This is a genomic window from Georgenia deserti (assembly GCF_042680605.1).
In the GTDB taxonomy this organism is placed as follows: domain Bacteria; phylum Actinomycetota; class Actinomycetes; order Actinomycetales; family Actinomycetaceae; genus Allobogoriella; species Allobogoriella deserti.
Genome location: NZ_JBHUEE010000007.1, coordinates 1 through 111,570, shown reverse-complemented (window position 1 = coordinate 111,570; position 111,570 = coordinate 1). Strand labels below are relative to the sequence as shown.

The 111,570-nt window shown below is 72.3% G+C and carries 106 protein-coding genes, 1 tRNA gene, 1 pseudogene and 1 riboswitch; of the genes and pseudogenes, 67 read left to right on the top strand and 41 right to left on the bottom strand.

Going from position 1 to position 111,570, the window contains the following annotated elements:
• Positions 1-41: 41 nt before the first annotated feature.
• Positions 42-938, top strand: coding sequence for an aminoglycoside phosphotransferase family protein (locus ACFSE6_RS13495; protein WP_388007979.1), 897 nt, complete (start codon positions 42-44; stop codon positions 936-938).
• A gap of 33 nt (positions 939-971) precedes the next feature.
• On the opposite strand, the gene purB is transcribed toward ACFSE6_RS13495, so the two are convergent.
• Positions 972-2,414 (bottom strand): adenylosuccinate lyase, encoded by a 1,443-nt coding sequence (purB, locus tag ACFSE6_RS13490; protein ID WP_388007976.1) that lies wholly within the window; start codon positions 2,412-2,414, stop codon positions 972-974.
• Between the two features lie 164 nt (positions 2,415-2,578).
• Between purB and ACFSE6_RS13485 the strand changes: the two genes are divergently transcribed.
• The 5 genes from ACFSE6_RS13485 to ligD all read left to right on the top strand — a co-directional run bounded on the left by ACFSE6_RS13485 (position 2,579) and on the right by ligD (position 6,048).
• Positions 2,579-2,716: an RDD family protein gene (locus tag ACFSE6_RS13485; RefSeq protein WP_388007973.1), complete on the top strand. Its 138-nt coding sequence runs from the start codon at positions 2,579-2,581 to the stop codon at positions 2,714-2,716.
• Between the two features lie 14 nt (positions 2,717-2,730).
• On the top strand, positions 2,731-3,408 hold the full coding sequence (locus tag ACFSE6_RS13480) for a hypothetical protein (protein ID WP_388007970.1): 678 nt from the start codon (positions 2,731-2,733) through the stop codon (positions 3,406-3,408).
• A 123-nt stretch (positions 3,409-3,531) separates the two neighbouring features.
• Positions 3,532-4,218, top strand: coding sequence for a hypothetical protein (locus ACFSE6_RS13475; protein ID WP_388007967.1), 687 nt, complete (start codon positions 3,532-3,534; stop codon positions 4,216-4,218).
• A 63-nt stretch (positions 4,219-4,281) separates the two neighbouring features.
• On the top strand, positions 4,282-4,902 hold the full coding sequence (locus tag ACFSE6_RS13470) for a histidine phosphatase family protein (protein ID WP_388007964.1): 621 nt from the start codon (positions 4,282-4,284) through the stop codon (positions 4,900-4,902).
• Between the two features lie 186 nt (positions 4,903-5,088).
• Positions 5,089-6,048, top strand: a complete 960-nt coding sequence (gene ligD / locus ACFSE6_RS13465) for a non-homologous end-joining DNA ligase (RefSeq protein WP_388007961.1) — start codon at positions 5,089-5,091, stop codon at positions 6,046-6,048.
• A 233-nt stretch (positions 6,049-6,281) separates the two neighbouring features.
• Here the strand turns inward: ligD and ACFSE6_RS13460 are convergent, their stop codons facing one another.
• From ACFSE6_RS13460 to hemE, 7 genes and pseudogenes are all read right to left on the bottom strand, one after another.
• On the bottom strand, positions 6,282-6,662 hold the full coding sequence (locus tag ACFSE6_RS13460) for a nucleotidyltransferase domain-containing protein (RefSeq protein WP_388007958.1): 381 nt from the start codon (positions 6,660-6,662) through the stop codon (positions 6,282-6,284).
• 127 nt (positions 6,663-6,789) lie between these two features.
• Positions 6,790-8,133 carry a glutamate-1-semialdehyde 2,1-aminomutase gene (gene hemL, locus ACFSE6_RS13455; RefSeq protein WP_388007955.1) on the bottom strand — a complete coding sequence of 448 codons (1,344 nt, stop codon included), beginning with the start codon at positions 8,131-8,133 and terminating at the stop codon, positions 6,790-6,792.
• 28 nt (positions 8,134-8,161) lie between these two features.
• Positions 8,162-9,139, bottom strand: a complete 978-nt coding sequence (gene hemB / locus ACFSE6_RS13450) for a porphobilinogen synthase (RefSeq protein ID WP_388008432.1) — start codon at positions 9,137-9,139, stop codon at positions 8,162-8,164.
• Between the two features lie 177 nt (positions 9,140-9,316).
• Positions 9,317-10,015 (bottom strand): annotated as a pseudogene (locus ACFSE6_RS13445) (uroporphyrinogen-III synthase); the annotation flags it as partial.
• Between the two features lie 10 nt (positions 10,016-10,025).
• Entirely contained in the window at positions 10,026-11,033 is a 1,008-nt protein-coding gene (gene hemC, locus ACFSE6_RS13440; protein WP_388007952.1) for a hydroxymethylbilane synthase, read from the bottom strand.
• A gap of 220 nt (positions 11,034-11,253) precedes the next feature.
• Complete coding sequence (locus ACFSE6_RS13435) at positions 11,254-12,630, bottom strand: protoporphyrinogen/coproporphyrinogen oxidase (protein ID WP_388007949.1); 1,377 nt, start codon at positions 12,628-12,630, stop codon at positions 11,254-11,256.
• The gene (hemE, locus tag ACFSE6_RS13430; protein ID WP_388007946.1) at positions 12,627-13,709 is read right to left on the bottom strand and encodes a uroporphyrinogen decarboxylase; all 1,083 of its coding nucleotides are present in this window, start codon (positions 13,707-13,709) and stop codon (positions 12,627-12,629) included. Before hemE ends, ACFSE6_RS13435 begins: the two co-directional genes overlap by 4 nt.
• A gap of 47 nt (positions 13,710-13,756) precedes the next feature.
• On the opposite strand from hemE, the gene ACFSE6_RS13425 reads away from it, so the two are divergent.
• From ACFSE6_RS13425 to ACFSE6_RS13410, 4 genes are all read left to right on the top strand, one after another.
• Positions 13,757-15,163 (top strand): glutamyl-tRNA reductase, encoded by a 1,407-nt coding sequence (locus tag ACFSE6_RS13425; protein ID WP_388007943.1) that lies wholly within the window; start codon positions 13,757-13,759, stop codon positions 15,161-15,163.
• Positions 15,160-16,284 (top strand): ferrochelatase, encoded by a 1,125-nt coding sequence (locus ACFSE6_RS13420; protein WP_388007940.1) that lies wholly within the window; start codon positions 15,160-15,162, stop codon positions 16,282-16,284. The genes ACFSE6_RS13425 and ACFSE6_RS13420 overlap by 4 nt, the downstream gene beginning before the upstream one ends.
• Positions 16,284-17,021: a hydrogen peroxide-dependent heme synthase gene (gene hemQ, locus ACFSE6_RS13415; RefSeq protein WP_388007937.1), complete on the top strand. Its 738-nt coding sequence runs from the start codon at positions 16,284-16,286 to the stop codon at positions 17,019-17,021. The genes ACFSE6_RS13420 and hemQ overlap by 1 nt, the downstream gene beginning before the upstream one ends.
• 76 nt (positions 17,022-17,097) lie before the next feature.
• Entirely contained in the window at positions 17,098-17,709 is a 612-nt protein-coding gene (locus ACFSE6_RS13410) for a TIGR03086 family metal-binding protein (RefSeq protein WP_388007934.1), read from the top strand.
• On the opposite strand, the gene ACFSE6_RS13405 is transcribed toward ACFSE6_RS13410, so the two are convergent.
• The gene (locus ACFSE6_RS13405) at positions 17,706-18,515 is read right to left on the bottom strand and encodes a fructosamine kinase family protein (protein WP_465254157.1); all 810 of its coding nucleotides are present in this window, start codon (positions 18,513-18,515) and stop codon (positions 17,706-17,708) included. The genes ACFSE6_RS13410 and ACFSE6_RS13405 overlap by 4 nt on opposite strands.
• 34 nt (positions 18,516-18,549) lie before the next feature.
• Positions 18,550-19,359 carry a putative protein N(5)-glutamine methyltransferase gene (locus ACFSE6_RS13400; RefSeq protein ID WP_388007928.1) on the bottom strand — a complete coding sequence of 270 codons (810 nt, stop codon included), beginning with the start codon at positions 19,357-19,359 and terminating at the stop codon, positions 18,550-18,552.
• Positions 19,360-19,511: 152 nt separating this feature from the next.
• Between ACFSE6_RS13400 and ACFSE6_RS13395 the strand changes: the two genes are divergently transcribed.
• From ACFSE6_RS13395 to ACFSE6_RS13385, 3 genes are all read left to right on the top strand, one after another.
• Positions 19,512-19,775, top strand: coding sequence for a hypothetical protein (locus tag ACFSE6_RS13395; RefSeq protein ID WP_388007925.1), 264 nt, complete (start codon positions 19,512-19,514; stop codon positions 19,773-19,775).
• Positions 19,772-21,328, top strand: coding sequence for a lipase family protein (locus ACFSE6_RS13390; protein ID WP_388007922.1), 1,557 nt, complete (start codon positions 19,772-19,774; stop codon positions 21,326-21,328). Before ACFSE6_RS13395 ends, ACFSE6_RS13390 begins: the two co-directional genes overlap by 4 nt.
• A gap of 111 nt (positions 21,329-21,439) precedes the next feature.
• On the top strand, positions 21,440-21,646 hold the full coding sequence (locus ACFSE6_RS13385) for a DUF1918 domain-containing protein (protein ID WP_388007919.1): 207 nt from the start codon (positions 21,440-21,442) through the stop codon (positions 21,644-21,646).
• A 49-nt stretch (positions 21,647-21,695) separates the two neighbouring features.
• Here the strand turns inward: ACFSE6_RS13385 and ACFSE6_RS13380 are convergent, their stop codons facing one another.
• Positions 21,696-22,073, bottom strand: coding sequence for a phage holin family protein (locus ACFSE6_RS13380; RefSeq protein ID WP_388007916.1), 378 nt, complete (start codon positions 22,071-22,073; stop codon positions 21,696-21,698).
• A gap of 120 nt (positions 22,074-22,193) precedes the next feature.
• On the opposite strand from ACFSE6_RS13380, the gene hisC reads away from it, so the two are divergent.
• Complete coding sequence (gene hisC / locus ACFSE6_RS13375) at positions 22,194-23,291, top strand: histidinol-phosphate transaminase (protein WP_388007913.1); 1,098 nt, start codon at positions 22,194-22,196, stop codon at positions 23,289-23,291.
• Between the two features lie 31 nt (positions 23,292-23,322).
• Here the strand turns inward: hisC and ACFSE6_RS13370 are convergent, their stop codons facing one another.
• Positions 23,323-23,961, bottom strand: a complete 639-nt coding sequence (locus ACFSE6_RS13370) for a MerR family transcriptional regulator (RefSeq protein ID WP_388007910.1) — start codon at positions 23,959-23,961, stop codon at positions 23,323-23,325.
• A 772-nt stretch (positions 23,962-24,733) separates the two neighbouring features.
• On the opposite strand from ACFSE6_RS13370, the gene ACFSE6_RS13365 reads away from it, so the two are divergent.
• From ACFSE6_RS13365 to ACFSE6_RS13345, 5 genes are all read left to right on the top strand, one after another.
• Positions 24,734-25,054, top strand: coding sequence for a hypothetical protein (locus ACFSE6_RS13365; protein ID WP_388007907.1), 321 nt, complete (start codon positions 24,734-24,736; stop codon positions 25,052-25,054).
• Between the two features lie 193 nt (positions 25,055-25,247).
• Positions 25,248-26,408, top strand: a complete 1,161-nt coding sequence (gene pdhA, locus ACFSE6_RS13360; RefSeq protein ID WP_388007904.1) for a pyruvate dehydrogenase (acetyl-transferring) E1 component subunit alpha — start codon at positions 25,248-25,250, stop codon at positions 26,406-26,408.
• Positions 26,405-27,409 carry an alpha-ketoacid dehydrogenase subunit beta gene (locus ACFSE6_RS13355; protein ID WP_388007901.1) on the top strand — a complete coding sequence of 335 codons (1,005 nt, stop codon included), beginning with the start codon at positions 26,405-26,407 and terminating at the stop codon, positions 27,407-27,409. The genes pdhA and ACFSE6_RS13355 overlap by 4 nt, the downstream gene beginning before the upstream one ends.
• Positions 27,410-27,462: 53 nt before the next feature.
• Complete coding sequence (locus tag ACFSE6_RS13350) at positions 27,463-28,908, top strand: dihydrolipoamide acetyltransferase family protein (protein ID WP_388007898.1); 1,446 nt, start codon at positions 27,463-27,465, stop codon at positions 28,906-28,908.
• A 191-nt stretch (positions 28,909-29,099) separates the two neighbouring features.
• Positions 29,100-29,486, top strand: coding sequence for an SdpI family protein (locus ACFSE6_RS13345; RefSeq protein WP_388007895.1), 387 nt, complete (start codon positions 29,100-29,102; stop codon positions 29,484-29,486).
• A gap of 76 nt (positions 29,487-29,562) precedes the next feature.
• Here the strand turns inward: ACFSE6_RS13345 and ACFSE6_RS13340 are convergent, their stop codons facing one another.
• The 3 genes from ACFSE6_RS13340 to ACFSE6_RS13330 are packed head-to-tail and all read right to left on the bottom strand — an operon-like array spanning position 29,563 to position 32,164.
• A complete protein-coding gene (locus ACFSE6_RS13340; protein WP_388007892.1) occupies positions 29,563-30,585 on the bottom strand; it encodes an NAD(P)/FAD-dependent oxidoreductase in 1,023 nt (340 codons plus the stop codon).
• Positions 30,582-31,112, bottom strand: a complete 531-nt coding sequence (locus ACFSE6_RS13335) for an isoprenylcysteine carboxyl methyltransferase family protein (RefSeq protein ID WP_388007889.1) — start codon at positions 31,110-31,112, stop codon at positions 30,582-30,584. Before ACFSE6_RS13335 ends, ACFSE6_RS13340 begins: the two co-directional genes overlap by 4 nt.
• Positions 31,109-32,164, bottom strand: coding sequence for a type III polyketide synthase (locus ACFSE6_RS13330; RefSeq protein WP_388007886.1), 1,056 nt, complete (start codon positions 32,162-32,164; stop codon positions 31,109-31,111). Before ACFSE6_RS13330 ends, ACFSE6_RS13335 begins: the two co-directional genes overlap by 4 nt.
• A gap of 40 nt (positions 32,165-32,204) precedes the next feature.
• On the opposite strand from ACFSE6_RS13330, the gene ACFSE6_RS13325 reads away from it, so the two are divergent.
• The gene (locus tag ACFSE6_RS13325; RefSeq protein WP_388007883.1) at positions 32,205-33,011 is read left to right on the top strand and encodes a UbiA family prenyltransferase; all 807 of its coding nucleotides are present in this window, start codon (positions 32,205-32,207) and stop codon (positions 33,009-33,011) included.
• Positions 33,012-33,025: 14 nt separating this feature from the next.
• Here ACFSE6_RS13325 and ACFSE6_RS13320 read toward each other — a convergent pair whose 3' ends face one another.
• The gene (locus tag ACFSE6_RS13320) at positions 33,026-34,006 is read right to left on the bottom strand and encodes a helix-turn-helix transcriptional regulator (protein WP_388007880.1); all 981 of its coding nucleotides are present in this window, start codon (positions 34,004-34,006) and stop codon (positions 33,026-33,028) included.
• Between the two features lie 115 nt (positions 34,007-34,121).
• Here ACFSE6_RS13320 and ACFSE6_RS13315 point away from each other — a divergent pair, with 115 nt between their 5' ends.
• A complete protein-coding gene (locus ACFSE6_RS13315) occupies positions 34,122-34,256 on the top strand; it encodes a hypothetical protein (RefSeq protein ID WP_388007877.1) in 135 nt (44 codons plus the stop codon).
• 106 nt (positions 34,257-34,362) lie between these two features.
• On the opposite strand, the gene ACFSE6_RS13310 is transcribed toward ACFSE6_RS13315, so the two are convergent.
• Positions 34,363-35,514, bottom strand: a complete 1,152-nt coding sequence (locus tag ACFSE6_RS13310; protein ID WP_388007874.1) for a serine hydrolase domain-containing protein — start codon at positions 35,512-35,514, stop codon at positions 34,363-34,365.
• Positions 35,515-35,665: 151 nt separating this feature from the next.
• On the opposite strand from ACFSE6_RS13310, the gene ACFSE6_RS13305 reads away from it, so the two are divergent.
• A complete protein-coding gene (locus tag ACFSE6_RS13305) occupies positions 35,666-36,502 on the top strand; it encodes an N-acetylmuramoyl-L-alanine amidase family protein (RefSeq protein WP_388007871.1) in 837 nt (278 codons plus the stop codon).
• A gap of 56 nt (positions 36,503-36,558) precedes the next feature.
• On the opposite strand, the gene ACFSE6_RS13300 is transcribed toward ACFSE6_RS13305, so the two are convergent.
• Positions 36,559-38,208: a variant leucine-rich repeat-containing protein gene (locus tag ACFSE6_RS13300; protein ID WP_388007868.1), complete on the bottom strand. Its 1,650-nt coding sequence runs from the start codon at positions 38,206-38,208 to the stop codon at positions 36,559-36,561.
• Positions 38,209-38,282: 74 nt separating this feature from the next.
• Here ACFSE6_RS13300 and ACFSE6_RS13295 point away from each other — a divergent pair, with 74 nt between their 5' ends.
• Entirely contained in the window at positions 38,283-38,996 is a 714-nt protein-coding gene (locus tag ACFSE6_RS13295; protein ID WP_388007865.1) for an LmeA family phospholipid-binding protein, read from the top strand.
• Positions 38,997-39,035: 39 nt separating this feature from the next.
• On the opposite strand, the gene ACFSE6_RS13290 is transcribed toward ACFSE6_RS13295, so the two are convergent.
• The gene (locus tag ACFSE6_RS13290; RefSeq protein ID WP_388007862.1) at positions 39,036-41,084 is read right to left on the bottom strand and encodes a bifunctional copper resistance protein CopD/cytochrome c oxidase assembly protein; all 2,049 of its coding nucleotides are present in this window, start codon (positions 41,082-41,084) and stop codon (positions 39,036-39,038) included.
• Positions 41,085-41,122: 38 nt separating this feature from the next.
• On the opposite strand from ACFSE6_RS13290, the gene ACFSE6_RS13285 reads away from it, so the two are divergent.
• The 7 genes from ACFSE6_RS13285 (at position 41,123) to ACFSE6_RS13255 (ending at position 48,296) form a co-directional block, all read left to right on the top strand.
• Complete coding sequence (locus ACFSE6_RS13285; protein ID WP_465254156.1) at positions 41,123-42,292, top strand: AAA family ATPase; 1,170 nt, start codon at positions 41,123-41,125, stop codon at positions 42,290-42,292.
• Between the two features lie 14 nt (positions 42,293-42,306).
• Positions 42,307-43,200: a DUF58 domain-containing protein gene (locus tag ACFSE6_RS13280; protein ID WP_388007856.1), complete on the top strand. Its 894-nt coding sequence runs from the start codon at positions 42,307-42,309 to the stop codon at positions 43,198-43,200.
• On the top strand, positions 43,184-43,657 hold the full coding sequence (locus tag ACFSE6_RS13275) for a hypothetical protein (RefSeq protein WP_388007853.1): 474 nt from the start codon (positions 43,184-43,186) through the stop codon (positions 43,655-43,657). Before ACFSE6_RS13280 ends, ACFSE6_RS13275 begins: the two co-directional genes overlap by 17 nt.
• Positions 43,651-44,670 carry a vWA domain-containing protein gene (locus tag ACFSE6_RS13270; protein WP_388007850.1) on the top strand — a complete coding sequence of 340 codons (1,020 nt, stop codon included), beginning with the start codon at positions 43,651-43,653 and terminating at the stop codon, positions 44,668-44,670. The genes ACFSE6_RS13275 and ACFSE6_RS13270 overlap by 7 nt, the downstream gene beginning before the upstream one ends.
• Complete coding sequence (locus tag ACFSE6_RS13265) at positions 44,667-45,698, top strand: vWA domain-containing protein (RefSeq protein ID WP_388007847.1); 1,032 nt, start codon at positions 44,667-44,669, stop codon at positions 45,696-45,698. The genes ACFSE6_RS13270 and ACFSE6_RS13265 overlap by 4 nt, the downstream gene beginning before the upstream one ends.
• A 37-nt stretch (positions 45,699-45,735) precedes the next feature.
• Positions 45,736-46,734, top strand: a complete 999-nt coding sequence (locus ACFSE6_RS13260) for a hypothetical protein (RefSeq protein WP_388007844.1) — start codon at positions 45,736-45,738, stop codon at positions 46,732-46,734.
• 176 nt (positions 46,735-46,910) lie between these two features.
• Positions 46,911-48,296 (top strand): variant leucine-rich repeat-containing protein, encoded by a 1,386-nt coding sequence (locus ACFSE6_RS13255; protein ID WP_388007841.1) that lies wholly within the window; start codon positions 46,911-46,913, stop codon positions 48,294-48,296.
• A gap of 74 nt (positions 48,297-48,370) precedes the next feature.
• On the opposite strand, the gene ACFSE6_RS13250 is transcribed toward ACFSE6_RS13255, so the two are convergent.
• Positions 48,371-48,997: a TetR/AcrR family transcriptional regulator gene (locus ACFSE6_RS13250; protein WP_388007838.1), complete on the bottom strand. Its 627-nt coding sequence runs from the start codon at positions 48,995-48,997 to the stop codon at positions 48,371-48,373.
• A 166-nt stretch (positions 48,998-49,163) separates the two neighbouring features.
• Between ACFSE6_RS13250 and ACFSE6_RS13245 the strand changes: the two genes are divergently transcribed.
• Positions 49,164-49,550 (top strand): hypothetical protein, encoded by a 387-nt coding sequence (locus tag ACFSE6_RS13245; protein ID WP_388007835.1) that lies wholly within the window; start codon positions 49,164-49,166, stop codon positions 49,548-49,550.
• A 1-nt stretch (position 49,551) separates the two neighbouring features.
• Here ACFSE6_RS13245 and ACFSE6_RS13240 read toward each other — a convergent pair whose 3' ends face one another.
• Genes ACFSE6_RS13240 through ACFSE6_RS13225 form a run of 4 tightly spaced genes read right to left on the bottom strand, consistent with a single transcriptional unit; the run spans position 49,552 to position 53,839 of the window.
• Positions 49,552-49,983: a (deoxy)nucleoside triphosphate pyrophosphohydrolase gene (locus tag ACFSE6_RS13240; protein ID WP_388007832.1), complete on the bottom strand. Its 432-nt coding sequence runs from the start codon at positions 49,981-49,983 to the stop codon at positions 49,552-49,554.
• Positions 49,980-50,441 (bottom strand): PPOX class F420-dependent oxidoreductase, encoded by a 462-nt coding sequence (locus ACFSE6_RS13235; protein WP_388007829.1) that lies wholly within the window; start codon positions 50,439-50,441, stop codon positions 49,980-49,982. The genes ACFSE6_RS13240 and ACFSE6_RS13235 overlap by 4 nt, the downstream gene beginning before the upstream one ends.
• A 39-nt stretch (positions 50,442-50,480) precedes the next feature.
• A complete protein-coding gene (locus ACFSE6_RS13230) occupies positions 50,481-51,422 on the bottom strand; it encodes a transglutaminase family protein (RefSeq protein ID WP_388007826.1) in 942 nt (313 codons plus the stop codon).
• A complete protein-coding gene (locus tag ACFSE6_RS13225) occupies positions 51,419-53,839 on the bottom strand; it encodes a circularly permuted type 2 ATP-grasp protein (RefSeq protein ID WP_388007823.1) in 2,421 nt (806 codons plus the stop codon). The genes ACFSE6_RS13230 and ACFSE6_RS13225 overlap by 4 nt, the downstream gene beginning before the upstream one ends.
• Before the next feature lie 162 nt (positions 53,840-54,001).
• Here ACFSE6_RS13225 and ACFSE6_RS13220 point away from each other — a divergent pair, with 162 nt between their 5' ends.
• Both ACFSE6_RS13220 and ACFSE6_RS13215 read left to right on the top strand, forming a co-directional pair.
• Complete coding sequence (locus ACFSE6_RS13220; RefSeq protein ID WP_388007820.1) at positions 54,002-55,057, top strand: pirin family protein; 1,056 nt, start codon at positions 54,002-54,004, stop codon at positions 55,055-55,057.
• Between the two features lie 73 nt (positions 55,058-55,130).
• Complete coding sequence (locus ACFSE6_RS13215) at positions 55,131-56,030, top strand: hypothetical protein (protein WP_388007817.1); 900 nt, start codon at positions 55,131-55,133, stop codon at positions 56,028-56,030.
• A gap of 30 nt (positions 56,031-56,060) precedes the next feature.
• On the opposite strand, the gene ACFSE6_RS13210 is transcribed toward ACFSE6_RS13215, so the two are convergent.
• Both ACFSE6_RS13210 and ACFSE6_RS13205 read right to left on the bottom strand, forming a co-directional pair.
• Positions 56,061-57,740: an alpha-amylase family protein gene (locus tag ACFSE6_RS13210; protein WP_388007814.1), complete on the bottom strand. Its 1,680-nt coding sequence runs from the start codon at positions 57,738-57,740 to the stop codon at positions 56,061-56,063.
• A gap of 1 nt (position 57,741) precedes the next feature.
• On the bottom strand, positions 57,742-58,704 hold the full coding sequence (locus ACFSE6_RS13205) for a TIGR03885 family FMN-dependent LLM class oxidoreductase (protein ID WP_388007811.1): 963 nt from the start codon (positions 58,702-58,704) through the stop codon (positions 57,742-57,744).
• Positions 58,705-58,807: 103 nt separating this feature from the next.
• On the opposite strand from ACFSE6_RS13205, the gene ACFSE6_RS13200 reads away from it, so the two are divergent.
• On the top strand, positions 58,808-59,545 hold the full coding sequence (locus ACFSE6_RS13200) for a M50 family metallopeptidase (RefSeq protein WP_388008429.1): 738 nt from the start codon (positions 58,808-58,810) through the stop codon (positions 59,543-59,545).
• On the opposite strand, the gene ACFSE6_RS13195 is transcribed toward ACFSE6_RS13200, so the two are convergent.
• Positions 59,532-60,251 carry a DUF1345 domain-containing protein gene (locus tag ACFSE6_RS13195; RefSeq protein WP_388007808.1) on the bottom strand — a complete coding sequence of 240 codons (720 nt, stop codon included), beginning with the start codon at positions 60,249-60,251 and terminating at the stop codon, positions 59,532-59,534. The genes ACFSE6_RS13200 and ACFSE6_RS13195 overlap by 14 nt on opposite strands.
• Positions 60,252-60,364: 113 nt before the next feature.
• Between ACFSE6_RS13195 and ACFSE6_RS13190 the strand changes: the two genes are divergently transcribed.
• Positions 60,365-61,423, top strand: a complete 1,059-nt coding sequence (locus ACFSE6_RS13190) for a glycosyltransferase (RefSeq protein ID WP_388007805.1) — start codon at positions 60,365-60,367, stop codon at positions 61,421-61,423.
• Between the two features lie 99 nt (positions 61,424-61,522).
• Here ACFSE6_RS13190 and ACFSE6_RS13185 read toward each other — a convergent pair.
• Positions 61,523-61,593, bottom strand: a tRNA-Gly gene (locus ACFSE6_RS13185).
• 182 nt (positions 61,594-61,775) lie between these two features.
• Between ACFSE6_RS13185 and dcd the strand changes: the two genes are divergently transcribed.
• From dcd to mnhG, 8 genes are all read left to right on the top strand, one after another.
• Complete coding sequence (dcd, locus tag ACFSE6_RS13180; protein WP_388007802.1) at positions 61,776-62,354, top strand: dCTP deaminase; 579 nt, start codon at positions 61,776-61,778, stop codon at positions 62,352-62,354.
• Positions 62,351-63,262 (top strand): hypothetical protein, encoded by a 912-nt coding sequence (locus ACFSE6_RS13175; RefSeq protein WP_388007799.1) that lies wholly within the window; start codon positions 62,351-62,353, stop codon positions 63,260-63,262. Before dcd ends, ACFSE6_RS13175 begins: the two co-directional genes overlap by 4 nt.
• Positions 63,263-63,423: 161 nt before the next feature.
• Positions 63,424-66,417, top strand: a complete 2,994-nt coding sequence (locus ACFSE6_RS13170; protein WP_388007796.1) for a Na+/H+ antiporter subunit A — start codon at positions 63,424-63,426, stop codon at positions 66,415-66,417.
• Entirely contained in the window at positions 66,414-66,956 is a 543-nt protein-coding gene (locus ACFSE6_RS13165; protein WP_388007793.1) for a Na(+)/H(+) antiporter subunit C, read from the top strand. The genes ACFSE6_RS13170 and ACFSE6_RS13165 overlap by 4 nt, the downstream gene beginning before the upstream one ends.
• Complete coding sequence (locus ACFSE6_RS13160; RefSeq protein ID WP_388007790.1) at positions 66,953-68,497, top strand: Na+/H+ antiporter subunit D; 1,545 nt, start codon at positions 66,953-66,955, stop codon at positions 68,495-68,497. Before ACFSE6_RS13165 ends, ACFSE6_RS13160 begins: the two co-directional genes overlap by 4 nt.
• Positions 68,494-69,072, top strand: coding sequence for a Na+/H+ antiporter subunit E (locus ACFSE6_RS13155; RefSeq protein ID WP_388007787.1), 579 nt, complete (start codon positions 68,494-68,496; stop codon positions 69,070-69,072). The genes ACFSE6_RS13160 and ACFSE6_RS13155 overlap by 4 nt, the downstream gene beginning before the upstream one ends.
• Positions 69,069-69,482, top strand: a complete 414-nt coding sequence (locus tag ACFSE6_RS13150) for an MrpF/PhaF family protein (RefSeq protein ID WP_388007784.1) — start codon at positions 69,069-69,071, stop codon at positions 69,480-69,482. The genes ACFSE6_RS13155 and ACFSE6_RS13150 overlap by 4 nt, the downstream gene beginning before the upstream one ends.
• Positions 69,479-69,976 (top strand): monovalent cation/H(+) antiporter subunit G, encoded by a 498-nt coding sequence (mnhG, locus tag ACFSE6_RS13145; protein WP_388007781.1) that lies wholly within the window; start codon positions 69,479-69,481, stop codon positions 69,974-69,976. Before ACFSE6_RS13150 ends, mnhG begins: the two co-directional genes overlap by 4 nt.
• Here the strand turns inward: mnhG and ACFSE6_RS13140 are convergent.
• From ACFSE6_RS13140 to ACFSE6_RS13120, 5 genes are read right to left on the bottom strand one after another with little or no spacing between them, the layout of a single operon-like run.
• A complete protein-coding gene (locus ACFSE6_RS13140; protein ID WP_388007778.1) occupies positions 69,973-71,136 on the bottom strand; it encodes a cysteine desulfurase family protein in 1,164 nt (387 codons plus the stop codon). The two genes, mnhG and ACFSE6_RS13140, sit on opposite strands and share 4 nt — an antisense overlap.
• Entirely contained in the window at positions 71,136-72,002 is an 867-nt protein-coding gene (nadC, locus tag ACFSE6_RS13135; protein ID WP_388007775.1) for a carboxylating nicotinate-nucleotide diphosphorylase, read from the bottom strand. The genes ACFSE6_RS13140 and nadC overlap by 1 nt, the downstream gene beginning before the upstream one ends.
• Positions 71,984-73,543: an L-aspartate oxidase gene (locus ACFSE6_RS13130; protein ID WP_388007772.1), complete on the bottom strand. Its 1,560-nt coding sequence runs from the start codon at positions 73,541-73,543 to the stop codon at positions 71,984-71,986. Before ACFSE6_RS13130 ends, nadC begins: the two co-directional genes overlap by 19 nt.
• A complete protein-coding gene (nadA, locus tag ACFSE6_RS13125) occupies positions 73,540-74,847 on the bottom strand; it encodes a quinolinate synthase NadA (protein ID WP_388007769.1) in 1,308 nt (435 codons plus the stop codon). The genes ACFSE6_RS13130 and nadA overlap by 4 nt, the downstream gene beginning before the upstream one ends.
• Positions 74,844-75,608: an NUDIX hydrolase gene (locus ACFSE6_RS13120; protein WP_388007766.1), complete on the bottom strand. Its 765-nt coding sequence runs from the start codon at positions 75,606-75,608 to the stop codon at positions 74,844-74,846. The genes nadA and ACFSE6_RS13120 overlap by 4 nt, the downstream gene beginning before the upstream one ends.
• A gap of 195 nt (positions 75,609-75,803) precedes the next feature.
• Between ACFSE6_RS13120 and ACFSE6_RS13115 the strand changes: the two genes are divergently transcribed.
• The 15 genes from ACFSE6_RS13115 to ACFSE6_RS13045 all read left to right on the top strand — a co-directional run bounded on the left by ACFSE6_RS13115 (position 75,804) and on the right by ACFSE6_RS13045 (position 91,589).
• Positions 75,804-76,067: a DUF4235 domain-containing protein gene (locus ACFSE6_RS13115; RefSeq protein ID WP_388007763.1), complete on the top strand. Its 264-nt coding sequence runs from the start codon at positions 75,804-75,806 to the stop codon at positions 76,065-76,067.
• A gap of 94 nt (positions 76,068-76,161) precedes the next feature.
• Positions 76,162-76,887: a GntR family transcriptional regulator gene (locus ACFSE6_RS13110; RefSeq protein ID WP_388007760.1), complete on the top strand. Its 726-nt coding sequence runs from the start codon at positions 76,162-76,164 to the stop codon at positions 76,885-76,887.
• 144 nt (positions 76,888-77,031) lie between these two features.
• Positions 77,032-78,021: a phosphate/phosphite/phosphonate ABC transporter substrate-binding protein gene (locus tag ACFSE6_RS13105; RefSeq protein ID WP_388007757.1), complete on the top strand. Its 990-nt coding sequence runs from the start codon at positions 77,032-77,034 to the stop codon at positions 78,019-78,021.
• A 3-nt stretch (positions 78,022-78,024) separates the two neighbouring features.
• On the top strand, positions 78,025-78,876 hold the full coding sequence (locus tag ACFSE6_RS13100) for a phosphonate ABC transporter ATP-binding protein (protein ID WP_388007754.1): 852 nt from the start codon (positions 78,025-78,027) through the stop codon (positions 78,874-78,876).
• A gap of 101 nt (positions 78,877-78,977) precedes the next feature.
• Entirely contained in the window at positions 78,978-80,594 is a 1,617-nt protein-coding gene (gene phnE, locus ACFSE6_RS13095; protein WP_388007751.1) for a phosphonate ABC transporter, permease protein PhnE, read from the top strand.
• 92 nt (positions 80,595-80,686) lie between these two features.
• The gene (locus ACFSE6_RS13090; RefSeq protein WP_388007748.1) at positions 80,687-81,151 is read left to right on the top strand and encodes a phosphonate C-P lyase system protein PhnG; all 465 of its coding nucleotides are present in this window, start codon (positions 80,687-80,689) and stop codon (positions 81,149-81,151) included.
• Between the two features lie 5 nt (positions 81,152-81,156).
• Complete coding sequence (phnH, locus tag ACFSE6_RS13085; RefSeq protein ID WP_388008426.1) at positions 81,157-81,819, top strand: phosphonate C-P lyase system protein PhnH; 663 nt, start codon at positions 81,157-81,159, stop codon at positions 81,817-81,819.
• Positions 81,816-82,976, top strand: coding sequence for a carbon-phosphorus lyase complex subunit PhnI (locus ACFSE6_RS13080; protein ID WP_388007745.1), 1,161 nt, complete (start codon positions 81,816-81,818; stop codon positions 82,974-82,976). Before phnH ends, ACFSE6_RS13080 begins: the two co-directional genes overlap by 4 nt.
• Positions 82,973-84,766: an alpha-D-ribose 1-methylphosphonate 5-phosphate C-P-lyase PhnJ gene (locus ACFSE6_RS13075; protein WP_388007742.1), complete on the top strand. Its 1,794-nt coding sequence runs from the start codon at positions 82,973-82,975 to the stop codon at positions 84,764-84,766. Before ACFSE6_RS13080 ends, ACFSE6_RS13075 begins: the two co-directional genes overlap by 4 nt.
• A 27-nt stretch (positions 84,767-84,793) precedes the next feature.
• Positions 84,794-85,549, top strand: a complete 756-nt coding sequence (locus ACFSE6_RS13070) for an ATP-binding cassette domain-containing protein (RefSeq protein WP_388007739.1) — start codon at positions 84,794-84,796, stop codon at positions 85,547-85,549.
• Entirely contained in the window at positions 85,546-86,787 is a 1,242-nt protein-coding gene (locus ACFSE6_RS13065; protein WP_388007736.1) for an alpha-D-ribose 1-methylphosphonate 5-triphosphate diphosphatase, read from the top strand. Before ACFSE6_RS13070 ends, ACFSE6_RS13065 begins: the two co-directional genes overlap by 4 nt.
• An 85-nt stretch (positions 86,788-86,872) precedes the next feature.
• Positions 86,873-86,977, top strand: a riboswitch (TPP riboswitch).
• Positions 86,978-87,021: 44 nt separating this feature from the next.
• Complete coding sequence (locus ACFSE6_RS13060; RefSeq protein WP_388007733.1) at positions 87,022-88,146, top strand: thiamine ABC transporter substrate-binding protein; 1,125 nt, start codon at positions 87,022-87,024, stop codon at positions 88,144-88,146.
• Positions 88,146-89,849, top strand: coding sequence for an ABC transporter permease (locus ACFSE6_RS13055; RefSeq protein WP_388007730.1), 1,704 nt, complete (start codon positions 88,146-88,148; stop codon positions 89,847-89,849). The genes ACFSE6_RS13060 and ACFSE6_RS13055 overlap by 1 nt, the downstream gene beginning before the upstream one ends.
• Complete coding sequence (locus ACFSE6_RS13050) at positions 89,843-90,892, top strand: ABC transporter ATP-binding protein (RefSeq protein WP_388007727.1); 1,050 nt, start codon at positions 89,843-89,845, stop codon at positions 90,890-90,892. The genes ACFSE6_RS13055 and ACFSE6_RS13050 overlap by 7 nt, the downstream gene beginning before the upstream one ends.
• 70 nt (positions 90,893-90,962) lie before the next feature.
• Positions 90,963-91,589: a GNAT family N-acetyltransferase gene (locus ACFSE6_RS13045; RefSeq protein WP_388007724.1), complete on the top strand. Its 627-nt coding sequence runs from the start codon at positions 90,963-90,965 to the stop codon at positions 91,587-91,589.
• Here ACFSE6_RS13045 and ACFSE6_RS13040 read toward each other — a convergent pair.
• Positions 91,571-93,235, bottom strand: a complete 1,665-nt coding sequence (locus tag ACFSE6_RS13040; protein WP_388007721.1) for a bifunctional 3'-5' exonuclease/DNA polymerase — start codon at positions 93,233-93,235, stop codon at positions 91,571-91,573. The genes ACFSE6_RS13045 and ACFSE6_RS13040 overlap by 19 nt on opposite strands.
• A 115-nt stretch (positions 93,236-93,350) precedes the next feature.
• Between ACFSE6_RS13040 and ACFSE6_RS13035 the strand changes: the two genes are divergently transcribed.
• Positions 93,351-94,031, top strand: a complete 681-nt coding sequence (locus ACFSE6_RS13035) for a DUF3137 domain-containing protein (protein ID WP_388007718.1) — start codon at positions 93,351-93,353, stop codon at positions 94,029-94,031.
• A 52-nt stretch (positions 94,032-94,083) separates the two neighbouring features.
• Positions 94,084-94,767: a hypothetical protein gene (locus ACFSE6_RS13030; protein WP_388007715.1), complete on the top strand. Its 684-nt coding sequence runs from the start codon at positions 94,084-94,086 to the stop codon at positions 94,765-94,767.
• Between the two features lie 84 nt (positions 94,768-94,851).
• Here ACFSE6_RS13030 and ACFSE6_RS13025 read toward each other — a convergent pair whose 3' ends face one another.
• Complete coding sequence (locus tag ACFSE6_RS13025) at positions 94,852-95,736, bottom strand: glycerophosphodiester phosphodiesterase (RefSeq protein ID WP_388007712.1); 885 nt, start codon at positions 95,734-95,736, stop codon at positions 94,852-94,854.
• 193 nt (positions 95,737-95,929) lie between these two features.
• Here ACFSE6_RS13025 and ACFSE6_RS13020 point away from each other — a divergent pair, with 193 nt between their 5' ends.
• Positions 95,930-96,214, top strand: coding sequence for a GNAT family N-acetyltransferase (locus ACFSE6_RS13020; RefSeq protein ID WP_388007709.1), 285 nt, complete (start codon positions 95,930-95,932; stop codon positions 96,212-96,214).
• A 47-nt stretch (positions 96,215-96,261) separates the two neighbouring features.
• On the opposite strand, the gene ACFSE6_RS13015 is transcribed toward ACFSE6_RS13020, so the two are convergent.
• Together ACFSE6_RS13015 and ACFSE6_RS13010 are read right to left on the bottom strand one after the other, a co-directional pair.
• The gene (locus ACFSE6_RS13015; protein ID WP_388007706.1) at positions 96,262-97,728 is read right to left on the bottom strand and encodes a lipase maturation factor family protein; all 1,467 of its coding nucleotides are present in this window, start codon (positions 97,726-97,728) and stop codon (positions 96,262-96,264) included.
• Positions 97,729-97,747: 19 nt separating this feature from the next.
• The gene (locus ACFSE6_RS13010; RefSeq protein WP_388007703.1) at positions 97,748-98,089 is read right to left on the bottom strand and encodes a cupin domain-containing protein; all 342 of its coding nucleotides are present in this window, start codon (positions 98,087-98,089) and stop codon (positions 97,748-97,750) included.
• 255 nt (positions 98,090-98,344) lie between these two features.
• Here ACFSE6_RS13010 and ACFSE6_RS13005 point away from each other — a divergent pair, with 255 nt between their 5' ends.
• Together ACFSE6_RS13005 and ACFSE6_RS13000 are read left to right on the top strand one after the other, a co-directional pair.
• The gene (locus tag ACFSE6_RS13005; RefSeq protein WP_388007700.1) at positions 98,345-100,564 is read left to right on the top strand and encodes a glycoside hydrolase domain-containing protein; all 2,220 of its coding nucleotides are present in this window, start codon (positions 98,345-98,347) and stop codon (positions 100,562-100,564) included.
• Positions 100,561-101,886 carry a glycosyltransferase gene (locus tag ACFSE6_RS13000; RefSeq protein WP_388007698.1) on the top strand — a complete coding sequence of 442 codons (1,326 nt, stop codon included), beginning with the start codon at positions 100,561-100,563 and terminating at the stop codon, positions 101,884-101,886. The genes ACFSE6_RS13005 and ACFSE6_RS13000 overlap by 4 nt, the downstream gene beginning before the upstream one ends.
• 63 nt (positions 101,887-101,949) lie before the next feature.
• Here the strand turns inward: ACFSE6_RS13000 and ACFSE6_RS12995 are convergent, their stop codons facing one another.
• Positions 101,950-103,161 carry a LacI family DNA-binding transcriptional regulator gene (locus tag ACFSE6_RS12995; protein ID WP_388007695.1) on the bottom strand — a complete coding sequence of 404 codons (1,212 nt, stop codon included), beginning with the start codon at positions 103,159-103,161 and terminating at the stop codon, positions 101,950-101,952.
• A 125-nt stretch (positions 103,162-103,286) separates the two neighbouring features.
• Between ACFSE6_RS12995 and ACFSE6_RS12990 the strand changes: the two genes are divergently transcribed.
• The 4 genes from ACFSE6_RS12990 to ACFSE6_RS12975 are packed head-to-tail and all read left to right on the top strand — an operon-like array spanning position 103,287 to position 109,039.
• Complete coding sequence (locus ACFSE6_RS12990; protein ID WP_388007692.1) at positions 103,287-104,582, top strand: ABC transporter substrate-binding protein; 1,296 nt, start codon at positions 103,287-103,289, stop codon at positions 104,580-104,582.
• Positions 104,579-105,523: a carbohydrate ABC transporter permease gene (locus ACFSE6_RS12985; RefSeq protein WP_388007689.1), complete on the top strand. Its 945-nt coding sequence runs from the start codon at positions 104,579-104,581 to the stop codon at positions 105,521-105,523. The genes ACFSE6_RS12990 and ACFSE6_RS12985 overlap by 4 nt, the downstream gene beginning before the upstream one ends.
• A complete protein-coding gene (locus ACFSE6_RS12980) occupies positions 105,520-106,422 on the top strand; it encodes a carbohydrate ABC transporter permease (protein ID WP_388007686.1) in 903 nt (300 codons plus the stop codon). The genes ACFSE6_RS12985 and ACFSE6_RS12980 overlap by 4 nt, the downstream gene beginning before the upstream one ends.
• A gap of 19 nt (positions 106,423-106,441) precedes the next feature.
• Positions 106,442-109,039, top strand: coding sequence for an alpha-L-rhamnosidase (locus ACFSE6_RS12975; protein WP_388007683.1), 2,598 nt, complete (start codon positions 106,442-106,444; stop codon positions 109,037-109,039).
• A gap of 46 nt (positions 109,040-109,085) precedes the next feature.
• Here the strand turns inward: ACFSE6_RS12975 and ACFSE6_RS12970 are convergent, their stop codons facing one another.
• From ACFSE6_RS12970 to ACFSE6_RS12960, 3 genes are all read right to left on the bottom strand, one after another.
• Positions 109,086-109,649, bottom strand: a complete 564-nt coding sequence (locus ACFSE6_RS12970; protein ID WP_388007680.1) for a TetR/AcrR family transcriptional regulator — start codon at positions 109,647-109,649, stop codon at positions 109,086-109,088.
• Positions 109,624-110,253: a hypothetical protein gene (locus tag ACFSE6_RS12965; RefSeq protein WP_388007677.1), complete on the bottom strand. Its 630-nt coding sequence runs from the start codon at positions 110,251-110,253 to the stop codon at positions 109,624-109,626. Before ACFSE6_RS12965 ends, ACFSE6_RS12970 begins: the two co-directional genes overlap by 26 nt.
• 200 nt (positions 110,254-110,453) lie before the next feature.
• Positions 110,454-111,437, bottom strand: coding sequence for a threo-3-hydroxy-L-aspartate ammonia-lyase (locus ACFSE6_RS12960; protein ID WP_388007674.1), 984 nt, complete (start codon positions 111,435-111,437; stop codon positions 110,454-110,456).
• Positions 111,438-111,570: the final 133 nt, after the last annotated feature.

Here is a 111,570-nt window from a genome sequence, read left to right as displayed (position 1 = left end):
GCCCCGCACGCGCCGCCCGACCGTCGCGTTAACGTCGATCCATGGCTCGCACGCCTCCCGCTGAGGTCGACGTCGACGAAGAACTCGTCCGGCGCCTGCTCGCCGACCAGCACCCCGACCTCGCCGACCTGCCCCTCACGCGAACGGCCGCGGGCTGGGACAATGTCATGTGGCGGCTCGGCGACGCCTTGGCCGTGCGCCTCCCGCGCCGGCAGGTGGGTGCCACCCTGACCGAGAACGAGCAGCGGTGGCTGCCGGAGATCTTCGACCGCGTCAGTGCGGCGACGTCGGTCCTGCTTCCGGCGCCGCTCCGATACGGCCGGCCGACGGCGTACTATCCGTGGCACTGGTCCGTCGTCGTCTGGATACAGGGGCGCAGTGCCGCGACCGTGGCACCGCCGGCACGACGCCGGATCGCCGAGCCGTTGGCGGCTCTCCTGCCCGCTCTGCACGTGCCGGCGCCGGCAGACGCCCCGGACAACCCGTTCCGTTCCAGGCCGCTGGCCACTCGTGATGAGGTCGTGCGGGACCGCATCGGTGCGCTCGACCTGCCCGCGGCTCCCGCCCTGCTCGAGTTATGGTCCGACCTTGTCCGGACTGCGCCGTGGAGCGCGCCCGCCGTCTGGATCCACGGCGACCTGCACCCGCACAACCTGATCCTGGACGGGACTCGTCAGCTCACGGGCGTCATCGACTTCGGGGACATGACCGCCGGCGACCCCGCCACTGACCTGGCCACGGCGTGGATGACCTTCGATCGGTCGGCCCGCCGCACCTTCCGGGAGCACCTCGAGGGCCACTACGACGACGCCACCTGGCGCCGCGGGCGTGCCTGGGCGCTGAGCATGGCGACGGCGATGGTGACCATGTCGGACGACGACCCGGTGATCGCCGCCGTCGGCCGGCACACCTTCGAGCAGGTGCTCGAGGGCGACTGACCGCCCTGCGGCTGCTCCGCGGCCTGAGCGCGGTCAGTCGAGATGGTCCGCCACGAGCTGCGCGGCCAGCCCGGTGTACGAGGCAGGCTCCAACGCGAGCAGCCGCGCCGCGACGTCGTCCGGCAGTCCCAGCTCGGCGATGAACTCGCGCATCGCCGGGCCGTCGACGCGGCGCCCGCGGGTGAGCTCCTTGAGGCGCTCGTACGGATTGGCCATGCCGTGGGCGCCGGCCACCGAGGCCGCGCGCATGGCGGACTGGACGGCCTCGCCGAGGACCTCCCAGTTGCCGTCCAGGTCACGCGCCATCGCCTCGCCGTCGACATCGAGCCCCGCCAGGCCGCGCCGGACGTTGTCCAACGCCAGCAACGAGTGCCCGAACGCGCTGCCGATGTTGCGCTGGGTCGTCGAGTCGGTGAGGTCTCGCTGCAGCCGAGAGGTCACCAGCGTTGAGGCCAGGGTGTCGAACAAGGCGCAGGAGATCTCCAGGTTCGCCTCGGCGTTCTCGAACCGGATGGGGTTGACCTTGTGCGGCATCGTCGACGAACCGGTCGAGCCCTGGGCGGACAACCGCTGACGGAAGTAGCCGAGCGAGATGTAGGACCACACGTCAGTGGCCAGGTTGTGCAGCACGCGGTTGAATCGGGCCACGTCCGCGTACAGCTCGGCCTGCCAGTCGTGCGATTCGATCTGGGTGGTCAGCGGGTTCCACGACAGGCCGAGGTGCTCGACGAACGTGCGGGAGACCTCCTGCCAGTCCGTCCCCGGCACGGAGACGACATGCGCCCCGTAGGTCCCGGTGGCTCCGTTGAGTTTGCCGAGGTACTCGGCCGCGGCGACACGTTCCAGCTGACGGCGCAGGCGGCGGGCCAGGACGGCGAGCTCCTTGCCCAGGGTGGTCGGGGTGGCCGGCTGCCCGTGTGTCCGCGCCAGCATCGCCGCGTCCGCGTGCTCGCCTGCCAGAGAGGCGAGCGCGTCGACCACCGAGCGCGCGGCGGGTAGCCACACCTCGGTGACCGCGCCCCGGACCAGCAACGCGTAGGACAGGTTGTTGACGTCCTCGCTGGTGCAGAAGATGTGCACCAGTTCGGCCACACCCGGCGCCGACAGCGCGGTGCCCTCGCCCAGCACGGCCGGTGCCGCGTCGAGGCGGCGCCGGAGGAAGTACTCGACGGCCTTGACGTCGTGCAGCGTCTCCCGCTCGATCTCGGCCAGCTCGGCGATCTCGTCCGCGCCGAACGAGGTCACCACCGCGCGCAGGTAGTCCTTGTCGGCGTCGGACAGTATCGGGGCGCCCGGAACGGCCCCGGTGTCGGTGAGGTGGATGAGCCACTCGACCTCCACCTGGACCCGCGCCCGGTTCAACGCCGCCTCGGAGAGATGGTCGATCAGCGGGGCGACGGCGGAGCGGTAGCGGCCGTCCAGGGCGCCGAGGGTGAGTGCGGGGGTCACGGTGGACAGATCGACACGCTCAGGCATGACGGCATTGTTCCATCGAGCCGGGGTGGGCAGATCTCCCCATCGCCAAGGCTTCCGCCGGTGCGGTGTTTGCGGCACCCTGCGGGTGCGAGGTCGCCGGCAGGAGGAGCGGACGTGAGCACCGAGGAACCGGTGGCACCGACACCGACGGGCAGGTGGTCACGATGGCGCACGCCGTCGTGCGTGACGCGGCGAGCGTGGCGACCTGCCCGCTCGCTCTCAACTACTGGCCGGCTCTGGTCAACCGCAGCCACCGCACGATCGGGGATCTGGTGAGTGGGACCGCCGTCGTCTATGAGTGAATGAGAGTGATGCGATGAAGCCGACCGCGCCGTGGACTGATGCGGACACCGCTCGGCTCGGTGCCTGCCGGGCGCACGTCGACCTGTCCGCCGGCCGTCCGATCACCCCGTTCGTGGACGTCATGGCGAGCTTTCGGCCCCGGCACGGTGCGGACGAACAGCTGCTGGCGGCCGGCCCGTTCGAGCTGTACAACTTCCAGGCGCTGGGCGACGGGACGTATCAGCGCGGCGGTGCGCTCGCGGTCGGAACCGGCGTGCTCGGTGCCGCGGCGCTCGGTGCCACGCTCGCGGCGAGCGCCGTCGGCAATCACTCGCGCAAGAAGCGGGCCCAGGCTGACGCTGTGCCGCGGTGGGTGCAGATCGACGGCGGTCGCATCGTCGTGTCCAACTTCGGGTTTTATCTCGAGACGGGAGCCGGCCTGCTGCCCTGGAGTCTGACCGACCTCGACCAGATCGAGATGGTCGGCCCCGGACAGCTGCTCATGTGCGGAACTTCGATGCAGGGCACGATCCGCTGGATCCTGGCCTCGGACTGGGCCGAGCTGCTCTTCGTCGTGTGGACGCACGCGCTGGCGCCGCGACATCCCCAGCTCCTCGGTGGCGGGTGGCTGCCGCCCGGCTGGCTCGACCACGTCCGCAGCCATGGCTATGGGAGCGCTCTCGGCCCTGCGCCGGGACTGCTCGAGCAGTGATCCGCGCGTCCGCGGCACGGCACGACGGCGGCAGGACGTCGGCGTCGAACTCCACCGAGGGTGCACGCCCAGGCCGGGCACCGGCATAAAGTCGGCTGAGAGCCCGAGCACCGAGAGGACGAGATGAGCGACGCGGCGCACCTGTCGCCCTGGACGGAGGCGGACGCGGCACGCCTGGCCGCCTGCCGCGCCCACGTCGAACTGCGGAAGCAGCAACCGCTCACTCCGCCGCTGGAGGTCTCCGTCACCTTCCGCCCCGTCTTCGGCCCGGACGAGCTCATGCTGGCCGCTGGGCCGTTCGAACTGCTCAACTTCCAGGCCGTCGGCGACGGGTCCTACCGGCGCGGCGGGGCGTTCTTCCTGGGGACCGGTCCGGTCGGCCTGGCCGCGACCGGCGTCGTCGCGGCGGCCACGTACGCCACCAACAGATCCCGGAAGAAGAAGGCGCAGGCCGACGCCCAGCCCCGGTGGGTCAAGGTCGATGCCGGGCACCTCATCGTTTCCGACCGCGGCTTCTACCTCGACACCCCGTCCGCACTGCACGCGTGGAACTACGAGGACGTGCACCAGGTGGAAATGGCCGGCCCGGGCGAACTGCTCCTGGCGGGACGTTCGGCCAAGGGGCCGGTGCGTTGGATCCTGCGCTCGCCGTGGGCCGAACTGGTCTTCGTGCTCTGGGTGAACCGGTACCAGCCCCAGCATCCGCAGCTCGGCAGCGGAGCCTGGCTGCCACCGGGCTGGATCGAGCACGTCCGAGCCCACGGCAAGGCGGGGCCGGTCGAGGGCGCCGGACGGCTCATCGACCGGTGACCCGGGACGATGAGACGGCCGCGGAGCCGCGCAAGGGCAGCCGCGGCGTGACAGGCTCGAGGTGTGGAGGAACGGACGCGGACCGGCGAGATCGTTCTGGTACGGCACGGCGAGACGGAGTGGAGCAGAACCGGGCAGCACACGGGGCGATCGGACATTCCACTGACGCCGTACGGTGAGGACCAGGCCGCGAGCCTGCGCGCAGACCTGGACCGTCCGTTCGCCGTCGTCCTGTCCAGTCCGCTGGCACGGGCGCGCCGCACCGCCGAGCTCGCAGGCTTCTTTCACGCGACGAACACCGACGACCTCCTCGAATGGGACTACGGCGACGTCGACGGCGTCACCCACGACGACTACGTGATGCGCCGGGAGGCGGCCGGTCTCGGGGACTGGAACCTGTGGACCGACGGCGCGCCGGGCGGTGAGTCTCCGGACGACGTCGCGGCCCGGGCGGACCGGGTCATCGCCCAGGTGCTGCCCACGTTGACCGGCGAGGCCGGTGCTCGCGGTGACGTGCTCCTCTTTGCGCACGGACACCTGCTGTGCGTGCTGGCGGCCCGGTGGCTGTCCCGGCCGGCCTCGGCCGGGCAGGACGTCGTCCTCGACGCGGGCCACCGCGGCGTCCTCGGTCTCAAACGCGGACACCGCATCATCCGGCACTGGAACCTGCCGCCCGCTGCCTGACCCGGACGCCCCACGCGCGGAGAAAGTATGCCGAGCGAGCACCGCTCGTCGGAGAGCGTGCTCGCTCACCCGGGTCCTTGATCAGCGACTGCCTGCTCAGCGAGTGCCTGCTCAGGCCCCGGGAAATCGGCCGCCGGTACATCGCAGGCTCTCGCGCCAGGGCCCCGGCTGTGGTGAGGTGACGTCATGGCGAAAGGCAGCACGCCGTCGACCGAGCTCGAGGTCGGCGGGAGGACCGTGCGCATCACCAACCCCGACCGGGTCTACTTCCCTGGGCCGGGACACACCAAGCTGGACCTCGCCCACTACTATCTCGCCGTCGGCGACGGCATCGTGAACGCCCTGCGGGAACGGCCGTGCATGCTGCACCGCTACCCCGAAGGCATCGAGGGCGAGAAGGTCCACCAGAAGCGCCTGCCGCACGGCGCGCCGGAGTGGATGGAGACGGTGCGGGTGCACTTCCCCCGCTACAACCGCACCGCCGACGAGTTGTGCGTGACCGAGCTCGCCCAGGTGATCTGGGCGGTACAGATGTCGACCGTCGAGTTCCACCCGTGGAACAGCCGCCGGGCGGACGTCGAGAAGCCGGACGAGTGGCGCATCGACCTCGACCCGGGCGAGACGTGCGAGTTCGACACGGTCCGCCGGGTGGCCGGCGTGGTCCGCGAGGTCCTCGACGAGCTCGGCGCCACCGGGTTCCCCAAGACCACCGGCGGGGGAGGGCTGCACGTCTACGTGCGCGTCAGGCCCGAGCACGGTTTCCACGACGTGCGCCGCGCCGCGCTCGCGTTCGCCCGTGAGGTCGAGCGGCGTGCACCGGACGACGCCGAGACCACCTGGTGGCGTAAGGACCGCGATCCGGGGAAGGTCTTCGTCGACTTCAACCAGAACGCCCGTGATCACACCATCGCGTGTGCCTACTCGGTGCGCGGCAACCCGGATGCGCGCGTCTCGGCACCGTTGCGCTGGGACGAGGTGCCCGACTGCGAGCCGGGTGACTTCACCGTCGCCACGATGCCGGACCGATACGCCGAGGTCGGTGACCTGCACGCCGGCATCGATGACGCCGTCTTCGACCTGAACCCGGTGCTCGAGTGGGCGGAGCGGGACGAGGCCGAGGGCGAGGAGGCTCCGCCGGAGGAGTGACCCGCGGGATCAGACCCTGGGTTCGAGGTATTCGGCGATCTCCCGGGCGAAGGAGCGGTCGCGCAGATGTGCTGGGCGATGTCCACAGCCGCCTCGATCGCGGTGACAAAGCGGTACTTGACGCCGCTGAGCCACAACGGGCGGAACGTCGCGCCTCATCGGCACGGGCTTCGTGCTCGAGCAGCGAGAGGTCGTCCGAGATGCGGCGGAGCAGGCGCTGGACCCGGAGGTGGTCAGCCACGCAGGGTCTCCATGAACTCCCGGTGCGCACGCTCGAGCCGCGGCCTCTCGTCGAAGTAGATCTTGCGGGTCGTCGCCTCCCAGTGGATGCGCGCGTCGCGGTCCACCTCGAAGAGGAGTTTGCCCGACGCAGCGACCCGTCCCGCGAGCTCCAGCGGCGCGGTATCGAGCACCATGAGGTCGATCCCGGGCGGGAGAACGATGTCGAACGGGAGGATGTCCCGGCGGCCGAAGTACGCCGCGACGTCGACGTCGGAGTCCGGCCGGGCGGATCCGGTCGCCCGGCTTCCGTGCAGGTAGGCAAACTGCGCACCGGCGTCGCGCAGGGCGGCGATGGCAGCACCGTCGACCTGATCTTGTCCGACGTCGTTCATGCGGTTCAGTCTTTCACCTGACCCGGTGGCGGTCACGGCACGCCATCCAGTCGGCCCGGATCGTCGTCCCCCTGCCACTGCACGAGCCGTGTGGTCATGGAGATCACCGTAGACGTGCCCGGTGACGTCAGGCCGGATGGGCCGCTGCTGCCGCTCGAGCCGCACCCGGCAGAGCGTCGAGGATCGCCTCGACGGCGGCGTCGTCGTGCGCGGCGGAGAGGAACCACGCCTCGAACACCGACGGCGGAAGCGCCACGCCCGCCTCGAGCATGGCGTGGAAGAACGGCGGGTACCGGAAGGTTTCCTGGCCCTGCGCGCCGGCGTAGTCGCGCACGCCGTCACGGGCCGCGGCCTCGCCGAACATCACCGAGAACAGGTTCCCGGCGCGCTGGACCCGGTGCGGCACCCCGGCGCCGTCCAGTGCCTCGTGCGCGGCACCGGCCACGGTGTCGGCGACATGGTCCACGTGGGCGTACACGCCGTCGTCGGCCAGGCGCAGCGTGGCCAGGCCGGCCGCCGTCGCCAGCGGGTTCCCGGAGAGGGTGCCCGCCTGGTACACCGGGCCCGACGGCGCGAGCAGATCCATCACCTCGGCCCGCCCACCGAGCGCCGCCAATGGCATGCCGCCGCCGACCACCTTGCCGAAGGTGACCAGGTCCGGCGTCCACGGTCCCGCGCCGGTGGCCGACGGCTCGGCCCGGGACCGGGTCGCGGCGCCGTCGAGACCCCACCATCCGGACGGGCCCACCCGGAAGCCGGTGAGCACCTCGTCCAGGATGAGCAGCGCACCGTGCTCGGCGGTGATCCGCCGCAGCGCGGCATTGAAGCCCGGCTCTGGCGGCACCACGCCCATGTTGGCGGGGGCGGCCTCGGTGATGACGGCGGCGATCTCGGAGCCGCGCTCGGCGAAGACCTGCTCGACGGCGGCGACGTCGTTGTACGGCACGACGACGGTCTCGGCCGCCGTCGCCGCCGTGACCCCGGACGAACCCGGGAGCGAGAGAGTGGCCACCCCGGAGCCCGCCTCGGCGAGGAGCGCGTCGACGTGTCCGTGGTAGCAGCCCGCGAACTTCACGACCAGGTCCCGGCCGGTGGCCCCGCGCGCCAGCCGGATCGCCGTCATGGTCGCCTCGGTGCCGGTGGAGACCAGGCGCACCTTCTCCGCCGGCGGCACGCGGTCGCCGATCGCCTCGGCGAGCTCGATCTCCGCCTCGGTCGGCGCGCCGAAGGACAGGCCGCGTCGGGCGGCGGCCGTGACGGCCTCGACGACCTCGGGGTGGGCGTGCCCGAGCAGCCCGGGCCCCCACGACATGACAAGGTCGACGTATCGGCGCCCGGCGGTGTCGGTCACGTGCGGCCCGGACGCGGAGGCGAGGAAGCGCGGGTCGCCACCGACGGACCCGTAGGCGCGGACCGGTGAGTTCACACCGCCGGGGATGACGTCGCGGGCACGATCGAACAGGTTTGCCATGGTGGTCCTCTCTCTCGTCAGCCTCTCGTCAGCGCAGCCAGCCGGCCAGCTCGGTGGCCCAGTACGTCAGCACGACGTCGGCACCGGCCCGCCGGATGCTCAGCACCGACTCCTCGATCGCGCGGCGACGCTCGATCCATCCCTGGGCGGCGGCGGCCTCGATCATCGCGTACTCGCCGGAGACCTGGTAGGCGGCCACCGGGACCGGGGAGGCTTCGGCGACGTCGCTGAGCACGTCGAGGTAGCTCATGGCCGGCTTGACCATGACCACGTCGGCCCCCTCGACGAGATCGAGCGTCGCCTCGCGCAGGCCTTCCCGCCGGTTCGCCGGATCCATCTGGTACGTGCGCCGGTCACCCTGGAGCTGGGACTCGACGGCGTCGCGGAACGGCCCGTAGAACGCCGAGGCGTACTTGGCCGAGTAGGCGAGGATCGAGGTGTCGGTGTGGCCCGCGTTGTCGAGGGCCTGGCGGACGGCGAGCGTCTGGCCGTCCATCATCCCGCTGAGCCCGAGCATGTGCGCACCGGTCTCCGCCTGTGCCAGGGCCATGTCTTGGTAGCGCTCGAGCGTCGCGTCGTTGTCCACCCGCCCGGCGCCGTCGAGCACGCCGCAGTGACCGTGGTCGGTGAACTCGTCGAGGCACAGGTCGGACATGACCACCAGGTCGTCGCCGACCTCCTCGACCAGGGCGCGCAGTCCGGCGTTGAGGATGCCCTCGGGATCGGTGGCGCAGGATCCGACGGCGTCGCGCACCTCGGGCACGCCGAAGAGCATCAGACCGCCGACCCCTGCCTCGGCCGCCTCGGTGGCGGCCCGCCGGAGGGAGTCGAGCGTGTGCTGGACGACGCCGGGCATGGACGGCAGTGAGACCGGCTCGCTGGCGCGTTCCTTGACGAACATCGGCAGGACCAGGTCACGCGGATGCGTCCGGTGCTCGGCAAGCAGGTCACGCATGGCGGGCGTGGTGCGCAGGCGGCGGGGTCGTTCGGCGGGACCGGTGGACATGGCTGCTCCGTTCGGGGACGCGGTCGCGGGACGGGGGGCCGGAGCGGACGGGCCGGCACAGGATTGACGAGTCGGCACACGAGTGACGACTCGGCCGGAGGGGGAGGGCGGAGGATCGACGACTCGGCGCACACATGACGACTCGCTGGGGCGGGGGAGGGTAGCGACGACGCCGGCCGGGGTCTGCTCCGCCGCCACCTCGTGCACCGGCAGGCCTACTCGCTCGGCCGCCGCGGCGGTGACGGGTCCGATCGTGACGATCCGGACCGATTCGGGGACCGGACCGTAGGTCTGCGCCAGTGCCGCCGCCGCAGAACCCGAGGTGAGGACGACCGCGTCGATACGCCCGCCGTTGAACGCGCTCGTCACCGCAGGGTCCCGGGGGGCGGGCACGGTGTCGTAGACGGGCACGTCCTCTACTTGCCAGCCACGCTCGGTCAACCCCGTGGCGAGGGTCGCTGCCGCACGGGCCGACCGCGGCCACAGCACCCACCCCGCCCGATGCGTGGGCTCCGGCCACGCGGCGAGAAGGTCGGCCGCCGAGCTCGATCCCGTTGGGCGCAGGTCGACGCTCACCCCGGCGGAGGCCAATGAGTCCGCGGTGGCCGGTCCCACGGCGGCGACGGCCACGGACCGGGTCAGCTCGCCGAGGGAGGCGCCGACCGCCCGGGCGCGGCCCGCCAGGACCTCGACCGTCGTCGCGCTGGTGATGGCGAGCCACTCGGCGCCGGTCAGCAGCTCGAGCACGCCGTCCAGGATCTCCGCGGCCGCCGGCGCGGTGGTGATGAGATCGGCCGCCAGCACCCGGTGACCGGCGTGCGACAACGCGGCGACGAGTGGGTCCCCGGCGCGCGAGCGCGGGATCAGGACCCGCATGACCGCTTCCTCACAGTTCGGCGACCTCCGCCGCACCGTCCGCCAGCAGCCGGTGCGCGAGCCGCTGCCCGAGCCCCGTCGCGCGGTCCCACACCTGTCGATCCAACACCTCGGGTGTGGTCTCGGCCAGGGCGGCCACGTCGGCCTCCGCCGGGACCGTGGCCGAGTCCTCACGGACCACCGCCCGCGCACCGGAGGGGTCGAACACACCCGCGCGCAGGAAGAGCCGCGGCCCGTCGTCGGTCAGCGTGGCATGCGCCGCGACCGGTGCGGTGCAGCCGGCCTCGAGGGTGCGCAGCACCGCCCGCTCGGCGAGAACGGCGAGCCGGGTCGGGACGTGGTCGATCATCCGCAGCGCAGACCCGACCGGTCCTTCGAGGTCCGCCGTGCGGCACTCGACCGCGAGCGCTCCCTGCCCGGGAGCCGGGAGCATGACGTCCGGCTCGAGTGTCTGGCTCGCGCGGTCCAGCATCCCCAGGCGCGTCAGACCCGCCCGGGCGAGCACGACCCCGTCGAGGTCGCGCTCCAGGCGGGCGAGGCGGGTGCCGACGTTCCCGCGGATGTCGAGCACCTCCAGATCCGGCCTGGCCAGCCGTAGCTGTGCCGCACGGCGCGGAGAGCCGGTTCCCACCCGGGCACCGTGCGGCAGGCCCGCGAGATCGGCGCGCTCGCGGGTACACAGCACGTCACGCGGGTCGCCCCGGTGCGGGAGCGCCGCGATCGTCAGGCCCTCGGTCGGGAGGGTGGGCAGGTCCTTGAGCGAGTGCACGGCCATGTCGCACTCACCCGCCAGCAGGGCCTCACGCAGCGCCGCGGCGAACACTCCCGTGCCGCCGAGGCTCGACAGCGACGCGCTCGACCGATCACCCTCGGTCCGGATCCGCACCAGCTCCACCTCGCGCCCGGAGGCGGCGGCCAACGCGTCCGCGACGGTGGTCGTCTGGGTCATCGCCAGGTCACTGCCGCGGGTGCCGATACGCAACGGCGGCAGTGGCGTCGTCGAGGTCTGCGCAGTCACCGGACCAGTCTCGTCAGGGCCCGAGGAAAAGTCGACCCGGCGATATGACAATGTGTCACGAACAATGTCATTCGTGTGATCTGCACCATCGTGTCAGGGCCGACCAGGAAATTGGAAAGGCGCATGTGTTGAAAATCATGAGGGCAATTTCCTGACGGCCTGTCACGACGTTTTTGACGCGGCGTCAGAATGACCATATTCACCATCGTCCCGCAAGACCTCAGCCGGCGACGACCCGCACGGCCTCGCCGGCGGCATGCGGGACCACCGCGCCCAGCCCGGTGCCGGCGACCCACGCCCCGGTCACGGCCAGCCCGGGTAGGACGCGCACCCGGGACTGCAGGTCGACCACGGCGGCCTGGTGTCCGGGGGTGGTCGGAGCGAGTGCCCCGGTGCGGCGCACCACCGCGGCGTCGAGGACCTCGTCGATCGGCACGCCCAGCAGATGTCCGGCGTCCCGCACGGCGACGCCGGTGTCGACGTCGCTGCCTGCAGGGTCGCCCGGCCGGCCGTAGGACAGGCGCAGGACGTGCTCGCCCGGGTCGGTGGCCGCGGCGAGCCAGGGCCACTTCACCGAGGCATGGGTCAGCGCCTTCGCCCGCGTCGCACCCGGCCCGGGGGCGACGAGAAGACCGGAACCGCGCGGCGCGTCGTCGAGGGCGGTTGCCCGGACCACGAGGGTCACGTGGGTGATCGCGGAGCCCGTCGGTTGGGCGGGGACGGTCCCGGGGAGGACCTCGCTCAGCAGGCGGGCGGCGGCCGGGGCGTCGGTCGCCAGGACGAGCCGGGGCGCGCGGACCAGGGTGGGGCCGCCGTCAGCCGCATGCACGGTGACCTCCCAGTCCCGCCCCGCCTGCACCCGCTGGACCGCGGCGCGGGTGCGCACCCGGCCGCCGCCGGCGAGGACGGCCTGCGCGAGCGCCTGCGGGAGGCGGAACAGTCCGCCCGTGGTCGTGGCCACGGCTGGCCCGGAGGGGGCCGCGGCCCGCAGGGCCGAGACGGCGGCACCGAGGGAGCTGTGCCGCGCAAGGCCCTCGCGCAGGCCCGGCACGACGCTGTCGACAGCGAGATCCGCCGGGTCCGCCGAGTGGATCCCGCCGGCGATGGGGCGCACCAGTCGGTCCAGCACCTCGGCCCCCATGCGCGCACGGACCAGGTCGGCCAGCGTGGCCGCCTCGGCACCGACCGCGCGGTCGAGAGCGGCGTCCCACGCCGCGCGGGCGGCTCCCTCCGGGCTCAGCACCGCGGCCACGTCCGCGGCGGCCGGATCCGCCGGGATGCCCAGCAGGGCCTCGGCGGGCATGGGGAACGCGTGGCCGTCGGCGTAGACCCAGGAGCCGCCGGACGGGGACTCCACGGCGAGCCCCAGCGAGGTGGCCAGATCGCGGACGTCGGGGCGGCGCACCGCGAACGACTCCGCGCCGAGGTCGACCTCGTGACCGCCGACCGTGCCGCTCATGACCAGGCCGCCGACCTCGCCCGAGGCCTCCAGGACCACCGGGCGTAGGCCAGCCTCGACGAACGCGTGCGCAGCCGTCAGGCCGGCCATGCCCGCGCCGACCACCACCGCGTCCGCGGTCGCCGTGCCGGGACTCACAGCGAATGCACCAGGTCGACGACCCGCGTCAGCACCGTGGGGTCGGTGCCGGGAGGTACGCCGTGGCCGAGATTGACCACGTGTCCCGGCGCCGCGCGGCCACGTTCGACGACGTCGCGCACGTGTGCTTCGAGCACCGTCCAGGGTGCGGCGAGGAAGGCCGGATCGATGTTCCCCTGCAGCGGCGTGCGGCCGCCCAGGCGTCGGTTCGCTTCGTCCAGCGGGATGCGGTGGTCCACTCCGACGACGTCGGCTCCCGCGTCCCGCATGGCCGCGAGCAGTTCGCCGGTGCCGGTGCCGAAATGCACCCGCGGGACGGGCGCCGCGCCGTCGTCGGTGCCGTCGAGGTGCGCCAGGGCGCGGGCGCTGTACGGCGCGACCTTCGCCGCGTAGTCCGGCAGGGACAAGGCGCCCGCCCAGGAGTCGAAGAGCTGGGCGGCACGCGCCCCGGCGTCGACCTGCGCGCGCAGGAACGCCCCGGTGAGGTCCGCCGCCCAGGTCATCAGCCGGTGCCAGGACTGCGGGTCCGCATGCATGAGCGTGCGCGCGGCCAGGTGGTCCCGGGACGGCCGGCCTTCGACCAGGTACGCCGCAAGGGTGAACGGTGCGCCCGCGAAGCCGATCAGCGGCACGGATTCATCCAGCTCCACGACCGTCAACCGGACGGCCTCGGCCACTGCGGCGGCGTCGCCCGGCTCGTGCGCTGTCAGCGCGGACACGTCTGCCGCGGTGCGCACCGGCTCGTCAACCACCGGGCCCACCCCGGGTTCGATGTCCACGCCCACCCCGGCCAGCCGCAACGGCACCACGATGTCCGAGAACAGGATCGCCGCGTCCAAGCCGTGGCGCCGGACCGGCTGCAGCGTGATCTCCGCCGCGAGCTCAGGCCGCAGGCATGCCTCGAGCATCGGCACGCCGGCACGGACCTCGCGATACTCGGGAAGCGACCGCCCGGCCTGCCGCATGAACCACACCGGCAAGGTCTGTGGTTGCTGGCCGTGAAATGCCGCGAGCAGTGGTGGAAGAATTCTTGCGGACGTGTCCCCGGACACACTCCCGGGCGTCGTCGAATTGGTCACCGTCACATTGTGCCTGGCCCACCGGAAAATGGTTCAATGGAGTCCTTGTGGTGCTCCTGACTCTCTCCGCGAACCACCACGACCTGGACCTTGCCGACATCGACCGGCTCTCGGCCGGTGCCTCGGAACTCGGCGCCCGCGTCGTGGCACACAGTCCTGCCGTCCGTGGCGCCGTCGTCCTCGCCACGTGCAACCGCTTCGAGCTCTACCTCGAGACCGACGACGCCGACGGCGGCGAATCGGCCGCCACCACCGCCGCCTACCGCGCGGTCGCCACCGCGAGCGGGACGCCGGAGGACGAGGTCGCTCGTCTCATGCGACCGATCGGTGGCGACCAGGCCGCCGCCCACCTCTTCGAGGTCGCCGCCGGGCTCGACTCGATGGTCGTGGGCGAGCGCGAGATCGCCGGGCAGGTGCGCCGTGCGCTCTCCCGCGCTCGGCAGGAGGGCACCACTACCCCGCTGCTCGAGCGGACGTTGCAGTTCGCGGCCCGTACCTCGCGCCAGGTCGCCGTGGAGACGGACCTGGCGCGCGCCGGCCGGTCGGTCGTGGCCGTGGCACTCGACCTGGCCGCCGCACAACTCTTCGGCCGGGACGCCGAGGCCGGGGTCGACGAGCCCACAGGCGGCGGTTCGGACGGCGGCGGCGTGCCCCACCAGAGCTGGGGCGGTCGCCGCACCCTGCTCGTCGGCACCGGGGCCTACGCCGGAGCGGCACTCGCCGCCCTGCGCGCCCGTGGTGCCCGGGACATCGCCGTGTGGTCCGCCTCCGGTCGCGCCGAGAGCTTCGCCGCCTCGCACGACGTCGCCGTCGCTCCCGCCGACCTGGACGCCGCCCTCGCCGCCGCGGACCTGGTGGTGACCTGCCGCGGCACCGGGTCTCCCGTGCTCGGCGCCTCGGCCGTGGCCGGTGCTGTCGAGAACCGTGCCGGTGCGCCCCTGGTCGTCGTGGACCTCGCGCTGCACCGGGACGTGGCGCCCGAGGTCGCGGAGCTGCCCGGTGTCCTGCTGGTCGACCTGGAGGCCGTGCGCGAGCACGTGCCGGCCGCCACTGCCGCCGACGTCGTCCGCGCCCGCGAGATCGTCGCCGACGGCGTCCGTGCCCTGGCCGAGACGACGGCGGAACGGCGCATGGACTCCGCCGTCGTCACCCTGCGCAGCCGGGTCGCCGACGTCGTTGCGGACGAGTTGGACAAACTCCCCGCCGACGGCGAGATCCCCACCGAGCGGGCCGCCCAGGCCCTGCGCCGGCTCGCCGCTCGTCTCGTCCACGAGCCCACCGTGCTCGCCCGAGAGGCCGGTCGCGCCGGCCGCGCCGAGGAGCACCTTCGCGCCCTCGAGCAGGTCCTGGGCCTGCCCGTCACCGACACCGCACACGACGGACCGGAGACCTCCGGGCCGATGGACGCCGCACCCACCGCGGCGGAGACCGAGCGAGCCGAAAGAACCCGATGACCGACCTGAACCCCTACGACGCCGTCCTCCTCCTCTCCTTCGGCGGACCCGAGAAGCCCGAGGACGTCGTGCCGTTCCTCCGCAACGTCACCGCCGGACGCGGCATCCCCGACTCCCGGCTGGAGGAGGTGGGCGAGCACTACTACGCCTTCGGCGGACGTAGCCCGATCAACGATCAGAACCGTGCGTTGCTCGCGGCCCTGCGCGCTGAGCTCGCCGAGCGCGGGGTCACTGTCCCGGTGGCGTGGGGAAACCGCAACTGGGACCCGTACCTGACGGACAGCCTGCGCGAGTTGCACGACGCCGGTGCCCGGCGCGTGCTCACCTTGGTCACGAGTGCCTACGCGTCCTACTCCGGGTGCCGCCAGTACCGCGAGGACATCGCGGCGGCGCTCGGCACGCTCGCCGAGGAGGGGCGCTACCTCGAGGTCGACAAGATCCGGCCGTACTTCAACGCGCCCGGCTTCGTCGAGGCGAACGTCGACGCTGTCGTCGGTGCCTACGAGCGCCTCGGCGTCCCGCCCTCGCCGGACGCTCCGCTGGTCTTCGTCACCCACTCGATCCCGACCACCATGGAGGTCGCCTCCGGCGTCGGGAATCCGGCGAGCTACTCCGGTCAGCACCTCGACGTCGCCGCCGTGGTGGCCTCCCGAGCGGCAGAGCGCCTGGGGGCGTCGATCCCGTGGGAGCTGGCGTACTGCTCGCGCTCCGGTACGCCGTTCACGCCCTGGACCGAGCCGGACGTCGGGCGGTCCGTCACCGCCCTGCACGCAGGCGGTGCACGGCACGTGGTCCTCGCGCCGATCGGCTTCATCTCCGACCACATGGAGGTCATCTACGACCTCGACACGGAGGCCCGCGAGGTCGCGGACGAGCTGGGTATGCCGATGGAGCGGGCCGCCACCGCCGGGACGCACCCGGCGTTCGTCTCCGGGCTCGTCGATCTCCTTCTCGAGCGCGCGGGGAGCGACCGCGGCGAGGTACCCGAGCGCCCGACCGTCGGCGTGCTCGGTCCGTGGCACGACGTATGCCCGTCCGGGTGCTGCTACCGGCAGGCCGGCGTCGACTCCGGCGTACCCGCCGCGTGCGAGCGCTCCGACGCGATGTTGACGGTCGCCTGATGGGCGAGCAGGACACCGCACCGCCGCGGCTCGGCGCCGGGCTGAGCTCCGAAGAGACCGAGGCCATCAACCAGCAGGTCCGCTACACGATGTGGTCGGTCTTCTCCGCCGCCGCGCCGCTGCCCGGTCAGGACGCCGACCGCGTCGCCCTGGCCGAGGAGGCGTTGGCCGCCGTGGACACCGCCGGCGTCGAGGTCCGCGGCTGGTACGACGTCGCCGGCCTGCGTGCCGACGCCGACCTCATGGTCTGGTGGCACGCGCCCAGCGTCGAAGAGGTCCAGGCCGCCTACCACCGCCTGCTCGGCAGCCGCCTCGGCGCTCACCTGGCGCCGGTGTGGTCCGTGGCCGCCCTGCACCGGCCGGCCGAGTTCAACAAACGGCATGTGCCGGCGTTCCTGGCCGGCGAGGAGCCTGGCAGGTACCTGTGCGTGTACCCGTTCGTGCGGTCCTACGACTGGTACCTGCTGCCCGATGACGAACGGCGCGCCATGCTGCGCGACCACGGCCTCGCCGCCCGCGACTACGGCGACGTCCGGGCGAACACGGTGGCTGCCTTCGGGCTCGGTGACTACGAGTGGATCCTCGCGTTCGAGGCGGAGGAGCTGCACCGCATCGTCGACCTCATGCGCGACCTGCGTGCCACCGAGGCTCGCCGGCACGTGCGCGAGGAGGTCCCGTTCTTCACCGGCCCGCGGGTCGCGCTCGCCGACTGGATCGAACGGCAGCCGCGAGCCTGACGCACACGTCGTCGGATGTGAGCGGGTCCCGCATCGCGGCCTTGTGATTGCGATCTGCAACTGGAATGCTTGCGGCATGACGAGCACGAGTACGGTCCCCGACCTCGAGCCGGCAGGAGCCGCCCTCGCCGCGGCGGTCGCGGCCACCGATCCGGGCAGGCTCGACGCGCCGACGCCGTGCGCCGACTGGAGCGTCCGCCACCTTCTGGCCCACATCGACGACCTCGTGACAGCGTTCACCGCGGCCGCCGCGAAGGACCTCGGGCCGTCGACCGACACCGACACCGACCCCGCCACCCGCCGCTCCGTGCTGCGGCCGGGCTGGGCCGAACGCCTCCCGCGGGAGATCGGCACGCTCGTCGGGGCGTGGCGTGATCCGGACGCCTGGACCGGCATGACGCGCGCCGGTGGCGTCGACCTGCCCGGCGACGTCGCGGGTGTCGTGGCCCTCGACGAGTTGGTCCTGCACGGCTGGGACCTCGCGCGCGCCACCGGTCAGGACTACCGGATCGACGAGACGTCGGCCGGGATCGTCCTCGGCTTCACCGAGCAGACCGCCGCCGATCCCTCGCCGCTGTTCGGACCCGCGGTCCCGGTTCCCGATGGTGCCGCTGCCTTCACGCGCGCGCTCGGCCTGGCCGGTCGCGATCCCGAGTGGCAGCCTCCGGGCGAATGGGCCGCGCGTTAGGCGTACTGCGCCGCGACGCTCACCGTCTGCGCACCGTACCCGCCGCCGAACAGGGCCGCGTGGACGATCAGCATGTGCAGCTGATGCAGGCCCACGCGATCAGCCCAGCCCGCCGCCAACGGCGAGACCTCGTGGTAAGCCGCGACGATGCGCTCGCGGTGCGGTGCGCCGAAAACCGACAGCTGGGCGAGGTCGGACTCCGCATGGCCGCCTTGGGCGGCCGGGTCGATGAGCGTTCCCCCGGTCTCGGGCGACCAGAGCACGTTGCCCGACCACAGGTCGCCGTGCAGCCGTGCGGCGACACCGGTGACGAGGCCGGGTTGCGGCGCATCGAACTCGCCGTCGTCGATCCGGCCCGCGCACCGCTCCACGGTCCGGGCGCCGTCGTCGTCGATCGAGCCGTTCTGCCGGGCCGCCGTCAGGTAGGGCAGGACGCGGTCGGTGGCATAGAACTCGCCCCACGAACCGGGCGGCTCTGCGCGCAGCGGCAACGGCGCGCGGCCCATGAAGCCCTCGCCGGCGAACCCGGGTGGCGGGCAGCCGTGGTGTGGCGCGCCGGCCGCGTGGGTCCGGGCCAGGGCGCGGCCGAAGTCCTCCGCCGCCGCCGCTGTCGCGGCCGTCTCCCGGACCCGCCGGGTCTGCAGCACGCCGGGGGACTCGTCGACGATCTCGGCTACCGCAGCGCCGGCCTCGGCCTCGGCGAGCCAGCGCAGCCCGGCCGCCTCGAACGCCACGGCACGCGGGTCATCGGTCTTGCGGAAGATATCCACGGCTCCATCCTGGGGGTCGGTCACGGGACGCGTCATCCGGGGCGTCACGCTCGAGGTTCGACCGCCGGCGTCATCCGTGCGCTCGACCGACGACGGCCGTCGCACCGATCGCCTCGTCCCGGACCACGCGCGTCAGCAGTCCGGCGTCGGCCATCAGCGCCGCGGCGGCCGTCGCCTGCGCGGCCGAGGTCTCCACGAGCAGCGTGCCCGAGCGCGTGAGCCGCTCCGGCGCGCCGGCGATGACGCGGCGGTGCACGTCGAGGCCGTCCGGTCCGCCGTCCAGCGCGACCAGGTGCTCGTGCTCTCGGGCCTCCGGTGGCATGCGGGCGATCTCCGCCGTCGGCACGTACGGCGCGTTGGCGACGACGACGTCGAACCTCAGCCCGGCCGGCAGCGGTGCGTAGAGGTCGCCCTGCAGGACGCGCGCGCCCGGCAGGTTCCGGCGCGCACACCGCACGGCGTCCGGGTCCACGTCCACCGCCCAGGTCCGCACGCCGGGGACGTGGTGACGGACCGCGGCGGCGATCGCTCCGGTGCCGCACCCCAGGTCCAGCAGGGATCCGCCGGCCTCGATCAGGTCGGTGGTGAGCTCCACCAGCAGCACCGAGCGGCGTCGTGGGACGAACACCCCGGGTGCGACGTGGACGCGGACACTGGAGAGCTCGGCCCAGCCGAGGACCAGTTCGAGCGGCTCACCGCAGACCCGCCGGGAGACCATCGCCTCCAGCGCTTCCGAGTCGTCGGCGTGCTCGATCAGGAGCGCGGCCTCCTCCTCGGCGAAGACACAGCCCGCGGCGCGCAGGCGTGCGGTGAGGTCCCTGGACCGCCCCGGCGGATACGCGCGGGCTCCGAAGGCCGGGGGATCGGCGGCGTTCGTCACGGTCACAGTGTCTCGCCGACGGACCGACGGCGCCGATCGGTCCACATCTGCGCTCCAGGTGACACCTTGTCCACAGCGAGGCGCCGGCCTGGCGCATCCATGGGCACCTCGTCCCTAGCGTGCTGGTCCGTGCGGAGGAGGAAAGGGGCGAGATGAGCGACATCTGGACCATTCCGGCCGGTCTGGAGGCGGCGGCCGGAAACCTGGAGGAGGTACGGACCGCGGTGGCGGGGTGCCTGCCGGTGCAGTGGACGGGCGCCGGAGCGGAGAGCTACGCCGGTGCCGTCTTCGCGTTACTCGACCGGGTCTCGGCGGTCAGCACCGGTATGTACGCCACGCTGCCCGCCGTACGGTCGGCCACCGTCGCGGCCACTGCCGAGATCGCCGGGACCGGGGCGGCGGGAGGTGCCGGATGAGCGTGCCCATCCCGGAGGCTGACGAGGGGGTGACCGGCCGCACCCCGGGGACCACGGGGTTGGTGACCACGGGCGGGTCGCCCTACCACGGCGGTCGGCGTACCGACGTCGAGACCGCGGAGCTGCGTACCCACCACAACAATCTCAACGCCGCGGCGGACCTCGTGGACGCGCTCGAGGCACAGCTCGCCGCCCTCGACGCGGACATCGAGGTCTCCGGGCAGGCCCACCAGGTCCTGCACCACTTCGGTGACGTCCGGGTTCGCCTCGGTGAGCTGCGCTGGGGGCCGAACGGGCTGCGTCCCCTCGCCGAGGAACTGCGTCAGCGCGCGAGCGACGTCTTTCAGCAGTCGCTGGTCTACGACGCCGCGGAGGCCGCCGTCGTCATGGGGTTCTCGCCGCCGCTCTCGCGGCGCATCCTCTACCAGTTCCCGCTCATGCCGCCGGGTACCGACCAGCTCCAGATGCTCGAGGACATGGCGGAGTTCGCCCGCGCCGCCGGCTTCGCCTACGCCAACATGCGGTTCAACGACATCCCCGACGGCCTGATGCTGCAGAGCGACGTCGCCAACTTCGCGCGGCAGATGCAGTACATGAACAGTGACGTGGTGCGGAACCGCTTCTTCTACGACGGCGAGCACATCGACGTCGACGGTCTCACCCCGACGCAGCGCTCCGCCCTGGTGGGCCTGTCCTGGCTGAGCATGGTCCAGCCGTGGAACCGCAACCGGGACGATGTCGTCGTCACACCGAGCGAGGTCTCGGCGCCGCCCGTGGTCGTCGACCCGAACGCCCCGTTCGGTCCGCAGACCACGCCGACGATCCTCGGCACCGAGGCGGCGACGCCACGGAGCGTGCGCGACGTTCTCAGCCACGTCGACGAGGTCAACCGGTACATCGACAGCCGCGGCGGTGACGCAGCCATCGAGATCCAGCGCACCACCACCTCCGGCGGTGAGCACCGGTGGACCGTCTACATCCCGGGCACCCGCGCCCCGCTCAGCACCGGCGGACCGAACCCCATGGACATGGAGACCAACCTCCTCGGTATCGCCGGGGAACGGACGGACATGGAGATCGCGGTCGCCCAGGCACTGCGCCAGCTGAACGTCCCACCGGACGAACCGGTCAACATCGTCGGGCACAGCCAGGGCGGCATCGTGGGGACCCGCGTGGCGGCCGACCCCGTTCTGCAGTCGCAGTACACCTTCTCCACGGTGGTCACGGCCGGCAGTCCCACCGGAACCACCGACGGCGTCCCGTCCGACGTCCAGGTCCTTCACCTCGAGGACAGCCAGGACCCGGTGGTCGGGCTCGACGGCGAGCAGAACGAGCCGGCGCCGAACCGGGTGACCGTCACCGCGCTCAGCGAGGAACCCTCCGGGCTGGGTGAGCACCACCACCTCGCGCAGTACGTGGACATGGCGGAGCAGTTGGACGACTACGAGCACCCCGCGGTGCGGCGGTTCATGACCATGGGGGCCGAGGCGATGGCGCTCGACGACGCCGGCGCCACGACACGCTCGTACGTCTTCGACGTCCAGCGTCGGTGAGGTGCCCGCCCCCGTGATCACGGCAAGTACGGACGGCTCGACGTGACCGACGCCGCGGCGTCGACGCACAATGGAACCGCCCTGGATCGACGATGACGAGAAGGAGGGACGATGAGAGCGGCAGTAGGCGATCGGATCGTCACTCAGTCCGATGTCGTGGGCAGGCCCGGTCGCGAGGGTGTGGTGACCCAGGTCAAGAACCCGGACGGCTCACCACCGTTCACGGTCCGCTGGGACGGCAGCGAGGAGGAGACCCTCGTCCACCCCGGACCGGACACCGTCGTCCACGCCGGCGACTCCTCGGCCCACGCGTCCTGACGGCGCCCCTCGTGCGTGGTGGCCCGTGCCGCCGCGCACGGGGCCCGCGTCAGCGTTTGCCGGGAATCACCAGGTGCAGCAGCCAGCTGACGATGGCGATCACGACCCCGGCCACGACGGCCGTGCCGAACCCGTCGACCGTGAGGCCGAACTCGGTGAACGACGTGATCCACCCGGTGAGCATCAGCATCAGTGCGTTGACCACGAGGAAGAACAGCCCGAGCGTGATCACGTACAACGGCAGCGACAGGAGCTTGACCACCGGGCGGACGAGCATGTTCACCAGGGTGAACACCAGGGCGACCACGCCGAGCGAGAGCAGAGTCATACCGGTCGAGGTCGCCGGTGCGAGCTCGATCCCGGCGAACAACCAGTCGCACAGCCAGAGCGCTGCGGCGTTGACCAGGAGCCGGATGACGAACTTCATGGCCCGATCCTGCCATCGGCCGGTGCGTGACGCCCCGCGAACCGCCGCCAGGTGAGCGAGAACACGACCGCCAGGTGGTCACCTTCGCCGCGACGCCGCCGGTGCGCGATCATGGCGCCCATGGCTTCGTCGCGCCCTCCCGTCAGCCTCAGGCCCGAGATCGCCGCCTTGCCGTCCTACGTTCCGGGTGCCCGACCGGCGCGCCGTCAGGTCTACAAGCTCTCGAGCAACGAGCTGCCGTTCCCGCCGCTGCCCGCCGTCGGGGCCGCGCTCGCCGACGCCGGTGTGGACGTGAACCGATACCCGGACATGTACGCGACCGATCTCACGTCGGCACTCGGTGATCTTCTCGGCGTGCCCGCCGAGAAGATCGTCGTCGGCAACGGTTCGGTCGCCGTCCTGGCCCACGTGCTGGAGGCGGTCTGCCGTCCGGGCGATGAGGTGCTCATGGCGTGGCGGTCGTTCGAGGCATATCCCATCGCGGTGCCGGTGGCCGGCGCCACGCCGGTGATGGTGCCCGTCGACGAGGACGGGCGCCACGATCTCGACGCGATGGCGCGGGCGATCACCCCACGGACCCGCGTCGTCCTCGTGTGCAGTCCGAACAACCCCACCGGTCCCGCGCTCAGCCAGTCCGAGCTCCGCGCGTTCCTGCAGATCGTCCCCCGAGACGTCCTGGTGGTCCTCGACGAGGCCTACCTCGAGTTCGTGCGCCGACCGGACCCCACCGACGGCGTCGCCCTGCTGCCCGAGCACAAGAACCTCGTGGTGCTGCGCACCTTCTCGAAGGCCTACGGTCTCGCCGGCCTGCGGGTGGGCTACGCCGTCGCCCGTCGGCGGCTGGCCGCGGGGTTCCGGGCCACGTCCACGCCCTTCGGTGTCAACGGCCTGGCGCAGGCCGCTGCCCTGGCCGCGCTCACGTGCCAGGATCTGGTCGCCGAACGGGTGGGTCAGGTGGTGGCCGAACGCGACCGGGTGCGCGATGCGCTGACCGGCCAGGGATGGAGCATTCCCGATCCGCAGGGGAACTTCGTCTGGCTCGCGCTCGGCCGACGTGCCGCCGGATTCGCCGCTGCAGCACGTGACCGCGGGGTACTCGTGCGGCCGTTCGAGGACGAAGGGGTCCGTGTCTCGATCGGCGAACCGGAGGCGAACGACCTGTTCCTGGAGATCGCGGGCGAGTGGCGGCGTGACCATGCCGCCGTGGCCGGGGACTGACTCAGTCGCGCGGCGCCTCGCCGGTGGTGGCCTATCGATGGTCCGGTCGGCCGGAGCCGGTCAGCGACACGTGCTGCTGGGCGAGGCGGCGCAACGTCGTCGCGAGCGCGTCGCCGAGCACCGTACCGACTACGACGGTGCGGACCTGAGCGGCCAGGTCCGGCCGCGACCAGGCGGTCCGCAGGTCGAGTTCCGCCACCTGCTCGGCGATCTCGGCACGCTCGTCGAGGGTGTCCAGCAGGCCCTCGTCTCCGGCGCGACGGATGTCGTGGAGAAGCCGTGCGAGCGTGCCGCGTGCCGGGGAGGTGGGTGCGATCCGCCAGCCCATACGTGCGATGAGCTCATCGACCTCGGCGAACGCCGCACGCGCCTCGGCCGAGTCCTCCTCCAGGCCCGGACCGGCGATCGCCTCCTGCGCGACCCGGAAGACCTGGTGCGGTCTCGGGCCATCGGCGTCCACGGCAGCCAGCACGTCCCGGACGGCAGTGACGGAGAGTCCCCCGACGTTGCGCAGCGCCCGGATCATGGTCAGGCGGCGGAGGTGGTCCTCGGTGTAGTCGGCCTGGTTGCGGCCGGTGCGCACCCCGGTGGGAAGCAGCCCTTCCCGTAGGTAGTACTTGATCGTCGGGACCGGCACCTCGCTCCGCCGGCTCAACTCCGCCATCCGCATCGTCATCGTCCTTTCGGCGATACGCCCTCTTGCGCGCACGCCAGATGGACAGTATAAGTATCCATAGCGGATAGCGATGCTATCCACTATCCATTGAGGGGAACCCAGGTGAGGTCTGCACTCGAGCTGATGCGTGGATGGAACCGGCCGATGCTCTGGCTCGCGGTGGCGATGGCGGCGCTCGCCGTCGTCTCGGCCGCAGGCCTCCTCGTCGACGATCGGACGCTGCTCGGTGCGCCGATCTGGGCGAAGCCGTTGAAGTTCTCCGTGTCCATCGCGGTCTACGCGTTGACTTGGGCGTGGCTGGCGTCGCTGACGGCACGCCCGTTCGTGCACCGGCTCTCCGTCGTGATCGTGGGGCTGCTCGTGGTGGAGATCGTCATCATCGTCGGGCAGGTCCTCCGCGGGACAGCAAGCCACTTCAATCAGCACACCGGACTCGACGCGGCGCTCTACACCGTCATGGGTGTTTCGATCGCGGCCGTGTGGGTCGCGACGTTCGTGCTGACCGTGTTCCTCTGGCGTGCCGACCTCGGGGATGCGGCGAGCCGGGCGGCAATCCGGCTGGGTGCGGTCCTCGCGCTCGTCGGGATGGCGCTCGCCTTTCTCATGACGTCTCCGACCGCGGACCAACTGACAGCGATGGAGGAGGGACGCGCGGTCGACGCCGTCGGTGCTCACGCGGTCGGGGTCGAGGACGGCGGACCCGGGCTGCCGATCCTCGGGCTGGAGCACCACGGGCGGCGACCTGCGCATCCCGCACTTTGTGGGGATGCATGCCCTCCAGGTGCTGCCCCTGGTGGCCCTGGCGCTGAGCCTCCTGGCGGCCTCGGTCCCGGTTCTGCGCGCGCATCGGGTCCGCGCCCGGATCGTGTGGTCCGTGGGTCTCGGGTACGGAGGTCTCGTCGCCCTCGTCACCTGGCAGGCGCTGCGCGGGCAGTCTGTCGTGGCGCCGGACGCCGGAACGCTGGTGGCTGGGACGGTGCTGGGCCTGACCGTGGTGGCCGGGATCGCCGGCGCGGTGCGCTCGGCCCGGACGCAGGCATCCTCCGCCGCACAGGCGTCCTCGGTTGCGGAATCCCACAGCAGGTGACCGGTTTGCCAACGGCGACCCGCCGTTGTTTGGAGAAATCCGCAAATCGCAACCGACGGTGCCGTAGCTTACGCTGGCGTAGGTTTCGTGGTCGCCACCCGGACCTCGGACCCGACGCCGTGCTCGCCGCACCACCCCCGCGGCGAGCACGGCGCACAAGGGCTCATCCGGAGCCGTCGCCGAGGAGGACACCTTGCCCGATCCGCTCACCACGCTGGAGACCGCCGCGGACGTGACGACGTTCCAGGTTCTCGATGCCGAGGGCCGCCGTCGCGAGAGTCCCGGGGGCGAGCCGTTCGCCCCGTACGTCGCGGAGCTGACCGATGACCTCGTTCGAGCCATGTACCGCGACATGGTCCTCACCCGCGCCTTCGACGCGCAGGCCACCTCGCTGCAGCGACAGGGCGAGCTCGGGCTCTGGGCGCCGTCCCTGGGACAGGAGGGGGCCCAGATCGGCTCCGCGCACGCGCTGCGCCGCCGCGACTACGTCTTCCCCTCCTACCGCGAGCACGGTGTCGCGCACGTGCGGGGCATGGACCTGAGCCTGATCCTCCCCCTCTTCCGCGGAACCCAGCACGGCGGCTGGGACGTCCACACCCACAACTTCCACCTGTACTCCATCGTCATCGGCAGTCACGCCCTGCACGCCGTCGGCTACGGCATGGGGATCCAGCGCGATGGCGACGTGGGGACCGGGGAGACGGACCGGGACCGCGCCGTCGTCTGCTACTTCGGAGACGGAGCCAGCAGTCAGGGGGACGTCAACGAGGCCCTCGTCTTCGCCGCCTCCACCGCCGCGCCGGTGGTGTTCTTCGTGCAGAACAACCAATGGGCCATCTCGGTGCCCGCCGCCACGCAGTCACCGGTGGCGCTCGCCCAACGCGGATCCGGTTTCGGCATCCCGTCGGTCAGCGTCGACGGGAACGACCCGCTGGCCTGCTACGCCGTCTCCCGCGCGGCGCTGGACCGGGCCCGGTCCGGCGGTGGCCCCACCTTCATCGAGGCCGTCACCTACCGGATGGGGGCGCACACCACCTCCGACGACCCGAGCCGCTATCGCGCGAGCGAGGAGGAGGAGCGCTGGGCCGCCAAGGACCCGATCTCGCGTGTGCGCCGCCATCTCGAGGCGGAGGGTGTGGCGGACCAGGAGTTCTTCGCCGCGGTGGATCATGACGCGGACGAGCTCGCCACCTTCACCCGGGACCGCTGCCGCGCCTTCGCCGCCGGCGGCGCCGTCGAGATGTTCGACCACGTCTATCAGGCGCCGCACCCGCTCGTGGCGGCCGACCGCGAGGAGTTCGTCGCGTTCGAGAACGGGTTCGCGGACGCGGACGCCACCGGAGGTGCCGCATGAGCGCGGTCGTCACGCCGCTGGCCCGGGCCATCAACGCCGGATTGCGTGCCGCCATGGACCGCGACGACTCCGTGCTTCTCATGGGCGAGGACATCGGCCCGCTCGGTGGCGTCTTCCGCGTCACCGACGGACTGCAGGAGACCTTCGGCGAGGACCGGGTGGTGGACACCCCGCTCGCCGAGTCCGGCATCGTGGGCACCGCGATCGGGCTTGCGTTCGCCGGCTACCGGCCGGTCTGCGAGATCCAGTTCGAGGGATTCGTCTTTCCGGCGTTCGATCAGATCACCACCCAGCTCGCCAAGCTCAGTTACCGCTCCCAGGGTGGGCTGTCCGTCCCCGTCGTCGTCCGGATGCCGTACGGCGGCGGCATCGGTGCGATCGAGCACCACAGCGAGTCCCCCGAGGCCTACTTCGCCCACACCGCCGGGCTGCGGGTGGTCTCGCCCGCTACGGCTGCCGACGGCTACACGATGATCCAGCAGGCGATCGCCTCGCCCGATCCGGTGATCTTCCTCGAGCCGAAGTCCCGCTACTGGGACAAGGCCGAGGTCGACGAGGCCACCGCACCGGACCTGAGCGATGCCGGGCTGACAACCGGGCTGCACGCGGCCCGCACGGTGCGCCGTGGCGGAGACGTCACCGTGGCCGGCTACGGCCCGACCGTGAAGACGATGCTTGCCGCCGCCGAGGTCGCTGCGGGCGAGGGCACCGAGCTCGAGGTCATCGACCTGCGCTCGATCTCACCGCTCGACGTCGACACGGTTGCCGCATCGGTCGAGCGCACCGGACGGCTGGTCGTCGTCCACGAAGCACCGGTCTTCTTCGGGCCCGGCGCCGAGCTCGCCGCCCGCATCACCGAACGTTGCTTCTACCATCTCGAGGCGCCGGTGCTCCGGGTCGGCGGCTACCACACCCCGTACCCTGCCTCGAAGCACGAGGAACACTATCTGCCCGGACTGGACCGGGTGCTGGACGCCGTCGACCGCACCCTGACCTACTAGGGGTTCGAGCCAGGCGTCCGCGCCGCGAGACCGCACCACCGAGAGGAGCACCCGTGCCGAGCTACCAGCAGTTCCGACTTCCGGACGTCGGTGAGGGCCTGACCGAGGCCGACATCGTCACGTGGTCGGTGGCGGCCGGGGACACGGTGGCGACCAACCAGCAGCTCTGTGAGATCGAGACCGCCAAGTCCGTCGTCGAACTGCCCAGCCCGTACTCGGGCCGGGTCCACGAGATCCTCGCCGCCGAAGGGTCGACGGTCGAGGTGGGTGCTCCGATCGTCGTCATCGACGTCGACCCGGGAGGGCCTGAGACGGACGGCGACCGCGGAGCGGGGGTGGCCGCATCCTCGATCGTCGGCGGAGCCGAACAGCGCGGCGCCGATCCGGCCGGGGGCGAGTCGGATCCGGTGGCCTCCGACGTGTCGGAGGCGGCGGAGGAGGACTCCTCGGGATCGGTCCTGGTCGGGTACGGCACGCGACCCGCCACGGCTGGTCGGCGTCCACGCAAGCAGACCGTGCCGGATGCCGCGCCTGCCGCGTCGGGGCCCCGGACGGATGCGAGCGGGACGGACGTGACGCCCGCGCCTCGGGATCCGCGAGTGCTCGCCAAGCCGCCCGTACGCCGGTTGGCCAAGGATCTCGGCATCGACCTCGCGTTCGTCTCCGGTTCCGGCCCCGGCGGGATCATCACCCGCGAGGACGTCCTCGCCCAGCAGCAGCGCACCGAGGCGCAGCCCCTCGCCACCTACGAGGGGGACGAGGAGCCGTGGCTCGAGGGCGGGACCGTCTCAGCGGACGGCCGCCAGACCCGCGTGCCGGCGCGTGCCGTGCGCAAGCGCACCGCCGAGGCGATGGTGCACTCCGCATTCACCGCCCCGCACGTGACCGTCTTCCACACGGTGGACGTCACGAAGACCATCGAACTGGTCGAGCGACTCAAACAGGACAAGGAGTTCGCGGACGTGCGGGTCACGCCGCTGCTCGTGGTCATGAAGGCGTTCATCCTCGCGATCCGCCGGAATCCGGAGGTCAACGCCTCCTGGGACGACGAGCGCCAGGAGATCGTCTACAAGCACTACGTGAACCTGGGGATCGCCGCCCAGACGGACCGTGGCCTCGTGGTCCCGAACATCAAGAACGCCAACCGGATGACGTTGCACGAACTTGCCGTCGCGCTCGGTGATCTCACGGCCAAGGCGCGGGCGGGCAGGACGCAGCCGGCGGACATGGCCGACGGCACGGTCTCGATCACCAACGTCGGCGTCTTCGGGATCGACACCGGGACCCCGATCCTCAACCCGGGCGAATCGGTCATCCTCGCGTTCGGGGCGATCCGCGAGCTGCCGTGGGTCCATCAGGGCGAGGTCACACCACGCCGGGTCTCCCAGCTCGCGTTGTCGATGGATCACCGGCTGGTCGACGGTGCGCTGGGCGCCCAGGTGCTCGCCGACGTCGCAAAAGTGCTCGAAGACCCGGCCCAGGTGCTCGTCTGGAGCTGACCGGGCGGCGCCACCCCGGCCGAGCCCGTCCCACTCCCGCCCCCGCCGGCGGCGATTCGTCATCGATGTGCCGACTGGTCATCGATGTGCCGACTCGTCAACGATGTGCCGAGTTGCGACTCTTGGGCGGGACCGATCGGGCCGCCGGAACTGGCTGGGCCTGAGTCGAACGCCGCGGAAGGAGGTGCCCGATGCCAGGGCTGCTGATCGCTCTGACGACCGGTGCCGGACTGCTCGTCATCGCAGTCTCGCTCGTCATGCTTGCCGTGATGGCCACCGCGCCCGGCTTCGGCCCCAACATGGGCATCGGGATCCGGACCCGCGCCACCAAGAGCTCACCCGAGGCGTGGCGAGCCGGACACGTCGCCGCTCGCCCGTGGCTGATCGTGGCCGGGGCCGTGGCGCTCGCCGTCGCCGTTGCCGACCTGGTGCTCGTGGCGGCCGGAGTCAGTGCGGACGTGATCCTGATCGTCGCCATGAGCACGTACGCCGGCGCGCTCGTTCTCGTGGTCGTCGGTGCCCTGCGAGCGAACCGAGCGGCTCGATCCGTCGCGGACGAGCACCGGGCCGGCGGCTGACCGGGCGCACATCATCGACGAGTCGGCACACGAATGACGAGTCGGCACACGAATGACGACTCGGCGGGCCTGGGGGTCAGCCGGCGATCTGGCGGACGGCGGCGGAGAACAGCCCGGGCATGGCCCGCGCCGCCGGCACCAGTCGGCGACGGACGAGGGGGACCTGCGCCGCGGCGAGTAGCGCCCAGGTCTCACGGCGGTGCGCGGCGACGATCTGGCGCCAGGCGGCCTCGTACTCGATCGCGCGGCTGCGCGCGCACGCCCGCACCGCCGCTTCGGCCTGGGCCAGAGCGAGCGCGATGCCCTCGCCGGTGAGGGCATCGACGTACCCGGCGGCGTCTCCGACGAGTAGCACCCGGCCGGCCACCCGGCGCGCCGAGCGCTGCCGCATCGGTCCCGCACCGCGTACCGAGGAGCTCCACTCGGCACCGCGCAACCGGGCCAGCAGTGCCGGGAACTCGCGAAGATGCTCGTCGAACGGTCGGCGATCCCCACTCAGCACGGCCACCCCGACGGTCTCGGGGCCGACCGGTGTCACGTACGCCTCGGCACGCTCGGCCCAGTACACCTCGACCCGATCCGTCCAGGGGGCGAGGCGGACGTGCCGCCGCAGACCGTACCGGCGCAGCCGGCCGGGGCCGCGGTCCAGCCCCAGCTGGCGGCGCAGCGGCGAGTGCAGGCCGTCCGCCGCGACGACGTGGCGCGCACGGGCTCCGTCGACGAGCACGTCGTCCCGGCGCACCTGGACCTGCGCCACGGAACCGGTCAGTACCGGGACGCTGGCGTCATCGATCGCCCGGCGCATCGAGGCATGCAGCACCGTCCGGCGCACTCCACGTCCCGGCGCACCGGCGAACCGGGCCTCAGCGTGGGCGCCGTCGGCGGTGAGATACCGGATGCCCCGCAGTACGGAGCCGTCCGGGCGGATACCGAGCGACTCGAGCCGGTCGACGGCGACCGGCATCAGCCCCTCACCGCAGGCCTTGTCGATCGACCCGGGACGCGCCTCGCGGATCTCGACCGACAGGCCGGATCGCGCCGCGTACAGCGCTGTCGCCAGTCCGGCCGGTCCGCCGCCGACGACGATCAGGTCCCTCACCTCTGCGGACCTCCGGCCACGGCAAGCGCGCGGTTCTCGGCGCGGATCCGCACCGCGAGGAGCGCCGCGTTCGCCACGGTGAAGATCGATGCCGTGAGCCAGGCGCCGTGCACGAGCGGCAGCGCGAAGCCTTCGACGACGACGGCCACGTAGTTCGGGTGGCGCATCCACCGATAGGGCCCCGAGGCCACGAGCGGGAGGTCGGGCACCACGATGATGCGGGTGTTCCACCGCGGCCCGAGCGTCGCGATGCACCACCAGCGCAACGCCTGCGACCCCGCGGCCAGTACCAGCATCATCACCGCGAGTGCGCCGGGAAGCTCCGGGCGGCGCAGCCACACCTCGGCCAGGGCGCCGACGAGCAGGCCGGTGTGCAAGGCCACCATGACGCGGTAGTGACCCTGGCCGGACTCGACGCCGCCGCGGGCGAAGCTCCACGCCGCGTTCCGCCTGGCCACGCGCAGCTCGGCCAGCCGTTCCGCACCAACGGCGAGGATCAGGACGGTGAAGAGGAGTTCGCCGATCATGCGCGCAGCAGCACCATCTCGAGGCCGAAACCTGGACCCATCGCCAGCATCACCCCGTACGATCCCGGCTCCGGTGGAACCTGGTCCAGGGTGGAACGCAGGATGTGGAGCACCGAGACCGAGGAGAGGTTGCCCGCCGTGCGCAGGGACTCGGTCGTCAACGCCAGCGCCTCCGGTGCGACGCCGAGCGCGTCGGTCATCGCGGTGATCACCTTCGGGCCGCCGGGGTGGCAGACCCACCAGCCGATGTCCTCCACCGCGAGCCCGTGGGCCGCCAGGAAGCCGGCGACGTCCCGGCCCACGTGCTCGCGGACCAGGTCAGGGACCTCGGCTCCGAGGACGATCCGCAAGCCGGACGAGCGCACGTCCCACCCCATCGTCGCCTCGGTGTGCGGATAGGTGCGACTACCGCCGGCGAGCACGGTCGGACCGGCCACGGCGCCGTGATCCGGCCCGACGGCGACGACGGCAGCCGCGCCGTCACCGAAAAGGCCCGAGGCGACGATGTTGGCGGTGGAGGGGTCGTCGTGCTGGACCGTCAGCGAACACAGTTCGACGGCGAGCAGGACGGCGACGCCGTCGGGCCGGCCGTGCAGCAGCTCGTGCGTGCGGGCGAGCCCCGCTGCGCCCGCCATGCAGCCGAGTCCGAGCATCGGTACCCGGACGAGGTCCGGCCGCATGCCGAGCCGCGCGGCGATCCGGGCCTCGAGGGAGGGGACCGCGACGCCGGTGACCGTCGTCGAGACGGCGACGTCGACGTCGGCGGGGGTCAGGCCCGCGCGCTCCAGCGCGTCGGAGACGGCACGAGCCCCGAGCTCGACCGCCGCGGCGATGAAGGCGTCGTTGGCCTGCCCGAAGTCGGTGAGCGCCGCGTAGTGCTCGAGCGGCAGCGCAAGGTGCCGGCGGTCCACGCCCGCGCTCGCGTGAATCCTCCGGAGCGTGCTCGCCTCCCGGCCGGACAGGCCGATCAGGTCGACGAGCGCCTCGGCGATGACCGGCTGGTCGTAGTGGTGAGCCGGGAGGGCCGTGGCCACGCCGGCGAGCTGCGTCATCCATCGAGCGTACGGTTCGCACCGCTCGTACGCTCCCTGTGTGGTTGCCACCGTCGGCGCGCTGGTCCGCGCCTGTCACCCCGCGCCGACGGCCGCGGTGACGGCGCTGGCGGCCCTTCTCGCGGTAGCTGCCGGGCACGGTCGCGGACGTGTCGCCGTCGTCGGGCTCGCGGTCCTGCTCGGACAGCTCTCGATCGGTTGGTGCAACGACCTGGTCGACGCCGAGCGGGACCGGCGGGTCGGCCGCCGCGACAAGCCGACCGTCACCGGCGAGCTGCCGCTGCCGACGCTGCGGTGGGCGCTGATCGTGGCGACCGTCATGTGCGTACTCGTCTCGGCCCTGCTGGGACCGTGGGCCGGCGCGGTGCACCTCGGACTGCTGGTCGGCTCGGGGTGGGTCTACAACGTGCGGCTCAAGCGCACCGTCTTCTCGTGGCTGCCGTACCTGGTGGCGTTCGGTTCGCTGCCGGCCGTCGCGTGGGCGGCGCTGGACCCGCCGCAGCCGCCGCCTGTGTGGACGGTGGCGGTCGGCGCCCTGCTCGGTGTCGGTGCGCACCTGGTCAACGTGCTCCCGGATCTCGACGACGACGCCGCCACCGGGATCCGGGGGCTGCCGCACCGGCTGGGCGCACGGGTGACCACGGTGCTCGCCGTCGCTGTGCTCATGGCAGGATCCGTCGTCGCCGTGCTCGGGCCGGCCGGCGATACCCCGGCATGGGCGTGGTTGGTGCTCGCCGGGATCGTGACGCTCGCTGTCCTCGCGCTGGTGCGTGGCGGACGGGCGCCGTTCCGTGCCGCCCTGGTGATCGCCCTCGCGAACGTCGTGGTGCTGCTCCTACGCGCGTGATCAGTCCAGCGTGATCAGTCCAGCCAGCCGCGCTTGACCGCCTGGACGCCGAGCTCGAACCGGCTGCCGGCTCCGGTCCGGCTGGTCAGCGCGTTCACCATGCGCCGTAGCGTCCGGATCGAGATGCCCATGGCGCGGGCGATCGCCTCGTCCTTGTAGCCGTGGGCGAGCAGGCGCAGGAGCTCGCGTTCCTCGGCGCGGAGGCACTCACCCTCGGTCGCCGGGTCGATGAGGTACTCGCCGGTGTGCCAGAGCAGGTCGAAGTAGGCCTGCAGGATCATCACCGCGCCCGGGGTGTTGATGAGGATGGAGCCGTGACCGCCATGCGGCGGGTCGGAACGGAACAGGGCGACGTCGCCGTCGTAGATGACGAAGCGCGGCGGCAGGTCGATCGCCGTCTTGACCTGGCCCCCGCGTTCGGTGAACCACTGCGCGAACTCCAGGGCGTCGTCGTTCTGCCGGGCTTCGGACGGATAGATCGCCCGGATCGCGACACCACGGTCGAGCATCTCCCCGTCGTCCACCTTGGCCTGGCCCAGGGCGTGCCGGGACGGGACTGACGGGAGGACCGAGTCGACCCGGACCCGGACCGACCGCGCCAGCTGCCGGAGGCGCCCGACGACGTCGTCCATCTCGACCAGGCGCTCGAACTCGCCGTAGGACGTCGTCGAACTCGAGCGACTCAACTCGTGGGTCAGGCGCGAGGCTTCGATGCGCCAGGCGCTCAACCGCTCCTGCGAGCGGTGCAGCTCCTTCTCCTGCTCGCTGAGCAGCCGTTCGAACGCGACCTGGGGCGGCTGGGCACGGAACTTGTCCGGTGACGCGTGGGACCGCCGAACGAAGCCCTTGTCCTCGAGATTCTCCATCGAGCGGGTGACATCGGCGTCGCTCGCCTCGAGTTCGTTCGCCACGCCGGGCACGTCCAGCTCCGGGTCGGCGAGCATGACCCGGTAGACAGCGAGATCCGTGGAGGTCAGCCCCAGCGGTTCGAACATCACCCCAATAGTCTGGCATCGCCGTCCCGGGCCGGAGCTTTCCCCGTGTCAGGTCCGGTTCGGGCGGCTACCTTTGGTCGTACCGTTCCCGTCGAGTCAAGAAGGACTGATCACTGTGTTCAAGCGAATTGTTGCTGGTGCCGCCCTCGCCCTCGCCCTCATGGGCTTCACTGCCGTGCCCGCCGGTGCGGTCGCCCTCGGTGGCTTCAGCCCGATGTGCGCCACCTGCGAGACCCCGACCGGCAACTGACAGCCGAGCCGGGTGAGCGCGACGTGGAGCCGCGTCCCTCCCGCGGCTCCTGCTGCGCCGGCCCGGACCACCGACCTCGGCAGAGCCGTCGCCCGACGTCGCCGCATCAACCGGCCAGGTCTCGCGCGAGGCGGGCGAGTTCCCGGCGGACCGGGTCGACGTCGAAGAGCTCACGCCGGGGATGGACGCGGTTCGTCAGCAGGATGACGGTCAGCTCACGGTCCGGGTCGATGACCAGTGAGGTGCCGGTGAAGCCGGTGTGCCCGAATACGGCACGGTCGTCGGTCGCCATGACGTCGGCCTGACCGAGGCGGAATCCGAGCGCCTGGTCGTAACCGATGCGCTCGATCTCCGCGGGTGGCAGCGTGCCGGTGGTCAGCAACGCCCGCGAGGTCTCACTGACGAGGCCGCAACGGCCGGTTCTGACCTCCTCGGCCAGCCTCAGCAGATCCTCGGCGGTGGAGAACAGACCCGCGTTGCCCGCGCCGCCCAACGCCCATGCCGTCTCGTCGTGGACCTCGCCGCGGACCAGGCCGCGCTCCGGCTGATACTCCGTGGCGGCCACCGCAGAGCCGGCAGCCGGTCGGTAGCGGGTCCACGTCATGCCGAGAGGGCCCGCGACGGACTGTTCCACCAGCTCAGGCAGCGGTCGGCCGGTGAGCCGTTCGAGAGCCAGGCCGAGCGTCTGATAGCCCACGCACGAGTACTGGTGGGCGGTCCCGGGCTCGAACTCCAGCGGCTGGGACGCGAGATAGGCCGCCCGCTCCGCGCGGCCACCTCGAACGGTCCACGGTCGGGCGACGGCCGGTAGCCCGGCGGTGTGCGTGAGCAGCCGACGTGCCGTCACGCGTGCTCGTGCCCCGCGGCTCGCCACCCCCTCCGGACCGTGACCGAACTCGGGCAGCCAGGTCAGGACGGGCGCATCGAGATCGAGGATGCCGCGGTCGACCTGCACCAGGGCCGCAAGCGCGACGACGATCTTTGTCAGGGACGCGATGTCCCAGACCGTCTCGCGCGTGACGGGCTCCCGGTCGGCTTCGGGCAGCAGGCCGCCGTCGTGGTCGTACAGCGCGGCCATGCCCGCGTGAGTGTGGGCGAGCACCTCGCCCCGGTGAGCGATCAGCGCCGCCGCGCCCGGCGCCGCGACCTGCGGACCCGCGGCAGGCGCGGGTCGTGGCGCCGTCGCCCGCGCGAGCAGCGCCCCGACGGCGCGGCCGAGATCCCCGGACCACGGCAGGTGCCCGCTCGGATGGCTCACGAGCCCATCAGACCACGCGCCGCACATTCCTCGTTCGGGCCACACGCCGCTCGCCACGCCCCACCACGCCGCGCCGCGCGCGACCGTCACCGCGGCCGCAGGCGTGCTGCGGTGACCGGTTCCGGTGGCCCGCAGGTGACAGGATGAGCTGGTGCCGGCCCGTCTGTCCCGCCCCGTTGTCACGGTGGCTGCGCTCGTGGCGCTGCTCGCCGTCGCGGTCGGGCTGCACCTGGGATCGTCGCCGTTGCCCGATCCGGAACCGACGGCCACCCCGGCGCCGACTCCGTCACCGACGCCCACCCCCACACCGACGCCCGAGCCGCAGCCGCTGGAGGGGGTGCACATCCTGCTCGATCCTGGGCACAACGGCGGCAATGCCGCCGCGCCCGCCGAGATCGGGCGGCTCGTCGAGGACGGGCGAGGCGATCGCAAGCCGTGCAACACGGTCGGGACGAGCACTCTGTCCGGCTATGCCGAGCACGCCTTCGCCTGGGACGTCGCCACGCGGGCCAGGGACATGCTCGCCGACCACGGGGCCGAGGTCTCCCTCACCCGCACCAACGACGACGGCGTCGGCCCGTGCGTGGACGAACGCGGACAGGCGGCGGCGGACAACGACGCCGACGTCCTCGTCTCCCTCCATGCCAACGGCTCCGAGGATCCCGCAGTCCAGGGCTATTTCGCCATCGTCTCGGCGCCCCCGCTCAACGACGCGCAGGGCCGTCCCTCCCGTCGCCTCGCCCATTACCTCCTCGATGCCCTGGATGCCGCCGGGTTCAGTCCCTCCACCGCCATACCCGGCGCGCTGAGCGAACGGCCCGACCTCGGCACCCTCAACTGGTCCGAACGGCCCGCCGTCATCCTCGAGCTCGCCGAGATGCGCAACCCCGAGGAGGCCCGTCTCGCCGAGAGCAGGCGAGGACGTGGCCGCTACGCCGAGGCCGTCGTCGCCGGCCTGCTCGCCTGGGCCGAGGCGCGCGGCGACTGAGTGCCCGGTCGCCGGTCATCGTCCGGCGCCGTGGCCGAACCGGGGCGGGCCGGTCGTCAGAAGGTGTCGCGTCCCGCCCTGGCCAGGGAGAAGCCGTGGCCGGTGAGGGTGTTCCAGCACGTCATGCCGTCCTCCTCGCTGGTGCACGCGAAGAAGCCGGAGACGCCCGACTCGCCGTACTCGAGGGCCACACCCTGATCGCCGACCGGGTTCTCGCAGTCGGGGGACGCCTCGCCGTCCATGCCGACCGACATGGTGGTTCCGTCGTCGCATCCGTCCGGTGCGCCGAAATCGTGCTCGACGATCGTGCACCGCGCCGGGTCACCGGTCAGATCGCACAGGATGTTGCCCGACGGCGAGGCGAACGTGGACACCTCGGCGGCTCCGTCCGGGGCGGGCCGGGCGAAGTCGACCCAGTCGGTGCCTGCCTCGTCGACCGTGCGGGCCAGGGCCTCGGGAGCCTCACCGCCACCATCGGTGATGGCGCCCGCCACCTCGACGGCGTGGACGTTGCTGCAAGAGTCCTGCAGGCCCTGCAACGTGTCGATCACCAGGTCGGCGTCGGAGGCCTGCGCCCACTGCCCGTCCGGGGCGGCCGCTGCGGCGAACGTCGCGAAGGTGCCCGCGTCGCCGGCCGGGTCCTCGCACGAACTGTTCTCCGGCAGAGCGGTGAGGTCCTCGCGCGCGGCCTCGACCTCGGAGGCCTCCTCGTCCCCGGTGGTCGCCTCCTCCGTCTGCTGTTCGGTGGTCGGCTCGCCGGCAGCCGGTGAGGCTCCCTGCTCGGGCTCGTCATCGCCGCCGGTGAGTTGCAGGATCACGATGATCACGAGGATCGCGGCCACGGCGGCCAGCACGGCGAGCGGCCACCACGGCCGGCGCCGTTCCTCCTCGTCCTGTGCTGCGGGGAAGATCGCCGCCGAGCCGGTCGGTCGGTACTGCTGACCCGGCTGACCCGTTGGCTGCTGCTGGCCGGCCACCTGGTCCGCCGCGCCGTACGCCTGCCAGCCCTGGACCTGGGCCCAGCCCTGCTGCGTGTCCCGGGTGGGCTGCTCCTGGGCGGGCTCCGGCTGCTGGGCGGGCTGCCACGCGGGTTGCTGAGCGGCCTGCCACGACTGCGCGGCCGGACCGGCGTCCCACGCGGCGGCCTGCTCACCGGTACCGAGGATCGACCGGCGCTCCACCGGGCGGGGCCGGGTGTCCTCGTCCGTCTCGTCGCCGTGCCCACCCGTGAGGTCCGGATCAGTCCAGACCGCCGTCGCGGCTGGGTCCTGGTCCGGGGTCTCGGCCAGCGGCACGGCGGCTCCGGGTCTGATCCGGGTCTGTTCGAGATCGCTGTCCACGTCGTCGGGGTCGGCCGTGGCGGGTTCGGCCGAGCCGGTGGGGCCGTCCTCGGTGTCTGCGGCGCCCGGTTCATGGCCGGCCGCGGTGTCGGACGCGTCCGGCTGGTCGGTCTCGGGCAACGGGGCCGGGGGAGCGCCCGTCTCGGTGACCTGGGACCGCCGGGCGAGGGCCGCATCGACGTCGGGCATGCCGAGGTTCCCGAGCCACTCCAGCAACGCTGGGTAGGTGGACGGGTTCTCGGCGATGCTCGCCCGCAGCTCCGGATGGTGCTGGGCCAGGTACTGCAGGCGCGTCAGCGGCGTGGTCGGGTCGGCAGCCTGGACCGCGAGATCCGCCTGCTCATCGTTGCCGACGGGATCCGACATGGGCTGCCACCTCCTTCGTCTCCGGCTCGATCGGCCCCGACACTACACAGCGCGGCGCTGCCTAAGGTGGCCCGGTGACTCGGATCACCGACCCCCGCCCGGCCCGCAGGATCCTCCTCGTCGCGGCGCTCGTCGCGCTGCTCCTGCTCCTCGCGCTGGTCGCCGACCGGGTCCTGCACGCCCGCGCCGAGGCCAGAATCGCAGGCCAGATCACCGAAGCGATGAGTCTGGAGGAGGAGCCGGACATCACGGTCGACGGCTTCCCCTTCCTCACCCAGCTCGCTGCCGGAGAACTGAGCAGCGTCCGAGGCGCCGCCGAAGGTGTGGTCCTGGACACGCCCGACCAGGCCGTCGAGATCCGCCGGGTCCGTGTCCACGCCCGGCAGGTGACCACGGGCGATCCTGCGAGAGTCGGGGACCTCCGGCTGAGCGGCACGGTCACCGACGCCACGATCCGGTCCTGGGTCCGCGACCGCCTTCCCGGCGCGGAGGTCGCCACGACGGACGCCGGTGTCGAGATCTCCGGCGAGCTGTTGGGCCTGCCGGTGGCGTTGGACGCCGAGCCGCAGGTACGCGAGGACGCGCTCGTCGTGCAGGTGACCGGCGCCCGGCTCGGCGACGGCGCGGTCGAACTCGCCACATTGCGCTCGCTCGTCCCGGACGACCTGCTGGAGCTGGAGATCGACGTCTCCGACCTGCCGCTCGGGCTGCGGCCGGAGGCGGCCGAGACGGTCGACGGCGGGGTGCGGCTGTCCCTGTCCGGCCGAGACGTCACCCTCGCGCCGTGAGATCACCGTCCCTACGGGACGGCCTTCTCCGCGGCGAGCTCACCGTGGCGGACTCGACCCGCCCGAGTGCCGGGCCCGCTCGGCGAGCATCTCGTTGTAGGCGCGCAGTTCGGCGTCGTCATCCCGATCGGCCCGCCGATCGGCCCGGCGCGCCGCCCGGGTGTCGTCCCGGGCCCACATGACGGCGACGCCGATGGCCAGAGCGAGCGTCGGCAGCTCGCCGATACCCCAGGTGATCGCTCCGCCACGAGTCTGGTCGGCGAGCGCGTCGACGTCCCATGGGAGCCCGAGCCAGCCGAAGTAGTCCGAGGCCAGCAGCGTGGTCTCGGAGATCAGCGAGATGCCGAAGAACGCGTGGAAGCCCATCGTGGCCAGCAGCAGGAGCAGTCGCATCGGATACCGCGGCCGGGAGGGCCCGGGGTCGACGCCGATGAGGGCGTTGGCGAACAGGTACCCGGCCACGGTGAAGTGGGCGACCATCAGCAGGTGCCCGGGATGGGTGGTCAGGGCCAGCTCGAAGAGGTCCGTGTAGTAGAAGACGATGAGCGAGCCGGCGAAGTTGATCGCCGCCACCACCGGGTGTGCGAGGAATCGCGCAGGCGCCGAGTGCACGATCGCGAGCAGCCACTCGCGCGGGCCGCGGGAGCCGTCCTGGCGGCGCGGCAGCGCCCGGACGGCGAGTGTGACCGGAGCCCCGATCACCACGAAGATCGGCACCACCATGGCCAGCATCATGTGCATGAGCATGTGAGCGCTGAACAGCACGCTCCCGTAGACCACGGGGCCACCGTTGGTCACCCAGGCGAACAGCACCCACCCGGCGACCCACGCCACGGTGCGGGAGGCCGGCCAGGCATCACCGCGCCGCCGCAGCCGCCGCACCCACATGAGGTAGACGACGACGGCGGAGGCGGTGCCGAATGCCAGCACCGGTTCGAGCCGTGTCTCGGTGAGCCAGGTCAGCGGTGTCGGGAACGGCGGCACGGAGTAGCCGCTGAGCAGATACGTCGGGCTGGCGTCGGATACCGGGTCCTGCGGCACCGGGGGCGCGGACGACCCGAGCGCGGCGCCGAAGCCGGCCGCCGCGGCCATGACCACGACCTCGACGCCGGCCAGGCGCCAGAAGGCCAGTCCGCGCCCCCGGCCTCCCGCGTCGATGTGGCCGCGGATCGCCGGCAACGTGGCGCGGCGGTGCCACCAGCCTGCGGCGCCCAAGGCCACCGTGAGGACGATCTTGGCGGTCAGCAGCCGGCCGTAGGGATGGGTGAGGAGCTCGAGCGGTGAGGAGAGCCGGATCCAAGAGTTGGCGACTCCGGAGAACGTGACCGCCACGAAGGCCCACAGCGCGATCTGCGAGTACCGCGCGGCGGCGTCGGGCAGGTCCTGCCCGAGGCGACCACCGACGAGGCACAGCACGGCCAGGCCGCCCACCCAGAAGCAGATGCCGACGATGTGCAGCCACCACGACGAGACGGCGAGGAAGTGGCTGGCCGCTCCGGCTGCGTGCCCGGTCAGGGCCAACGGGACAAGGGCCACCAGCGCGAGGACTCCGGTCCACGCCGCCGAGCGGTACCCCGCCGTGCCGACGGCCAGCAGCGCGACGAGGGCCGTCAGCCCGGTGCTCCAGGCGAGGTCCTGGCCGAGCTCGAGGTCGGTGATGAACTGGGCCAGCTGCGCGCCGAAGCCCGGTCCGCCGATGGTCCCCGCGACCTGCGCGAACGAGAGGATGAGGTACGCGAGCTGCGCCAGCGCCCACACGACCGAGGCCGCGGCCCCGACCTGGGCGGCGAGCGGCCAGGCGCGTCCCTCCGCATCCGCCGCCGGGCGCCGCCGGCCGGTGGCCTCGGTGGTCGGCCGGGGCAGGACGAGGCTGCACAGGGCGAACGCCCCGACCGTCAGTGCCGCCGCGGCGTCGGCCAGTCCGGAGACCACCGGCGTGCCCCAACGGACCACCGGCCCGGGGTCGATCAGGGTCGGGACGGCGGCGTCGGTGGTGAGCAGCCCGACGACGACGGCCAGCAACAGCGCGGGCAGCGCGCCCGCCGCCCAGACCCACGTCCGGGCCGGTGGGGCGGTCGTCTCGGGCACCGGACCAGCTTAGATGTCCGCGGCGGCGCAGCCCGTCCATGGGGAGTCCTGCCCCGCCGGATGTTCCCACGCCGGTCCGCGGGTGCCATACGCTCGGCACAGACGCGCCCACGAGAGCACACGGGGAGACGATGAGCGCCCAGCCAGGACCGCAGGAGAACGCGACGGTCACGACCGGCTGGCAGGACCAGTCACAGCAGCCGCAGCGCGACCAGTCCGCCAACACCCCGATCACCGACTCCGAGATCCGCCGTGCCACCTCGCTCGTGCAGCGGGTCATCACGATGTTCGGCGAGAAGGTCATCGGACAGGAGAACCTCCGCACCGCCCTGATCTCGACGCTGCTCGCCGGCGGACACGTGCTGCTCGAGTCCGTCCCCGGCCTGGCGAAGACCACCGCCGCGGGCACGCTCGCCAAGGCCGTCTCGGGCAGCTTCCACCGGATCCAGTGCACGCCGGACCTGATGCCCAACGACATCGTCGGCACGCAGATCTTCAATTACTCGACCAACGAGTTCTCCACCCAGCTCGGCCCGGTACACGCGAACTTCGTCCTGCTCGACGAGATCAACCGGTCCTCGGCGAAGACCCAGTCCGCGATGCTCGAGGCGATGCAGGAGCGGCAGACCTCCATCGGCGGCGAGATCTTCCCGTTGCCGACCCCGTTCATGACGCTTGCCACTCAGAATCCCATCGAGGAGGAGGGCACGTACGTCCTGCCCGAGGCGCAGATGGACCGCTTCCTCATGAAGGAGGTGGTGACCTACCCGGCGCCGAACGAGGAGGTCGACATCCTCGACCTGGTCTCCTCGCCCAAGTACGGCCGGCCGGTCGAGCACGAGCCGATCTCGCTGGACGACGTGCTGTTCCTGCAGCAGCTGGTCGGCCGCGTCTACGTCGACCTGTCCGTCAAGCAGTACATCGTCGCGCTCATCAACACCACGCGTGGCGGCGGGCCACGGCCGTTGCCGAACTTCACCCAGCATGTCCGTGTGGGGGCCTCGCCGCGTGGTGGCATCGCGCTCATGCGGGTCGCGCAGGCCGTCGCCATCCAGGAGGGGCGCACGTATGTGGTGCCGGACGACGTCAAGAAGCTGCGGCACCCGGTGCTGCGGCACCGGTTGGTGCGCACCTACGACGCGCTGGCCAACAACGTCGCCCCCGAGTCGCTGATCGACGCCGTCTTCGCGACCGTCCCCACCCCCTGAGCGTTACGACCTTCATGGCTTCGTCGACCTCGCGCCTGGCCAAGATCCGCGCGCGCCTGGACCTGCCGACCGTTCGGCGCGCAGCCGGGCTGCTCGACGGGCGGCACCGCTCGATCTTCTCGGGCCACGGGCAGGACTTCGACGACCAGGTCGAGTACCGGCCCGGTGACGACGTCAGCGACATCGACTGGAAGTCCTCCGCCCGCGCCGGGATCCCGATCATCCGCCGCTTCGTCCGCGAGTCGAACCTGTCCCTCGTGCTCATCGTCGACACCGGCCGCAACATGGCGACGACGGCCGCCTCGGGGGAGCCGAAGTCGCAGGTCGCGCTGTTCGCGGCCGACGTCATCGCCTACCTGGCGCGCTCCCGCGGGGATCTGGTGGCGCTGCTGGCCGGGGACGCGGACCGCCTCGTCCAGCTTCCCGCCCGTGCCGGCACCGCGCACATGGAACTGCTGCTGCGGCGGGTGGAGCAGGCCTTCGCGGTCGAGGCCCCGCCCTCGGACCTCGGCCGCCTCCTCGACCGTGCCCTCACGCTGTTCCAGCGGCGCTGCCTCATGGTGCTCGTCACGGACGAGGCCCGGCCCGGCCCGGAACACGAGGACGCCTTGCGCCGGCTGCGGACCCGGCACGAGGTCATGGTCGTCTCGGTCGCGGACGCGTTACCCACCACGCTCGGCATCGGGCCGACGGCGGACGTGGACACCGGCGCGGACCTGCCCGCGTTCCTGCGGGACGACAAGCGGCTGCACGGCGAGGCGATCGCGGCTGCCGAACGGCGCCGCGCGGAGGTCCGTGCGCTGCTGCGTCGACGCGGGATCGAGGGCGTGACGGCCGCCGGCGAGGACGACCTCATCGACAAGCTCATCGACCTGCTGAGGAGGCAACGCCGTGTCGCCCGACGTTGATCTCCTGCCGCCCGAGAGCTACGCGTGGTGGGTCCCGACGATCGGTGCGGTGCTGCTGGTGCTCGTCGCCGCCTGGTACGTCTTCGTCCACATCTGGACGAACCCGGAGCGGGTCGCGGCTCGGCAACGCAAGCGATACCAGCCGCAGCCGATGGCGCCCACGCTCCGCCAGCGCTACGCCGCCGAGGTGGACGACCATCACCGGCGCTACGCCGACGGGGAGATCGACCTGCGCGTGCTGCACCTCGAGCTGTCCGCCACCATGCGCAAGTTCGCCTCGGAGCGGATCGGGACCGACGTGACGTCGTGGACCCGCGGTGACATCGCCGGCTATGACCCGACCCGCCGCGTCGGAGGCGTGCTGGCCGTCTACGAGGAGCCGAGCTTCGCCGAACGGTCCGAGGCCGAGGTGCTCGTCTCGGTGACGAATGCCAAGGAGGTCATCGCCGAATGGTGACTCCGTGGCTGATCCCCGTCATCCTCGCCGTCGTCGCGCTCGCCGCCGTCGCAGGGTGGTTCGTTCGCCGCCGGTCGGCCCGCGCCGGCGGACCGGTGACGTGGGTGGCGAACTCGGCGTTCGTCCGCTCGCTGGCGAGCTACCGTCGCCGGCTCAAGCTGCTGCGTGCCGGGATCGGTGCCGCCGGCGTGGCGTTGGCCGTGGTGGGCCTGGCCTCCGCGGCGCTGACCGCCCGGCCGGTGGACCGCGACGTCCGGTCCGAGGAGCTCGCCACCCGGGACATCGTGCTGTGCCTGGACGTCTCCGGCTCGATGATCGAGTTCGACACCGAGATCGTCGAACAGTTCTCGCAGATGGTGGAGAGCTTCGAGGGCGAGCGGATCGCCCTGCACATCTGGAACAACACCACTCGCACGGTCTTCCCGCTCACCGACGACTACACGCTGGTGCGCGACGAGCTCGACCACGCCGCCCAGGTGCTCGACTTCGACGTCGACTCCTTCGTCTACGACCAGGAGGACCTCGAGGCGCTCGAGGAGTTCATCGAGGGCACGGTCTCCTACTCCAACGACGCCTCCTCGTTGGTCGGGGACGGACTCGCGAGCTGCGTGCTGGCGTTCGACGAGGCGGAGACCGACCGGTCGAGGTCGATCATCCTCGTCACCGACAACCTCGTGCTCGGCGACGAGGTCTACACCCTCCCGGAGGCCGGGGAGTTGGCCGCGGAGCGCGACATCGAGGTCCACGGCCTGTACGCCTCGGCGGAGGACGCTTCCTCCGAAGAGGCCCGTCGCGAGTACGAGCAGGTCATCACCGAGCACGGCGGCGAGTTCTACGAGGCGGACGACCCGGCTGCCGTGCAGGGGATCGTGGAGAGTATCGACGCGCAGCAGGCTGTCGAGCTCGACGCCAATCCCGAGGTCGTCTATACCGACCGCCCGGACCGCTGGTACCCGTGGCTGGTGGTCGGACTGGCCGGCTTCCTGCTGGTCGTCTGGAGGTTGCGCTCGTGATTCTCCGGATGTTGTGGCCGGTGTGGGCGCTGGTGCTGGTCCTCGGACCCATGGTGGTGCTGTGCGGCTGGGCGTGGTGGCGGGCCCGCCGCACCCAGGACGGGACGACCGTGGCCTGGGCGCGCCGGCTCGGAATGACTGTGGCTGCCGTCCTCATCGGGTTGACGCCGGCGGTGCCGGCCGAGACCGAGCAGGTCCAGACGAACGCCGAGGTGTTCTTCGTCGTCGACCGCACCGGGTCGATGGCGGCCGAGGACTACAACGGCGACCGCCCCCGGCTCGAGGGGGTGCGGCACGACATCGGAGCCGTCGTCGAGGCCATCCCGGGAGCCCGCTACTCGGTGATCGCCTTCGACTCCCAGGCGACCCGGCAGCTGCCGCTGACGACCGATTCGCGGGCGGTGCTCACCTGGGCGGACACGATGCGCCAGGAGATCACCTACTACTCGGCCGGGTCCTCGATCGACCGGCCGCTCCAGGCGATGCAGAATGCGCTCGAAGGTGCCGCGGAACGCAATCCCGGCAACGTCCGGCTGGTGTTCTTCATGTCCGACGGCGAGAACACCGACGGCGACGATTCCTCGGCGGACGGTCAGGTGCAGAGCTTCGAACCGTTGAGCGAATGGGTCGACGCGGGCGCGGTCTTCGGGTACGGGACGCCCGAGGGGGGCCGGATGCGGCAATACGACGGCACCGACAGCTCCGGTGCCGGCACCGACGCTCCCTACATCACCGACGAGACCCAGCCCGGCTCGCCGCCGGCCGTCTCCCGGATCGACGAACGCAATCTCCGGCAGGTGGCCGAGGAGCTCGGCGTCGAGTACACCCACCGGGTGGAACCCAACGGGGTGGACCACATCACCGACGGCATCGACGTCGAGGAGATCGCCGCCGCCGACGGGCGTCGCAGTGTCGACACCTACCGGGACGTGACCTGGCCGATCTCGGCCGCGCTCGCCGTGCTGGTGGCCTGGGAGGCGTTCTACCTCAGTGGCCGGACGCGCCGTCTGAAGCAGGTCTCGGCATGAGGAGCGGCCCGATCAGCACGCAGCGAAGGAGGACAGCGTGAACGCGCGCCGTGGACCCGGTCTCGGGTACGGGCGCCGGCGCCCGCGCCGGCCCCTCCCGCAGCACCTCGTGCTGCGGCGGAAGATGATGCTGTGGTCGGCGCTGCCGGTGCTGATCGCCCTGCTCGCGGCCTCGCTGCTGCTCGGCGTCACCGTCGGTAACGCCTACGCCCGCAGTGCCTACGACGACGAACGGTACGCGGTCGCTGCCGAGCGTTACCGCTATCAGCAGGCCTTTACCCCGGAGGTCGTCGAGCCCTGGAAAGCCTGGTTCAACTCCGGCACCGCCGAGCTGCGCGCCGCATCCCACTTCCGGGCGAGCGAGGACCTGCGGCAGGCGCTGCGGCTCGTCCCGCCCGGCACCACCGATGCCGAAGGCGCCCCCGATCCGTCACTGCCGGAATGCCGGGTCCGCACGAACCTGTCGCTGGCACTGGAGTCGCTCGGCGACGACTCGATGGATGAAGGCGACCCCGAGATGGCCTCGAACCACTACAACGAGGCCCTCGACATGATCGGACCCTGCACGTCCGACGGCGAGTCCGAGTCGAACGAGGATCAGCAGGATCAGCAGGACCAGCAGGACCAGCAGGATCAACAGGACCAGCAGGACCAGCAGGACCAGCAGGATCAGCAGGATCAGCAGGATCAACAGGACCAGCAGGATCAACAGGACCAGCAGGACCAGCAGGACCAGCAGGAGGATCAACAGGGCGGCTCGCCCGACGACACCGAGCAACGGCAACAGAACAAGCGCGACGACGCCGACGACCAGGCTCAGGGCGGTCAGGGCGGTCAAGGTGACCAGCAGGACCAGCAGGATCAGCAGGACGACCAGCAAGGCGGTGGCGGAGGTGGCCAGGAGCAGCAGACGCCGGAGCCCCCGCCGGACCCGCAGCAGGAGGAGCTCGAGGAGCGCAACCGGCAGGGCGAGCAGGACCGCCAGGAGAGCGAGCAGCAGGAGGGCGGCGGCTTCGGCGGCGGCCAGAACTGGTGACCCGGGCCGGGGACTCCCGCACCTGAGCGAATCCGGGGGAGTACTCCCCATCGCCAGGGGAAGGGATGCTCCGTACGCTCGGTCGGACACCGGGCTGTCCGAGTCACGGCCCACTGGTGCCGCCGATGAGCGAGGTCACTACGCTCACCGGAGACGTCGAGTCGTAGGGGGGACCCATGACCAGCCCGGAAGACTTCACGGCCTACGAGGCCGGTAATCCGGCCACACCGCCGGAGGTTCTGGCGCAGATCGCCGAATCCCGGCCGGACCTCCGGGCGCTGGTCGCAGGTAACCCGGCGGCGCCTGACTCGGCGGTCCAGTACCTCGCCGGACTCGGTGATCCGGGTGTCGACGCGGCGTTGCGGAGCCGGGAGAGTCGGCTGGCCACCGATGGGCCCGGGTCGGGCCAGGACCCGGACCAAGCAGGCGAGGGGGCGGCCCCCGGCGCTCGGTCCGGCGACGGACCCGAACAGTTCGAGCGGACCGACGGCGCGGAGCCGTCGGGCGGCCCGTTCGGTGGGCCGGAGCGCCAGGGTGATCCCGCCGTCGGTGGTGAGCAGGCGCCGTCGGCACCCAGCGGTGGCGCACCCGGCGATCCGGGAGTGCAGGCCGCTCCATCGGGAACCGAGCGCGCCCCGTCCGACCAGGGCGGCCCGGCGCCGCTCGGGTCCGCCCCCGACACCGGGCAGGGGCCCGGAGAGCCCGGCCCGGCTCCGCAGGAGGCCGCGGCCGCCGGCGGGTTCGCTCAGTCCGGCCAGTACGGCCAGCCCGGTCCGGACCAGTACGGCGGGCAGCAGCAGGACCCGTACGGCCAGCAGTACGGCCAGCACCAGTACGGCCAGGAGCAGTACTCCCAGCAGCCGTACGCCCAGCCCGACCCGTACGGGCAGCAGTCCTACGGGCAGCAGCCGGGTCCGTACGGCCCGGATCAGCAGCAAGAGCAGCACGGGTGGTACGGCGACCCCACACAGGCAGGCGGGTACGCCGACTACGGCCAACCGCAGGATCCGTACGCCCAGCAGCCGTACGCCGCCCAGCAGCCGTACGGACAACCCGGCGCCGGCGGGCCGTGGGCCACGGACGGCGGTGGCGGCTCCAACCGCACCAAGTGGATCGTGGCCGCCATCGCTGCGGTCGTCGTCATCGCCCTCGTTGTGGTCGGGGTCTGGTTCTTCACCCGGGACGGTGGTGAGGACCCGACCGCGGACCCGACCACGGCGGCGCCCACGTCCGCGGACCCGACCGATGAGCCGACCTCCGCAGACCCGACCGATGAGCCGACCTCCGCGGATCCGACCGATGAGCCGACCTCCGCGGACCCGTCCGAGGAACCGACCGACGAGGGGGGCGGTTCCGGCGACGAGCCGTACACCTACGGTGACGACGAGCACTTCGACCAGCTGTGGGATGAGTGCGAAGGCGGCAACGCCGCGTCCTGCGACGAACTCTGGCTCGACTCACCCGTCGACTCCGAGTACGAGGAGTTCGGCTACACCTGCGGCGGTCGCGTCGACCAGACCGAGTTCTTGACCAACGGTTTCACCTGTGACGGCCTGACGTAGCGTCTCGCCGTTCCGGTCGGTGGGCCGCAGCGGCGGTTCGCCGACCCGCGGGCCTTCGCCCCTGCGCCGGCAGGTCAGGCAACCGAGGCCGCGCCGGCCGGTACCGCGCCTTCCGGCGCGCCGACCGCTCGCAGCACGAAGGACTCGGTCGTCGCGACGTAAGTGGCGCGGGCGGCCTCGTCGCGAGGAGCCGGCCGACCCGTCAGGCAGGAGTGCACGAGCGGGACGACGGCGTCGAGATCCTGCTCGGGAATCTCGCCGGAGCGGATCGCCTCGCGCAGGATGTCCCGCAGCAGTGTCTCGACCTGGGCGACGTGCGTGCGCAACCGCGCGATCGCGTCCCGACTGATCACCTGCTTCAGATCCGGCCCGGGGGCGAAGTGGTAGGACGGCGCGAGCGAGAGCTGCTGACGCACGTACACCCGCAACTGCTCCACCGGGTCGCTCACCTCGGCCAGCGCCTGGCGCAGATGCGTCACGTACGCCGACGTCTCGTGCTCGATGAACGCCAGGAGCAAGGTCTCCTTGTCGGGGAAGTGGTTGTAGACGGCGGTTCGTCCGATGCCGGCCCGGGCTGCGATGTCGGCCAGCGAGATCGCGTCGAAGCCACGTTCGCTCATCAACGAGGACAACGCGGAGAACAGCGCGTCACGGGTGCGCTCGCGGTGCTCGGCCAGCGAGCTCCCCAGGATCTTCGGCATGCCCGACATCATGCCAGTTGATGACGGATGGCGGCGAATCGTCGTGAAAACTCTGCGCCCACCCGCGTTCTCGCTCAGTACGCGGGCGACTCCTGGCGGCAGAGGACGATCCCGGAGATCATGGGACACCGACGTCCCGAGCGGGAGGTCATGCGAGAGGCGCAGCATGTCGACGAACTACCCCGACCCGAACGATGCCACCGGCGGTTACCGGCCCGGTGGCCCCGGCGACCCGGCGAGCCAGTACGGGTTCACCCACCCGCCTGCCGGTCACGCCCAGCCACCGCCCGGGTTCGGCCCGCCCGCCGGACCTCCGCCGGGAGCACGACCGCCCGGACAGCAGCCGGGCCGGTACTGGAGCAGTGGCTCCGGCACCGGCAAGGGTCTCGCGATCGTGCTCGTGATCATGATCGTGGGCTTCATCCTCACGGTCGGGATCTTCATCGTCACGATCTTCTTCGCCGTCGGCAGCAGGAGCGCCGCGACGGCCGAGCAGTCGGTGACGCCAGCGGTCCGCTACGAGGCAAGCGCTCCGGCCGGTCCGGACAGCTGACTCACACCCGCGCGCCGATCGCGCTCTGCAACGCGGCGACGATCGGCCGGTCAGGTTCCAGCCAGTCCAGGTCCGGCAGCTGAGCCGGAGCCGTCCACGACAACCGGTCGTGGTCCTGCAACGGCCGGGGCGTGCCTGAGGTGAGCTCCGCGAGCCAAACCCGCATGGTGAGGCCGTCGAGGATCGGCCAATCTCCGCCGTCACCGGCCGGGATCACGGCGCCGAGACGCACCCGGACGCCCAGTTCCTCTGCGAGTTCGCGATGCAGCGCCGCCTCGGGCGCCTCGTCCCGCTCGACCTTGCCACCGGGTAGCTCCCACCGGCCGGCGAGCCGCTCCGGCGCCGACCGGCGGGCGCACAGCACCACTGTCGGCCTCGTCAGAGAGTCGACGACGGCGGCCGCAGCCACCAGTCGCGGTGGTCGATCGCTCACGCCAGGCGGGCGGGGAACCCGCCGGTGGCCACCGGTCCCCAGCGTTCGACGGTGAGCCGGATGAGCGATTTGCCCTGGTCCCGCATGGCCTGGCGGTACTCGTCCCAGTCCGGGTGCTCGCCGGAGATGCAGCGGAAGTACTCGACGAGAGGCTCGAGGGCCTCGGGCAGGTCGAGCACTTCGGCGGTGCCGTCCAGTTGGATCCAGGCGCCGCCGAAGTCGTCGGAGAGTACGCACACCGATGCCCGGGCGTCACGGCGCAGATTCACCGCTTTCGCTCGTTCGGGATAGGTCGAGATCACCACGCGTCCGTCCGTGTCCATCCCGCAGGTGACGGGGCTCATCTGCACCCCGCCGTCGGCGCGGTGAGTGAGCAGGACGGCGTGGTGGCGCGGCCGGACGAACTCCTCCATCTCGGCGCGGCTGACGCTGGTGGTGCTGGCGATGGTGCGTGGCATGGCCGCCACCCTAGCCGCGCGCACCCGCGCCCGCCTTGTTCAGCCGAGCTCAGCCGCCAGCTCGCCGTCGGAGAGGGGCTCGAGGCGGATCTCGACCGTCTGCTCGCGGGCGGCTCCACTCGAGTAGACGATCCCCCGCAACGGCGAGATGTCCAGGTAGTCCCGGCCCCAGCCGAGCACCACGTACCGGTGGTCGACGAGGCCGCCGTTGCTCGGGTCGAGGTGGATCCAGCCACCGCCCGGTACCCAGACGGCCGCCCACGCGTGCGCGCGTCCGGCACCGCGGAGCCGCTCGCCGTCACGCACGAAACCGGTCACGTACCGGGCGGCCAGCCCCATCGACCGCAGGCATCCCACGGCCAGGTGCGCGTAGTCGTGGCACGAGCCGCTCCGCGTGGCGAGCACGTCGGCCAGCGTTCGGTCGGTCGACGACGTGCCCGGCCGGTACTCGAGCTCGGCATGGATCCGGTCGCACAGGGCGACGACGGCGTCGGTGACCCGCTCGCCGGGGTGGAAGACCGACAGCGCGTACTCGAGCACCGCGTCCTCCGGCGCGGCGAGCGGGGAGGCCAACGCCGATTCGACGATCGTCATGACCGACGCCGGTCCTTCCCCGTTCCTGCCCTGTCCCGTGGCCCGCATCGCGCTGACGTCCGCCACCGCCGACTCCCAGCTCAGCGCCGGCAGCGCGGTCAGGTCGGGCCGGCGACGGCTGACGGTCACGAGTGCCTGCGCCAGCACCTCGAGCACGTCGTGCTCCTGCGCGACGTGGAAGTAGGCCGCCTGATTACCGGAGACGTCCAGGTGCTGCGCCGTCTCCGCCGGTCGGGGCGTGACCTGCATCCCGGACCGGTGCACGTGCTGGCCCCCGCCGTCGCGCGGGGTCAGCATGGCGCGGCCGTAGGAGCTCGTCACCGGCGCCGAGTACCGATACGTGCTGCGGTGGATGAGCCGGTAATGGTGCCGGCGGTCCGCTCTCATGCCTGCCAACCTCCGGCCGACCAGGACGACGGTGCCGGACGGCTCAGGTGCACCCGTACGACCTCGTCGGTCAGGTCCTCCAGTAGTCGCCGGTAGGTCGCGAGGTCAGCAGCGAGGTCACAACGCTCGGCCCCCGTGCCGGAGGTGACCGCCCGACTGGTGTCCAACTCGTCGACGGCGTCGGCGAGGACGGCCAGCAGTCGGTCCCGCTCCGCGGCGTCCGAGACGGCCGGCAGATTCGCGCGATGGTCGTCCAGCCGGTCGAGCTGGAACGCCAGCGATCGTGGATTGCTGTGGTCGCGGAGCAGGAGCTCGAGAGCCCCGGCCGTCTCGCCGCGGCGGTAACGACGGCGGAACGTCAGGCCCGATTCGTGAGCCGCCAGCACCGAGGTGACGATGAGTTCCTCGACCGCCGGCCCGTGCCGCGTGGCGAGGGTCGCGGCGAGGGTGGCGACGACGCGGTGTGCGCGCTCCAGACGGCGACCGGCGTCGAGCAGGTGCCAGCCGACGTCGCGGACCAGTGACTCGCTCACGGTGCCGTGCGCCGCGAGCAGCGCCTCGAGCACCGTCAGGAGCGTGGGCGCCAGGCCGGCGTCGGACGCGAGGCCGGGGCGGCTACGGCGACGTTCCCGCTCGCGGCGCAGCGCCCGTTCCGTGGAGGAGAGCGTCAGCCAGAAGTCGCCGCTGAGGTTGTCCCGCACGTGTGCGGCCTCGCGACCCATCTGCGCCACCGTCCAGGCGAGAGAGCCCTCGACCGACACGTCGGTGACCAGGTGGGCGAGCGGTACCTCCGCCGTCGTGCGGTGCAGCGCGCCGAGGAGGACCTGCAGGGCCCGGCCGCCGGCGCCCCCGGGCCGTGTGCCGGGCCTGGCGTGGTAGTCGTCCCACCGGTCCGAGACCGTGAGCAGCAGCCGGACCGTGGCCTCGGCGCGTTCGAGATGCCGGCCCAACCGGAAGAGGTTCTCCGCGCTGCGCAGGGAGGTCGCGTCGCTCGTGTCACGGGTGGAATGCGCACCGGGGGAGGGCGCCGCCGGTCCCGGCGCGTCCGGCTCGGAGGCCAGGACCCAGACGTCCTTCGCCGGGGTCGGCAGCGGATCGGACGCCAGGGTGGTCTGGGGCGCGGTGCCGGCATGGCCCAGCGCCCCCGGCATGAGGATGTAGTCCGCCCCGTCGGTGACGGTGAAGGTGCGCACGGAGGTCTGCCGGGGCACGAGCGCGGCGCCGTCGAGCGTCGGCGTCGTCGACGGCTCGACCGGCTCCTGCCCGACCCACGCCGCGGGACGGGCGGCGATGGCCGCCGCCAGATCGGCGCGCTCGCCGAATGAGAGCTCCCACCCGCGCACCGGCGGACGGTCACCGGTCACCGCCCGGACGATGAGGCGGCCCAGGTTCGCGATGACGTGGGAGCACATCGAGCGCTCGCCGCACCAGTAGGTCACCACGGAGGGGAGGAGGAGCTCCTCGTCCCGCAGGGCTCGCGCCAGGCGCGGCAGGTATGTCGCCAGTGCCGGGGACTCGAGCCACCCGGAGCCGACGGTGTTGACCACGGTGACGCCCCCGGTACGGACGGCGTGCGTCAGCCCGGCTGTGCCGAGGGGGGAGGAGCGGTCGAGTTCGAGGGGGTCCGTGGCCGTTCCGGGAACGCCGCGGAGGAGGACGTCGACCGGCATCCGTCGGCCGAGGCCGCGCATCCACACGCGTCCGTCCTCGACGACGAGGTCCTCGCCAGTCACGAGCGGGACGCCGAGCAAGGCGGCGAGATAGCCGTGGTCGAACGCGGTGGGGCACTCGCCCGGAGCGAGAATCGCGACGGTCGGATCGTCGCCCGCGGCGGCGGGGGCGACTCCGGTCAGGCTCCGGCGCAACGTGTCGTAGAACGGTCCCACCCGGCGCGTCCGGGAGGTGCGGTAGGGCTCGGCGAACGCCTCGGAGATCACTCGCCGGTCCGCCATGGCGTAGCCGAGACCGAGCGGGACGTCGGTGCGGTCCGCGAGCACCGTCCACGAGCCGTCGGCGTTGCGCGCCACGTCCGCGGCCGCGTGGAAGAGCTGATGGCTGCCGGGCAGGCGCAGCCCGTGGGCCGGTCGGACGAAGCCCGGGTGGGCCAGCACGATCTCGGGTGGCAGGAGCCCGGAGGTGAGCAGCGAGCGCTCGCCGTAGAGGTCGGTGTGGATCTGGTCGAGCAGTTCGGTGCGTTGGCGCAGGCCGCGCTCCAGGTTCAGCCATTCGGTCTCGTCCAGCAGCACCGGCAGCGGATCAAGTTGCCATCCGTCGGCGCCGCCGTACGTGACACCGTGATCCTGCAGAAGCGTGCCGACGTCGGCGCGCGCGGCCTCAAGTCGATCGAGCCGCTCGAGTCGGGCCGTCGCCGTGAGGTCGTCCCACGCGGACCGGGCCGGCCCGGTTGCCTGCAACATCTCATCATGACCGGGTCCGCGCGCGCGATAGTCCACAAGCAGGTCCAAGGCCACGCCTTTCCTCTTGCCGCGGGAAGTAAAATCGTCCCGATTCGGGCCCGCATCCGACTTTACGGCACCTTTGCTTCCGAGTGGAGGGGGCGCCGTCGTAGGCTGGCGCCCGTGACGAACCTCGAGGCCCGGCCTCAGGAACAGGTCTGCGCTGCCAACCCGCCCGGCGGCGGCCGGCCGGCCGTCGAGCTCATCGAACCACGGGAGGTTCCCCTCGGCGGCCCGCGCGCGATGACCGTGCGCCGCACGCTGCCGACGCGGCAGCGCTCGCTCGTCGGCCCGTTCTGCTTCCTCGACCACTACGGCCCGGACGACATCGCCGAGGCCGGCGGCATGGACGTGGCGCCGCACCCGCACACCGGTCTGCAGACCGTGACCTGGCTGTTCGAGGGGGCCGTGCTGCATCAGGACTCGCTCGGCTCGGTCCGGACCATCCGGCCCGGTCAGCTCAACCTCATGACCGCCGGCCGCGGCATCAGCCACTCCGAGGAGGGCACCCTCGCCCGGTTCCCTCACCAGCGGACGCTGCACGGGGTACAGCTGTGGACCGCGCTGCCCGAGGGGCGGCGGCACGGCACCGGCGACTTCGAACACCTCGCGGCGGTCCCGACCGGCGAGACCGACGGCGTCCGGATCCAGGTGTTCCTGGGCACTCTGGCCGGCGTCACGTCACCCGCGCGGACGTACTCGCCGGCCCTGGCCGCGCAGCTGGACCTGCCGGCCGGTGCGCGGTTCGACCTGCCGGTGGATCCGGCTTTCGAGCACGCGGTCCTCGTCGACCGCGGTGAGGTCACGGTGGCCGACGTCGCGGTCCCCGCCGCCTGGCTCGGCTACCTGGCGCCCGGGCGGCGGCGACTGCCGTTGCGGGTCGGTCACCACCCGGCACGGGTGGTGGTCATCGGTGGCACGCCGTTCGCCGAGCAGATCCTCATGTGGTGGAACTTCGTCGGCCGCACCCACGACGAGGTGGTGGCCGCTCGTGCCGAGTGGCAGCGCGTCGTGGCCGCGTCCGACGGCGCAGGCGCCGCCGTGCCGGCCGCGCACCACGAGCAGACCCGGGCCGCCATCGCCCGGTTCGGCGCCGTCCCCGGCTACGACGGCCGGCCACTGCCGGCACCGGACCTGCCGAACGTGCGCCTGCGGCCGCGGGAGCGACCACCGGGCTGAGCGCGCAGCTCGGCCGGGTGGGTCCGGACGAGCAGGCTCGGACACGACCATGCATCAGGCACAGGGGGGAACCATGCGCAAGACCGTGGCGATCGCCACGGCGGCGGCCGCGACCACGATGGTCGTCGCAGCGTGCGGCGACGCGACGCCGGCGCCACCGGAGGAGACCACGGCGGAGGGGAAGCCGACGGAGCAGGAGCCGACGGGGGAACCGACCGCGGAGGAGACCACCGAGGCAGAGCCGTTCGATCCGAGGTCGGTGGACCTGACGAACATGGCGTGGCGATACGCGAGCGTCGGCGTCGCCCCGGTCCAGGTCGACTTCTCCGACGGTGAGGCCCTCGGACACTTCGACCGGTGGGACGGCCAGTTCGTCATCGAGGACGAACCGCTGTACGTCGATATGGACGACGACGGCGACGAGGACGTCGTCGCGTCCGCGAGCTTCAACGCCGAACTCCAGCCGGAGACCTACCAGTGGGTCACTACCGAGTGGTTCGTCTGGCTCACCGACGGTGAGCAGCTCGTCCAGATGCCGTACCCGCTGACCTCCTCCGGCGACTGCGCCTCTCGCACCGAGTCCGTGCAGCCGGCCGGCGGCGGGCTCGGCGTCGACGTGGTCCAGAACCAGGTCGGGTGGCAGTCGGAGTGCGCCGCGGGTGCGAGCATCTCGGTCGATCGCACGGTCCGCGTCGAGCACGGGAACGACGGTGAGGCGTGGCTCGTCCAGACCGAGCCGTTCCCGTCCTGGGGCGGGGACTGTCGGCCACTGGCCGGTGACGTCTCTCAGCTCGAGGCCTCGGACGTGTCCGTGGCACCCGGCCTGGATGCGGCCTCACCCGACAAACGCGCCATGGTCGATGAGAGCGAGCTCTGGATGTCCGAGACGGTCGACGGCTGGGACTTCGTCACCTACCTCCACGAAGGGGACGCGAACTTCGTCTCCTACTGCGGCTGGGTGCCCTCCTCCTGAGCAATCGGCGCCGTCCGGGCGCCCGCCGTCTCAGACCAGCCGGATGTCGCCGTCGCGTGTGATTCGCAGCCAGCGGTAGCCGTACCCGTCGAGGGTCAGTTCCACATGTCGGTCCGCGTCGAGCCGGCACCGACCCGCCTGCAGCAGGTCCACCAGTTCGGTTCCGGGCTCCTCGTCCTCGAACGTGAGCGGGACGACCGCCGGGTGCGCACCGAGATTGTGCAGCAGCACCATGGCTGCCTCGTCCCAGGTCACTCGGTGTGCGAGGACCGGCACGTGCGGCTGGTCCAGCAGCTCGAAGGTGCCCCAGCCGAGCTCGGGGCACTCGCGATAACGCTGGGCCAGGCGGGTGATGTGGTGCAGCAGCGAGTCCTCGTCGCGGCGGGCGTCCGCGGCGTTGACGTGCTCGGGACCGAACGCTCCCTCGACGAGCGGGGTGACGAGTTTGCGGGGCGGGGCCTGGGAGAACCCGCCGTTCTTCCCCCTGGACCACTGCATCGGCGTGCGCACGGCGGTCCGGCCCGGGAGGTCCAGACGTTCGCCCATGCCGATCTCCTCGCCGTAGAACAGCACCGGCGTGCCCGGCAGGGAGAGCAGCAGCGAGTACGCCATCTTCAGGCGGCGCGGATCGCCGTCGAGCATGGGCGGGAGGCGCCGCTTGAGGCCACGGCCGAACAGCTGCATCTCCTCCGCCGGGCCGAAGGCGTCGAAGACCTCCTGCCGCTCGGCCTCGGTCAGCTTGTCCAGCGTCAGCTCGTCGTGGCTGCGTAGGAAGGTCGCGAACTGGGAGTCGGGAGAGATCGTCGGGCGGGCGGCGAGCGCCTCGGCCAACGGGCGTGCGTCCTCGCGCGCCATCGCCAGGTAGCAGTGCTGGTTGCCGACGAAGTCGAACTGCATGGTGAGCTCGTCGCCGTCCTGGCCGCCGAAGAAGTCGAGCTGGTCCGCGTAGGGAAGGTTGACCTCGCCCAGGAGGATGGCGTTGCCGTTGCGGCGCTGCAGGAACTGACGCAGCGCCCGCAGGTACGCGTGCGGTTCGGAGAAGTCGTGCTGCTGCCGGTCCGACATGCCGGCATCGCCCAGGAAGTACGGCACCGCATCGACCCGGAACCCGTCCACCCCGACCTGCAGCCAGAAGCCCATCGTCTTGGCGATCGCGTCGCGGACCTTCGGGTTCGCGGTGTTCAGGTCCGGCTGGTGGGAGTAGAAGTGGTGGAGGTACCACTCCTCGGTGCGTTTGTCGTACTCCCAGATGGAGTCCTCCTCGTCCGGGAACACGACCTGGTCCGAGGTGTCGGGTGGCGGGTCCGAACGCCAGACGTAGAAGTCCCGGTAGGGGTTGTTTTTGCTGCGCCGCGCCCGTCTGAACCACGGGTGCCGGTCCGAGGTGTGGTTGACGACGAGGTCGATGATCACGCGGATCCCGCGGTCGTGGGCGGTCCGGATCAGTTCGACCACGTCCCCGTGCGTCCCCAGCCGGGGGGCGACGCCGTACATGTCGCTGACGTCGTAGCCGTCGTCGAGGCCGGGGGAGGGGTAGAACGGCATGAGCCACAGGCAGGTCACGCCGAGCTCGGCGAGGTAGTCCACCCGTTGGGCGAGTCCGGCGAAGTCGCCGACGCCGTCGCCGTCCGTGTCGAGGTAGTTCTCGACGTCGAGGCAGTAGAACAGCGTGTTCTTGTACCACAGGTCCGAGGTGTCGGTGATGCGCACGTCATCGCTCCTTCAGGGCCGGCAGCACGTGACGGGCCGCGAGGTCGAGCCACGCGCGTTGGTCCTGACCCACGTGGTGGAGGTAGATGTCGTCGAAGCCGAGGGAGGCGTACTCACGGATCCACGCCACGTGCTGGTCGGCGTCGGACGAGATCCGCACCCCGGCGGCGACCGTCTCTGCCGTGATGTGCTCGGCGGCGATGTCGAAGTGTTCGGGCGTCGGCAGGTCCAGGCTGACCGGCGCGGCGAAGACGTTGGTCCGCCACTGGTCGTGCGCGATGGCGGTGGCCTCCTCGGTGGTGGGCGCCCAGGAGAGGTGGAGCTGCAGCAGCAGCGGTCCGCGGCCGCCGGCGTCACGGTAGGTGTCGACGACCTCACGGACGTGCTCGACGGGCTGGTTGATGGTGATGAGGCCGTCCGCCCAGCCGGCGACGCGGGCGGCGGTGGCCGGGGAGATGGCGCACGCGTACAGCGGGATCGGGTCGGCCGGCCGGTCGTGGACGACGGCACGGTCGACGTGGACGAGACCGTCGTGGCTGACCTCTTCGCCGGCGTGCAGACGGCGGATCACCTCGACGCACTCCTCGAGGCGCTCCTGGCGCGCCGGCTTGCGGGGCCACGGGTCGCCGGTGACGTGCTCGTTCATCGCCTGACCGGAGCCGAGCGCGACCCAGTACCGGCCGGGGAACATCTCGCCGAGCGTCGCGGTCGCCTGCGCGACGATCGCCGGGTGGTAGCGCTGCCCGGGAGCGTTGACGGAGCCGATCGGCAGTGACGTCGTGGCGAGGGCGGCGCCGAGCCAGGCGAAGGCGAAGCCCGAGTGTCCCTGGCGCGCACTCCACGGCATGAAGTGGTCCGAGCACATCGCCGCCTCGAACCCGGCACGCTCGGCGGCCCGGACGTCCGCGAGCAATCGGCCGGGCGAGATCTGCTCGTGCGAGGCGTGATAGCCGTAGCGGGTCATGGCTCATTCCTACGGGCAACCCGACGGCGGCGCCTCCCGAGCCGGCGTGCTGTCCCTGGGCTGACAAGCCGCTTCCGGCAGGCAGGATGGCCACGTGGACGTCATGGAACTGCTCAGCGCGGTCGCGGCCTGGTTCGGCCAGGCCTGGCAGCGCTCGCAGCCCGGCCCGGTGCCCGCCACGGACGATGCCGTGCTGGCCGGTGTGGGTCTCGCGGTGCTGGCCGCCGTCGCCGTACCGGCGCTGTGGCGGCGTGTGCGCGTCGGAGTCACGGTCGTGCACGAGCTCGGGCACGGCCTGGTCGGGATCCTGTGCGGGCGACGCTTCACCGGTCTCGTGCTCCGCGCCGACATGTCCGGGCACGCGGTCACCGTCGGTCCTGCGCGCGGACCGGGGCGGGTCATCTCGACCTGGGCGGGCTACCCGGCACCGGCGGTGGTGGGCGCGCTGCTGATCCGGGCAGCCGGAACCGGCTGGCCGGGACCGGTGCTGGGGCTGGCCACGCTCGTGCTCGTCGTCTCCCTGGTACGGGTGCGGTCGCTGTACACCGCCGTCGTCATGCTCGCGCTCATCGTGGCGACCGGCGCCGTGTGGTGGTGGGGTTCGGCCGAGCTGCGTGGTGCCGTCCTGCTGGGCGTCGGTGTCTTCCTGCTCGCCGGCGCCTGGCGCCACCTCGGGGCGCTGGTCACCGCGCCGTCGCCGAGCTCCGACGCCGGCGTGCTGGCCCGGCTCACCCGGGTGCCGGCGTGGCTGTGGGTCCTCAGCTTCGCCGTCGTCCTCGCCGTGGCGACCTGGTCCGCGGTGGGGCCGGTCCTCGCCGCGGGTGCCGCTAGCGGAGCGTGACGGTCAGCAGGGTGATGAGCAGCGCCAGGATCACCGAGTTGAAGCCGAACGAGATCACGGTCTGCGTGGCGGTCAACCGCCGCATCGCGGTGGTGAGCACGGTGACGTCGGAGGTGGCGAACGTCGCCTGCACGGTGATCGCGTGGTACAGGTAGTCGCCGAACCGCGGCGTATCGGCCCCCGGGAACTCCAGCCCCTGCCGGCGGTGGTCGGCGCGCGCGTACTCGACGGCGTAGGAGACGATCGTCAGGCCCCAGCAGCTCGCGACCGTCAACGCCGCCATCGCGACGACGGGCATGTCGCCGCGCAGCGTAGGCGTCACGAGAACGACGACCATGAGCACCAGCATGAGCAGGCTCATCTGCACCCCGAACGAGACCGCGCCCTCGTCCAGACCGAGGACGAAGCGCCACACCGACCGCCGCGTGTGCCCGGAGGACCGGATGAGCTCGGTGTGCCGTTCGGGGGTGCGCCGGCCGAAGACGGCATACGTCACGACGACGTGGCTGACGCACCACAGGACCCAGAACACCATCACCACGAGCAGCGGGGTGCGTGGACCTTCTTCACCCAGCGGGACGAGCAACGCGACGATGATCACGAGCGGTACCAGCGGCATGACCGTCGTGGCGTAGTAGCGGTGCCGGTCATGCGCCAGCCACCGCACGAGACGTCCGGGCTCGTGGGAGCGGGGTGCGGCGGGCATGGCGGCAGAGTACTGACAGGCCCGGTCGTGCTCGGGCCTGCCCGTGCCCTCGAGACGGCACGTGAGCAACAAGACCCCAGCCCTGGCGGCATGGCGGGCGGTAGGTTCCGAGGGTGGCCGATTTCCTCTTCGCGACCTGGGACGGCGGCGGCAACCAGGTGCCTCTACGGGCCGTCGCCCACGAACTCGCCGGTCGTGGTCACCAGGTGCGGTTCCTCGGCCTGAGGAGCCAGGCCGCAGCCTTCGCCGAGGCCGGCCTCGCGTTCGACGCCTACCCGACCGCGGGGGATTTCCGTGTGGGGTCGTCGCCGACGGCCGTACTCGCGCTGCTCACCAACCGGACCATGGGCCGGGACGTCGTCGCGGACCTGGCCGGCCGCCCGGCTGACGTCGTCGTGGTCGACGGCGTGCTGTTCGGGGTGATGGACGAGCTGCGCCGGGCGGGCCACGACTACGCGGTCCTCGGGCACACCTTCGACGGCTTCCTGCGCGGCTCACTCCGCCGGGCGGGTCCGCTGCTGCGGCTGCTCCGGCTCGACCCGCCGGCGCTGCTCGACGGCTCCCGCCTGACCATGGTCGCCTCGATGCCGGAGCTGGACACCGGTCACGGCGACGTCGTCCACATCGGTCCCGTGGTTCGCGCGGTTCCCGCCGAGCCGGAGGAACCGTCCGTCCTGGTCAGCCTCAGCACCTTCCGATTCCCGCAACTCGTGCCGCTGTGGCAACGCGTCCTCGACGGTCTTGCCCCGCTGCGCGCGCGGGTGATCGCCACCACCGGCCCGGCGCTCGAGGCGGCCGAACTGCGCGTGCCCGAGAACATCGAGGTCCACCGTTGGATCCCGCACGAGGAGGTCCTGCCCCGGGTCAGTGCCGCCGTCGGACACGGCGGACACGGCACCACGATGGCCACACTGGCGCACGGAGTCCCGTTGCTCGTCCTGCCTCTCGACCCGACGTCGGACCAGCCGTTCGTCGGCCGGGCGATCTCTCGTGCCGGCGTCGGCCTGACGCGCTCGCGAGCTGCGAGCCCGGAAGCGGTGCGCGCGGCGGTCGAGACGCTGCTGACCGACGGCCGCTACCGGCACGCGGCGGCACAGCTGGGGGAGCGAATTCGCGGCCTGGACGGCCGCACCGGCGGGGCGGACCGGCTGGAGGCGCTCGCCGGCCGGTGAACCGGCGCACCCGCGGCTCGTTCCCGGACCGGGCGCGGACGCGCACCGGCCCCTGGAGACGACGACGGCCGGGCCACGTGGGCCCGGACGGTCGATCGGAGCGGGTGACGGGAATCGAACCCGCGCCGTCAGCTTGGGAAGCTGAAGTTCTACCATTGAACTACACCCGCACTGCGCCGAATCTCGGCAGCGCGCGGCCACTATACCCAACGTGCCCGGCGGCCAGCGAACCGCCCACCGCCACACCCGTCGCCGACCGCGGCAGGCATGCCAGTAGCGCTCGGCGACCGGTGTGGCGCTCGGCGCGGGCCACGCGCCCGCGGGCCCCGCCACCCGGTGGCAGGATGGGCCCGTGCTGCTCTCCGACCGTGACATCCGCGCCGAGATCGACACCGGCCGTGTGCGGCTGGACCCGTATGAGCCGGAGATGGTTCAGCCGGCCAGCATCGACGTCCGGCTGGACCGGTACTTCCGGCTCTTCGACAACCACCGCTACCCGGTGATCGATCCGGCCGAGCACCAGCCGGACCTCACCCGCCTGGTCGACACCGGCCCCACCGAGCCGTTCGTACTGCACCCCGGCGAGTTCGTCCTCGGAGCCACGTTCGAGCAGGTCACGCTTCCCGACGACGTCGCGGCTCGACTCGAGGGCAAGTCCTCGCTCGGCCGGCTCGGACTGCTCACGCACTCCACCGCCGGATTCATCGATCCCGGGTTCACCGGCCACGTCACGCTCGAGCTGTCGAACACGGCCACCATGCCGATCAAACTGTGGCCGGGAATGAAGATCGGCCAGCTCTGCTTCTTCCGGCTCTCCTCCTCGGCCGAGCGGCCGTACGGCTCCGGTGCGACGGGCTCGCGCTACCAAGGTCAGCGCGGTCCGACGGCGTCCCGCTCCCACCTGGGCTTCTCCCGCGCACCGGTGTCGTGAACCGGCCGGAGCCGCCCGCCGGGCCGACCACGCTCCTGGACGCCGGCCTGGCAGATCCGCATCACCTGCTCGTACTCGGTCCCGACGTCACCGCCGACGAGGTCGAGGCGCTGGCCGTCTCCCGCAGCGACACCGCGGGCTGGGCCGGCCACGCCGACATCCGGCTGCTACCCGGTGTCCACCTCACCGGCCCCTGGGGAATCGACCCCACGCTGCGCGTGACGTTCGACCTGCCGAACTGGGCAGACCACGCCTACCTCGTCCAGTGTCCGGTCCTGCGTACCCACCCGCTGCCGCCCGCCCTCGCCGGCGTCGACCCGATCCTGGACGCGTTCCCCGACGGCGTCCCCACCGGTGTGGAACAGGAGGCGCTCGACCACCTGCGGGCCATCGCCCGCCGCCTCGGGGGCGCCCTCCGGATCGCCGGGTCCGGAGCCGTGGTGACGCTCGACCCGGAGTCGGCTACGGACCTGACCGTGCACGCCCCGATCTGGCTCGACCCGGACGCGTGCGTGAGCGTGCTGCGCCCCGCTCTGCCGGACCCACGGAACCTCCTGGACGAGATCCCGCCGGACACCGCCGGTGACGAACCGATCGAGGTCTACGGGGTCGCCTCCGGCGTCGGGGACGACGTGGTCGATGTCACCGTCGCCGGCACCGCCCACCTGCCCCTCGCGGTACGCCTCGAGCCCTGGGCCCGCCGCGGCGTCATCGCCTACGAGGTCCGGTGGCGTCCGGCCCGGCCCGACCTCGCGTTCCTCGCTCGGCCGCCCCTCGGGCAGCGGCGCGCCCGCGCGGGAGCCGCGCTGGCCATCGAGCGGGCCGCCGCGGCGCTGCACGGCGCCGTCGGCGGCACGATCGTCGACGACGACGGCTTCCTCGTCGACCCCGCTCACCTGCGACGATGACCTCCGGTCGCGTCTCTGCCCCCCGGTGAGGCCGGTCGGTCACCCGCCGTCGGGCGCATGAGCCGAGTGCGTCACGGTTTGGTAAAATCCCGACGTCTCCACGTCACCGCCCGCGTCGGCCGCGTGGACCTCCCTGACCGCCCCCGAGCCTGGAGCGGCCCGTGCTGCAACTGCTGGCGATCCATCTGCTGGCGGCCCTCGTCGCGCCCGCGATCGTCAGCCGGCTGGGTAGGCGCGGCTTCCTCCCGCTCGCCCTGGTCCCCGCGGCCGCCGCGGTCTGGGCCGCGGCGCAGACCCCGCAGGTCCTCGCCGGGGAGTACCCGACCCAGACCGTCACGTGGGTACCCGCTCTCCAGCTCGACCTGGCGTTCCGGCTGGACACGTTGTCCTGGCTGATGACGCTGATCGTCGGCGGCGTCGGCGCCCTCGTCCTCGTCGCCTGCACCGCCTACTTCTCCGCGCACGCCAGCTCGCTCGGCCGTTTCGCCGGTCTCTTCGTCGCGTTCGCCGGAGCCATGCTCGGGCTCGTCCAGACGGACAACACGCTGATGTTGTACGTGTTCTGGGAGCTGACGACGGTCATCTCGTTCCTGCTGATCGGTCACTATCACGACCGTCAGTCCTCCCGCCGCGCGGCCATGCAGGCGCTGGTGCTCACCACGTTCGGCGGCCTGGCGATGCTCGGCGGATTCGTGCTCCTCGCCACCGCCGAGGGCGGCTCCTTCCGGATCAGCGAGCTCGTCGCCGCCGCGGCCGACGGCACACTCGGCGGCGCCGATCCGGCCGCACTCGTCCCGGCGGCGGCCGCCGCCGTCCTGCTCGGTGCAGTGACCAAGTCGGCACTCGTCCCGTTCCATTTCTGGCTGCCGGCCGCCATGGCCGCGCCGACGCCGGTCAGCGCGTACCTGCACGCCGCCGCGATGGTCAAGGCGGGCGTCTACCTCGTCGCGCGCCTCGCTCCGGGATTCGCCGGGCACCCGGCGCTCGCCGACCTGTGGCAGTGGTCGGTGGTCGGGCTCGGCCTGCTCACCATGCTCATCGGGGGCTACCGCGCCCTGCGCCAGCACGACCTCAAGCTCGTGCTCGCGTTCGGTACCGTCTCTCAGCTCGGGCTCATCACGGTGCTGGTGGGGCACGGTGAGCGCGCCGTCGCCCTCGCCGGGCTGGCCCTGCTGCTCGCGCACGCGCTGTTCAAGGCCGCGCTGTTCCTCGCCGTCGCGGTCGTGGACTGGTCCGTCGGCACCCGCGACCTCCGCGAACTCTCCGGTCTCGGACGGCGCATGCCGGTCACGGCCGGCGCCGCCGCGCTGGCCACGATCTCCATGGCCGGGCTGCCGCCGACCATCGGATACGTGGCGAAGGAGGCCGCCCTCGAGGCACTCGTCCACGGCGGCCGCACGGTGGACATCCTCACGCTGGTGGCCATCGCCACGGGCTCCGCGCTGACGTTGGCGTACGGGCTGAGGTTCTGGTGGGGGGCGTTCTGGGCGAAGCCGGGTGTCGACCAGGCGGTGCCGCAGCGGCGCTCCGTATACCTCGTCGGCCCTCCGGTGGCGCTCGCGCTCGCCGGGCTCGTGGGATTGGCGCCGCCCGTGGTCGAGCATTACCTTGCCGGGTACGCCGACACGTACCCCGGTGAGGCCGGCCACCTGGTCCTGTGGGGGGGCGTCGGTGTCCCGTTGCTGACCACCGTCGGGGTCGTGGTCGTCGGCGCGGCGTTGTTCGTGCTGCGCCGGCCCGTCGAGGCACTGCAGGAGCGCGTCGGTGGTCACGACCGAGCCGGCGCCGAAGGCGCCTATCGGATGATGATTCGCGGTCTCGAGCACTTCTCCGCCGACGTGACGGCGTTGAGCCAGCGCGGATCCCTGCCCCTGTATCTCGCCGTCGTCCTCGTCACGGCCGCGACCGGCGAGGCCGTCGCGCTCACCGGTGCGGCGTTCGGTGCCGACGTCCGGCCCTGGGACTCACCAGCCCAGGTTCTCGTGGTTGCCGTGGTCGCCGTCGCCGCGCTGCTGGTCACTCGCGCACGCCGGCGGCTCAAGGCCGTTCTCCTCCTCGGCGTCGTCGGCTACGGCATCGCCGTGCTTTTCGCCCTGCACGGCGCGCCCGACCTGGCGCTGACCCAGGTCCTGGTCGAGACCGTGACCCTCGTGGTCTTCGTACTCGTGCTGCGTCGGCTGCCTGCCTACTTCTCCAACCGGCCGCTGGCGGGCTCGCGGTGGTGGCGCGCGTTCCTCGGCGTGGCGGTCGGCGCCATGGTCGCTGTGCTCGGCGTCGTCGCGACCGACTCACGCGTGCACCAGACCATCGCCGTGGACTTCCCGGCCGAGGCCTACGACTACGGCTACGGCAAGAACATCGTCAACGTCACCCTGGTCGACATTCGCGCCTGGGACACGGTCCAGGAGATCTCCGTGCTGCTGGTCGCCGCCACCGGCGTCGCGGCCCTGGTGTTCCTCCGCATCCGCGCGGACCAGCTCGCCCGTAACCCCGACCAGCCGACGGAGCGCCCACTGGCGCCGAACCGGGAGATCGTCAAGGAGCTGCGCCGCGAGATCGCCCTCACCCCCTCCGGCCGCCCGTCCGGGCGGGGCCAGACCTGGCTGAGCACCACCCGAGGACTGGAACCGCGGCGCCGGTCGATCATCCTCGAGGTGGGAGCCCGGATCGTCTTCCCGACCCTCGTGGTCTTCTCCCTGTTCCTCCTCTTCGCCGGCCACAACGCCCCGGGCGGCGGGTTCGCGGGCGGCCTCGTCGCCGGCATCGCCCTGGTGGTGCGCTACCTGGCCGGCGGGCGGCACGAGCTTGCCGCCGCCGCTCGCCTGCACCCCGGGTACCTGCTCGGGACGGGGCTCTTCCTCTCCGCCGGAGCCGGCGCCGTCCCGCTGCCGTTCGGTGGCACGGTGCTGCAGAGTGCGCTCGTCGAGGTGCACCTGCCGGTGTTCAGCGAGGTGCATCTGGCCACGGCGCTGTTCTTCGACATCGGCGTCTACTTGCTCGTCGTGGGCCTCGTGCTGGACATCCTGCGCTCCCTCGGCGGTGAGGTCGACAGGCACGGTGAGCTGGAGGGCAAGCAGGCCCCGGACGTGGCCTTCGACGCCCCCGAACTCGTCCGCGACGACGCCGCTCCCGTCGAGAAGGAAGGGCAGCGATGACCCCCGACGTGACCGTGGACATCTCACCCAGCCTCGCGCTGGTGCTGCTCGCCGCCGTGCTCGTGGGGACCGGCGTGTACCTCCTGCTGGAGCGTTCGCTCACCCGCATCATCGTCGGCATCGCTCTGCTCTCGAACGGCGTCAACATGCTCCTACTGGTGTCCGGTGGTCGTGCCGGCGGCGCGCCGCTGCTCGGCGAGACCGACCCGGCCGAGATGTCCGACCCGCTGCCGCAGGCGATGATCCTCACCGCCATCGTCATCACGCTCGGGATGATGGCGTTCCTGCTCGCCATGGCCTACCGTTCGTGGCAGCTCAACGGCCACGACGAGGTCCAGGACGACCTGGAAGACCGCCGGATCGCCCGCCGCGCGGCACGGGACGAGCTCTCACCGCGCGCCGAGGACGACGCCGGCACCTCGCTCGCCGAGGATGCCGCCCGCACCCGGGACGAGACCGAGGGCGGGCCGCAGGTGCACGCCGAGGCCTCCCATCACCCGGCGGCACTCAGCGAGACCGACGAGGGGGCCAAGCCATGAGCTGGCTCGTCGCCGTCCCCGTGGTTCTGCCCCTCATCGGCACGGGTCTGACCCTCGTCCTGGCGCGCCGGCCCAAGGCTCAGGCCGTGGTGTCCCTGACCGTGCTCAGCCTCGTGTTGACCGCAGCGGTCGCCCTGCTCGTCCGCGTCGAGGACGGCCCCGTCGTCATGGACGTCGGCGGGTGGGCCGCGCCCGTCGGCATCGCGCTGGTGGCCGACCGGCTCAGTGCGCTGATGCTCGTCATCTCGGTGACCGTGACCCTTGGGGTCCTCGTCTACTCCCTCGCCCAGGGCCTGGCGGACCGTGCCCGTGCCGCCCCGCTGGCGATCTACCACCCGACATTCCTCGTGCTCTCCGCGGGAGTGTCCAACGCCTTCATCTCCGGCGACCTGTTCAACATCTACGTCGGCTTCGAGGTCCTGCTGGCGGCGAGCTTCGTGCTCATCACCCTCGGCGGCACCCGGGACCGGATCCGGGCCGGGACCATCTACGTCGTCGTCTCCCTCGTCGGCTCGCTCATCTTCCTCATCGCGATCGCCCTGGTCTACGCCGCCACCGGAACCCTCAACCTCGCCCAGCTCGCGCTGCGGCTGCCAGAGATCGACCCGGGCACCCAGCTCGTCCTGCAGGTGCTCCTGCTCGTGGCGTTCGGCATCAAGGCCGCCGTCTTCCCGCTCTCGGCATGGCTGCCCGACTCCTACCCCACGGCACCGGCACCGGTGACGGCCGTGTTCGCCGGCCTGCTGACCAAGGTCGGCGTCTACGCCATCATCCGCACCCAGGTGCTGCTCTTCCCGGACGGACGCCTGGACGAGGTGCTCATGGTCGTGGCGCTGGCGACCATGCTCGTCGGCATCCTCGGTGCCGTGGCCCAGGACGACATCAAACGTCTGCTGTCGTTCACCCTCGTCAGCCATATCGGCTTCATGGTCTGGGGCGTGGCCACGTCCTCACAGGCGGGACTGTCCGCGGCGATCTTCTACACCGCGCACCACATCACCGTGCAGACCGGTCTGTTCCTCGTCGTCGGCCTGATCGAGCGGCGAGGTGGGACCACGTCGCTGGTACGGCTCGGTTCGCTGGGCCGGGCGGCGCCGGTGCTCGCCGCGCTGTACTTCGTCCCGGCGATGACCCTGGCCGGGATCCCGCCGTCGACCGGGTTCCTCGGCAAGGCCGGCCTCATCACGGCGGCGGCCGAGAGTGGGACCGGCTGGTCCTACACGCTCATCGCCGGCGGCCTGCTCACCTCCCTGCTCACGCTCTACGCCGTGGGCCGGGCGTGGAACATGGCCTTCTGGCAGGAGGCGCCCGAGGAACTGCCGCGGGCGAGCACCCCGGCCGGGCTCGTCGGCCCGGCAGCCGCACTGGTGGCGTTCTCGCTCGCCCTGGCGATCGGCGGCGGCAAGCTCTACGACTACACCGACAGCGCCGCGGCCGATCTGCGGGACCGCATGCCGTACATCGTCGCGGTGCTGCCCGACGACGGACGCGGCACCGGCCAGTCGGAGTCAGCTAGTCAGGGCGGGGAGGGTGACGGATGAACGATCCGGCACAGCGCCCCGAGCGGCGCTTCCCCCGGGCCTCGTGGCTCATGCTCGGCTGGCTCACGGCCGTGTGGGTCATGCTCTGGGGCGACCTGACTGCGGCCAACGTCATCGCCGGGTTCGTCATCGCGCTGGTGGTGACCACGGTGCTGCCGCTGCCGCGGGTCCCGTTCGCCGGACGGATCCGGCCCTGGGGCATCGTGCGCCTGCTGGCCGCGTTCCTGCGCGATCTTTTGATCGCCTCGGTCCAGATTGCCGCCACCACGGTGGCCGGACGTCGTCCCAAAGGCGCGGTGGTCCGGGTCCGTCTGCGCTCGCACTCCGACCTGGTGCTCACCCTGACCTCGGGATTCGTCTCGTTGGTGCCGGGCTCGATCGTGGTCGAGACGCACCGGCTGGACGGGACGATGTACGTCCACGTCTTCGACGTCGACCGGCACGGCGGCGTGGAGGCCGCTCAGCGTACCGTTCTGGAGCAGGAGCAGCGCGTCCTGCGTGCGGTCGGTTCCGCGGACCAGCTCGCCGACGCCGGGATGGCGCCCGCGGGCACCGGAGAGGGTGAGCGCCGATGAGCCTGCCCGAGGTGACCCAGGCGGTCCTGATGGTCGGCCTCGCCGTGCTCGGCCTCTCCGCCGCCCTCGCCATGGTGCGTCTCGAGCGCGGTCCGACCATGCTGGACCGCGCAGTCGCGGTCGACGTCATCACGATCGTCGTCCTCGGCTCGTCGGCGCTGGTCACGGCCCTGACCGGCCGCACGGACCTGGTGCCGCTGCTGGCCGTCCTCGCCATCGTCGGGTTCGTCGGCTCGGTGACCATCGGTCGCTTCACCGCGGCCGAGTCGCCCGACGAGGCACGGATCCTCACCAAGGAGGAGATCGCCGAACCGGCACCCGTCCCCGACGAGGCCGCGCCGGTCCACGACCCGGACGCCGAGTCCGAGGACCGTGACCGCGGAGGCGAGCACGAGGAGGGGGCGTCATGACGGGTGTCGACCTGGGCCAGGTCGCCGACCTCGCCGGTGCCGTGCTGATCCTCCTTGGCACGCTGCTGTCCCTCGTCGCGGCGATCGGGGTGGTCCGGTTCCCGGATCTGCTCTCCCGGATGCACGCCGCGACCAAGCCGCAGACTCTCGGCCTCATGCTCATCATGTGCGGCCTCGCACTGACCGTCCGCAGCGCGTTCGTCGTCTGGACGTTGCTGCTCGTCGTCGCCAGCGTGATGGTCACCGCGCCGGTCTCGGCGCACGTGCTGGCGCGCGCCGGGTACCGCACCAACCGGATCGAGGCGGAATGGCTCACCCACGACCAGCTGAACGAGGACATGGCGGCCGTCTCCGAGCTCTCCGAGGACGAGATCGCCCGGCGCCTCGCGGCCCGCGCCGGGGACCGGCCGGAGGACGCGGCCGACCGGGAGACGGCCGGACCGAGCGTTCCCGGTGAGCAGGGCGAGGAACGGAACTCGCGCCGGCGGGACTAGCCCGACGCGGGCGCGCCGGCCGTGCCGGTGAGGGCGTGCACCGCGTCGACGAGCTCGTCGGCCACGGTCTCCAGCTCGTCCTCGCTCGTCTGCGCACCGAAGGAGACGCGGACCATGGTCCGGGCGAGATCCGCGTCGATCCCGCAGGCGAGCAGGGCCTCTGGCGGTTCGGTGGAGCCGGCGGCGCATGCCGTTCCGCTCGAGACCTGCACCCCGCGCTCGTCGAGCCGGAGGAGAACCGCCTCGCTGGTGACCCCGGGCAGTAACCACGCCAAGTGCCCGGGCAGTCTCCGGACCGGGTCGCCGACGAGGACGGCGCCGGGCAGCCGGGCCGCGACGGCGGCCGCCAGGCGATCCCGTCGCTCCTCGAGCCGAGCGGTCCGCTCGGCCAGTCCGGTCGTCGCCAGATGCAGCGCCACGGCCAGTCCGACCGCGCCGGCGACGTCCTCGGTGCCGGACCGCCGGCCGTCCTGCTGCCCGCCTCCGTGCAGCACCGGCTCCAGCGGCACCGAGCGACGCACCAGCAGGGCACCGACGCCCGCCGGCGCGCCGAGCTTGTGCCCGGCGACCGTCAGCGCGTCGACGCCCAGGTCGGGCATCGACACCGGGATCTGACCCGCGGCCTGGACAGCGTCGGTGTGCATCGGGACGCCGCGGGCGGCGGCGACGGCGGCGATCTCCCGGATCGGTTGGACGGTCCCGAGCTCGCTGCTGGCGGTGGCCACCGTGACCAGCGCTGCCGGCTCGCCGGCGTCGAGCGCGGTGGCGACGTCGTCGGCACGGACCCGGCCCGCGCCGTCGACCGGCAGCATCTCGACGGTGAAGCCGGCCAGGCGGGCCAGCGCCCGGCATGACTCGAGCACGGCCGGGTGCTCGGTGGGGGAGGTGAGAATGCGCCGGCCGCGCGGGCGGGCCAACGCGATGCCCTTGACGGCGAGGTTGTCGGCCTCGGTGCCGCCGGCCGTGAGCACCACCTCGCCCGGCCGGCCGCCGAGCGCGGTGGCGATCTGGTCGCGTGCCCAGTCCAAGGCCGCCGCGGCGGTCCGACCCGCCTCGTGCCGGCTCGACGGGTTCGCCGGGCCACCCGCCAGGTACGGCCACATGGCACGGAGCGCCTCGGGGTGGACCGGGGAGCTGGCTGCGTGGTCGAGGTACGGCATCAGGCGTCCACCACAAGGTCGAGGCCGAGATCGAGTGCGCTGACACTGTGGGTCAGCGCACCGACCGAGATCACGTCCACCCCGGTGCGTGCCACGTCCGCGACCTCGTCCAGGCCGACGGTGCCGCTGGCCTCGACGACGGCGCGCCGACCGATCCGGTCCACGCCCGCCGCGAGTTCGTCGAGGGTGACGTTGTCCAGCAGCACCGAGTCGACCGCGCCGGCCTCCAGCGCGGGGTCGAGCATGTCCAGCTGATCCAGGGTGTCGACCTCGACCTCGACGTGCGTGGTGTGCCCGAGCCGGCGCCGCAGCGAGAGCAGGGCGCCGGCCAGGTCCTGGCCGCCGGCGGCGAGCACCGCGAGGTGATTGTCCTTGAGCATCACGGCGTCGGAGAGGCCGAAGCGGTGGTTGCTGCCGCCGCCGGCGAGGACCGCGTGCTTGTCGAACGCGCGCAGGCCAGGGGCCGTCTTGCGGGTGTCGGCGATGCGGGCGCCGGTCCCGGCCACCGCGGCGACGTATCGTGCGGTGGTCGTCGCGATGCCGCTCATGCGCTGGGCGAAGTTCAGGGCCACCCGTTCACCGGCCAGCACCCCACGTGCTGGGCCGTGGACGGTCGCGAGCCGTTGCCCGGCCTCGATGCGGTCGCCGTCGTGGGCCGTGAGGATCACCTCGATCGCGTCGTCGGCCTGGCGGAAGGTCTCCGTGACCACCTCGGCCCCGGCGAGGACCCCGTCGGCGCGGGCGACGAGGTGGGCCTGCGCGATGGCCTCGGCGGGGATGACGTGCGCACCGGTCAGGTCACCCCACGGGGCGTCCTCGGCCAGGGCGCGACCGACAACCTCGGCGATCAGGCGGCGGTCGAGCATGCGTGCCCCTCCTGTGGTCGGCCGCGCACCAAGGTGCGCGGGGCGGCGAGTGCGGGATCGGTGGCGGGGTGGTCGCGGCGGCGGTGCGCCCCACGGGATTCGGGACGCTCCCACGCCGCCCGCGCCACGAGGCGGGCGAGTGCGGCCCGCTCGGCGGCGGCGTCGGCGCCGGCGGCAAGCCGGTCGAGGCGGGCGAGGGCGCGGGCCAGTCCGGGCGCGTCGCGATCCACGCCGACGCCGTCGCGCAGGCAGGCACCGACGGCGTCGAGGCGTTCCTGGCTCCCGGCCGGCGGGCCGGTCTCCTCCCGGTCCGGCGCCGCGACGGCGTCGTCGACCGCGGTCGCCGGCCAGGCCGGGACCGTGCCGGTACCGGCCCGGGCGGCGGTACGTCCCGCCCGAGTGCCGAAGACCAACCCCTCGAGGAGGCTGTTCGAGGCGAGCCGGTTGGCGCCGTGCACACCGGTGCGCGCGCACTCGCCGGCCGCGAGCAGACCCGGCACGTTGGTGCGGCCGTCGAGGTCGGTGCGCACCCCACCCATGAGGAAGTGCGCCGCAGGCATGATCGGCACCAGGTCGGTCCGCCAGTCGACGCCGCGGTCGGCCAGGGCGCGGTCGATGGTGGGGAACCGGGCTGCCAGGTCGATGCCGTCGTCCGCGAGGACGGTGGCGTCCAGGTACGCCGGCCGCCCGTCCTGGGCACCGATGACCGCCGCCGTCGCCGCGGCCACGACGTCGCGCGGGGCGAGCTCCGCCCGCGGGTCCACCTCGGCGAGGAACCGCCGGCCGTGCTCGTCCCGCAGCACTGCTCCGGCACCGCGGACCGCCTCCGAGACGAGCAGGCCGTCCGGGGTGGCGGTCGGGTGGAACTGCACGAACTCCAGATCCGCCAGCGCGGCGCCGACGCGCCAGGCGGCGAGGATGCCTCCGCCGAGGGCGCCCGTGGGGTTGGAGGTGGCGGGGTAGAGGCGGCCCAGCCCGCCGGTGGCCAGGACGAGCGCGTCGGCGCCGATCACGTCGCCGCCGGCCGGCCGTACGCCGGTGACCACACCGCCGGCCGTGACGAGATCGCGGATCGGCGTGTGCTCGCGGATGTCGATCCGCGCCGCCGCGAGGCGGCCGACCAGGTGCTCGGCCAGCCGCCGGCCGCTCGCGTCGCCACCGGCGTGCAGGATGCGGCGCCGGGAGTGTGCGGCCTCGAGCCCGCGGGCGAGCGTGCCGTCGGCGTTGCGGTCGAAGGGCGCGCCCGCGGCCACCAGGGCACGGACGGCATCCGCGCCGGCGCGGGTGAGTAGGTCGACGGCGGCCGGGTCGCACAGCCCGGCCCCGACCGCGCGCGTGTCCTCGGCGTGCCGGGCGGGGGAGTCGTCCGGCCAGATCGCGGCGGCGATCCCGCCCTGGGCACGGGCGGTTGCCGAGTCGAGCAGGTCTCCGGCGGTCAGCAGGACGACGTCGGCCCCGTCCTCGGCCGCCGCGAGTGCGGCGCTCGCGCCGGCGACGCCGCCACCGACCACGACGACGGCTCTCCTCCGGCGTCCGGTCACGAGGATCGGCCGGTCGCGTCCGCGGGCCGGTCCCCTGCGCGGCAGGCGAGCATGCGCTCGAGCGCGAGGCGAGACCCGTCCTGGACCTCCGGAGGTACCTGCACCTGGTTGACGGTCTCGCCGTCCACGAGCCGTTCCAGCACCCAGGCGAGGTAACCCGGGTGGATGCGGTACATGGTCGAGCAGGGGCAGACCACCGGATCGAGGCAGAAGATGGTGTGCTGTGGGTACTGGGCCGCCAGCCGCCGGACCAGGTTGATCTCCGTACCGATACCGAACGTGGTGCCCGGCTCCGCGGCGGCGACCGCCTTGGTGATGTGGTCGGTCGAGCCCGACTCGTCGGCGGCGTCGACCACCTCCATGGAGCACTCCGGGTGCACGATGATCCGGACTCCCGGGTGTTCGGCCCGCGCCCGGTCGATCTGCTCGACCGTGAACCGCTTGTGCACGGAGCAGAAGCCCTGCCACAGGATGACCCGCGCGTCGTGCAAGCTCTGCGGGTCGTTGCCGCCGAGCGGTTCGCGCGGGTTCCACACCGGCATCGCCTCGAGCGGCACTCCCATGGCCCGGGCCGTGTTCCGGCCCAGGTGCTGGTCCGGGAAGAAGATGACCCGCCGCGCCCGGGCGAAGGCCCAGTCCAGGACGCTGCGTGCGTTCGAGGAGGTGCACACGATGCCGCCGTGGTGTCCGCAGAACGCCTTGATCGCCGCCGAGGAGTTCATGTAGGTCACGGGAAGCACCGGCAACCGGGTGTCCTCCGGGTCGACGTCGGCGTCCTGGCCGGCGTAGAGCTCGGTGAGCTGGGACCACGCGGCCTCGACGTCCTCGATGGTCGCCATGTCCGCCATGGAGCAGCCGGCGGCCAGATTGGGCAGGATCACCCGCTGGTGGCCGGGGGAGAGGACGTCGGCGGTCTCGGCCATGAAGTGCACGCCGCAGAAGACGATGGTCTCGGCCTCGGTGCGCTCGGTCGCGGCCCGGGCGAGCTGGAAGGAGTCACCGACGACGTCGGCATGGTCGATGACTTCGTCGCGCTGGTAGAAGTGCCCGAGGACCACGACGCGCTCGCCGAGAGCCTGTTTCGCGGCGACGATGCGGCGGCGCAGCTCCTCGTCGCCGAGGCGCTTGTAGAGCTCCGGCAGACCGCCCTGGCGGGGTGCGCCGGGCGGGATCGGGTCGGCGGCGGATGCGCCGGGGCCGTATCCGGGCCGGGTGTCGACCTGCCACGGGTCGAGCGCGAGGTCGGTGTCGCAGGTGCCGCGTGCGCCGGGCGGGACGAGGGGCAGGGTGGGCAGGGAGGTCATGAGGTCCGTCGCTTCCGCTCGGTGGTCTCGGCTGGGGTCGGTGCAGGGGTCAGCAGCTCGGCGTCGGGCTCGGCGACGAACCGGTAGCACCGGGCGGGCCGGTGCGCGCCGTCACGGCGCACGGCGCCGGTGGGTTCGACCCGCCCGGAGGCGAGCATCCGGCGACGGAAGTTGGCCGGGTCGCTGGTCCGGCCCAGCACGGCGTCGTGGACCCGGCGCAGCTCGCCGAGGGTGAACTCCTCGCCGAGGAAGCGCACGGCGACGCCGGTGTACGTCGCCTTCGCCCGCAGCCGCCGGCGTGCCAGGGCGACGATGTCCGCGTGGTCGAACGCCAGGGGCGGCAGGGCGTCGACCGAGTACCACGCTACGTTCTCGACCGACTCCATCGGGGTGCGGTCGGCCAGGGCGATGAGCGCCCAGTAGGCCACCGTGACGACCCGCAGATCCGTGGCCGACCGGTCCCGGCCGCCGAAGGTGTAGAGCTGCTCGAGGTAGCGCGGTGACAGGCCGGTGGCCTCGTGCAGCGTGCTGCGGGCGCTCTCCTCCAGCGAGGTGTCCCAGGCGAGCGGTCCGCCGGGCAGGGCCCAGCGGCCGGTGAACGGCGCGCGGGTGCGCCGTACCAGCGGCAACCAGAGGGTGGCGCCGTCGTGCGGTGCGTCGCCCACCGGCTGTCCGGCCGGTGGCTGCAGGGCGAAGATCACGGTCGAGACACCGACGCGCGGCGGCGCCGTGCGGCGCTCGCTCACGTTGAGCGCTCGCATCGCGTCTCCCGTCGCCAAGCCGTCGCCGAGTTATGGTCGTCATGACCATAAGGTGCCCGGCCGTGCCGGTCAACCGGCGAGCGATCCGCCCGGGCACGCCCATCACCGCCGGACATCGCGCATGCACTGCGGGTGCGGCATCATCGGTACCCGCGGGATGGGCCCCGTGGCATCGCCCAACGGAGAGGGAGACGAATGGACATCGGCTGGAAAGTCGTCAGCACGGCGGCCACCGTCGGCGCCACGATGGTGGCCACCAAGGCCATCACCACCGGCTGGAAGGTCATCACGGGCCACGCGCCGCCGGTCGACGAGGACGACCCGGAGGTCGAGCTGTGGGAGGCCGTCGCCTTCGCCGCCGTCTCCGGCGCGCTTCTCGGACTGGCTCGTCACCTCGCGCTGCGCGGCGCCACGAAGTGGTACGGCGGCCCCGTCGACAAGCGCCTCAAGGAGGTCTGAGGCCCGGCTGAACCCGCGGTGAGCGAGGCCCGCTCGCCGCGACCGTCACCTCGCGGACGCCCGGTGTTCACCAGGCCGACCTAGCGTCCGCTTCGTGAGTGACCTGTCCGCCCGTGACCTGGCCCGCCAGCTGTGCGAGGAGTACGCCTCGCTCGCGCCTGGCACCCGTGTGGGCAGCGAACACGAGCTCGCGCGCCGATTCGGCGTCTCCCGGTCGGTGGTGCGCAGTGCTGTCGACGAACTCGTCGGGCGATTCCTGCTGCGGCGCGTCCAGGGTGCCGGGACGTACGTCAACCAGCGGGTCGATTACCTGATCTCCAGCCGCCATCCGCCCTCGTTGCACCGGACCGTCGCCGCCGCGGGTGGCGAGGCTCGCACGTTCCTGCTCGACGTGACCGAGGCGCCGGTCCCCGATGACGTCGCAGCGCACCTCGGGTGCGTCCCGGGAACCCGGCTGACGCGGCTCGTCCGCCTCGGTTACGTCGACACCCTCGTGGCCAACACGGTCGAGGAATGGCTGTCGGCCGGCGTCCTCGAGCACGCCGACATCTCCCTCCGCGCCGTCGAATCGCTCAACGAGGTGCTGCGGATGGGCCGGCACGACCCCATTCGCGCGTGGAGCCGGGCGGCCCCCGACTTCCCGCCTGCGCACGTCGCTGCCCGGCTCGACCTCGATCACGCCGCCCCGGTCTGGATCATCGAGACGGTCACCCGGGACGGCTCCACCCGCGCCCCGCTGATGTACTCCCGGTCCTGGATGCGCCAGGACGTCATCCGGCTCGTCTTCGAGTTCGACAACCCGGTCCTCGCCGACGACTGACTTGTCCCGCAAGTTCAGCGAGAGTTCACCGATCCCCTCCCTCCTGTTGCGCCGTCGGTGAACGCCTCGTCAGCCGGTGCGCTGACGCTGGAGGCGACGCCCGGCCCTGCCCCGTCCGTGGGGACCGACGAGAGGAACGAGCCCATGCCCCATACCGTCACGCCAGTTGCGAAGCGCCGTCTCGCCGCCGCGGCGGCGGCCGCCTCCGTTCTCGTCCTCGCCGCCTGCGGCTCCTCCGCCGCCGACGGCACCGCCTCGGGGGACGGCGACGCCGCGGCCTCCGGGTCGGACCGGCCCGAGAGCCTGACGTTCGCTTCTATCCCCAGTGAGAACGCCACCGGCATCGCCGCCGAGTACGCCGTCGTCCTGGAGGCCATGGAGGGGGAACTCGGCATTCCCGTGGAACTGCAGGAGGCGACCGACTACGCCGCGGTCATCGAGGCGCTGCGCGCCGGCCAGGTCGACGTCGCCGCCCTCGGCCCGTTCTCCTACGTCACCGCCCGGGACGGCGGCGCCGGGGTCGAACCGCTCGGTGCCGTCGTCGACTCGGCCGACGAGGATCCGGGCTACGTCTCCTACGGTGTCGTCCCCGCGGGCAGCGACATCGCCGAACTCTCAGACTTCGCCGGGAGGACGGTCTGCTTCGTCGACCCGACGTCGACCTCCGGATACCTCTACCCCTCGGCAGGACTGCTCGAGGCCGGCGTCGACCCGGAGACCGACGTCGACCCGGTCATGGCCGGTGGCCACGACGCCTCCGCGCTCTCCGTCGCCGACGGCACCTGCGAGGCCGGCTTCGCCTACGACTCCATGGTCACCACGTCGCTGATCGAGTCCGGTCAGCTCGAGGAGGGGGCGCTCGAGGTGGTGTGGGAGTCCGAGGTCATCCCCGGCAGCCCGACCGTCGTGAGCACGAACCTGCCGCAGGAGTTGCAGGACGAGATCACCACGTTGTTCACCGAGCGGATGAACGCGCCGTGGCTCGCCGAGAACGGCTACTGCGCCTCGGAGGACGACTGCGTGCTGCCCGAGGAACACACCTACGGCTACGTCCCCGTCGAAGACGAGCTCTACGACGGCATCCGCGAGGTCTGCGACATCACCGGGTCCGCCTCCTGCGTGGAAGGGGAGTGAGCCGTGGCCACCGCGACCGTGACCAGCCTGCCCGAGCCGGCCGTCCGTCTCGAGGCGGTGACGAAGAGATTCGGCGCCGTGACCGCCCTGGACGAGGTCACCCTCGACCTGCCCGCCCGCCGGATGAACGTCCTGCTCGGCCTGTCCGGGTCCGGCAAGTCCACACTGCTGCGCCACCTCAACGGATTGCACCGGCCCACGTCCGGGCGAGTGACCACGCTCGGCGTGGCGGTCCATGCCGCCTCCGACCGCGACCTGCGTGATCTGCGTTGCCGGGTGGGCATGATCTTCCAGCACTTCCATCTCGTCGGTCCGATGTCCGTCCTGGAGAACGTCTGCACCGGCAAGCTCGGTTCGCTCCGCGGGCCGCGGCTGGGCCTGATCACCTACCCGCGTGCAGTCCGCGAGGCCGCCATGGCCGAACTGGCCGCCGTGGGACTGGCCGACAAGGCGTTCCAGCGCGCCGACACCCTCTCCGGCGGCCAGCAGCAGCGCGTCGCTATCGCCCGCGCCCTCATCCAGCAGCCCACCGTCCTGCTCGCCGACGAACCGGTCGCCTCCCTCGACCCGATCACCGCCGACGGCGTCATGGACCTGCTCGCACGGATCGGCCGAGAGCGCGAGTTGACCGTGGTCTGCAGCCTGCACCAGGTCGACCTCGCCCTGGCCGTCGCCGACCGCGTCGTCGGCCTGCGAGCGGGGTCGGTCGTCCTCGACCGGGACGCCGCCGGTCTGTCCCGCGCCGAGGCCCTGACGGTCTACGACCCTCCCCGCCCGGCCGAGGCGGCCCCGCCGGACGGCGGGAGGCTGCCCGCACCCGACCACCTCGCCCGCGTGGCCGCCGCCGGGAGCTGACCATCACCGCGACGAGAACAGGCAGCGGCTCGCCGACACGTCCCCTCGCCCTACCGGTCCCCGCACAGCCCAGGCCGCAGGCATCCACGGTCGGCGTCACCGTGGTCCTGCTTGCCCTGGCGGCGACGTCGGTGTGGTCCGTGGCGGCCCTGCAGATCAACGTGGCCACGATGATCGACAGCGTCGATCATGCGACCGACTTCCTCGCCCGCATCCTGCCGCTCGACTTCCCGCCGCTCGCCGAGCTGGCGCTCATGACCGGCCAGACGCTGGGCATCGTCACGCTCGCCACGGCGCTGGCGGTCCTGCTCTCCACCCCGGTGGCGCTCTTCGCGGCCGCGACGACGACCACCGGGCCAGGGGCCCGGGCCGCTGCACGAACCATCATCGTCCTCGCCCGGGCCGTCCCGGACCTCGTCTTCGCGATCGTGCTGCTGCGGGTGCTCGGGCTCGGGGCGCTGCCGGGCGTGCTCGCCCTGGCGCTGCACTCGGTCGGCATGATCGGCAAGCTCTACGCCGACGCCGTCGAACAGGTCGACCCCGGCCCCCCGGAGGCGCTGCGCGCCGCCGGGGGACGCCGCTGGCAGTGGATCGCCGGCTCGGTGCTGCCCCAGGTCATGCCCCAGGTCGTGGCGACGGCGCTGCACCGCTTCGACATCAACCTGCGCACGGCCGTGCTCCTGGGGTACGTCGGCGTCGGCGGCATCGGCATGGAGATCTCCGACGCGTTGCGGACCATGAACTACCAGCGCGGCATGGCGCTCGCCCTCGTGGTCCTCGTGCTGTGCGTCGTGGTCGAGATCCTCTCCGGCACGATCCGCGCCCGGCTCGCGCCCGGTGTCCGCTCCGGCGGCGGCCTGCTCGACCGCCTCTGCGCGGCGTGGGTCCACGCGCCCCGGGAGACCCACCGTCTCCAGCGGTGCGGCGACGGCCGCGTGCGGATCAGCCCGCCGTGGGACGGTGACCGGATCCGCCGGCTGGCCGGCGTCGTCCTCAGCATCGCCGTCCTGGCGGCCGCGTCCGTGGCGAGCGGTGTCGACCTGAGCATGCTCGGCCGCGATCTGGCCGGACTGCCTGCCGCGGTCGGGCTCTTCTGGCCTCCGGAGACCGGCGGCATCCTGCCCACGCTGCTCGCGGCACTGGTCGTGACCGTCCAGATCGCTCTCGCCGCGACCGGACTCGGGATGGTCCTCGCCCTGCCGATCGGAGTGCTCGCGGCACGCAACGTCGCACCCCACCCCCGGGTGGCGACCGCGATGCGCCTGGTCATCGTCATCGTCCGGGCGCTGCCCGAGCTCATCGTGGCCATCGTGCTCATCGTCATCACCGGGCTCGGGCCGGTCCCCGGGGCGATCGCTCTCGCGATCGGCTCCGTGGGCCTGCTCGGCAAGCTCGTCGCCGACTCCGTCGAGGAGACCGACGTACGCGTCCAGGACGCCCTGCGCGCGTCGGGCGCCACCCGGATCCAGGTGCTCACCGGTGCCACGCTGCGCCAGGCCCTGCCGGCGATCGTCGCCCACGTGCTGTACCAGCTCGACGTGAACATCCGGGGGGCCACGCTGCTCGGCATCGTCGGTGCCGGCGGCATCGGCTATTACCTGCTCAACGCCTCGCGCGTCCAGGAGTTCGGCGTGGTGACCACGATCGTGCTGTGCGTCCTGGCCGTCGTCCTCGCCGTCGAGGCACTGGCTGTGTGGGCGCGGCGGGTGGTGCGCTGAATGCAACAAGTCACGCGGGGTTTACCGCACCGTTCACCACCGGTCCAACCGCTCGCGCCCGGCGGGTCACCTTCGCTCGTCATGGTGGGGACATGACCAGGCAGACCTCCCGGCCGGCAGCCGCCGGCCTCACCCGTGAGGAACGGACCGAACTGCTCTCCCGCGCGGGCGCCGCGGACGTCGTCACCCTCGCCGACCGCGTGCTCGCAGGCGTCGGTGACGACGCCGTCCACCTCACCCGCCCGCCCCAGGTGGGGATCGTCGTCGCGCAGGTGCGCGAGCCGCTCGCGGGCCACCGCTTCCTGTTCATCGATGTGCTGACCACGCAGGCCGAACTCGAGCTCGACGGCCACCTGGGCTGGGCCATGCGAACCGGTGAGGACCGGCGCGCCGCCCTCGCTCAGGCTGTCTGCGACGCGGAGGCGGCCCGCGGCGGGCCGCACGCGCGAGCCGTCGAGGACCTCGCGCTGGCCACCCGCGACCGACTCGCCGACCGCCGCGCCGAGGAGTGGGAGCGGCTCGTCCCCACCATCGTCGAGTTCGAGGAGGTGCCGTGACCGCGATGTCCACCACCGCATCGACCACCGTGCCCACCGCCGGGTCGAGCCGTGCTGCGGACGTACCGCGCCCAGCCGGCCGCGGAGGCCTGAGTGCGGTGAGCCCCGCGCAGGCCCAGCGCACCTTCCGCGCCACGCTGGAGGCGATGGCGCGCCCGGGCACGCTGCACCGCCTTCTCGACGTGCCCGGATCCCATCCGCCCGTGTCGGCCGTCCCGCTCGCGCTGGCCGATCTCATGTCGCCGCTGGCGCCACTCGGTCCCGCGGAGAAGGACCTGACCGCCGAGCTCGCCCGCATCACCGGCGCGCCGCTGACCGCGCCGGCCGAGGCGCGGATCGTGCTCGGAACCGCCGCACCCGCGGCCTCCGCCGTGCATGCCCTGCCGGCCGGTTCCGCGTGGGAACCGGAGCGCGGTGCCCTGCTCGCGCAGCACGTCGTCGGACTCGGCACGGAGCCGTGCGAGACCACCGACGTCGTCCTGAGGCTCGCCGGGCCCGGTGTCGACGGCATACGCCACCTGGCCGTCACCGGCATCGACGCGGACGTCGTGGACGCCCGCAACCTCCGGTGCGCCGCCTTCCCGGCCGGCGTGGACCTCGTCCTCGTCGCAGCCGACGCCACCGTCGCCGCCCTCCCACGCACCACCCGGATCGAGGTGCTCCGATGACATACGCCGGAGGCCACCGCGGCGGCACCGCCGCCATCCTCGCCGCGGAGGAGCTACGCGCGCGCCGCGTCGCGGACGGCGCCGCCGTCGACGTCGACGCGGTTCGCACCGCGTTCCCCCTTCTCCTGGACCGCGTCATGAGCGAGGGCGGGCTGTGGGCCGAGGACCTCGCCGCCGCCGCGTTGCTGCAGTCCGGCGGCGACACCGCTGAGGCGGTGCACCTGCTCCGTGCGCACCGCTCCACACTCACCCGGTTCGCCGTCAGCCGGCCCGTCGACCCCGACGGGATCGTGCTCGACCGGCGGATCAGCTCTGCACACCGCCAACCGGACGGGCCGCAGCTGCTCGGCGAGACGGTCGACTACTCCCCGCGCCTGGTCCGCCGTCCCGGCGAGGACGACCCCCTCCCGCCCACGGACGAGATCGAGGAGGTGGCGGCACGAGCCCGGACCGGGAACCCCGGGACGGACGCGACGACCCGCCACCCGGACGTGACCCCGCGCCGCTATTCCCGGTACCTCGCCGCGAACGACCTGCTGCTCGAGCGCCACGACCTCACCGACCCCGAGCCCTACGACCTGGCCCTCGAACCCGTCCGGCTGCCCGCCCCCCGCTCCGCGCTGCTGTCCGCCATGGCGATCGCCGAGAGCGGCGCCCTGGTCAACATCTGGTACCGCAACGTGCTAGGCCCGGACGGCTACTCCGACGAGTCCGTCACGCTCGGCGAGGTCCGCTGCGGGCACGCCCCGGTCGCGATCGACCATCCGCACACCGGGAACCCGGTGACCATCGGCGACATCCGGGTCACCGAGTGCGAGGCCGTCGACCACCTCGACGAGCGCGGCGAGGACCCCTCCCGGTTCACCGCGGGCTACGGCCTGGCCGCCGGGCACAACGAACGCAAGGCGATCGCCATGGCCGCGCTGGACAGCGGCCTGACCCGTTACCGCGGCACGCCGGAGGGCGAGGCCTTGCAGCAGGTGGTCATGCACACCACCGACGGGCTCGCCGCCAACGGCTTCCTCGAGCACCTCAAGATGCCGCACTACGTGACCTTCCGGTCGATGATCGAGCGGGCCGAGTCGGCCAGACAGGTGGCGCAGGAGTACGGCGACCGCTGGCCCGAGGACACCGCCGAGCCCCAGGAGGTCCGATGAATACCGCCGGCCTGCTCGCCAGCGCCGATGCCGCCACCGAGGGTGGGGACCGCCCCGCCGTCCTCGACGAGCAAGGCAGGCGCGAGGTCCGCCGTGCCATGCTCACCGCCGTCGCCGTGCCCGGCTACCAGGTGCCGTTCGGCTCCCGCGAGATGCCTGTCGCCCGTGGCTGGGGATCCGGCGGGTTGCAGGTGACCCTCGCCGTCGGCGGCAGTGACGACGTCGTCAAGGTCATCGACCAGGGCGACGAGGAGTCCGTCAACGCCGTCAACCTGCGCCGCCTCATCCGCGGCACGCTCGGATGCGGTGGCACCGCCGACACCCGCGAGGCCACCATCGTCCAGTCCCGGCACCGCATCCCCGAGGACCGGCTCCGCGCCGACCAGACCCTCGTGCTGCAGGTCCCCGTCTCGGAACCGTTGCGCGGGATCGAGAAGTCCGTCCTCGAGTGCCGGCGGATGCACGCGGAGGCCGACTACTCGCGTATGTGGGTCGGGATGTACGAGGACCTCGCGACCGGCGGGGTCATCAACGCCGGCGCCGGCTATCCCGTCATGGTCGGCGGGCGATACCTCATGGCCCCCAGCCCTATCCCGCGCTGGGACGTCCCGCGGCTCGGCCAGGACCACCTGACGGTCCTGTGCCACGGCCGCGACAAGAAGGTCTATGCCGTGCCGCCGCACACCGAGGTCGAGCCGGTTGTCTTCGACGACGTCCCCTTCGAGGTCGAGTACACCCCCGGCAGCTCGTGCGCTCTGTGCGGCTCGGCCGACACCTACCTCGTCCAGACCGCCGACGGCCGGTTCCTGTGCTCGGACGTCGAATGGTGCGCGAGAGTCCGGACCGGTGACGTCGACCCGGAGGACCACGCCACGCTGGCGCCGACCCGCTACTACCCCGACCCGGCCCGGCGAGCCTGGTCCCGCGCCGAGCACTTCGAGCCCGGCACGCTCGCCGGCCACGCCCTCACCGGCGCCGCACGGCACACGGCGACGGCGCCCGGCCAGGACTGGGCGCTGCAGGTGACGGCACTCGCCAAGACCTACCCGGGGCGCCGCGGCTCCTCCGAGGTGGTGGCCGCCCGCGGCATCAGCTTCGACGTCGCCCCGGCGGAGGCGCTCGGCATCATCGGCGAATCCGGATCCGGGAAGTCGACGGTGATGCGCTGCCTCATCGGGGAGGAGCAGGCCGGCGCCGGCGACGTGCGCCTCGCAGGCTACGACGGCGGCTGCCGCAACATTCTCGAGCTCACCGGATCCGAGCGGCGCGCACTGCGTGTGGGCCTGCTCTCGGTCGTCCACCAGGATCCCGGCCAGGGTCTCGACCTGCGTGTCTCGGCCGGTGGCAACATCGCCGACCGGCTCACCGCCGCTGGCTGGCGTTCCTACCACGACATCCGCCGCCGGGCCGCTGCCCTCCTCGACCGCGTCGAGGTCCCCCTCGCACGGATGGACGACGTCGCGGGTCAGTTCTCCGGCGGCATGCGCCAGCGCGTCCAGATCGCCAAGGCGCTGGCCACCGACCCGGACGTGCTCCTCCTGGACGAACCCACCACCGGGCTCGACGCCTCGGTCGCGGCCGGTGTGCTGGACCTGCTGCGTGAGCTGCTCGCCGAACGCAGCATCGCCGTCGTCGTGGTCAGTCACGACTTCGGCGTCATCCGGGCGTTGACCGACCGGGCGCTGGTCATGCACCGCGGCCTGGTCATCGAGCAGGGCCTGACCGACCAGCTCTTCGCCGACCCGCACGAGGCCTACACCCAGCGCCTCGTCGCCGCCGCCCGCGGCTGAGCGGGTGGCCACGGACAAGGAGACGAGATGACGACGCCGATCCTGTCGGTGACCGGACTGCACAAGACATTCACGCTGCACGCCACCGGCCGCGTGATCACTTCGCTCGACGGGGTCGCCCTGGACGTCGGCCCCGGTGAGCACGTCGCCGTCGCCGGCGCCAGCGGTGCCGGCAAGTCCAGCCTGCTGCGGTGCGTCTACCGCACCTACCTGCCGGACGCCGGCCGTGTCACGCTGCGGACCGGCTCGGGACCCGTCGAGCTGACCACGCTGCCGGACCGGCAGCTCGCCCGGCTGCGCGGCCGCGAGATCGGCTACGTCGCCCAGTTCCTCGCCGCCCCGCCGCGCACCGGTCCACTGCAGCACGTCCGCACCGCGGCACGGCGCCGCGGTCTCGAGGCCGACGCCGCCGAGGACGCCGCCGTCGGGACCCTGCGCCGGCTCGGGATCGACGAGCCGTTGTGGGCCGTCGACTGCAGCGTGCTCTCCGGTGGGGAGCGGCAACGCGTCAACCTCGCTGCCGGGATCGTCAGCCCGCCGCGCCTGCTCCTGCTCGACGAGCCCGTCTCGGCGCTCGACCCCGGTAACCGGGAGCGTGCGCTTGCGGAAATCGACACGCTCGCCCGCCGGGAGGTCAGCGTCCTCGCCGTCTATCACGACATGCGCATCATCCGGCGGCTGGCCACCCGTGCCGTCGTCATGGACCGTGGCCGGGTCCTTGCGGACGGCAGCCCGGAGACGATCCTCGCCCAGCACCACACCGCACTGGAGGAGGTCGCGTGAGCGTCGAGGCCACCACCGTCCCCGGCGCCGACCGGGCCGAGGCCTGGGCGCTCGGCGCCCCACGCCCGTCCTACCGGCTGCGGGGAGTCCGGGCCGTCCTGGCCGAGCGGATCGTCGAGAACGCCACGATCACCGTCGAGGACGGCCGCATCGAGGACGTGACCACCGGCGCGTCCGCCGGGCCCGGCGACCGCCCGGTCATCGACGGGCAGAACCTCCTGCTGCTGCCGGGCTTCGTCGACGTGCACAGCGACGCGCTCGAGACCGAGCGGACACCTCGCCCCGGCGCCGAGGTGCCGATCGAGTTCGCCATGGCCTCCTTCGAGGGACGTGCCGCAGCGGCCGGGACCACCACGATGTTCCACGGTGCCGCGTTCCAGCACCAGAACACCCGCGGCGTCGCCCGCCGTCCCGACCGCGCGCTCGACCTGTGCGGGGTGGCGGACACGACGCCGTCCTACCGCGTGGACCACCGCGTGCTGCACCGTCTCGACGTGCTCTCCGCCGCGGGGGCGACCACCCTCTCCCGGCGGATCGAGGCGCTGGGCCGTCACCGCGGCGGCGAACCGCCGGCGCTCGTCTCGCACGAGGACCACACACCCGGTCAGGGCCAGTACGCCGACCCCTCCGGCCTGCGCCGGTTCATGATCGAACGGGACGGCATGTCCCCGGACGAGGCGGACGCACGGATCGGCGCCCGAGTGCGGGCGAGCGCGGCCCTCGCCGACGTCCGCGCGGCGAACCTCGACTGGCTGTCCGGACTCGCCCGCGACGGGCTGATCCGCCTCGTCGGACACGATCCCGATTCTCCGGAGGCGGTCGACGCCCTGGCAGCCCGGGGCGGGGCCGTGGCCGAGTTCCCGACGACCCTCGCCGCCGCCGAGCGTGCCCGCGACCGCGGCCTGCACGTCGTGGCCGGTGCCCCCAACGTGCTGCGCGGGAGTTCGCACTCCGGCAACGTTTCCGCGCGCGAACTCGTCTCCCGCGGCGTCGTCGACGCCCTGGCGTCGGACTACCTGCCCACGGCGCTGCTCGCCGCGGTGACGCTGCTGGCCCGCGACGGCATCGTCGACCTGCCCCGCGCCGTCGGCCTCATCACCTCCGGCCCCGCGCGCGTGGCCGGGTTGACCGACCGCGGCGTCATCGCGCCCGGGATGCGCGCCGACCTGGCGCTGGTCGACGACACCGGGCACTGGCCCTACGCCGTCGCCACGCTCCGGGCAGGAGCCGCCACCTGACGGCGCGGCCGCCTCACGGGCGGCCGGCATGACGGGTCAGGACCTCACGGCCGCCACGCCGCATCCTCCCGCGGTGTTACTGTCGGCAGCACGACAGGGGAGCGCCACCGGGCGCTGAGAGTGCGGACCTCCGCAGACCCTCGAACCTGCACCGGTTAGCACCGGCGAAGGGAGTCGGGACGTCTCTCCCTGCGAGCGCGCTCGCAGGCCCTCCTGCACCACGGGAGGAACGCCATGGCCCACACCGCCACGCGGCTCGTCCGCACCGGCGTCGTCGCCGTCGCCACGTTGGCCCTCACGGCCTGCACCCTCACCGGCAACGGGGACGAGACCGCCGGCGACGGAACCGACAGCGCCCCGGCGGGCGAGGACAGCTCCGCCGCGGACACCGAGGACGGCGGGGACTCCGGCGGCACCCTCACCGTCGTCACCCACGACTCCTTCGCGCTGAGCGAGGAGCTCCTGTCCGGGTTCGAGGCCGAGACCGGCTACACGCTCGAGACCGTCGCCCCGGGTGACGCGGGCGCCCTGGTCAACCAGCTCGTGCTCACGGCCGACTCCCCGCTGGGCGACGTCGTCTACGGGATCGACAACGCTTTCGCCGCCCGAGCGGTCGGCGCCGACGTCCTCGCGCCGTACACCCCGGCGGACCAGCCGGCCTCCGCCGACGCCTACGACCTCGGCGACACCCTCACGCCCGTGGACATGGGCGATGTCTGCCTCAACGTGGATCACCGGTGGTTCGCCGAGCACGACGTCCCCGAGCCGCAGACCTTCGCGGACCTGACCGAGGAGGACTACCGCGACCTGACGGTGGTGACCAACCCGGCCACCTCCTCACCGGGACTGGCCCTTCTGCTCGCCACCGTCGACGAGTTCGGCGAGGACGGCTGGCAGGACTACTGGCGCGACCTCGATGCCAACGGTCTCAAGGTCGTCGACTCCTGGTCCGACGCCTACTACGTCGACTTCTCCGGCTCCGAGGGGGCGGGCGAGCGCCCGATCGTGCTCTCCTACGCCTCCTCACCCGCGGCCGAGGTCCCCGAGTCCGGCGGCGAGCCCCGCACCGGTGCGCTGCTGTCCACCTGCTTCCGGCAGGTCGAGTACGCCGGTGTCCTCGCGGGTGCCGAGAATCCCCAGGGGGCGCGCGCCTTCGTGGACTTCTTGGTCTCCACGCCGGTCCAGGAGGACATCCCCGGCCAGATGTACATGTACCCCGTCGACGACTCGGTCGACCTGCCGCAGGCCTGGCGGCAGCACGCGCCGCTGGCCGAGGAACCCCGCGCCGTCGACCCGGCCACGGTCGACGCCAACCGCGAGGACTGGATCGCCGCGTGGCGGGAGATCGTGGTCGGCTGATGGCCGTGGTCACCGGCCGGCCGCTGCCGGATCGGACGTTCTCTCGGGGCGGGGCGGCGGCGCTGTTCTGGGTGGTCGCCGCCGCCGTCCCGCTCGTCTTCCTCGGCACCTTCTTCGCCTGGCCCGTGCTGACCCTGCTCGCTCGCGGCGTTATGACCGACGGCGCACTCGACCTCTCCGGTTTCGCCGACGTGCTCTCCCGCGACCGGACCTGGCGCGTCATCGGGATGACCCTGGCCCAGTCGGCGGTCGGCACCGCGGTCGCCGTGGTGCTGGGCGTGCCCGGCGCGTACGTGCTCTACCGGTGCCGGTTCCGCGGCCAGGGACTGGTCCGGGCCTTCGTGACCGTGCCGTTCGTGCTGCCCACCGTCGTCGTCGGCGTCGCGTTCCGCGCCCTCCTGACCGACGGCGGCCCGCTGGGGTTCCTCGGCCTCGACGGGACCTTCACCGCCGTCGTCCTCGCCCTGGTGTTCTTCAACTACGCGGTCGTGGTCCGCACCGTGGGAGCGCTGTGGTCCAGGCTCGACCCCAGGCTCGAGCAGGCCGCGCGCGCGCTGGGTGCCGGGCCGGTGCGCGCCTTCGTGACCGTCACCCTGCCGGCGCTCGGGCCGGCGATCGCCTCGGCCGCCTCCGTGGTGTTCCTGTTCTGTGCGACGGCGTTCGGCGTCGTCATGGTGCTGGGCGGTGTCGACTACGGCACCGTGGAGACTGAGATCTGGGTCCAGACCACCCAGTTCCTCGACCTACGGGCCGCCGCGGTGCTGTCCGTTGTCCAGGTGGCCGTGGTGACGCTCGCGCTCGCGGCCGCCGCGGCGAGCCGGCGCCGACAGGAACGGGCGCTGCGGCTGCAGACCGACAGCCTCGTCCGGCAGCCGCTGCGGTTGCGGCCCGGTGCCGACCTGCTGCCGGCCGTCGTCACCGCGGCGGTGGTGCTCGGACTCCTCGTGACCCCGCTCGCCGGGCTCCTCGTGCGATCGTTGCGCACGCCCGCCGGCTGGTCGCTGGACAACTACATCGCCCTCGGCACCACCGGAGGAGCGAACGCCCTGACCGTCACCGTCTGGGAGGCGACGGCGAACTCGTTGCGCGCCGCCGTCGACGCCACCGTGCTCGCGGTCGTCGTCGGCACCCTCGTCGCCCTCATCGCGTCCCGCCGCCCCCGCGGCCGTACCGCCAAACGCGCGGTGGGGCTCGTCGACGCGCTGTTCATGCTGCCGCTCGGCGTGTCCGCGGTCACCGTGGGGTTCGGGTTCCTCCTCACCCTGGACACGCCGCCACTGGACCTGCGCACCTCGCCGATCCTGGTCCCGATCGCTCAGGCGGTGGTCGCGATCCCGCTCGTCGTGCGCAGCGTGCTCCCCGTCCTGCGTGCCGTCGATCCGAGGCTCCGGCAGGCGGCGGCCACGCTCGGCGCCACGCCCGGACGGGTGCTCGCCACCGTCGACGGCCCGTTCCTCGTCCGTGCCCTCGGCCTGGCCGTCGGGTTCGCGTTCGCCGTCTCCCTGGGCGAGTTCGGGGCGACGTCGTTCCTCGCCCGGCCGGACCGGCCCACCCTGCCGGTGGTCATCTTCCGGCTCATCGGGCGGCCCGGGGCGGAGAACTACGGCATAGCGCTCGCCGCCGCCGTCGTGCTGGCCACGCTGACCGCCACCGTCATGGGACTCGCCGAGCGGCTGCGGACCAGGGAGGCGACCGGATGGTGACCCGCGCGGGTGGGCTGGCCGTCCACGACCTCACGGTCCGGTACGGGCCGACGACGGCGGCCCGCCGGGTGACCTTCGACCTCGCCGAAGGCGAGGTGCTGGCGCTCGTCGGACCGTCCGGCTCCGGGAAGTCCTCGTTGCTCCGCGCCGTCGCCGGACTCGAGCCCGCCGCCGAGGGCGCCGTGCGCTGGGACGGCCAGGACCTCGCGGACGTGCCCGTCCACCGCCGCGGCGTCGGCCTGCTGTTCCAGGACGGGCAGCTCTTCCCGCACCGGTCGGTGGCGGGCAACGTCGGTTACGGGCTGACGGGGCTCTCCCGCCGCGCGCGGGCGTCCCGGGTGAACGAGCTGCTCGACCTCGTCGGCCTTCCCGGGTACGGCCCGCGCGCCGTCGGCACGCTCTCCGGCGGCCAGGCGCAGCGGGTGGCCCTGGCGCGTTCCCTGGCCCCCGAACCACGGCTGCTGCTGCTCGACGAGCCGCTCTCCGCGCTCGACCGGGCGCTGCGTGAGCGACTCACCGGCGAGCTGCGCCGCATCCTGCGCGTCTCCGGCACCACCGCCCTGTACGTCACCCACGACCATGACGAGGCCTTCACGGTGGCCGATCGGGTCGCCGTGCTCCTCGACGGGCACCTGGCCCAGGTCGACACGCCGGCCCAGCTCTGGCGCCGTCCGGTGAGCCGGGAGGTGGCCGCGTTCCTCGGGTACGGCCCGTTCCTGCCTGCGGAGATCTGGGACGGCCTCGCCCGGATGGTCCTCGGTGACGTCCCGCTCCCGGCCGGCGCGAGTACGCCTCCGGCCGGGACGGCCACCGGGCGGGCGACCTCGCAGCTGCTGGTCGGGCTCGGTCCGGATGCCCTGCAGCTCGGCGGAGAGCTCGCGGTCCCCGTGCTGGCCCGCCGATTCGTCCGTGGCCGGACCGAGATGGAGGTTCGCCTGCCGGACGGGCAGGTGGCGACAGCGGTCACCAGGGGAGCGGCCGAGGCGGCGGGGCAGGTGCGGATCCGCCTCGACCCCGGCGGCGCCGTCGTCGTGCCTGCCTGACGGGGTGGCGAGATCGACGCGGCCGATAAACCGGTGCGCAGCGACGGCCGCTGCTGCCACGCTCGGGCGGATGGATGCCTCCCCGTTCGCCACCAAGCCGACTCTCGTCGGCGAGCGCGCCACCTTGCGGCCCTTCCGCGAGGAGGACCTCGAGCCGATGGCCGAGGCTCTCGCCGATCCCGACGTGCTCCGGCTGACGGGGTCCGTCCACTCCACGGCCGCGGCGGAGTCGGCCGATCCGAACCCCGATGACCGGACGCGAGAGTGGTACGCCACCCGCAACGACCAGACCGACCGGCTCGACCTCGCGATCGTCGACAATGCGAGCGGCCGGTGTGTGGGCGAGGCCGTGCTGAACGAGTGGGACGCCGGTAACGAGAGCTGCAACTTCCGGATCCTCATCGGCCCTGGCGGGCGTGATCGCGGCCTCGGCACCGAGGCGACCACGCTGATGCTCGGACACGGCTTCACGGCTCTCGGGCTGCACCGCATCTCCCTCGAGGTCTACGCCGTCAACCCGCGGGCGCGGCGCGCCTACGAGAAGGCGGGCTTCGTCGTCGAGGGGGTGACCCGCGAGGCGCTCCGCTTCGGCGACGAACGGATCGACGCGATCATCATGGCCGCGCTCGCGCCCGAGTGGCTCGCCATGCGGCGCGGCGTCCGCGCCGGCTCGGGGACTCAGTCCGCGTCCGCGTAGGTCTCGACCACCGAGACCTCGACCGGGAATTCCACGGGGAACGTCCCGAACAGCAGCTGCCCGGCGGTGCCGGCCGCGGCACGGACGGCCTCGGCCACCTCGTCGGCGACGTCCGCAGGAGTGTGGACTACCACCTCGTCGTGGAGGAAGAAGACCAGGTGCGGCCCGATCCGCCCGTCCGGGCCCGACCACGTCCGGCCGGCGCCGAGCGAGCGGAGTCGCCCACGCAGGTCCGCGAGCCAGCACGACGCCCATTCGGCGGCCGTGCCCTGGACCACGAAGTTCCGCGTGAACCGACCCCAGTCCCGCGCGGCCTGCCGAGCCCGGCGTACCTCGCCCGCCTCGGCGTCCTCCTGCCCGGCCCGCCGTTGCGCCTCGTGCCACGCCGGTGGGGGAGCCGGCGACGGACGCCCCAGCCAGGTGCGGACCGGGGTGCCCCGCTCGCCGTCACGGGCTGCCTCTTCCACCACGCCGGTCGCTCGGGGGTAGGCGCGCATCAGCCGCGGCATGAGCCGGCCGGCCTCGCCCGACGTCGAGCCGTACAGTGCGCCGAGCATCGCGACCTTCGCGTGGGCACGCGTGTCGACGACCCCCTGATCGACGAGCCCTTGATACAGGTCCGAGCCGCGCGCGGCCGACGCCATGGCCTCATCGCCGGCCATGGCGGCCAGCACCCGCGGCTCGAGCTGGGCGGCGTCGGCGACGACGAAACGCCACCCGGCGTCGGCGACCACGGCTCGCCGGATCTGCTTCGGCAGTTGCAGCGCGCCGCCACCACTGGTCGCCCAGCGCCCCGTGACCACCCCGGAGACCACATACTCGGGGTGGAAGCGCCCCGGCGCCCTGCCGTCGGCGGCCGTGCCGGGTAGTGGGCGGACCCACTCGTCGAGCCACGTCCACCCGTTGGCCGCCAGCAACCGCGCGAGGCGCTTGTACTCCAGCAGCGGTGCGATCACCGGGTGGTCGAGCCGCTGCAGCTCGTGCTTGCGCGTGCTGTCCACCTCGAGGCCGGCGGACTGCAGCGCCCGGAGCAGCTCGGGAGCGGAGTCGGGGTTGAGGGATGGGGCGCTCACGCGGTCGCGCACCTGGGCGGCGAGTGCTTCCAGCACCCGGGGGCGCGTGCCGGGGTGAGGGCGGGGGCCGAGCAGGTCGGTGAGCACCTGGTCGTGCACGGCTCGGTCCCAGGGCAACCCGTCGTGGCTCATCTCTGTGGCGGCGAGCGCCCCGGCCGACTCGGCAGCGAGGAGCAGGCGCAGGCGCCCCGGAGCGGGGGAGTCGGCGACGGCCGCACGCTGGCGACGGTGCTCGGCGAGCAGGTCATCGGCGGTCAACTCTGGCGCGAGCCCGTCGAGGAGCGTGGGTTCGCGGGTCTCGTGTGCCGGTGCGTCCCAGGCGCCGTCGGACGCATGACCGGGATCGAGCACGGCCCGGGCCAGGCGGAGGTCGTGACTCCGTGCGATCCGGACACCGGCGGTGACCAGCTGTGGGTAGACGCGGGCGGTGTCGCTGAGGACCCAGCGCGGAGCATGCTCGGTCTCGAGGTCACGAACGCGCCCCGGCAACGCCTCGAAGGGCAACGTCTCGCGCCCGCAGGGCTCGCCGTCGAGCACGACCTGCTCGCCCCGCGGCGTCACCACGACCTCCACCGCAGCAGAGTAGGACCCGCCGCCGACACGCAAGAGGTGGGGAGTTCTGCCGTCGAGTCCGCCCGAGCGACCGCAGTAGGGTCGTGTCCGCCCGGAAGACCCGACGGAGGCCTTGATGGAAGCTGTGCTCCCGTACGTGACGTTCGTGGTCGTGGCGGCCGTCGCGATGGTCGGTGCGATCCTGGCGCGCCGGCAGCGCAAGAAGCGGCGCGCCGCGCTGCGGGCGTGGGCGAACGCCCACGGTTGGTCCTACTCGGACACCGCACCCGGACTGGGGAACGGGTTGCGAGGCGGACCGTTCGGCCGCGGCCATTCGCGCTCGTCCACCGAGGCGGTGTGGGGCACCTACCAAGGGCGTGCCGCGACGTCCTTTCGGTACACGTACAAGATCACCTCGGGTTCCGGGAAGAACCGCCGGACCCGGACGTACCACCACCACGTGCTGGCGGTTCAGTTGCCTGCGGTACTGCCACCGATCGAGCTGAGCCAGGAGAACTTCTTCACCCGCACCTTCAGCAACGACATCCAGCTCGAGCATGCCGCCTTCAACGACGAATGGCGGGTGCAGAGCGACTATCCCCGGGCGGCCTACGACGTGCTGCATCCGCGGACCATGGAGCGGTTGATGCGTCCGGACCTGGTCGGGGCGAACATCCTCATCGAGGGCGGCCGGATCTTCCTGTGGCGGCGCGGCCAGCCCGATCCGGGCGCCATCGCGTACGGGCTCACGGTGCTGACCGAGCTGGTCGACCTCATCCCGGGGTTCGTCTGGGACAACGCCCGCGGGCACGCCTGAGCGCGTAGCGACAGAGCACAGTTCGGTACGGCCGAAGGATGAGGAGGTGGTGATGGAGGGGGTGATCACGCTCGTCCTCAACGTCGTCTTCGTCGGCGCCGTCGTGGCGGTCGTGCTGATCGTGCTCACGCGGCTGCGGACGCAGACACGCAAGCGGCGCACCGCGCTGCGGGCGTGGGCGAACGCCCACGGGTGGGTCTACTCGGACAGCGCTCCCGGCCTGGGTGAGGGGCTGCAGGGCGGGCCGTTCGGCCGCGGCTATTCGCGCTCGTCCACCGAGGCGGTGTGGGGCACCTACCAAGGGCGTGCCGCGACGTCCTGGCGCTACACCTACCGAGAGTCCGGCAGCAAGAACCGCAACAACACCCGGCACCACCACGTGCTCGCCCTCCAGCTGCCCGCGGTGCTGCCGCCGATCGAGCTGAGCCAGGAGAACTTCCTCAGCCGCCGGTTCGGCAACGACATCGCCTTCGAGAACGCCGCGTTCAATCACGAGTGGCGGGTCCAGAGCCCGAGCCCACGCGCCGCCTACGACGTCCTGCACCCGCGGACCATGGAGCGGTTGATGCGTCCGGACCTGGTCGGGGCGAACATCCTCATCGAGGGCGGCCGGATCTTCCTGTGGCGGTACGGCCAGCCCGACCCGTCCGGCATCGCCTACGGCCTGGCCCTGCTGACCGAGCTGGTCGACATGATTCCGGGGTTCGTCTGGGACAACGCGAGAGGGCACGCCTGAGAAAAGAGCCGCGCCAGCGGGCTCGGCGGCGCCCCGGACGGAGGTGACGACGAGGCGCTGGCGGCCTCCGGACCACCCGCCGCCTCAGCTCGGTGCGCCGACCAGCTCGTCGCCGTCGGCCCCGGAGAACCGGTCACCCGAGGGCACCGACCGGCGCGCGGCGGATCCTCGGGGGACCCACCTTCCCCGAGCGATGAGGACCTCGCGCAGGACGTCGGGGCGGTCGGTGATCACGCCGGCGACACCGGCGTCGATGAGCCGATGGGCGGTGGCGGCGTCGTCGACCGTCCACGCGACCACGCCGATACCGAGATCCGCCGCCATCTCGACCAGCCGTGCGCCGGTGCGTGCGTCGGCCAGCATCGGCAGCCGGCCGTAGTCCACGCCGACGTGCGCGAACGGGCCGGTCGCGAGACCGCGCGGTGGGCGGACGCCGAGCCGCGCCGCGCCGAGCAGGCCGGTCAGGGCCCGCCACCCGAGCGCCGTCGTCAGGGCCGGACCGCACGCGTCGGCGATCGCCGCGAGCCAGGCGTCCCAGCCGCCGGCGACGCAGACCCGGTCCGCGGAGCGGGTCCGGTGGATCGCCTCGATCACCGGGCGCACCGCGCGCGCCTCCTTGATGTCGAGCGTGAGGCAGGCGTCCGGGAACGCGGCCAGGAGGTCGTCCAGACGCAGGACGGGTTCACTACCGAGGATCAGCGTGCGGGACAGCGCGTCCCAGGACTGGGTGGCGACCCGGCCCCGCAGGCCGGTGACCCGGTCGAGGGTCCGGTCATGGAACGCGATCGGGACGCCGTCGGCGGTGACCCGCACGTCGGTCTCGAGGTAGTTCAGCCCCAGGCCGACGGCACGCTCGAACGCCAGCATCGTGTTCTCGGGAGCGAGGGCCGAGCCGCCCCGATGGGCGAAGGCCCACGGGCCGGGGTGGGATCCGTAGCGACGGGACGGGTGGACAGTCCAGGTGACCACGGCCCCGATCATGGCGGGCCGCACCCGCGGGAGCGGGCCACCCACGCGAAAGGAGGGAAATGTTCACCGGGCTGCCATCACGCCGTCGACGTCCGGTCCCCTCGACGTCGTCCAGGTGGCGGCGGGCGCCGGACTCTCCCGGATCTCCCGGCGAGCACGGAATCGACCGCGGCGCCGGGGTGTTGCCACCGTCATGGACACCACGATCCGCGACCACGACGACCGCTTCGAGATCCTCCTGGGCGGCGACGTGGCCGGCGTCGCCCGCTTCGCGGACGACGGCGTGACCCGCACCTTCTTCCACACCGAGGTCGTCCCGCAGCTACGCGGACGCGGCCTTGCGGCCGAACTGGTCAGCCACGCGTTGGAGAACACCCGCCGCGCCGGCAAACAGATCGTCCCCGCCTGCTCCTACGTGGCCGACTACGTGCGGCGGCACGCGGAGTACCACGACCTGCTGGACACCACGGACGCCTGAGCTCTCCGCCGCTGGGCTGGCTGGGCCGGCTGGGCCGGCTCGGCGGTTCAGACGAGGCGCCGCAGGCCGGACAGGTCCTGCGGGGCGACCAGCTCGCCCTCCTGGTGCCGGACCCAGCAGTGCCGAGTGCGGCGCAGCTCCTCCCATGTCGTGTACCGGTAGCGGAACACCCGCGCCCGGACCCATCGAGGCCGGCGCCCGCCGAACGGGTCGTGGGCCAGCAGCCGCAGGATGCGGCGGTCGGCCTCCAATAGGCGAAGCACCAGCATCGTGAACCAGCGGTGCTGGGCCGCGGACCCGAGCGCGAGGAACCACATGCCCCAGTCCAGCCGCAGGTGATAGGGCGCATACTGGCGCGGCCAACGGTCGACCGGTCCCGGCTTGCCGCGGAATACGTACTCATGCCACGTCGCGTCGTCCGGGCTGGCGTCCTCGGTCCCCTCCACGACGACCTCACTGCGCCGCCTCGTCACCGACCCGAACGCGCCGTAGGAACCGACGAGGTGAAACCTGTTGTACGAGGCGTTCATCGCCTGGCGGCTGGAGAGCAGGTTCTTCGCCGGCCACCAGCTCAGCGCCACCACACCCGCGCCCACGACGAGCACGAGCACGATCCACCACGCCGGGCCTGGCGTGCTCGCACCCTGCAGCGCCGGCCCGAGCGACGGGACCAGCGCCGCGATCTGGTCGTCCCCGACGGCGGAGAACGCCAGCAGCATCGTCAGCCAGTTCAGCCACGCGAAGTTCCCGGACAGCACCAGCCACAGCTGCGTGAGGATCACCAGCCCCGCCGCGACGGAGGCGACCGGCTGCGGCAGGAACAGCAGGAACGGGACCACGAGTTGGACGACGTGGTTGGCGGCGACCTCCACCTTGTGCAGCGGGCCGGGTAGCCGATGGAAGAACCAGCTCAGCGGGCCGGGCATCGGCTGCGTCTCGTGGTGGAAGTGCAGCGCGGTGAGGTCGCGCCATACCCGGTCGCCGCGCATCTTGATCATCCCGGCGCCGAACTCGACCCGGAACACCAGCCAGCGCAGCAGCACGATGACCACGATCGGGGTGGCGACGTCGTCGGACCCGAGGAACGCGGCGAGGAAGCCGGCCTCCAGCAGCAGTGACTCCCAGCCGAAGCCGTAGAAGACCTGCCCGGCGTTGACCACCGACAGGTACAGCCCGTACAGCGCCAGGAACGCGAGCATCGGCAGCCACGGCGGGCCTGCCTGCGGCAGACCCGCCACCAGAGCCACCGCAATGACGACACCGGTCCAGCCGACCGCCAGCAGCAGGCGGTCGGAGTAGCGCCACCGGAAGAGGGTCGGGCCCGCTCTGCCGCCGTCGCGCTGAAGGAACTGAGGAACCGGGAGCAGCCCTCGTTCGCCCAGCAGAGCGGGGAACTGGCGCAGCACCGCGACGAACGCGACGAGGTACACCACGGCGATGCCGCGCTGCAGGACGAACCGTGCGGCGTCGTAGTTCTCGGCGGCGAACCAGGCGACGGTGTCGATGTTCCCCATGCGCCGGCCCCTCCTCGGCCTACCGGGCGCGCTCCGGGTCCCCGTGCTGCCCGACGCCGGTGACCGCGGTCAGCAGGAACGCCGCGTCGTCGACGGCGACGACGGCGGTGCGCAGGCCGCGCATCGCCCACAACGACCCGGCTTCGAGCTCGCCGTCCTCCGGGACCCGGACGCGCCCGTGCAACACGTGGATGCTCGCGGCGTCGGGCACGTTGTGCTCGCCGATCTCCGTCCCGGCGGTCAGCGCGATGATCGTCTGGCGCAGCGGGCCGTCGTGGACCAGGAGCTCGGCGCTTCGCCCCCGCTCGTCCGCCCGTGCCGCCACCAGATGCGCCTCGACGCGTTCGGTCAGGTCTGCCACGTGATCCTCCCTGCTCTCGTCTTGGTCAGTGTGCCGCCGCGGGCCCGCAGGTGCATCGTGACGTGGTGAGGCGGCGTGGCGCGGCGGACGGGCGAGGCCGGGCCGGTGACCAAGCCGGTTCCTGCCCGGCACACGCCGGTAACCCGTTCGACACACGGCCGCCGTAACGTCCGGCCATGGTCGTCGTCCTATCTCCGCCGACCGGGCCGGCCCTGCCCGCGCCCGGTCACGACCCACGTGCCGGGGGAGGCGGCCGTGGTCGAGCGCGTTGACCCCTTCATCGGTACCGAGGTCACCGACCTGCGTGCCCGCAGCGGGCTGGCGGCGACGTGGTGGTGGCCGAAACCGCAGATCGGCAACACCCATCCGGGTGCGAGCTACCCGCTCGGCATGGTCTCCGCCTGCGCCTACTCGGGCGCGTACCCCACCGGGTACGGCCGCTACGACCTGAGTACCGAGGGTGTGCCCACCGAGATGTACCACCGACAGATGGCCTCGGGGTTCACCCACTTCCAGCAGTCGGGCACCGGCGCGATCCGCAAGTACTACAACTACTTCCGGGTCACCCCGATGCTCCAGCCGCTGGACCGGCTCGGTGAGCTGTGGGAGCTCGAGGACGAGGCCGCCGAACCCGGCTACTACGCCGCCACCCTCTCCTCCGGCATCCGGTGCGAGATCACCGTCGGCCCCAAGTCGGCGGTGCACCGCTACACCTTCCCGGGGCACCGCGACGCGCGCGTGGTCGTCGACGCCTCGCTGGGCGGCCTCGCCATCCCGCACGGCGCTACCGTGCCTCTGCGGGCACACCTGGAGACCGTGGCGCCGCGGGTGGCTCAGGGACAGATCGTCGTCGAGGGGGCGCCGCTGGCCATCCACGTCGAGTGTGACAACGACGCCTGGCGGCAGATGCTCTGGTACGACCGTCGCCTCATGCCGGGCGGCACGCGCCTCGACTTCGATCACATCCGGCCCACGACGTTGCGGCCGTTCGGGCTGATGTGGGCCGGCCCGAGCGAACCCGGGCAGACCATCGAACTGCGCTTCGGGTTCTCCCTGCGCGGGGTCGAGCAGGCGCGGGCGAACCTCTACCGCGACTGCGACGAGGGACCGCGCAGCTTCGCCGCACGGCGCGAGAGCACCCGGCGGGTCTGGCGCGAGGAGCTCGGCCGGATCGAGGTCGCCGCCCCCTCCGCCGACCGCGAGACCGTGCTGGGCACGGCGCTCTACCACTCGCTGCTCAAGCCCTGTCTGGCCCGCGGCGAGAGCCCGTTCTGGCCCGCCGACGGCCCCTTCGCGTTCGACATCTCGACGATGTGGGACATCTACCGCACCCAGTTGCCGCTGCTGACCCTGCTCCGCCCGGCACGCGCCGTCGAACTGGCCGAGGCGCTGCTGTTCATCTGCGAGGAGGAAGGCAACCTGCCGATCGGGTATCGCATGTCGCGCGGGGCCGACCAGTTCTTCCGGCAGGCCAGCGCGCTCGCGCACACGTTCCTCGCCGACCTGTGCCGCCTCGGTCTGCCCGGGATGGACTGGAACTGGGCTCTGGTGCATATGCACAACGACCTACGCCGCATGTACGGCGAAGACTTCCTGCTGCGCGGTGAGACCCACCCGATCAGCCATACCCTCGACCTGGCCTTCGGCTACTGGTGCACCGCCACGGTCGCCCACCACCTCGGTGACCGCGCCCTCGTGGACGAGTTCACGCCGCTGGCCGCGCAGTGGACAGCCGCGTTCGACACCGCCACCGGACTGGTCAAGGACTCCACGTACTACGAAGGCGGGAAATGGAACTACTCGTTCCGTCTCCTGCCCGATATGGCCGCACGCATCGACCTCGCCGGCGGGGACGACGCCTTCGTGGCGATGCTCGACGCATTCTTCGGCTACGGCGCCGATCCGGTGGTCCAGCCCGGCGTGCGGCCGGGACGTGAGGAGATGGCCCGGGGTTACCAGCTCAACCGGTTCGAGGGGATGAACAACGAGCCGGATATGGACGCCCCGTGGGCGTACCACTACGCCGGACGGCCGGACCGCACCGCGGAGGTCGTCCACGCCGCCGTCCATCAGCAGTTCGGGACAGGGCGCGGCGGTCTGCCGGGCAACGACGACTCTGGTGGCCTCAGCTCCTGGTACGTGTGGGCCGCGCTCGGGCTCTTCCCCGTCGCCGGCCAGAACCTCGTGCTCCTCGGCCCACCGTCCTTCCGCGACGCCGCCATCACCGTTCCCGGAGGAACCGTCGAGATCACCACCTCCGGCTTCGTCGAACCCGAACCCGGCGGGCCCGTGCAGTACGTGCGCCGGGTCCGCCGAGACGGGCGCGAGCTCGACCGCACCTGGCTCACGACCGGCGAGCTCCACGCCGGCGGCCTGCTCGAGATCGAGCTGGCTGCCACCCCGGGCGACTGGGGGACCACCCCCGGCAGTCGCCCGCCCTCCCGCCCCGACCCGACCGAGGAGGTGCCGACATGACTGCGCCCCCGCCCCCCGCCGTCGCCCCGGCGGCCCGCCCGGCCACCGACCGAACGCCGCGCCGTCGCTTGGTTCTCGTGGTGCGTGCCGACCCCGTGATCTGCGGCCACTCCGGCGAGGCCCGCAACCTCGCCGAGGTCGCCCTGACACGGGGCTTCAACGAGGTCCGCATCCTCACCTGGCCGATCGAGCGTCTCCAGGCCAGCGGCCTCCCCCTGAAACCGCTGGAGACCGTCCTGCCCTACAGTCCCGGGATCACGGTGGAGCGGCCCGGACCGGTCGGCGACTACCGCGTCCCAGACGGGCGGTACCTGGCCGGGCTGACCGGCCGGCTCGTCGAGCTGTTCACCGACGGCGCGGCCACGGTCGCGATGTCGCTCTACCTCAGTCCGCACACCCTGGCGGTCACCGACGCCGTTCAGGTGGCCCGGGCGGCCGGATTGCCGGGGCAGGTGATCACCATCGCCGAGGCCGTCGGATCGGACGTGACCAACGTCGTGCGCTCGTGCCTGGAGACCGGGCGCTACGGGGCCGCCGCTCACCTGCTGGCCAGTTACCTCGGCAACGACGTGTGCGTCGCCGTGTCCGCCTACACCCGCGAGCTCATCCTCACCGAGGCCGCGGACCTCGACGCCCACATCGGCACCTCGTTCGCGCCGCGGCTGGAGGAGAGGATCGAGATCTCCTACCCGGCGGTCGACACCAGTGCCTACCTCGACCGCGACCCCGCCGAAACGGCGCGGGTGCTCGCCGGCCGCGGGCTCGAGCCGGACGGTTACGTGCTCTTCCTCTCCCGGCTCGCCGCCGCCAAGGGCGCCGACGACCTCATCGACGCGTTCGCCCGGTCCCGCAGCGCAGAGCGCGTGCGGCTCGTCCTCGCGGGCACCGGACCGGACGCCGAACACCTGCGCGCTCACGCCCGAGCCTGCGACGTCGCCGATCGCATCGACTTCCTCGAGGACGTCGACGACGCGGAGAAGCCGCATCTCATGGCTGCTTCGGCCGCCTACGCCCTGCCGAGCAAGCCGCTGCCGGAGTTCACCGAGACGTTCGGGATCGCGCTGGTGGAGAAGATGCTCGCCGGCGGCGGCCCGGTCATCACCACCGCGACCGGCGGCATCGGCGAAGCGGTGGGGGACACGGCGATGATCGTCCCCGTCGAGGACCCCGGCGCCCTCGCGGACGCGTTGGACCGTGCCGTTGCGATGTCCGCGCCCGAGCGCGAGGCCTGGCAGCGGCGGGCTCGTGACCACGGCATGCAGTTCGACCGCGCCGCCGTCTTCGACCGGCTCTTCGGCAGGCTCACGGTCCCCGCGGCGTGAGCCCCGGGAACGAGGTTGCAGAATCCGTCGAAAAATCGACAGATCTGGCAACCTCGTTCCCGGTCAGGACCGCTCGCGTGGCGGAGCGGTGGAGGCCCGCACGCGGAGGGTGACCGGCATGACCCGACGCACCGGCTCGGTGCGTCCGTCGAGGCGCTGCAGCAGCAACCGCACCGCCTCCTGGCCCATGGCGTAGCCCTGCTGGTCCACGCTGGTGAGGGCGAGACGCGGGTGACTGGCGATGGGGATGTCGTCGAAACCGGCAACAGACACCTCGCTCGCCTCGAGGCCCAGCTCGGCGACGGCACGAAGAGCCCCGACGGCAAGGGTGTCGTGGCCGGCGAAGATCGCCGTGGGCCGGTTCGTCTGTCCCAGAGCCTCCCGGACCGCCACCGCGGCGTCCTCCTCCATGTGCCCGTGTGCCTGGATCAGCCTGGGCCGCAGCCCGAGCGCGCCGACGTGCTCGCGGTAGACGCGCTGCCGGATCGAGTGCGGATCGCGGCCGGTGGGGGAGATGTAGGACTTCCCGGTCGAGCGGCTGCGATCGATGTCGAGGAAGGCGATGCGGCGGTGCCCGAGCTCGACGAGATGCTCCATCACCTGCTCGGCGCCGGTCTCGTCGTCCCCGGCGACCGTGTCGTAGTGAGCGGAGACGTCGTGCCGGCCGACCATGACCACCGGTGTCCGGCTCGCCAACGACTCGAGCCAGTCGGTCGAGACCAGTGGTGCCACGGCGACGATGCCGTCGACCTGACGGTCCACCAGGCTCTGCAGGGCCTGGTCGCCGACCTGCGGATCCCGGATCGGGGCGATGATGAGCTGGTAGGGCGTGTCGGCTAGGACGTCGGCCGCGGCCTCGGCGATCACGGAGTGGAAGTCGTTGCCGATCTGCGGGATCTCCAGCCCGAGGGTGAAGGTCGCGCCCCGCATCGCCCGGGCGGCGACCCGCGGGTGGTAGTCGAGACGCGCGATCGCCGCCTCCACCCGCGTGCGCATCTGGGGCGAGACACCGTAGGCGTTGCGGATGACCTTCGAGACCGCGGCGCGTGAGACGCCGGCGGCGTCAGCGACATCCTGGATCGTCGCCGCCCGGCGGCGGCCGTCGGCCGAGGCGTCCGGCGAGGGTGTCGCGTCCGTGCCCGCCTGATGCGCGGTGGCGGGCCCGGCGGTCTCATCTCTTGTCCGGGACCTGGTCGCCCTTCCCGTCTCGTCCCTGGTGCCGGACGTGATGCCGGACCCGTCTGTGGTGCCGGACGTGAGCGATGAGCGCGTCATCGTCCTCCTGTGCTCGGTGTAGATCGGTTGACACGATGTCGGGACCACCCTAGTCTTGCGGATGGACGTGAAAGGATTCACTGCCTGTGTAGATCGATGCACACCCTTACGAGGAGGTAAGGCGCATGAAGCTCAGTAGGCGCGCCGTCGCCGTCACCGGCGCGGCATCTCTGATCGCACTGGCCGGCTGCTCGTCCGGTGGGGCGAGCGACGGCTCGGTCGAGATCGATTTCCTGGTCGACAACAGCACGGACACCGTCGCCGCGGCCGAGGCGCTCATCGAGGCGTTCGAGGCCGAGCATTCCGACATCTCCGTCACCCTCGAGACCAGGCCCGGTGGCGGCGAGGGTGACAACATCATCAAGACGCGCCTGTCCACCGGGGAGATGGCGGACGTCTTCATCTACAACACCGGCTCGCTGCTGCAGGCGCTGAACCCGGACTCCCAGCTCGTGGACATGAGCGATCAGCCCTGGGCCGGCGAGCTCGACGAGGACTTCGTCACCACCGTGAGCACCGACGACGGCATGTACGGCAACGCCTGGGGCGCCACGTTCGGTGGCGGCATCCTCTACAACCGGGCGATCTACGACGAACTCGGCCTCGAAGTCCCGCGGAGCTGGGACGAGTTCATGGCCAACAACGAGACGATCGCCGCCGAGTCCGATGCCGCGCCGATCATTCAGACCTACGGCTCCACCTACACCAGTCAGCTCTTCGTGCTCGGCGACTTCGGCAACGTGCACACCGCCGACCCGGACTGGGCTCAGGAGTACACCGCGGGCAACCGCAGGTACGCCGAGGAGCCTGCTCTCGCCGGGTTCCGGCACCACCAGGAGGTCTACGAGGCCGGGTTCTTCAACGAGGACTTCGCCTCGGCCGAGGACGCCGACGGGGCCCGGATGCTCGCCGAGGGGGCCGGCGCCCACTATCCGATGCTCTCGAGTCTCATCGCGCAGATCCGGCAGGTCTCGCCCGACGCCGTGGACGACATCGGCTTCTTCCCCATCCCGGCGGAGGACCCGGAGAACACCACCGCCACCATCTGGCAGGCCACGGGTACCTACGTGCCCCGGACCACCGAGGGTGAGGAGCGCGAGGCGGCGATGACGTTCGTCGAGTTCCTCACCTCCGAGACCGGGTGCGAGATCCAGAACGAACACCTCATCGCGGCCGGCCCGTATCCGGGCACGTGCGAGCTACCCGAGGACGCCCCACCCCTGCTCACCGACCTGGAGTCCTACGTCGACGACGGCCGGTCGGCCCCCGCACTGGAGTTCCTCTCGCCGATCAAAGGCCCGAACCTCGAGCACATCCTCGTCGAGGTCGGGTCGGGGATTCGTGGGGCCGAGGAGGCCGCCGCGCGCTACGACGAGGACGTCGTCAACCAGGCGCGCCAGTTGGGGATCGAGGGCTGGTGACCGCCGCGGCCACCTCGGCGCGGGCCCAGCGGGCCCGGGCCCGCACCGAGGGTGACGGCCGGGGCGGGGCCCGCACGTCCGGCGTGCAGCGGCACGCCTACCCCATGTGGTTCTACCTGCCCGCCGGACTGCTCTATGTCGTGTTCTTCGCCGTCCCGACGTTCGCCTCGTTCTACTTCAGCCTCACCCGCTGGACGCTGTTCGAGACCGAGTTCATCGGGTGGGAGAACTACGTCCGCTTCTTCCAGGAGCCGCACCTGTTCCAGGGGTTCGTCAACACCTTCGTCTTCGGGGTCACGACATCGGCGTCGAAGGTGGTGCTCGGGCTGGCGCTCGCCGTCCTGCTCACCTCCCAGATCCTCGCCCGCGGCTACCTGCGCTCCGTGGTGTTCTTCCCGGTCCTGGTCTCCACCATTGGCGTCGGCGTCATGTTCAACGCCCTGCTCGACCCGTTCGACGGCGTGGTGAACTCGGTGCTCGGGGCGTTCGGGATCGACGGGCCGGGGTGGTTCACGGACCCGAGCATCGCGCTGCTGTCCGTGGCCGCCGTCGACGTCTGGCGCGGCCTGGGCATCGCCACGCTCATCTACATCGCCGGGCTGGTGGCGATCCCGCAGGAGTACTACGAGGCGGCCCGGGTCGACGGAGCCGGCCGGTGGCAGCAGTTCCGCAGCATCACCCTGCCGCTGGTCATGCCGGCGACCGGCACCGTCATCATCCTCTCGCTCATCGACGGGCTGCGGTCCTTCGACCTCATCTGGGCCACCACCGGTGGCGGCCCAGGCTTCGCCTCGGACGTCATCGCCTCGGTGATCTACAAGCAGTACCAGGCCGGGTTCTACGGACTGTCCACGGCGGGCAACGTGATCCTGTTCGTCGTCGTCACCGCGGTCATGGTGCCGCTCACGATCCTCATCAACCGAAGGACGGCGGAACGATGAGCACCGGTCATGCCCTCCTGCGGCGCGGCGCCCCGGACCACAGCGTGTCCGAGCGCCCGGACCCGCCGAGCGCTGCGAGGCGCACCGGCCGCCTGGCCGGGGTGGTCGCCGTCGTGGCCTCGATCGTCGTCTTCCTCGTCCCGTTCGCCTTCGTCGTCCTGCAGGCGATGAAGACCCAGGCGGAGGCGTCCGAGCTGGCGTTCTCCTGGCCGCTTAAGATGGCCTTCGTCGAGAACCTCGTCGAGGTCGTCACGATGCGTGACGGGATCGTGCTGCGGGCCTTCGTCAATTCCACGATCCTCACGGTCAGCTCGGTCACGCTCATGGTCGTCGTCGCGGCCATGGTCGGGTTCGTCCTGCAGCGCCGGGCCAGCCGGTGGAACCCGGTGGTGAACTTCTTCGTCCTCGCCGGGCTGATCGTCCCGCCGGCCGTGGTGCCGACCGTCTGGCTGCTGCAGGCGCTCGGACTGTTCAAGACCCTCCCCGGCCTCATCCTCATCGAGGCCACGTTCGGTCTGTCGTTCTCCATCCTGCTGTTCCGGGCCTTCATGGCGACGATCCCGCGCGATCTCGACGAGGCCGCCCTGCTCGACGGTGCCGGCCCGTTCCGGCTGTTCTTCCGCGTGATCCTGCCGCTCATGCGTCCGACCGTGATCACCGTGATCGTCGTGCAGTCGGTCGTCGTGTTCAACGACTTCGTCAACCCGCTGTACTTCCTGCCCGGTGACGAGAACGCGACCGTGCAGCTCACCCTCTACAACTTCATGAGCCAGACGCTGAACCAGTGGAACCTGCTCTTCACCGACGTCCTGCTCATCACCATCCCCCCGCTGGTGATGTACATCTTCTTCAACCGCCAGATCGTGGCCGGCATGACGGCCGGCAGTGTCAAAGGCTGACCCCCGACGAGAGGAACCCATGAGCACCCTGCGAGTCACCGCCGTCCGCGTCGAGCGCCGCCGCGACGGCGCGTTCGCCGAGACACCGACGCCGCGGCTGTCCTGGACCGTCGAGACCGAGGGCGAGAATTGGCGCCAGGGCTCCGCCGAGATCCGGCTCGACGGTTCGGACGTGGCTCGCGTGACCGGCAGCGAGTCGGTGTTCGTCGACTGGCCGTTCCCGCCCCTGGCGCCCCGTGCGCGGCACACGCTCGAGGTGCGGGTCACGGGTGCTGACGGCGAGGTCTCCCCGTGGAGCGATCCGGTCACCCTGCGCAGCGTGTTCCTGGGCGAGGGCGAGTGGCGGGCGGCGCTCGTCGGCCTCGCCGACCCTGCCGGCGAGCCGTGCCCCGGGCTGGTCCGGGCCGAGTTCGACGTCGCCAAGGACGTCGCCGCGGCCACGTTGTACGCCACGGCGCACGGGGTCTACCAGGCGCAGATCAACGGCCGCGACGTCGACGACGCCGTTCTCAAACCGGGATGGAGCAGCTACCAGTACCGCATCGAGCACGAGGCCACCGACGTCACCGCCCTCGTCGAGCGCGGACGGAACGCCGTCGGGATGTGTTTCGCCGGCGGCTGGTTCACCGAGAAGTTCGGCTTCCACGGGCAGGCGCGTCGCGTCTACGGTGCGGACCAGCCGGCCGTCGCCGCACAGCTGCACCTGACCTACACCGACGGCACCAGCGAGGTGGTGGCCTCGGGGCCGGACTGGCGAGGTGCCGCTGCCGGGGTGGTCGTCACCAGCGGCATCTACGACGGCGAACGCCTCGACGCCCGTCGCGCCGTGCCCGGGTGGTCCGAGCCCGGTTTCGACGACGCCGGGTGGCCGTCCGTCGTCGTCCGGGACCTCGACGTCGTCCCCTCGCCGGCGCTGGCCGAGCCGGTACGCCGGACGCAGGAGGTACCGGTCCGCGAGGTGATCACCACGCCGTCGGGCAGGACGGTGCTGGACTTCGGGCAGAACCTCGTCGGCCGGCTGCGGGTGCGCGTGTCCGGGCCCGCGGGCGAGGTGATCACCCTGCGGCACGCGGAGGTGCTCGAGCACGGTGAGCTCGGCGTCCGCCCGCTGCGGCACGCCAAGGCCACGGACGAGCTGGTTCTCTCCGGTGGCGAGGACGTCTTCGAGCCGGCGTTCACCTTCCACGGGTTCCGCTACGCCGAGGTGACCGGATGGCCGGGCGCGCTCGACCTGGACACCGCACGGGCGGCGATCACCGCCGTCGTCATCGGCAGCGACATGCACCGCACCGGTTGGTTCGAGTGCTCCGAGCCGCTCGTCAACCAGCTCCACGAGAACGTCGTCTGGGGCATGCGCGGGAACTTCCTGTCCATCCCCACCGACTGCCCGCAGCGTGACGAGCGGCTCGGCTGGACCGGCGACATCCAGGTCTTCAGCCCCACCGCCGCGACGCTCTTCGACTCCGATGCGTTCCTCGCCGACTGGCTGCGGGACGTCGCGGCGGAGCAGGCCGCCTCCGACGGCGTGCTCGGGTTCGTCGTGCCGCAGGTGCTGCCCGACGGTGACCGCCCGGCAGCCGCGTGGGGCGACGCCGCGACCGTCGTGCCCACCGTGCTCTTCGAGCGATTCGGCGACCGGCGTGCCCTGGCGGAGCAGTACCCGAGCATGCGGTCCTGGGTGGACAAGCTGGTCGAGCTGGCCGGCGAGCGGATGCTGTGGGAGGGGATGTTCCAGTTCGGGGACTGGCTCGACCCGGACTCCCCGCCGGACCGCCCCGGTGAGGCGAAGGTCGACCAGGAGATCGTCGCCGGCGCCCACCTCGTGCGCTCGGCGCGCCTGGTCGCCCGGGCCGCTCGGGAGCTCGACCGTCCAAACGACGCCGCCTACTACGACGACGTCGCCGAGCGTGCCCGCCGGTCGTGGCTCCGCGAGTACACCACCCCGGCCGGCCGCATCGTCTCCGACGCGCAGACCGCCTACGCCATGGCGATCGCGTACGACCTCGTCGACGATGAGACGCGCCAGGTCATGGGCGACCGACTCGCCGAGTTGGTGCGCCGTGCCGACTTCCACATCGGCACCGGATTCGTCGGCACGCCGATCATCGCCGACGCGCTCACGGACACCGGGCACGCCGACGTCGCCGGCCGGCTGCTGCTGCAGACCGGCGTGCCGTCCTGGCTCTACGCCGTGACCATGGGCGCCACCACTGTGTGGGAGCGCTGGGACTCCATGCTGCCGGACGGGACGATCAACCCCGGTCAGATGACCTCGTTCAACCACTACGCCTTCGGGGCGGTGGCGGACTGGATGTACCGCCGGCTGGCCGGGCTCGCGCCGGCCGCGCCCGGTTACCGGCAGCTGCGCATCGCCCCGGTGCCCGTGGCCGGGATCGAGCATGCCTCGGCCCGGCACGAGACGCCGTACGGGGTGGCAGAGGCCGGGTGGCGCGCCGCCGGCGACGGTGACCTGCTGGTCCGCGCGGTGGTGCCCGCCAACACCACCGCCGTCGTCGAGCTCCCGGGCACCGCACCGTACGACGTCGGCTCCGGGAGGCACGAGTGGACAGTCGCCGATCCGCGTGTCGCCGGGGACGGGGCGCGCGCCGCAGTGTGAGCTGGGCGGCGGCCGGGTTGCCCTGCCGGGGTCTGAGGTGGATCTGTCACCGGTCCGGCGCGATGCCCTCCACGAGCGCCGTGAGTTCGGCGCGCAGCCGCTCGGCGGTGTCCTCGCGGGTGAACGTGAGCATGCCGCCGATGCGGAGCATCGCCAGCCCGTGGGCCAACCCCCAGGTGGTGCGGACCGCGACGTCGGTGGGCACGCGCAGCGGGACGTCGTTCACGAGAGTGGCGAGTGCCTCGAGGGCGGGCGGGCCCGCCGCGGACTGCCGCTCGCGCCGCTCGGCCCGGAACATGAGCTCGAACAGGTGGGGGTGCGTCGTCGCGAAGTCGACGTACGCCACGCCGGCCGCCACGAGCCGCTCGGTGGGCGTCGCGCCGTCGGCGGCTGTCAGGGCTTCGCGGAGGGCGTCGAAACCGTCGGCCGCGACCGCGCCGAGCAGGGCCTCCTTGCCGGCGAAGTGCCGGTACGGGGCGGCGACGCTGACCCCGCACTCGCGAGCGATGCGAGCGATGGTGACCGCGGCCGATCCCTCCTCCTCGACGACGGCGCGGGTGACCGTGCGGAGTCGGCGGGGGAGGTCAGCGTGGTGATAGTGCTCCGTCATCTGCCGTCCGCTGCTCCGTCCGCCCGCGTACCAGTGCGACGACGGTCAGCGTAGGCCCGACCACGCCCGCGGCCACGGAACCGGCTATCTTGGCCCACGAGGCCCACACGTGCGCTGCGGCCCACCAGTCCGGGAAACCGAACGGGTCGGTCAGCATGGCGAGCGAGAACGCGTTCTCGACAAGGTCGAAGGCCGGTCCGACGATTCCGAGCGGAGCCAGGCGGTAGATCAGCGACGCCGCACGCGGACGGTGCCGGCGCAGCAGGCCACCGACCAGGCGGTACAGGCAGAAGAGCGTAGCGGCCAGCGTCACCGGCCAGATGAGGTCCACGACCTCGGTGCGGATCATCTGCCCGTACGTCCCGTGCTCCATGAGGGTCCGATACCAACCGCGGACAATGCCGGGATCCGCCTCGAGATTGGCGGCGCCGAGGGAGACCGGATGCTCGACGAGCCGGAAGGTGGCCTGCAGCCAGAGCTGGGCGGCGAGAGCGGCGGTGGCCGCCACGGCGAAACGGCCGGCGAGGACGGCAGTTCGTGGTGCCGTGGTCAGCGACTGCGGGGACCGGCGCGTCCCGACGACGGCGGAGACTGGCTCGGACACGGGGGCCTCCTGCTATGGGCGGCTCGGTCACGACCGATGTTAATGCCATTAACGTCGCGTGGCCAGGGATGCGTGCAGGAATGACGAGTGGGCACAGGAATGACGAGTGGGCACAGGAATGACGAGTGGGCACAGGAATGACGAGTGGGCACAGGAATGACGAGTGGGCACAGGAGTGACGACTCGGCGGGTGGGGCGGGTCAGCCGGCCAGGAGGGCGCCGAACCGCTCCGGGTCGACGTTGCCGCCGCTGAGCACGACGCCGACCCGCCGCCCGGCCAGCTCGTCCGGCCTGGCCCGCGCCGCGGCGAAGCCGAGCGCGCCGGTCGGTTCGACGACGACCTTGAGGTACGTCGCGAGCGTGCGCATGGCCGCGACGAGCTCTGCGTCGCTCGCGGTCAGGATCGTCGGCCTCTCGCGCCGGAGAATCGCGAAGGTCAGCTCACCGAGGTGCTGCGTCTGGGCGCCGTCGGCGATCGTCCGTGGGGTCGCGATGTGGACGATCCGGTCCTCGGCGAGCGACCGCCTGGCATCGTCCCCGGCCTCGGGCTCGACGCCGTAAATGTGACAGTCCGGGGCCAGCGCCCGGGCGGCGAGCAGCGACCCGGACAGCAACCCGCCGCCGCCGAGCGGGACGAACAGTGCGTCCAGCTCGCCGACCTCCTCGAGAAGCTCCTTCACCGCCGTGCCCTGTCCGGCGACGATGTCCGGATGGTCGTAGGGCGGGATGACGGTGCGCCCTTCCCGCGCGGCCAGCTCTCGGCCGAGCTCCTCGCGGTCCTCGGTGTAGCGGTCGAACCGGACCACGGCCGCGCCGTACCCCTCGGTCGCGGCGACCTTGGCGGCGGGCGCGTCATGCGGCATGAGGATGGTGGCCGGGATCTCGAGCAGCTGCGCCGCCAGGGCCACCGCCTGGGCGTGGTTGCCCGACGAGTACGCGAGCACGCCGGCGCGCCGCTGCCGCGGGTTCAGCCGAGCGAGCGTGTGGAAAGCCCCGCGGAACTTGAAGGCGCCCACCCGCTGGAACGGCTCGGCCTTGAAGAACACCTGCGCACCGAGCTGGGCGTCGACGAGCCGGGAGGTGAGCACCGGAGTACGGCGGGCGTGGCCGCGGATCCGGTCGGCCGCCGCGGCGACGTCGTCGTAGGTGGGCAGGGCGGCATGCGGACTGGGGGAGTCGCTCACGAGGCCCACGCTAGCGGTGGACGCGCGCATGATTCCCAGGGGGGTGTCCCTATCTCTGCCGTCAAGCGGCGGCGGGGGTGGGTGGGTCGTAGAAGGCGCCGTTGCGGAGCATGGCGTGTAGGACGTCGATGCG

Excerpts from the sequence above, each read along its gene's own strand:
- ACFSE6_RS13225 (WP_388007823.1), bottom strand. The coding sequence starts at position 53,839 with ATGTTGCAGGCAACCGGGCCGGCCCGGTCCGCGTGGGACGACCTCACG.
- ACFSE6_RS13230 (WP_388007826.1), bottom strand. The coding sequence starts at position 51,422 with ATGAGAGCGGACCGCCGGCACCATTACCGGCTCATCCACCGCAGCACG.
- hemB (WP_388008432.1), bottom strand. The coding sequence starts at position 9,139 with ATGTCCACCGGTCCCGCCGAACGACCCCGCCGCCTGCGCACCACGCCC.
- ACFSE6_RS13320 (WP_388007880.1), bottom strand. The coding sequence starts at position 34,006 with ATGTTCGAACCGCTGGGGCTGACCTCCACGGATCTCGCTGTCTACCGG.
- ACFSE6_RS13370 (WP_388007910.1), bottom strand. The coding sequence starts at position 23,961 with ATGCGGATGGCGGAGTTGAGCCGGCGGAGCGAGGTGCCGGTCCCGACG.
- ACFSE6_RS13215 (WP_388007817.1), top strand. The coding sequence starts at position 55,131 with ATGCGCAAGACCGTGGCGATCGCCACGGCGGCGGCCGCGACCACGATG.
- ACFSE6_RS13285 (WP_465254156.1), top strand. The coding sequence starts at position 41,123 with ATGGGGAGTCCTGCCCCGCCGGATGTTCCCACGCCGGTCCGCGGGTGC.
- ACFSE6_RS13120 (WP_388007766.1), bottom strand. The coding sequence starts at position 75,608 with ATGCGAGCGCTCAACGTGAGCGAGCGCCGCACGGCGCCGCCGCGCGTC.
- nadA (WP_388007769.1), bottom strand. The coding sequence starts at position 74,847 with ATGACCTCCCTGCCCACCCTGCCCCTCGTCCCGCCCGGCGCACGCGGC.
- nadC (WP_388007775.1), bottom strand. The coding sequence starts at position 72,002 with ATGCTCGACCGCCGCCTGATCGCCGAGGTTGTCGGTCGCGCCCTGGCC.
- ACFSE6_RS13160 (WP_388007790.1), top strand. The coding sequence starts at position 66,953 with ATGAGCTGGCTCGTCGCCGTCCCCGTGGTTCTGCCCCTCATCGGCACG.
- ACFSE6_RS13140 (WP_388007778.1), bottom strand. The coding sequence starts at position 71,136 with ATGCCGTACCTCGACCACGCAGCCAGCTCCCCGGTCCACCCCGAGGCG.
- ACFSE6_RS13475 (WP_388007967.1), top strand. The coding sequence starts at position 3,532 with ATGAGCGACGCGGCGCACCTGTCGCCCTGGACGGAGGCGGACGCGGCA.
- ACFSE6_RS13200 (WP_388008429.1), top strand. The coding sequence starts at position 58,808 with ATGGAACTGCTCAGCGCGGTCGCGGCCTGGTTCGGCCAGGCCTGGCAG.
- ACFSE6_RS13245 (WP_388007835.1), top strand. The coding sequence starts at position 49,164 with ATGTCGACGAACTACCCCGACCCGAACGATGCCACCGGCGGTTACCGG.
- ACFSE6_RS13420 (WP_388007940.1), top strand. The coding sequence starts at position 15,160 with ATGACCGACCTGAACCCCTACGACGCCGTCCTCCTCCTCTCCTTCGGC.
- ACFSE6_RS13330 (WP_388007886.1), bottom strand. The coding sequence starts at position 32,164 with ATGACGCAGCTCGCCGGCGTGGCCACGGCCCTCCCGGCTCACCACTAC.
- ACFSE6_RS13090 (WP_388007748.1), top strand. The coding sequence starts at position 80,687 with ATGACCAGGCAGACCTCCCGGCCGGCAGCCGCCGGCCTCACCCGTGAG.
- ACFSE6_RS13115 (WP_388007763.1), top strand. The coding sequence starts at position 75,804 with ATGGACATCGGCTGGAAAGTCGTCAGCACGGCGGCCACCGTCGGCGCC.
- ACFSE6_RS13280 (WP_388007856.1), top strand. The coding sequence starts at position 42,307 with ATGGCTTCGTCGACCTCGCGCCTGGCCAAGATCCGCGCGCGCCTGGAC.
- ACFSE6_RS13165 (WP_388007793.1), top strand. The coding sequence starts at position 66,414 with ATGACCCCCGACGTGACCGTGGACATCTCACCCAGCCTCGCGCTGGTG.
- purB (WP_388007976.1), bottom strand. The coding sequence starts at position 2,414 with ATGCCTGAGCGTGTCGATCTGTCCACCGTGACCCCCGCACTCACCCTC.
- ACFSE6_RS13080 (WP_388007745.1), top strand. The coding sequence starts at position 81,816 with ATGACATACGCCGGAGGCCACCGCGGCGGCACCGCCGCCATCCTCGCC.
- ACFSE6_RS12980 (WP_388007686.1), top strand. The coding sequence starts at position 105,520 with ATGAGCACCGGTCATGCCCTCCTGCGGCGCGGCGCCCCGGACCACAGC.
- ACFSE6_RS13075 (WP_388007742.1), top strand. The coding sequence starts at position 82,973 with ATGAATACCGCCGGCCTGCTCGCCAGCGCCGATGCCGCCACCGAGGGT.
- hemL (WP_388007955.1), bottom strand. The coding sequence starts at position 8,133 with ATGGCAAACCTGTTCGATCGTGCCCGCGACGTCATCCCCGGCGGTGTG.
- ACFSE6_RS12995 (WP_388007695.1), bottom strand. The coding sequence starts at position 103,161 with ATGACGCGCTCATCGCTCACGTCCGGCACCACAGACGGGTCCGGCATC.
- ACFSE6_RS13015 (WP_388007706.1), bottom strand. The coding sequence starts at position 97,728 with ATGGGGAACATCGACACCGTCGCCTGGTTCGCCGCCGAGAACTACGAC.
- ACFSE6_RS13495 (WP_388007979.1), top strand. The coding sequence starts at position 42 with ATGGCTCGCACGCCTCCCGCTGAGGTCGACGTCGACGAAGAACTCGTC.
- ACFSE6_RS13255 (WP_388007841.1), top strand. The coding sequence starts at position 46,911 with ATGACCAGCCCGGAAGACTTCACGGCCTACGAGGCCGGTAATCCGGCC.
- ACFSE6_RS13335 (WP_388007889.1), bottom strand. The coding sequence starts at position 31,112 with ATGATCGGCGAACTCCTCTTCACCGTCCTGATCCTCGCCGTTGGTGCG.
- ACFSE6_RS13270 (WP_388007850.1), top strand. The coding sequence starts at position 43,651 with ATGGTGACTCCGTGGCTGATCCCCGTCATCCTCGCCGTCGTCGCGCTC.
- ACFSE6_RS13460 (WP_388007958.1), bottom strand. The coding sequence starts at position 6,662 with ATGAACGACGTCGGACAAGATCAGGTCGACGGTGCTGCCATCGCCGCC.
- ACFSE6_RS13380 (WP_388007916.1), bottom strand. The coding sequence starts at position 22,073 with ATGAAGTTCGTCATCCGGCTCCTGGTCAACGCCGCAGCGCTCTGGCTG.
- ACFSE6_RS13395 (WP_388007925.1), top strand. The coding sequence starts at position 19,512 with ATGAGCGACATCTGGACCATTCCGGCCGGTCTGGAGGCGGCGGCCGGA.
- ACFSE6_RS13390 (WP_388007922.1), top strand. The coding sequence starts at position 19,772 with ATGAGCGTGCCCATCCCGGAGGCTGACGAGGGGGTGACCGGCCGCACC.
- ACFSE6_RS13410 (WP_388007934.1), top strand. The coding sequence starts at position 17,098 with ATGACGAGCACGAGTACGGTCCCCGACCTCGAGCCGGCAGGAGCCGCC.
- ACFSE6_RS13105 (WP_388007757.1), top strand. The coding sequence starts at position 77,032 with ATGCCCCATACCGTCACGCCAGTTGCGAAGCGCCGTCTCGCCGCCGCG.
- ACFSE6_RS13300 (WP_388007868.1), bottom strand. The coding sequence starts at position 38,208 with ATGTCGGATCCCGTCGGCAACGATGAGCAGGCGGATCTCGCGGTCCAG.
- ACFSE6_RS13485 (WP_388007973.1), top strand. The coding sequence starts at position 2,579 with ATGGCGCACGCCGTCGTGCGTGACGCGGCGAGCGTGGCGACCTGCCCG.
- ligD (WP_388007961.1), top strand. The coding sequence starts at position 5,089 with ATGGCGAAAGGCAGCACGCCGTCGACCGAGCTCGAGGTCGGCGGGAGG.
- ACFSE6_RS13150 (WP_388007784.1), top strand. The coding sequence starts at position 69,069 with ATGAGCCTGCCCGAGGTGACCCAGGCGGTCCTGATGGTCGGCCTCGCC.
- ACFSE6_RS13000 (WP_388007698.1), top strand. The coding sequence starts at position 100,561 with ATGACTGCGCCCCCGCCCCCCGCCGTCGCCCCGGCGGCCCGCCCGGCC.
- ACFSE6_RS13035 (WP_388007718.1), top strand. The coding sequence starts at position 93,351 with ATGGAAGCTGTGCTCCCGTACGTGACGTTCGTGGTCGTGGCGGCCGTC.
- ACFSE6_RS13020 (WP_388007709.1), top strand. The coding sequence starts at position 95,930 with ATGGACACCACGATCCGCGACCACGACGACCGCTTCGAGATCCTCCTG.
- ACFSE6_RS13055 (WP_388007730.1), top strand. The coding sequence starts at position 88,146 with ATGGCCGTGGTCACCGGCCGGCCGCTGCCGGATCGGACGTTCTCTCGG.
- ACFSE6_RS13155 (WP_388007787.1), top strand. The coding sequence starts at position 68,494 with ATGAACGATCCGGCACAGCGCCCCGAGCGGCGCTTCCCCCGGGCCTCG.
- ACFSE6_RS13195 (WP_388007808.1), bottom strand. The coding sequence starts at position 60,251 with ATGCCCGCCGCACCCCGCTCCCACGAGCCCGGACGTCTCGTGCGGTGG.
- ACFSE6_RS13345 (WP_388007895.1), top strand. The coding sequence starts at position 29,100 with ATGCCAGGGCTGCTGATCGCTCTGACGACCGGTGCCGGACTGCTCGTC.
- ACFSE6_RS12970 (WP_388007680.1), bottom strand. The coding sequence starts at position 109,649 with ATGACGGAGCACTATCACCACGCTGACCTCCCCCGCCGACTCCGCACG.
- ACFSE6_RS13480 (WP_388007970.1), top strand. The coding sequence starts at position 2,731 with ATGAAGCCGACCGCGCCGTGGACTGATGCGGACACCGCTCGGCTCGGT.
- ACFSE6_RS13365 (WP_388007907.1), top strand. The coding sequence starts at position 24,734 with ATGCATGCCCTCCAGGTGCTGCCCCTGGTGGCCCTGGCGCTGAGCCTC.
- ACFSE6_RS13355 (WP_388007901.1), top strand. The coding sequence starts at position 26,405 with ATGAGCGCGGTCGTCACGCCGCTGGCCCGGGCCATCAACGCCGGATTG.
- ACFSE6_RS13030 (WP_388007715.1), top strand. The coding sequence starts at position 94,084 with ATGGAGGGGGTGATCACGCTCGTCCTCAACGTCGTCTTCGTCGGCGCC.
- ACFSE6_RS13235 (WP_388007829.1), bottom strand. The coding sequence starts at position 50,441 with ATGCCACGCACCATCGCCAGCACCACCAGCGTCAGCCGCGCCGAGATG.
- phnH (WP_388008426.1), top strand. The coding sequence starts at position 81,157 with ATGTCCACCACCGCATCGACCACCGTGCCCACCGCCGGGTCGAGCCGT.
- ACFSE6_RS12990 (WP_388007692.1), top strand. The coding sequence starts at position 103,287 with ATGAAGCTCAGTAGGCGCGCCGTCGCCGTCACCGGCGCGGCATCTCTG.
- hisC (WP_388007913.1), top strand. The coding sequence starts at position 22,194 with ATGGCTTCGTCGCGCCCTCCCGTCAGCCTCAGGCCCGAGATCGCCGCC.
- mnhG (WP_388007781.1), top strand. The coding sequence starts at position 69,479 with ATGACGGGTGTCGACCTGGGCCAGGTCGCCGACCTCGCCGGTGCCGTG.
- ACFSE6_RS12975 (WP_388007683.1), top strand. The coding sequence starts at position 106,442 with ATGAGCACCCTGCGAGTCACCGCCGTCCGCGTCGAGCGCCGCCGCGAC.
- ACFSE6_RS13060 (WP_388007733.1), top strand. The coding sequence starts at position 87,022 with ATGGCCCACACCGCCACGCGGCTCGTCCGCACCGGCGTCGTCGCCGTC.
- ACFSE6_RS13045 (WP_388007724.1), top strand. The coding sequence starts at position 90,963 with ATGGATGCCTCCCCGTTCGCCACCAAGCCGACTCTCGTCGGCGAGCGC.
- hemQ (WP_388007937.1), top strand. The coding sequence starts at position 16,284 with ATGGGCGAGCAGGACACCGCACCGCCGCGGCTCGGCGCCGGGCTGAGC.
- ACFSE6_RS13405 (WP_465254157.1), bottom strand. The coding sequence starts at position 18,515 with ATGACGCGTCCCGTGACCGACCCCCAGGATGGAGCCGTGGATATCTTC.
- ACFSE6_RS13050 (WP_388007727.1), top strand. The coding sequence starts at position 89,843 with ATGGTGACCCGCGCGGGTGGGCTGGCCGTCCACGACCTCACGGTCCGG.
- ACFSE6_RS13250 (WP_388007838.1), bottom strand. The coding sequence starts at position 48,997 with ATGCCGAAGATCCTGGGGAGCTCGCTGGCCGAGCACCGCGAGCGCACC.
- ACFSE6_RS13070 (WP_388007739.1), top strand. The coding sequence starts at position 84,794 with ATGACGACGCCGATCCTGTCGGTGACCGGACTGCACAAGACATTCACG.
- ACFSE6_RS13385 (WP_388007919.1), top strand. The coding sequence starts at position 21,440 with ATGAGAGCGGCAGTAGGCGATCGGATCGTCACTCAGTCCGATGTCGTG.
- ACFSE6_RS13205 (WP_388007811.1), bottom strand. The coding sequence starts at position 58,704 with ATGACCCGCTACGGCTATCACGCCTCGCACGAGCAGATCTCGCCCGGC.